Origin of the sequence: Roseateles sp. (assembly GCF_047654805.1) — a bacterium.
Taxonomy (GTDB): domain Bacteria; phylum Pseudomonadota; class Gammaproteobacteria; order Burkholderiales; family Burkholderiaceae_C; genus Pelomonas.
This window is the reverse complement of the sequence record NZ_JASGIV010000001.1, coordinates 6010552-6122569: the sequence shown is the minus strand read 5'-3', so window position 1 is coordinate 6122569 and position 112018 is coordinate 6010552. Positions and strand designations below refer to the sequence as shown.

Annotated in this window: 105 protein-coding genes, 7 tRNA genes, 3 rRNA genes and 5 pseudogenes (2 of these 120 running past the window's edge); 28 read left to right on the top strand and 92 right to left on the bottom strand. The window is 65.2% G+C overall.

The window, feature by feature from the left end:
* The 27 genes and pseudogenes from secY to rpsL form a co-directional block, all read right to left on the bottom strand.
* On the bottom strand, nucleotides 1-1175 hold the 5' portion of the coding sequence (gene secY, locus QM732_RS27820; protein ID WP_415659310.1) for a preprotein translocase subunit SecY. The gene continues 136 nt to the left of window position 1, outside the view; the window shows 1175 of its 1311 coding nt (coding positions 1-1175); its start codon is at nucleotides 1173-1175; its stop codon lies beyond the left edge, outside the window.
* A 26-nt stretch (nucleotides 1176-1201) separates the two neighbouring features.
* Nucleotides 1202-1633, bottom strand: coding sequence for a 50S ribosomal protein L15 (gene rplO, locus QM732_RS27815; protein ID WP_415659309.1), 432 nt, complete (start codon nucleotides 1631-1633; stop codon nucleotides 1202-1204).
* On the bottom strand, nucleotides 1633-1815 hold the full coding sequence (rpmD, locus tag QM732_RS27810; RefSeq protein WP_056877725.1) for a 50S ribosomal protein L30: 183 nt from the start codon (nucleotides 1813-1815) through the stop codon (nucleotides 1633-1635). The genes rplO and rpmD overlap by 1 nt, the downstream gene beginning before the upstream one ends.
* A gap of 20 nt (nucleotides 1816-1835) precedes the next feature.
* Complete coding sequence (gene rpsE, locus QM732_RS27805) at nucleotides 1836-2357, bottom strand: 30S ribosomal protein S5 (protein ID WP_415659308.1); 522 nt, start codon at nucleotides 2355-2357, stop codon at nucleotides 1836-1838.
* Nucleotides 2358-2375: 18 nt separating this feature from the next.
* Nucleotides 2376-2735 carry a 50S ribosomal protein L18 gene (rplR, locus tag QM732_RS27800; protein ID WP_415659307.1) on the bottom strand — a complete coding sequence of 120 codons (360 nt, stop codon included), beginning with the start codon at nucleotides 2733-2735 and terminating at the stop codon, nucleotides 2376-2378.
* A gap of 11 nt (nucleotides 2736-2746) precedes the next feature.
* Nucleotides 2747-3280, bottom strand: a complete 534-nt coding sequence (gene rplF, locus QM732_RS27795; protein ID WP_415659306.1) for a 50S ribosomal protein L6 — start codon at nucleotides 3278-3280, stop codon at nucleotides 2747-2749.
* 17 nt (nucleotides 3281-3297) lie between these two features.
* Entirely contained in the window at nucleotides 3298-3693 is a 396-nt protein-coding gene (gene rpsH / locus QM732_RS27790) for a 30S ribosomal protein S8 (protein ID WP_056194221.1), read from the bottom strand.
* 26 nt (nucleotides 3694-3719) lie between these two features.
* Nucleotides 3720-4025: a 30S ribosomal protein S14 gene (rpsN, locus tag QM732_RS27785; RefSeq protein ID WP_415659305.1), complete on the bottom strand. Its 306-nt coding sequence runs from the start codon at nucleotides 4023-4025 to the stop codon at nucleotides 3720-3722.
* Nucleotides 4026-4033: 8 nt separating this feature from the next.
* Entirely contained in the window at nucleotides 4034-4573 is a 540-nt protein-coding gene (gene rplE, locus QM732_RS27780; protein ID WP_415659304.1) for a 50S ribosomal protein L5, read from the bottom strand.
* Between the two features lie 10 nt (nucleotides 4574-4583).
* A complete protein-coding gene (gene rplX / locus QM732_RS27775; RefSeq protein WP_415659303.1) occupies nucleotides 4584-4898 on the bottom strand; it encodes a 50S ribosomal protein L24 in 315 nt (104 codons plus the stop codon).
* Nucleotides 4899-4921: 23 nt separating this feature from the next.
* The gene (rplN, locus tag QM732_RS27770) at nucleotides 4922-5290 is read right to left on the bottom strand and encodes a 50S ribosomal protein L14 (protein WP_056194233.1); all 369 of its coding nucleotides are present in this window, start codon (nucleotides 5288-5290) and stop codon (nucleotides 4922-4924) included.
* A 249-nt stretch (nucleotides 5291-5539) separates the two neighbouring features.
* Nucleotides 5540-6049 carry a peroxiredoxin gene (locus tag QM732_RS27765; protein WP_415659302.1) on the bottom strand — a complete coding sequence of 170 codons (510 nt, stop codon included), beginning with the start codon at nucleotides 6047-6049 and terminating at the stop codon, nucleotides 5540-5542.
* Between the two features lie 95 nt (nucleotides 6050-6144).
* Nucleotides 6145-6414 carry a 30S ribosomal protein S17 gene (rpsQ, locus tag QM732_RS27760; RefSeq protein WP_132576752.1) on the bottom strand — a complete coding sequence of 90 codons (270 nt, stop codon included), beginning with the start codon at nucleotides 6412-6414 and terminating at the stop codon, nucleotides 6145-6147.
* Entirely contained in the window at nucleotides 6411-6611 is a 201-nt protein-coding gene (gene rpmC / locus QM732_RS27755) for a 50S ribosomal protein L29 (RefSeq protein ID WP_310273048.1), read from the bottom strand. Before rpmC ends, rpsQ begins: the two co-directional genes overlap by 4 nt.
* An 11-nt stretch (nucleotides 6612-6622) precedes the next feature.
* Nucleotides 6623-7040, bottom strand: a pseudogene (gene rplP / locus QM732_RS27750) (50S ribosomal protein L16).
* Nucleotides 7041-7042: 2 nt separating this feature from the next.
* Nucleotides 7043-7903 carry a 30S ribosomal protein S3 gene (rpsC, locus tag QM732_RS27745; RefSeq protein WP_415659301.1) on the bottom strand — a complete coding sequence of 287 codons (861 nt, stop codon included), beginning with the start codon at nucleotides 7901-7903 and terminating at the stop codon, nucleotides 7043-7045.
* A gap of 14 nt (nucleotides 7904-7917) precedes the next feature.
* Nucleotides 7918-8247 carry a 50S ribosomal protein L22 gene (gene rplV / locus QM732_RS27740; RefSeq protein ID WP_268169252.1) on the bottom strand — a complete coding sequence of 110 codons (330 nt, stop codon included), beginning with the start codon at nucleotides 8245-8247 and terminating at the stop codon, nucleotides 7918-7920.
* A gap of 12 nt (nucleotides 8248-8259) precedes the next feature.
* Complete coding sequence (gene rpsS, locus QM732_RS27735; RefSeq protein ID WP_088484478.1) at nucleotides 8260-8538, bottom strand: 30S ribosomal protein S19; 279 nt, start codon at nucleotides 8536-8538, stop codon at nucleotides 8260-8262.
* A gap of 10 nt (nucleotides 8539-8548) precedes the next feature.
* A complete protein-coding gene (gene rplB / locus QM732_RS27730) occupies nucleotides 8549-9373 on the bottom strand; it encodes a 50S ribosomal protein L2 (protein WP_415659300.1) in 825 nt (274 codons plus the stop codon).
* A pseudogene (gene rplW, locus QM732_RS27725) lies at nucleotides 9374-9689 on the bottom strand (50S ribosomal protein L23).
* A complete protein-coding gene (rplD, locus tag QM732_RS27720) occupies nucleotides 9686-10306 on the bottom strand; it encodes a 50S ribosomal protein L4 (protein WP_415659299.1) in 621 nt (206 codons plus the stop codon). Before rplD ends, rplW begins: the two are co-directional and overlap by 4 nt.
* Complete coding sequence (rplC, locus tag QM732_RS27715; protein ID WP_415659298.1) at nucleotides 10306-10977, bottom strand: 50S ribosomal protein L3; 672 nt, start codon at nucleotides 10975-10977, stop codon at nucleotides 10306-10308. The genes rplD and rplC overlap by 1 nt, the downstream gene beginning before the upstream one ends.
* A 264-nt stretch (nucleotides 10978-11241) precedes the next feature.
* Nucleotides 11242-11553 (bottom strand): 30S ribosomal protein S10, encoded by a 312-nt coding sequence (gene rpsJ, locus QM732_RS27710; protein WP_132576760.1) that lies wholly within the window; start codon nucleotides 11551-11553, stop codon nucleotides 11242-11244.
* 65 nt (nucleotides 11554-11618) lie between these two features.
* Complete coding sequence (gene tuf, locus QM732_RS27705) at nucleotides 11619-12809, bottom strand: elongation factor Tu (protein ID WP_415659290.1); 1191 nt, start codon at nucleotides 12807-12809, stop codon at nucleotides 11619-11621.
* A 122-nt stretch (nucleotides 12810-12931) separates the two neighbouring features.
* Nucleotides 12932-15038 (bottom strand): annotated as a pseudogene (gene fusA / locus QM732_RS27700) (elongation factor G).
* A 68-nt stretch (nucleotides 15039-15106) separates the two neighbouring features.
* Nucleotides 15107-15577, bottom strand: coding sequence for a 30S ribosomal protein S7 (gene rpsG / locus QM732_RS27695; protein ID WP_394386442.1), 471 nt, complete (start codon nucleotides 15575-15577; stop codon nucleotides 15107-15109).
* Nucleotides 15578-15734: 157 nt separating this feature from the next.
* Nucleotides 15735-16109: a 30S ribosomal protein S12 gene (rpsL, locus tag QM732_RS27690; RefSeq protein WP_233395045.1), complete on the bottom strand. Its 375-nt coding sequence runs from the start codon at nucleotides 16107-16109 to the stop codon at nucleotides 15735-15737.
* Nucleotides 16110-16278: 169 nt separating this feature from the next.
* On the opposite strand from rpsL, the gene QM732_RS27685 reads away from it, so the two are divergent.
* Nucleotides 16279-16617, top strand: a complete 339-nt coding sequence (locus QM732_RS27685) for a PIN domain-containing protein (RefSeq protein WP_415659297.1) — start codon at nucleotides 16279-16281, stop codon at nucleotides 16615-16617.
* On the top strand, nucleotides 16583-16756 hold the full coding sequence (locus QM732_RS27680) for a putative toxin-antitoxin system toxin component, PIN family (protein ID WP_415659441.1): 174 nt from the start codon (nucleotides 16583-16585) through the stop codon (nucleotides 16754-16756). The genes QM732_RS27685 and QM732_RS27680 overlap by 35 nt, the downstream gene beginning before the upstream one ends.
* Before the next feature lie 66 nt (nucleotides 16757-16822).
* Here QM732_RS27680 and rpoC read toward each other — a convergent pair.
* From rpoC to QM732_RS27615, 13 genes and pseudogenes are all read right to left on the bottom strand, one after another.
* Nucleotides 16823-21042: pseudogene (gene rpoC, locus QM732_RS27675) on the bottom strand (DNA-directed RNA polymerase subunit beta').
* A gap of 20 nt (nucleotides 21043-21062) precedes the next feature.
* A pseudogene (gene rpoB / locus QM732_RS27670) lies at nucleotides 21063-25187 on the bottom strand (DNA-directed RNA polymerase subunit beta).
* Between the two features lie 334 nt (nucleotides 25188-25521).
* Nucleotides 25522-25902 carry a 50S ribosomal protein L7/L12 gene (gene rplL, locus QM732_RS27665; protein ID WP_415659296.1) on the bottom strand — a complete coding sequence of 127 codons (381 nt, stop codon included), beginning with the start codon at nucleotides 25900-25902 and terminating at the stop codon, nucleotides 25522-25524.
* A gap of 54 nt (nucleotides 25903-25956) precedes the next feature.
* Entirely contained in the window at nucleotides 25957-26475 is a 519-nt protein-coding gene (rplJ, locus tag QM732_RS27660; protein ID WP_415659295.1) for a 50S ribosomal protein L10, read from the bottom strand.
* Nucleotides 26476-26752: 277 nt separating this feature from the next.
* Nucleotides 26753-27463 (bottom strand): 50S ribosomal protein L1, encoded by a 711-nt coding sequence (rplA, locus tag QM732_RS27655; RefSeq protein WP_415659294.1) that lies wholly within the window; start codon nucleotides 27461-27463, stop codon nucleotides 26753-26755.
* A gap of 1 nt (nucleotide 27464) precedes the next feature.
* On the bottom strand, nucleotides 27465-27902 hold the full coding sequence (gene rplK, locus QM732_RS27650) for a 50S ribosomal protein L11 (RefSeq protein ID WP_415659293.1): 438 nt from the start codon (nucleotides 27900-27902) through the stop codon (nucleotides 27465-27467).
* 172 nt (nucleotides 27903-28074) lie between these two features.
* Complete coding sequence (gene nusG, locus QM732_RS27645; protein WP_415659292.1) at nucleotides 28075-28650, bottom strand: transcription termination/antitermination protein NusG; 576 nt, start codon at nucleotides 28648-28650, stop codon at nucleotides 28075-28077.
* A 15-nt stretch (nucleotides 28651-28665) separates the two neighbouring features.
* Nucleotides 28666-29052, bottom strand: coding sequence for a preprotein translocase subunit SecE (gene secE, locus QM732_RS27640; RefSeq protein WP_415659291.1), 387 nt, complete (start codon nucleotides 29050-29052; stop codon nucleotides 28666-28668).
* A 143-nt stretch (nucleotides 29053-29195) separates the two neighbouring features.
* Nucleotides 29196-29271 (bottom strand) — tRNA-Trp (locus QM732_RS27635).
* Nucleotides 29272-29286: 15 nt separating this feature from the next.
* Nucleotides 29287-30477 carry an elongation factor Tu gene (gene tuf / locus QM732_RS27630; RefSeq protein WP_415659290.1) on the bottom strand — a complete coding sequence of 397 codons (1191 nt, stop codon included), beginning with the start codon at nucleotides 30475-30477 and terminating at the stop codon, nucleotides 29287-29289.
* A gap of 51 nt (nucleotides 30478-30528) precedes the next feature.
* Nucleotides 30529-30603, bottom strand: a tRNA-Thr gene (locus tag QM732_RS27625).
* A gap of 72 nt (nucleotides 30604-30675) precedes the next feature.
* Nucleotides 30676-30749, bottom strand: a tRNA-Gly gene (locus QM732_RS27620).
* A gap of 41 nt (nucleotides 30750-30790) precedes the next feature.
* Nucleotides 30791-30875: transfer RNA gene (locus QM732_RS27615), tRNA-Tyr, on the bottom strand.
* Nucleotides 30876-31475: 600 nt separating this feature from the next.
* On the opposite strand from QM732_RS27615, the gene QM732_RS27610 reads away from it, so the two are divergent.
* Nucleotides 31476-34253, top strand: coding sequence for a TonB-dependent receptor (locus QM732_RS27610; RefSeq protein WP_415659289.1), 2778 nt, complete (start codon nucleotides 31476-31478; stop codon nucleotides 34251-34253).
* A gap of 214 nt (nucleotides 34254-34467) precedes the next feature.
* A complete protein-coding gene (locus tag QM732_RS27605; RefSeq protein WP_415659288.1) occupies nucleotides 34468-36072 on the top strand; it encodes a tryptophan halogenase family protein in 1605 nt (534 codons plus the stop codon).
* A 43-nt stretch (nucleotides 36073-36115) separates the two neighbouring features.
* On the opposite strand, the gene QM732_RS27600 is transcribed toward QM732_RS27605, so the two are convergent.
* The 12 genes from QM732_RS27600 to QM732_RS27545 all read right to left on the bottom strand — a co-directional run bounded on the left by QM732_RS27600 (nucleotide 36116) and on the right by QM732_RS27545 (nucleotide 48994).
* Complete coding sequence (locus tag QM732_RS27600) at nucleotides 36116-37126, bottom strand: AraC family transcriptional regulator (RefSeq protein ID WP_415659287.1); 1011 nt, start codon at nucleotides 37124-37126, stop codon at nucleotides 36116-36118.
* Between the two features lie 42 nt (nucleotides 37127-37168).
* Nucleotides 37169-38356, bottom strand: coding sequence for a serine hydrolase domain-containing protein (locus QM732_RS27595; RefSeq protein ID WP_415659286.1), 1188 nt, complete (start codon nucleotides 38354-38356; stop codon nucleotides 37169-37171).
* A 171-nt stretch (nucleotides 38357-38527) separates the two neighbouring features.
* Nucleotides 38528-39544, bottom strand: coding sequence for a cupin-like domain-containing protein (locus QM732_RS27590; protein WP_415659285.1), 1017 nt, complete (start codon nucleotides 39542-39544; stop codon nucleotides 38528-38530).
* Nucleotides 39545-39555: 11 nt separating this feature from the next.
* Nucleotides 39556-40506: a cupin-like domain-containing protein gene (locus QM732_RS27585; RefSeq protein ID WP_415659284.1), complete on the bottom strand. Its 951-nt coding sequence runs from the start codon at nucleotides 40504-40506 to the stop codon at nucleotides 39556-39558.
* 10 nt (nucleotides 40507-40516) lie between these two features.
* Complete coding sequence (locus QM732_RS27580) at nucleotides 40517-41641, bottom strand: glycoside hydrolase family 18 protein (protein WP_415659283.1); 1125 nt, start codon at nucleotides 41639-41641, stop codon at nucleotides 40517-40519.
* Nucleotides 41638-42486: a glycoside hydrolase family 16 protein gene (locus tag QM732_RS27575; protein WP_415659282.1), complete on the bottom strand. Its 849-nt coding sequence runs from the start codon at nucleotides 42484-42486 to the stop codon at nucleotides 41638-41640. The genes QM732_RS27580 and QM732_RS27575 overlap by 4 nt, the downstream gene beginning before the upstream one ends.
* Nucleotides 42483-43718, bottom strand: a complete 1236-nt coding sequence (locus QM732_RS27570; protein ID WP_415659281.1) for an MFS transporter — start codon at nucleotides 43716-43718, stop codon at nucleotides 42483-42485. Before QM732_RS27570 ends, QM732_RS27575 begins: the two co-directional genes overlap by 4 nt.
* 20 nt (nucleotides 43719-43738) lie before the next feature.
* Entirely contained in the window at nucleotides 43739-45211 is a 1473-nt protein-coding gene (gene nagZ, locus QM732_RS27565) for a beta-N-acetylhexosaminidase (protein ID WP_415659280.1), read from the bottom strand.
* A 10-nt stretch (nucleotides 45212-45221) separates the two neighbouring features.
* Complete coding sequence (locus QM732_RS27560; RefSeq protein ID WP_415659279.1) at nucleotides 45222-46256, bottom strand: SIS domain-containing protein; 1035 nt, start codon at nucleotides 46254-46256, stop codon at nucleotides 45222-45224.
* Nucleotides 46237-47361: an N-acetylglucosamine-6-phosphate deacetylase gene (gene nagA / locus QM732_RS27555; RefSeq protein ID WP_415659278.1), complete on the bottom strand. Its 1125-nt coding sequence runs from the start codon at nucleotides 47359-47361 to the stop codon at nucleotides 46237-46239. The genes QM732_RS27560 and nagA overlap by 20 nt, the downstream gene beginning before the upstream one ends.
* On the bottom strand, nucleotides 47361-48089 hold the full coding sequence (locus QM732_RS27550; RefSeq protein ID WP_415659277.1) for a GntR family transcriptional regulator: 729 nt from the start codon (nucleotides 48087-48089) through the stop codon (nucleotides 47361-47363). The genes nagA and QM732_RS27550 overlap by 1 nt, the downstream gene beginning before the upstream one ends.
* On the bottom strand, nucleotides 48086-48994 hold the full coding sequence (locus QM732_RS27545; protein ID WP_415659276.1) for a BadF/BadG/BcrA/BcrD ATPase family protein: 909 nt from the start codon (nucleotides 48992-48994) through the stop codon (nucleotides 48086-48088). The genes QM732_RS27550 and QM732_RS27545 overlap by 4 nt, the downstream gene beginning before the upstream one ends.
* A gap of 181 nt (nucleotides 48995-49175) precedes the next feature.
* On the opposite strand from QM732_RS27545, the gene QM732_RS27540 reads away from it, so the two are divergent.
* Nucleotides 49176-50651, top strand: coding sequence for a GAF domain-containing protein (locus tag QM732_RS27540; protein WP_415659275.1), 1476 nt, complete (start codon nucleotides 49176-49178; stop codon nucleotides 50649-50651).
* A gap of 61 nt (nucleotides 50652-50712) precedes the next feature.
* Nucleotides 50713-51987: a lysophospholipid transporter LplT gene (gene lplT / locus QM732_RS27535; protein ID WP_415659274.1), complete on the top strand. Its 1275-nt coding sequence runs from the start codon at nucleotides 50713-50715 to the stop codon at nucleotides 51985-51987.
* A gap of 229 nt (nucleotides 51988-52216) precedes the next feature.
* Here lplT and QM732_RS27530 read toward each other — a convergent pair whose 3' ends face one another.
* Nucleotides 52217-53458 carry a glycosyltransferase family 4 protein gene (locus QM732_RS27530; RefSeq protein WP_415659273.1) on the bottom strand — a complete coding sequence of 414 codons (1242 nt, stop codon included), beginning with the start codon at nucleotides 53456-53458 and terminating at the stop codon, nucleotides 52217-52219.
* Nucleotides 53459-53571: 113 nt separating this feature from the next.
* Between QM732_RS27530 and QM732_RS27525 the strand changes: the two genes are divergently transcribed.
* On the top strand, nucleotides 53572-54186 hold the full coding sequence (locus QM732_RS27525; RefSeq protein WP_415659272.1) for a hypothetical protein: 615 nt from the start codon (nucleotides 53572-53574) through the stop codon (nucleotides 54184-54186).
* A 203-nt stretch (nucleotides 54187-54389) separates the two neighbouring features.
* Here the strand turns inward: QM732_RS27525 and QM732_RS27520 are convergent, their stop codons facing one another.
* Nucleotides 54390-56036, bottom strand: a complete 1647-nt coding sequence (locus tag QM732_RS27520; protein WP_415659271.1) for an aminotransferase class III-fold pyridoxal phosphate-dependent enzyme — start codon at nucleotides 56034-56036, stop codon at nucleotides 54390-54392.
* Between the two features lie 56 nt (nucleotides 56037-56092).
* Here QM732_RS27520 and asd point away from each other — a divergent pair, with 56 nt between their 5' ends.
* Nucleotides 56093-56977, top strand: a complete 885-nt coding sequence (gene asd, locus QM732_RS27515) for an archaetidylserine decarboxylase (RefSeq protein ID WP_415659270.1) — start codon at nucleotides 56093-56095, stop codon at nucleotides 56975-56977.
* Here asd and QM732_RS27510 read toward each other — a convergent pair.
* Genes QM732_RS27510 through QM732_RS27500 form a run of 3 tightly spaced genes read right to left on the bottom strand, consistent with a single transcriptional unit; the run spans nucleotide 56961 to nucleotide 59625 of the window.
* Entirely contained in the window at nucleotides 56961-57866 is a 906-nt protein-coding gene (locus QM732_RS27510) for a UDP-2,3-diacylglucosamine diphosphatase (RefSeq protein ID WP_415659269.1), read from the bottom strand. The genes asd and QM732_RS27510 overlap by 17 nt on opposite strands.
* Nucleotides 57867-57913: 47 nt before the next feature.
* Nucleotides 57914-58567, bottom strand: coding sequence for a 2-hydroxychromene-2-carboxylate isomerase (locus tag QM732_RS27505; RefSeq protein ID WP_415659268.1), 654 nt, complete (start codon nucleotides 58565-58567; stop codon nucleotides 57914-57916).
* Between the two features lie 41 nt (nucleotides 58568-58608).
* Nucleotides 58609-59625, bottom strand: a complete 1017-nt coding sequence (locus QM732_RS27500; protein WP_415659267.1) for a serine aminopeptidase domain-containing protein — start codon at nucleotides 59623-59625, stop codon at nucleotides 58609-58611.
* Nucleotides 59626-59725: 100 nt separating this feature from the next.
* Between QM732_RS27500 and QM732_RS27495 the strand changes: the two genes are divergently transcribed.
* Nucleotides 59726-60730 carry a LysR family transcriptional regulator gene (locus QM732_RS27495; protein ID WP_415659266.1) on the top strand — a complete coding sequence of 335 codons (1005 nt, stop codon included), beginning with the start codon at nucleotides 59726-59728 and terminating at the stop codon, nucleotides 60728-60730.
* Between the two features lie 195 nt (nucleotides 60731-60925).
* Here the strand turns inward: QM732_RS27495 and rrf are convergent.
* The 6 genes from rrf to ptsP form a co-directional block, all read right to left on the bottom strand.
* Nucleotides 60926-61038, bottom strand: a 5S ribosomal RNA gene (gene rrf, locus QM732_RS27490).
* Nucleotides 61039-61223: 185 nt separating this feature from the next.
* Nucleotides 61224-64100, bottom strand: a 23S ribosomal RNA gene (locus QM732_RS27485).
* Nucleotides 64101-64407: 307 nt separating this feature from the next.
* Nucleotides 64408-64483 (bottom strand) — tRNA-Ala (locus QM732_RS27480).
* Nucleotides 64484-64498: 15 nt separating this feature from the next.
* A tRNA-Ile gene (locus QM732_RS27475) sits at nucleotides 64499-64575 on the bottom strand.
* Nucleotides 64576-64766: 191 nt separating this feature from the next.
* Nucleotides 64767-66290: ribosomal RNA gene (locus QM732_RS27470) — 16S ribosomal RNA — on the bottom strand.
* The 16S, 23S and 5S rRNA genes sit together here with 2 tRNA genes alongside, the layout of an rRNA operon.
* A 694-nt stretch (nucleotides 66291-66984) precedes the next feature.
* A complete protein-coding gene (ptsP, locus tag QM732_RS27465) occupies nucleotides 66985-68763 on the bottom strand; it encodes a phosphoenolpyruvate--protein phosphotransferase (RefSeq protein WP_415659265.1) in 1779 nt (592 codons plus the stop codon).
* Nucleotides 68764-68877: 114 nt separating this feature from the next.
* Between ptsP and QM732_RS27460 the strand changes: the two genes are divergently transcribed.
* A complete protein-coding gene (locus tag QM732_RS27460; protein WP_415659264.1) occupies nucleotides 68878-69681 on the top strand; it encodes a GNAT family N-acetyltransferase in 804 nt (267 codons plus the stop codon).
* 75 nt (nucleotides 69682-69756) lie between these two features.
* Here the strand turns inward: QM732_RS27460 and QM732_RS27455 are convergent, their stop codons facing one another.
* From QM732_RS27455 to QM732_RS27445, 3 genes are read right to left on the bottom strand one after another with little or no spacing between them, the layout of a single operon-like run.
* Nucleotides 69757-70026 (bottom strand): HPr family phosphocarrier protein, encoded by a 270-nt coding sequence (locus QM732_RS27455; protein WP_415659263.1) that lies wholly within the window; start codon nucleotides 70024-70026, stop codon nucleotides 69757-69759.
* Nucleotides 70023-70421 carry a PTS sugar transporter subunit IIA gene (locus tag QM732_RS27450; RefSeq protein ID WP_415659262.1) on the bottom strand — a complete coding sequence of 133 codons (399 nt, stop codon included), beginning with the start codon at nucleotides 70419-70421 and terminating at the stop codon, nucleotides 70023-70025. Before QM732_RS27450 ends, QM732_RS27455 begins: the two co-directional genes overlap by 4 nt.
* An 11-nt stretch (nucleotides 70422-70432) precedes the next feature.
* Complete coding sequence (locus tag QM732_RS27445; protein WP_415659261.1) at nucleotides 70433-70891, bottom strand: hypothetical protein; 459 nt, start codon at nucleotides 70889-70891, stop codon at nucleotides 70433-70435.
* 70 nt (nucleotides 70892-70961) lie between these two features.
* Here QM732_RS27445 and QM732_RS27440 point away from each other — a divergent pair, with 70 nt between their 5' ends.
* The 4 genes from QM732_RS27440 to QM732_RS27425 all read left to right on the top strand — a co-directional run bounded on the left by QM732_RS27440 (nucleotide 70962) and on the right by QM732_RS27425 (nucleotide 75105).
* Nucleotides 70962-72200, top strand: coding sequence for a CaiB/BaiF CoA transferase family protein (locus QM732_RS27440; RefSeq protein WP_415659260.1), 1239 nt, complete (start codon nucleotides 70962-70964; stop codon nucleotides 72198-72200).
* Nucleotides 72201-72340: 140 nt separating this feature from the next.
* Complete coding sequence (locus QM732_RS27435; protein ID WP_415659259.1) at nucleotides 72341-73489, top strand: hypothetical protein; 1149 nt, start codon at nucleotides 72341-72343, stop codon at nucleotides 73487-73489.
* A gap of 47 nt (nucleotides 73490-73536) precedes the next feature.
* Nucleotides 73537-74028 (top strand): peroxiredoxin family protein, encoded by a 492-nt coding sequence (locus tag QM732_RS27430; protein ID WP_415659258.1) that lies wholly within the window; start codon nucleotides 73537-73539, stop codon nucleotides 74026-74028.
* Between the two features lie 81 nt (nucleotides 74029-74109).
* Nucleotides 74110-75105 carry an N-acetylmuramoyl-L-alanine amidase-like domain-containing protein gene (locus QM732_RS27425; protein WP_415659257.1) on the top strand — a complete coding sequence of 332 codons (996 nt, stop codon included), beginning with the start codon at nucleotides 74110-74112 and terminating at the stop codon, nucleotides 75103-75105.
* Here the strand turns inward: QM732_RS27425 and lipA are convergent.
* Together lipA and lipB are read right to left on the bottom strand one after the other, a co-directional pair.
* Nucleotides 75102-76073 (bottom strand): lipoyl synthase, encoded by a 972-nt coding sequence (gene lipA, locus QM732_RS27420; RefSeq protein WP_415659256.1) that lies wholly within the window; start codon nucleotides 76071-76073, stop codon nucleotides 75102-75104. The genes QM732_RS27425 and lipA overlap by 4 nt on opposite strands.
* Nucleotides 76070-76738: a lipoyl(octanoyl) transferase LipB gene (gene lipB, locus QM732_RS27415; RefSeq protein ID WP_415659255.1), complete on the bottom strand. Its 669-nt coding sequence runs from the start codon at nucleotides 76736-76738 to the stop codon at nucleotides 76070-76072. Before lipB ends, lipA begins: the two co-directional genes overlap by 4 nt.
* Nucleotides 76739-76790: 52 nt before the next feature.
* Here lipB and QM732_RS27410 point away from each other — a divergent pair, with 52 nt between their 5' ends.
* The gene (locus tag QM732_RS27410) at nucleotides 76791-77420 is read left to right on the top strand and encodes a tetratricopeptide repeat protein (RefSeq protein ID WP_415659254.1); all 630 of its coding nucleotides are present in this window, start codon (nucleotides 76791-76793) and stop codon (nucleotides 77418-77420) included.
* Here QM732_RS27410 and QM732_RS27405 read toward each other — a convergent pair whose 3' ends face one another.
* Genes QM732_RS27405 through QM732_RS27380 form a run of 6 tightly spaced genes read right to left on the bottom strand, consistent with a single transcriptional unit; the run spans nucleotide 77421 to nucleotide 81379 of the window.
* Nucleotides 77421-77705 carry a DUF493 family protein gene (locus QM732_RS27405; RefSeq protein ID WP_415659253.1) on the bottom strand — a complete coding sequence of 95 codons (285 nt, stop codon included), beginning with the start codon at nucleotides 77703-77705 and terminating at the stop codon, nucleotides 77421-77423.
* A 17-nt stretch (nucleotides 77706-77722) separates the two neighbouring features.
* Complete coding sequence (locus QM732_RS27400) at nucleotides 77723-78868, bottom strand: D-alanyl-D-alanine carboxypeptidase family protein (protein WP_415659252.1); 1146 nt, start codon at nucleotides 78866-78868, stop codon at nucleotides 77723-77725.
* Nucleotides 78869-78877: 9 nt separating this feature from the next.
* A complete protein-coding gene (locus tag QM732_RS27395) occupies nucleotides 78878-79501 on the bottom strand; it encodes an alpha/beta hydrolase (protein WP_415659251.1) in 624 nt (207 codons plus the stop codon).
* The gene (locus QM732_RS27390; RefSeq protein ID WP_415659250.1) at nucleotides 79498-79824 is read right to left on the bottom strand and encodes a (2Fe-2S) ferredoxin domain-containing protein; all 327 of its coding nucleotides are present in this window, start codon (nucleotides 79822-79824) and stop codon (nucleotides 79498-79500) included. Before QM732_RS27390 ends, QM732_RS27395 begins: the two co-directional genes overlap by 4 nt.
* A gap of 14 nt (nucleotides 79825-79838) precedes the next feature.
* Nucleotides 79839-80939 carry a VanZ family protein gene (locus tag QM732_RS27385; RefSeq protein WP_415659249.1) on the bottom strand — a complete coding sequence of 367 codons (1101 nt, stop codon included), beginning with the start codon at nucleotides 80937-80939 and terminating at the stop codon, nucleotides 79839-79841.
* An 11-nt stretch (nucleotides 80940-80950) separates the two neighbouring features.
* Nucleotides 80951-81379 carry a CopD family protein gene (locus QM732_RS27380; protein ID WP_415659248.1) on the bottom strand — a complete coding sequence of 143 codons (429 nt, stop codon included), beginning with the start codon at nucleotides 81377-81379 and terminating at the stop codon, nucleotides 80951-80953.
* A 314-nt stretch (nucleotides 81380-81693) separates the two neighbouring features.
* Between QM732_RS27380 and hemB the strand changes: the two genes are divergently transcribed.
* Both hemB and QM732_RS27370 read left to right on the top strand, forming a co-directional pair.
* Nucleotides 81694-82707, top strand: coding sequence for a porphobilinogen synthase (gene hemB / locus QM732_RS27375; RefSeq protein WP_415659247.1), 1014 nt, complete (start codon nucleotides 81694-81696; stop codon nucleotides 82705-82707).
* 4 nt (nucleotides 82708-82711) lie between these two features.
* A complete protein-coding gene (locus QM732_RS27370) occupies nucleotides 82712-83815 on the top strand; it encodes a magnesium transporter CorA family protein (RefSeq protein ID WP_415659246.1) in 1104 nt (367 codons plus the stop codon).
* Between the two features lie 48 nt (nucleotides 83816-83863).
* On the opposite strand, the gene ybeY is transcribed toward QM732_RS27370, so the two are convergent.
* The gene (gene ybeY, locus QM732_RS27365; protein ID WP_415659245.1) at nucleotides 83864-84322 is read right to left on the bottom strand and encodes an rRNA maturation RNase YbeY; all 459 of its coding nucleotides are present in this window, start codon (nucleotides 84320-84322) and stop codon (nucleotides 83864-83866) included.
* Nucleotides 84319-85284, bottom strand: coding sequence for a PhoH family protein (locus tag QM732_RS27360; RefSeq protein ID WP_415659244.1), 966 nt, complete (start codon nucleotides 85282-85284; stop codon nucleotides 84319-84321). Before QM732_RS27360 ends, ybeY begins: the two co-directional genes overlap by 4 nt.
* A gap of 101 nt (nucleotides 85285-85385) precedes the next feature.
* On the opposite strand from QM732_RS27360, the gene QM732_RS27355 reads away from it, so the two are divergent.
* From QM732_RS27355 to ruvB, 4 genes are all read left to right on the top strand, one after another.
* On the top strand, nucleotides 85386-86804 hold the full coding sequence (locus QM732_RS27355; RefSeq protein WP_415659243.1) for a sensor histidine kinase: 1419 nt from the start codon (nucleotides 85386-85388) through the stop codon (nucleotides 86802-86804).
* A gap of 18 nt (nucleotides 86805-86822) precedes the next feature.
* On the top strand, nucleotides 86823-87476 hold the full coding sequence (locus tag QM732_RS27350; RefSeq protein WP_415659242.1) for a response regulator: 654 nt from the start codon (nucleotides 86823-86825) through the stop codon (nucleotides 87474-87476).
* A 27-nt stretch (nucleotides 87477-87503) separates the two neighbouring features.
* The gene (gene ruvA, locus QM732_RS27345; protein ID WP_415659241.1) at nucleotides 87504-88073 is read left to right on the top strand and encodes a Holliday junction branch migration protein RuvA; all 570 of its coding nucleotides are present in this window, start codon (nucleotides 87504-87506) and stop codon (nucleotides 88071-88073) included.
* A gap of 82 nt (nucleotides 88074-88155) precedes the next feature.
* On the top strand, nucleotides 88156-89214 hold the full coding sequence (gene ruvB, locus QM732_RS27340; protein WP_415659240.1) for a Holliday junction branch migration DNA helicase RuvB: 1059 nt from the start codon (nucleotides 88156-88158) through the stop codon (nucleotides 89212-89214).
* 43 nt (nucleotides 89215-89257) lie between these two features.
* Here the strand turns inward: ruvB and QM732_RS27335 are convergent, their stop codons facing one another.
* The 8 genes from QM732_RS27335 to QM732_RS27300 form a co-directional block, all read right to left on the bottom strand.
* Nucleotides 89258-90211: a porin gene (locus QM732_RS27335; RefSeq protein ID WP_415659239.1), complete on the bottom strand. Its 954-nt coding sequence runs from the start codon at nucleotides 90209-90211 to the stop codon at nucleotides 89258-89260.
* A 154-nt stretch (nucleotides 90212-90365) separates the two neighbouring features.
* Complete coding sequence (locus QM732_RS27330) at nucleotides 90366-91010, bottom strand: histidine phosphatase family protein (protein ID WP_415659238.1); 645 nt, start codon at nucleotides 91008-91010, stop codon at nucleotides 90366-90368.
* Nucleotides 91010-91333: a DUF1840 domain-containing protein gene (locus tag QM732_RS27325; RefSeq protein ID WP_415659237.1), complete on the bottom strand. Its 324-nt coding sequence runs from the start codon at nucleotides 91331-91333 to the stop codon at nucleotides 91010-91012. The genes QM732_RS27330 and QM732_RS27325 overlap by 1 nt, the downstream gene beginning before the upstream one ends.
* Nucleotides 91334-91359: 26 nt before the next feature.
* Entirely contained in the window at nucleotides 91360-93495 is a 2136-nt protein-coding gene (locus QM732_RS27320; protein ID WP_415659236.1) for a putative bifunctional diguanylate cyclase/phosphodiesterase, read from the bottom strand.
* Nucleotides 93492-94805, bottom strand: a complete 1314-nt coding sequence (locus QM732_RS27315) for an HD-GYP domain-containing protein (protein ID WP_415659235.1) — start codon at nucleotides 94803-94805, stop codon at nucleotides 93492-93494. The genes QM732_RS27320 and QM732_RS27315 overlap by 4 nt, the downstream gene beginning before the upstream one ends.
* A 304-nt stretch (nucleotides 94806-95109) precedes the next feature.
* On the bottom strand, nucleotides 95110-96453 hold the full coding sequence (locus tag QM732_RS27310; protein ID WP_415659234.1) for a GH1 family beta-glucosidase: 1344 nt from the start codon (nucleotides 96451-96453) through the stop codon (nucleotides 95110-95112).
* A 276-nt stretch (nucleotides 96454-96729) separates the two neighbouring features.
* Nucleotides 96730-97767 carry a LacI family DNA-binding transcriptional regulator gene (locus QM732_RS27305; RefSeq protein ID WP_415659233.1) on the bottom strand — a complete coding sequence of 346 codons (1038 nt, stop codon included), beginning with the start codon at nucleotides 97765-97767 and terminating at the stop codon, nucleotides 96730-96732.
* 12 nt (nucleotides 97768-97779) lie between these two features.
* Complete coding sequence (locus QM732_RS27300; RefSeq protein ID WP_331176191.1) at nucleotides 97780-98139, bottom strand: HU family DNA-binding protein; 360 nt, start codon at nucleotides 98137-98139, stop codon at nucleotides 97780-97782.
* 85 nt (nucleotides 98140-98224) lie between these two features.
* On the opposite strand from QM732_RS27300, the gene QM732_RS27295 reads away from it, so the two are divergent.
* Nucleotides 98225-100291, top strand: a complete 2067-nt coding sequence (locus QM732_RS27295; protein ID WP_415659232.1) for a putative bifunctional diguanylate cyclase/phosphodiesterase — start codon at nucleotides 98225-98227, stop codon at nucleotides 100289-100291.
* 160 nt (nucleotides 100292-100451) lie between these two features.
* On the opposite strand, the gene QM732_RS27290 is transcribed toward QM732_RS27295, so the two are convergent.
* The 3 genes from QM732_RS27290 to QM732_RS27280 all read right to left on the bottom strand — a co-directional run bounded on the left by QM732_RS27290 (nucleotide 100452) and on the right by QM732_RS27280 (nucleotide 103207).
* Nucleotides 100452-100536 (bottom strand) — tRNA-Leu (locus QM732_RS27290).
* A 52-nt stretch (nucleotides 100537-100588) separates the two neighbouring features.
* A complete protein-coding gene (locus QM732_RS27285; RefSeq protein WP_415659231.1) occupies nucleotides 100589-102100 on the bottom strand; it encodes an aldehyde dehydrogenase family protein in 1512 nt (503 codons plus the stop codon).
* Between the two features lie 12 nt (nucleotides 102101-102112).
* On the bottom strand, nucleotides 102113-103207 hold the full coding sequence (locus tag QM732_RS27280) for a saccharopine dehydrogenase NADP-binding domain-containing protein (RefSeq protein WP_415659230.1): 1095 nt from the start codon (nucleotides 103205-103207) through the stop codon (nucleotides 102113-102115).
* A gap of 120 nt (nucleotides 103208-103327) precedes the next feature.
* Between QM732_RS27280 and QM732_RS27275 the strand changes: the two genes are divergently transcribed.
* Genes QM732_RS27275 through QM732_RS27265 form a run of 3 tightly spaced genes read left to right on the top strand, consistent with a single transcriptional unit; the run spans nucleotide 103328 to nucleotide 104881 of the window.
* The gene (locus QM732_RS27275; RefSeq protein WP_415659229.1) at nucleotides 103328-103792 is read left to right on the top strand and encodes an Lrp/AsnC family transcriptional regulator; all 465 of its coding nucleotides are present in this window, start codon (nucleotides 103328-103330) and stop codon (nucleotides 103790-103792) included.
* 16 nt (nucleotides 103793-103808) lie between these two features.
* Complete coding sequence (locus QM732_RS27270; RefSeq protein ID WP_415659228.1) at nucleotides 103809-104381, top strand: NnrU family protein; 573 nt, start codon at nucleotides 103809-103811, stop codon at nucleotides 104379-104381.
* Complete coding sequence (locus QM732_RS27265) at nucleotides 104318-104881, top strand: GNAT family N-acetyltransferase (protein WP_415659227.1); 564 nt, start codon at nucleotides 104318-104320, stop codon at nucleotides 104879-104881. Before QM732_RS27270 ends, QM732_RS27265 begins: the two co-directional genes overlap by 64 nt.
* A gap of 87 nt (nucleotides 104882-104968) precedes the next feature.
* Here QM732_RS27265 and QM732_RS27260 read toward each other — a convergent pair whose 3' ends face one another.
* The gene (locus QM732_RS27260) at nucleotides 104969-105952 is read right to left on the bottom strand and encodes a 2-dehydropantoate 2-reductase (protein WP_415659226.1); all 984 of its coding nucleotides are present in this window, start codon (nucleotides 105950-105952) and stop codon (nucleotides 104969-104971) included.
* Nucleotides 105953-106026: 74 nt separating this feature from the next.
* Here QM732_RS27260 and QM732_RS27255 point away from each other — a divergent pair, with 74 nt between their 5' ends.
* The 3 genes from QM732_RS27255 to QM732_RS27245 are packed head-to-tail and all read left to right on the top strand — an operon-like array spanning nucleotide 106027 to nucleotide 109173.
* The gene (locus QM732_RS27255) at nucleotides 106027-108261 is read left to right on the top strand and encodes a C1 family peptidase (RefSeq protein ID WP_415659225.1); all 2235 of its coding nucleotides are present in this window, start codon (nucleotides 106027-106029) and stop codon (nucleotides 108259-108261) included.
* A gap of 23 nt (nucleotides 108262-108284) precedes the next feature.
* On the top strand, nucleotides 108285-108716 hold the full coding sequence (locus QM732_RS27250) for a DUF6970 domain-containing protein (RefSeq protein WP_415659224.1): 432 nt from the start codon (nucleotides 108285-108287) through the stop codon (nucleotides 108714-108716).
* A gap of 22 nt (nucleotides 108717-108738) precedes the next feature.
* Nucleotides 108739-109173, top strand: coding sequence for a VOC family protein (locus QM732_RS27245; RefSeq protein ID WP_415659223.1), 435 nt, complete (start codon nucleotides 108739-108741; stop codon nucleotides 109171-109173).
* A 1-nt stretch (nucleotide 109174) separates the two neighbouring features.
* Here QM732_RS27245 and QM732_RS27240 read toward each other — a convergent pair whose 3' ends face one another.
* The 4 genes in view from QM732_RS27240 to QM732_RS27225 are tightly spaced (at most 11 nt apart) and all read right to left on the bottom strand, a layout consistent with a single transcriptional unit that may run on beyond the window.
* Nucleotides 109175-110422: an NAD(P)/FAD-dependent oxidoreductase gene (locus tag QM732_RS27240; protein WP_415659222.1), complete on the bottom strand. Its 1248-nt coding sequence runs from the start codon at nucleotides 110420-110422 to the stop codon at nucleotides 109175-109177.
* Nucleotides 110419-110709: a c-type cytochrome gene (locus QM732_RS27235; protein ID WP_415659221.1), complete on the bottom strand. Its 291-nt coding sequence runs from the start codon at nucleotides 110707-110709 to the stop codon at nucleotides 110419-110421. The genes QM732_RS27240 and QM732_RS27235 overlap by 4 nt, the downstream gene beginning before the upstream one ends.
* Before the next feature lie 11 nt (nucleotides 110710-110720).
* Nucleotides 110721-111800 carry a class I SAM-dependent methyltransferase gene (locus tag QM732_RS27230; protein WP_415659220.1) on the bottom strand — a complete coding sequence of 360 codons (1080 nt, stop codon included), beginning with the start codon at nucleotides 111798-111800 and terminating at the stop codon, nucleotides 110721-110723.
* A 7-nt stretch (nucleotides 111801-111807) separates the two neighbouring features.
* Nucleotides 111808-112018: the 3' end of a putative bifunctional diguanylate cyclase/phosphodiesterase gene (locus QM732_RS27225; RefSeq protein ID WP_415659219.1), read on the bottom strand. Its footprint extends 1865 nt past the window's final position; the window shows 211 of its 2076 coding nt (coding positions 1866-2076); its start codon lies off the right edge, out of view; the stop codon is at nucleotides 111808-111810.

The window sequence follows — 112018 nt, the reverse complement described above, 5'->3', positions numbered from 1 at the left end:
ACGTTGTACTTCAGCGTCAGGAACTCGGGCAGCAGGCAGACCAGCGTGATGTAGATCGCACCAGCCAGCGTCAGCCGCGACAGGATCTTGTCGATGTGCTTCGCCGTCTGCTCACCCGGACGAATACCCGGGATGAAGGCGCCGCTCTTCTTCAGGTTGTCCGCCGTCTCACGGCTATTGAACACCAGCGCCGTGTAGAAGAAGCAGAAGAAGACGATGGCAGCGGAATACAGCAGCACATAGATCGGCTGGCCCGGGCTGACCATGGCGGCCAGGTCCTTCAGCCAGCGCAGGCCGTCACCAGTCGCGAACCAACTCACCACCGTCGTCGGCAGCAGGATGATGGACGACGCGAAGATCGGCGGGATCACGCCCGACATGTTCAGCTTCAACGGCAGGTGCGAGGACTGGCCGCCATAGACCTTGTTGCCGACCTGGCGCTTCGCATAGTTCACGAGGATCTTGCGCTGCCCACGTTCGACATAGACCACGGCATAAGTCACCAGCACGACCAGCGCGATCACGATCAGCGCCGAGCCGTAGCCCATCGCGCCGGTACGCACCAGCTCGAACAAGCCACCGATCGCTCCTGGCAGACCCGCGGCGATGCCGCCGAAGATCAGGATCGAGATGCCATTGCCCAGTCCGCGCTCGGTGATCTGCTCACCCAGCCACATCAGGAACATCGTGCCAGCAACCAGGCTGGAGACCGCCGTAAGGCGGAAGCCAAATCCGGGATTGATCACCAGGCCAGCAGAACCTTCCAGCGCCAGCGCGATGGACAGACTCTGGAACAAGGCCAGGCCCAACGTGCCGTAACGGGTGTACTGCGTGATCTTGCGACGACCGGCTTCGCCCTCCTTCTTCAGCTGCTCCAGCGTCGGGACGACGTACGTCATCAGCTGGATGACGATGGAGGCCGAGATGTAAGGCGTAATGCCCAACGCGAACACGGTGAAGCGCGACAGCGCACCGCCCGAGAACATGTTGAACAGGCTCAGGATGCCACCGGCCTGACCCTTGAAGAATTGGGCCAGCTGGTTCGGGTCGATACCGGGCACCGGGATGTGTGCCCCGATGCGGTAGACGACCAGAGCCAGCAGCAGGAACACAAGCCGGCGACGCAGGTCACCGAACTTGCCGCTCTTGGCCAGCTGATTCGCGTTGGTAGCCACGCTGGATCAGTTCCTTGTGTGCCGAATTAAGCGACCGAGCCGCCCGCCGCCTCGATGGCCGCCTTGGCGCCCTTCGTGGCGTTCACGCCCTTCAGCGTGACCTTGCGTTCGATGGAGCCGGACAGGATCAGCTTGACCGACTTGGCCAGCTGCGGCACCAGGCCGACGGCCTTCAGCGTCGACACGTCGATCTCGTCACCGGCCAGACCTTGCAGGTCCGACAGCGTGATCTCGGCGTTGTACTTCAGCGTCAGCGACTTGAAGCCGCGCTTGGGCAGACGACGCTGCAGCGGCATCTGGCCGCCTTCGAAGCCGACCTTGTGGTAGCCACCAGCACGGGACTTCTGGCCCTTGTGGCCGCGACCTGCGGTCTTGCCCAGGCCGGAGCCGATGCCACGGCCGACGCGGCGCTTGGCGTGCTTCGCGCCCTCTGCGGGCTTGATCGTGTTGAGTTCCATCACAGCACCTGAACCAGGTAGGCGATCTTATTGATCATGCCGCGCACGGCGGGCGTGTCTTCCAGCGTGCTCTGGCTGTTCAGCTTGCGCAGACCCAGGCCGACCACGGTGGCACGGTGCGAGGCGCGGCAGCCGATGGGGCTACGCACCAGCTTGACCGTCACGGTTTTCTTGTCAGACATCTTGTGCTCCGCTGTGGCGATCAGTTGAAGATCTCTTCAACCGTCTTGCCGCGCTTGGCAGCGACTTCCGACGCCGTCGTGGAACGCTTCAGAGCGTCCAGCGTGGCGCGGACCATGTTGTAAGGGTTGGTCGAACCGTGGCTCTTGGTCACGATGTCGGTCACGCCCATCACTTCAAAGACGGCACGCATCGGGCCGCCGGCGATGACGCCGGTACCGGCAGGCGCCGGAGCCATGATGACGTGCGCAGCACCGTGCTCACCGACCACATTGTGGTGGATGGTGCCGTTCTTCAGTTGGACCTTGACCATGTTGCGGCGGGCCGATTCCATGGCCTTCTGCACCGCGACCGGCACTTCCTTGGCCTTGCCCTTGCCCATGCCGATGCGGCCATCGCCGTCGCCGACCACCGTCAGAGCGGCGAAGGACAGCGTGCGGCCACCCTTCACAACCTTGGTGACGCGATTGACCGCGATCATCTTTTCCTTCAGGCCGTCGTCATTGCCTTCAGCCTGAGCGCCGCGGGGTTGAAACTTTGCCATTTCGTATTCCTTGATGCGTCAGAACTGCAGACCGGCTTCGCGGGCTGCTTCGGCCAGTGCCTTGACACGGCCGTGGTAGGCGAAACCGGCGCGGTCGAAAGCGACCTTCTCGACGCCAGCGGCCTTGGCCTTCTCGGCGATCAGCTTGCCGACCAGCGTGGCGGCAGCGACGTTGCCGCCATTGCCGCTCAGCTGTTCGCGGACCGACTTCTCGGCCGTGGAGGCTGCAGCCAGCACCTTGTCGCCATCTTCCGAGACGACTTGGGCGTAGATGTGCAGGTTGGAGCGGAACACCGTCAGACGGGCCACGCGCTGGATCGCAATGCGAGCGCGGGTCTGGCGCGAACGACGCAGGCGTTGTTCTTTCTTGGTCATCATGGCGCAGCTCCTTACTTCTTCTTGGTCTCTTTGAGGGCGACCTTCTCATCCGAATAACGGATGCCCTTGCCCTTGTAGGGCTCGGGAGGACGGAAGGCGCGCACCTCAGCGGCGATCTGGCCGACGACCTGGCGGTCTGCACCCTTGATGATGATTTCCGTCTGGGTGGGGCACTCGACCTTGATGCCGGCCGGCATGTCCTTCACCACGGGGTGAGAGAAACCGATCTGCAGGTTCAGCTTCTGCCCCTGGGCCTGGGCGCGGAAACCCACGCCGACCAGGTTCAGCTTCTTCTCGAAGCCCTTGCTGACGCCGTTGACCATGTTGGCCACCAGGGCGCGCATCGTGCCGCTCATGGCATCGGCTTCGGCCGACTCATTGGCGGGCACGAAGCTCAGCTTGCCGGCTTCGTTCTTGACGGTAACCAGGCCGTTCGATGCACGCACCAGCGTGCCGAGCGAGCCCTTGACGCTGATCGAGTCAGCGGACACGGTCACATCCACGCCTTGCGGGAGGTTGACCGGCATTTTTCCAACGCGGGACATTGTTCCTACTCCTTCGCTTAGGCGACGTAGCAGAGCACCTCGCCGCCGATACCGGCAGCGCGGGCCTTGCGGTCCGTCATGACGCCTTGCGGGGTCGTCACAATCGCCACACCCAGGCCGTTCATGACCTGAGGAATGTCGTGGCGGCCCTTGTAGATGCGCAGGCCGGGGCGGCTGACGCGCTCGATACGCTCGATGACCGGACGGCCGGCGTAGTACTTCAGCGCGATTTCCAGCTCGGGGCGGGCAGCTTCGCCGCGCACGGCGAAGTCGTCGATGTAGCCTTCGTCCTTGAGGACCTTGGCAATCGCCACCTTCAGCTTGGACGACGGCATGGCAACGCTCGTCTTTTCGACGATCTGCGCGTTGCGAATGCGGGTCAGCATATCGGCGATGGGATCACTCATGCTCATTTGCGATATCTCCTATCAGCCGATGATTACCAGCTGGCCTTGACGACACCGGGGATGTCGCCCTTGAAGGCCAGTTCACGGATCTTGTTGCGGGCCAGGCCGAACTTGCGGAAGGTGCCGCGCGGACGACCCGTCAGCTCGCAGCGGTTACGCAGACGGCTGGGGTACGCGTTGCGGGGCAGCTTTTGCAGCTCGAGGCGGGCGGCGTAGCGCTCTTCCTCGGACTTCTTGCTGTCGTCGACGATGGCCTTCAGTTCCGCGTACTTCTTGGCGAACTTGGCGACCAGCGCCTCGCGCTTCAGCTCACGTTGTTTGATCGAGAGTTTTGCCACGGTTCACCTCAGTTCTTGAACGGAAACTTGAACGCAGCCAGCAGAGCCTTGGCTTCGTCGTCCGTCTTGGCAGTCGTCGTGATGCTGATGTTCAGACCACGCAGAGCATCCACCTTGTCGTACTCGATCTCGGGGAAGATGATTTGCTCTTTGACGCCGATGTTGTAGTTGCCACGACCGTCGAACGAACGGCCGGAGATACCACGGAAGTCGCGAACGCGCGGCAGCGCGATCGTCACGAAGCGGTCCAGGAATTCATACATCTGGATGCCACGCAGCGTGACCATGGCACCGATGGGCACGTTGTCGCGGATCTTGAAGCCGGCAATCGCCTTCTTGGACTTGGTGACCACGGGCTTCTGGCCGGCGATCTTGGTCAGGTCACCCACAGCGTGGTCCATGACCTTCTTGTCGGCGACCGCCTCGCTCACGCCCATGTTGAGCGTGATCTTGGTGATGCGCGGCACTTCCATGACCGACTTGTAGCCAAACTTTTCGGTCAGGCTGGGCACGATTTTTTCGCGGTAATGCGTTTGCAGACGAGCCATGTCGGACCTCTTAAGCCTTGATCTCTTCGCCGGTCGACTTGAACACGCGCACCCGCTTGCCGTCGACGAGCTTGACGCCCACACGATCGGCCTTGCCGGAGGCGGCGTTGAAGATCGCCACGTTGGATTGATGGATGGGCATGGTCTTGTCGACGACGCCACCGGTGGTGCCCTTCATGGGGTTGGGCTTGACGTGCTTCTTGACGACATTGACGCCATCGACCACCACGTGGTCGGCGTCAGCGCGCGCGGTCACGGTGCCGCGCTTGCCCTTGTCGCGGCCGGTCAACACGATGACCTGGTCGCCGGTACGGATCTTGTTCATGGCTTACCTCAGACAGTGGGGGCTCAGAGCACCTCGGGGGCCAGCGACACGATCTTCATGAAGCGCTCGGTACGCAGTTCACGCGTGACCGGGCCGAAGATGCGGGTGCCGATCGGCTCCAGCTTGGCATTGAGCAGCACGGCGGCATTGCCGTCGAACTTGACGAGCGAGCCGTCCTGGCGGCGCACGCCCTTGGCGGTGCGAACGACCACAGCGCTGTAGACCTCGCCCTTCTTCACGCGACCACGCGGGGCAGCTTCTTTGATGCTGACCTTGATGATGTCGCCAATGTGTGCATAGCGACGCTTGGAGCCGCCCAGCACCTTGATGCACTGAACGGACTTCGCGCCAGTGTTGTCCGCGACATCAAGCCGCGATTGCATTTGGATCATGTCTGTCCCCAACTTGTCCCGAAATGCACCAGGGTGCGAGTCGGTCAGTCTTGGGCCCGTAAGTCAGTCGGCCTGCGGCGTTGCACCACCTGCCGCCCAACGGTTGAGGGCGAATCCGAGGCCACAGCACATCGAAGAATGTGCCTAGCGTTCGGCGAAGCTGCGCATTATGCAGTGAGAACCCTCGGGTCGTCAATGCCTGCGCAGAAGTTTTTAGGAGGCCGGCCATGGCCGGCCCCCTCGCTCGACTCAGGCGGCCTTGGCCTGGGCAAGCATCGTCGCGGCGTCGCTGACCTCGAACTTGCCGGGGCCCTCGACGTTCAGCGTCGTGACGACGCCATCCTTGACCAGCATCGAATAGCGCTGCGAGCGCAGGCCCATGCCCTTGGCCGTCAGGTCCAGCGTCAGGCCGGTGGCCTGGGCAAAAGCGGCGCTGCCGTCAGCCATCATGCGCACCTTGCCGGCTGTCTTCTGGTCACGACCCCAGGCGCCCATGACGAAGGCGTCATTGACGGACACGCACCAGATCTCGTCGACACCGGCAGCCTTCAGCGCCTCGGCGGACTCGACATAGCCAGGCACATGCTTGGCCGAGCAGGTTGGCGTGTAGGCGCCAGGCAGGCCGAAGATGGCGATGGTCTTGCCGGCCGCGGCCTTCTCGATATCGAAGCTGTTGGGGCCGAGGGTGCAACCCTCGCCTTCCACTTCGATGAATTCCTGCAGGCTGCCTGCAGGCAGCTTGTCGCCAACCTTGATCATGATGTCGGTCCTCGGTGATGTTTCTTCAAACAAAAAACCGGCGCGCCAGTTGCCCAGCGAGCCGGTTGTGCAGCGGTCATGCGACCGATGTCTTCTTAGACGATCTCGGCCTTCTCGACCAGGCGGGTCACGACCCAGCTCTTGGTCTTGGAGATCGGGCGGCCTTCGCTGATCTCGACCACGTCGCCCATCTTGTACTCGCCCTTTTCGTCGTGGGCGTGGTACTTGCGGGAACGGGCCACGATCTTGCCGTAGAGCTCGTGCTTGGCGCGACGCTCCACCAGGACGGTGACCGTCTTGGCGCGCTTGTCGCTGACCACGCGACCCACCAGGGTGCGGGTGTTCTTCACTTGGGCCTCAGTCATTTCGTGGCCTCCTTCTTCTTTTGTGCCAGAACCGTCTTGGCACGCGCGATGTCGCGGCGGGTCTTGCCCAGCTGGCTGTGGTTGGTCAGCTGCTGGGTGGCCTTTTGCATGCGCAGGCCGAAGTGGGCCTTGAGCAGGTCGGTCACTTCCTTTTCGAGGGCAGCGACGTCCTTGGCGCGGAGTTCAGATGCTTTCATGGTGTCCTTCCTCAGGTACCGACCTGGCGGGCCACGAAGGTGCAACGCAGGGGCAGCTTTGCTGCGGCCAGCGTGAAGGCTTCGCGAGCGAGTTGTCTCGGGAACGCCATTGACCTCGTAGATCACCTTGCCCGGCTGGATCTCGGCGACGTAATACTCCGGATTGCCCTTGCCGTTACCCATACGGACTTCGGCAGGCTTTTGCGAGATGGGCTTGTCCGGGAAGACGCGGATGAAGATCCGGCCACCACGCTTGATGTGGCGCGAGATCGCGCGGCGAGCCGCTTCGATCTGGCGGGCCGTCAGGCGGCCGCGCTCCGTAGCCTTCAGGCCGAAGTCACCGAAAGACACCGCAGCACCGCGGGTCGCAACACCGGTGTTGCGGCCCTTCTGCTCCTTGCGGTACTTGCGACGATTAGGTTGCAGCATGTTTATTCTCCTTTGGCCTCACCGGCGGCGGGAGCCTTGCGGATCACGCGCTTGCCGGCGGGCTTGGCTGCGTCACCCGAGGGGGCGGCGGCAGCGGGCTGGTCTGCTCCGTCACGCGGGCCACGATCGCCACCCGGGCGGCCACGGCCACCAGGAGCGCCCGGACGAGCGTTACGGCGCGGGCGACGATCGTCTTCGGCGCCTGCGGGGGTGTTGATGACCGGAGCCTCGCCATTGGCCAGGCGGTCACCGCGGTAGACCCAGACCTTGACGCCGATGACGCCATAGGTGGTCTTGGCCTCGGAGAAGCCGTAGTCGATGTCGGCCTTCAGGGTGTGCAGGGGCACACGACCTTCGCGATACCACTCGGTACGAGCGATTTCGATGCCGTTCAGACGACCTGCGCTCATGATCTTGATGCCCTGGGCACCCAGACGCATGGCGTTCTGCATCGCACGCTTCATGGCGCGACGGAACATGATGCGCTTCTCGAGCTGCTGGGTGATCGAGTCGGCGATCAACTGGGCATCGACTTCAGGCTTGCGCACTTCTTCGATGTTGACGGCGACGGGCACGCCCAGACGCTTGGTCAGCTCAGCCTTCAGCGCTTCGATGTCTTCACCCTTCTTGCCGATCACGACGCCCGGGCGTGCCGAGAAGATCGTGATGCGGGCGTTCTTGGCGGGACGCTCGATCAGGATGCGCGAAACAGCGGCGTTCTTGAGCTTCGCCTTCAGGTAGTCGCGAACCTGCAGATCCTCCGCCAGCATGCTGGCGAAGTTCTGGTTGTTCGCGTACCAGCGCGAAGCCCAGTTACGGGTGACAGGAAGGCGAAAGCCAACCGGATGGATTTTCTGTCCCATAGTCTTCTTGCGCCTTAGTTGCCGACAGCCACGAAGATGTGGCAGGTGGGCTTGCTGATGCGGTTGCCGCGGCCCTTGGCGCGAGCCGAGAAGCGCTTCAGCGTGGCACCCTGTTCGACATAGATCGAGGTGACCTTGAGTTCATCAATGTCAGCGCCGTCGTTGTGCTCGGCGTTGGCGATGGCGCTTTCCAGCGCCTTCTTGATGATCACGGCCGCCTTCTTCTGGGTGAAGGTCAGGATGTTGAGGGCGTGATCCACCTTCTTGCCGCGGATCATGTCGGCCACGAGGCGACCCTTGTCACACGACAGGCGGACGCCACGGACGATTGCTTTGGTTTCCATCGTCTCTAGTCCTTACTTCTTCCCGGCCTTCTTGTCGGCCGGGTGGCCCTTGAAGGTACGGGTCAGTGCGAATTCACCCAGCTTGTGGCCGACCATCTGGTCAGACACATAGACCGGCACGTGCTGCTTGCCGTTGTGCACGGCGATCGTCAGACCGATGAACTCGGGCAGGATCGTCGAGCGGCGCGACCAGGTCTTGATGGGCTTCTTGTCCTTGTTGGCAACTGCCTTGTCGACCTTGGCCTGCAGGTGGTGGTCAACGAAGGGGCCTTTCTTCAGCGAACGAGTCATGGCCTAGCCCTTACTTCTTGCGACGCGAAACGATGAACGTCTGCGTGCGCTTGTTGTTGCGAGTGCGGTAGCCCTTCGTCAGGGTGTTCCACGGCGACACAGGGACCTGGCCCTCGCCGGTGCGGCCTTCGCCACCACCGTGCGGGTGATCCACCGGGTTCATCGCCACGCCGCGAACGGTCGGACGGATACCCTTCCAGCGGATCGCGCCAGCCTTGCCGTATTGGCGCAGGCTGTGCTCTTCGTTGCTCACTTCACCGATGGTGGCGCGGCAGTCGATGTGCACGCGGCGCACTTCGCCGGAGCGCAGGCGGATCTGGGCGTAGACGCCTTCACGAGCCATCAGGACGGCAGAGGTGCCGGCCGAACGGATCATCTGGGCACCCTTGCCAGGCTGCAGCTCGATGCAGTGGATGGTCGAACCCACCGGGATGTTGCGGATGGGCAGCGTGTTGCCAGCCTTGATCGGCGCTTCCGAGCCGCTCAGGATGGTGGCGCCCACTTCCAGACCGCGCGGGGCGATCACGTAGCGGCGCTCGCCGTCGGCATAGCACACCAGCGCGATATGGGCGGTGCGGTTCGGGTCGTACTCGATGGTCTCGACCTTGGCCGGAATGCCGTCCTTGTTGCGCTTGAAGTCGACCACGCGGTAGTGGTGCTTGTGACCACCGCCCTTGTGGCGAATCGTGATGTGACCGTTGTTGTTACGGCCGGAGTTCTGCTTCTGCGGCTCCAGCAGCGAGGCTTCGGGCGCGCCCTTGTGCAGGTGCTTGTGCACCACCTTGACGACGCCACGGCGGCCGGGCGAAGTCGGCTTGACTTTGACGATGGCCATTTACGCGGCCTCCCCGGAGAAATTGAGCTCTTGACCAGCCTTGAGGGCCACGTAGGCCTTCTTGACATGGTCGCGGCGGCCGGCGACGGCCACCGAAGCGCTTCGTCTTGCCCTTGACCTGGACGACGTTGACCGACTCGACCTCGACCTTGAACATCAGTTCAACAGCAGCCTTGATCTCGGGCTTGGTGGCGTCGCGCAGGACCTTGAACAGGACCTGGTTGTGCTTCTCGGCAACTTGCGTGGCCTTCTCGGACACGATGGGCGCGAGCAGCACGGAGGCCAGACGGCCTTCGGAATACTTGGGGGCGCTCATGCCAGCATCTCCTTGAGTTGCTCGACCGCAGCCTTGGTCACCAGCACCTTCTTGTAGAAGACGAGGGACAGCGGATCGGCGTAGCGCGGCTCGACGACCAGCACGTTGGCCAGGTTGCGCGAGGCCAGTGCGAGGTTGTCGTCCACGGTGTCGGCGATGACCATCACCGAGTCCAGGCCCATGGCCTTGAACTTGGCGGCCAGCAGCTTGGTCTTGGGGGCTTCGACCGAGATCGAATCCACCACGGCCAGACGGCCTTCGCGGGCCAGCTGCGACAGGATCGCGGCCATACCGGCGCGGTACATCTTCTTGTTCAGCTTCTGCGAGAAGTTCTCGTCAGGCATGTTCGGGAAGATGCGACCACCCCCGCGCCACAGCGGCGACGAGGTCATACCGGCGCGAGCGCGGCCGGTGCCCTTCTGGCGGAAAGGCTTCTTGGTCGAGTGATGGACCTGTTCACGGTCCTTCTGGGCGCGGGTGCCTTGGCGGGCGTTGGCCTGGAAGGCCACGACCACCTGGTGCACCAGGGCTTCGTTGTAGTCGCGAGCGAAGACGGTGTCAGGCGCGTCCACCTTGGAGGTGGCCTGACCCTGCTCGTTCAGGAGCTCGAGCTGCATCAGTTGGCTCCCTTCTTGATCTTGACCTTGACGGCCGGGCGAACGACGACGTGGCCGTTCTTGGCACCCGGGACCGCACCACGGACCAGCAGCAGTTGACGAGCTTCGTCAACGCGCACGATGTCCAGGTTCTGGGTCGTGACGGTTTCGTCGCCCATGTGGCCGGTCATCTTCTTGCCCGGGAACACGCGGCCCGGATCCTGCGCCATCGAGATCGAGCCCGGCACGTTGTGCGAACGGCTGTTACCGTGCGACGCGCGCTGCGAGCTGAAGTTGTGGCGCTTGATGGTGCCGGCGTAGCCCTTACCGATGGACGTGCCTTGCACGTCGACCAGCTGGCCCGTGGCGAACAGCGTCACCGGGACGGTCGCGCCAGCTTGGTACTGGGCGGCGACGTCGGCTTCGACGCGGAATTCCTTGAGGATTTCACCGGCTTCGACACCTGCCTTGGCGAGGTGGCCGGCTTCGGGCTTGGTCACGCGCGAAGCTTTGCGCGAACCGAACGCCACCTGGATGGCGCTGTAGCCGTCGGTCTCTTGGGTCTTGACCTGGGTCACGCGGTTGTTGGACACGTCCAGCACCGTCACGGGAATGGCATCGCCATCGTCCGTGAAGATGCGCATCATGCCCACCTTGCGGCCCAGCAAACCGAGACGGTTGCTCAGACTCATGTTTTTCTCCAGCCCCAGTCGGCTCTCGCCTCCGAAGCTATTGCGAACACCCGACATCGATTGGCCGGGCTGACCTTGCAGCATCGCCCCACCGAAGTGAAAGCAGTGTTGCGCGAATTCCGGGCAGGCATAGCCGACCCGGGAAAGCTGGCGAGTATAGCCTGCGGGATAGCACTGATGCAAGCATCTGGCCCCAAAAGACAAGGCCCCGGCCTGTCGAGACAGGCCGGGGCCTTGGGATCGCCAGCCCGAAGGCCTCGCGAATTACTGCAGCTTGATTTCGACGTCGACGCCGGCGGGCAGGTCGAGCTTCATCAGCGCGTCGACCGTCTTGTCGGTCGGGTCGACGATGTCCATCAGGCGCTGGTGGGTGCGGATCTCGAACTGGTCGCGGCTGGTCTTGTTGACGTGCGGCGAGCGCAGGATGTCGAAACGCTCCAGGCGCGTCGGCAGGGGCACCGGGCCCTTGACGATGGCGCCGGTGCGCTTGGCGGTCTCGACGATTTCGAGGGCCGACTGGTCGATCAGCTTGTAATCAAACGCCTTCAGGCGGATGCGGATCTTTTGCTTTTGCATGACGGTTCCTTAAAGAGCGAGGTGAGCACCGGGCGGCAGCCGCCCGGCGCACGGTCACGCAGTGATTACTCGAGGATCGTGGCGACGACGCCGGAACCGACGGTACGGCCGCCTTCACGGATGGCGAAGCGCAGGCCCTGTTCCATCGCGATCGGAGCGATCAGCTTCACGGTGATGCCGACGTTGTCGCCGGGCATGACCATTTCCTTGTCCTTGGGCAGCTCCACCGCGCCGGTCACGTCCGTCGTGCGGAAGTAGAACTGGGGACGGTAGTTGTTGAAGAACGGGGTGTGGCGGCCGCCCTCTTCCTTGCTCAGAACGTAGATCTCAGCCGTGAAGTGGGTGTGCGGCTTGATCGTGCCGGGCTTGGCCAGCACTTGGCCGCGCTCGACGTCTTCGCGCTTGGTGCCGCGCAGCAGGATGCCGACGTTGTCGCCCGCTTGACCTTGGTCCAGCAGCTTGCGGAACATTTCGACGCCCGTGACCGTGGTCTTCTGGACTTCGCGGATGCCGACGATTTCGATTTCTTCGCCGACCTTGATGATGCCGCGCTCGACGCGACCGGTCACCACGGTGCCGCGGCCCGAGATCGAGAACACGTCTTCCACCGGCAGCAGGAAGGCGCCGTCAACGGCACGGTCCGGCTGGGGGATGTAGGTGTCCAGCGCTTCGGCCAGGCGCATGATGGCTTGCTCGCCCAGGTCGCCGGTGTCGCCTTCCAGGGCCAGCTTGGCCGAGCCCTTGATGATCGGGGTGTCGTCGCCGGGGAAGTCGTACTTGCTCAGCAGTTCGCGCACTTCCATTTCGACCAGCTCCAGCAGCTCGGCGTCGTCGACCATGTCGCACTTGTTCAGGAAGACGATGATGTACTTCACGCCGACCTGGCGGGCCAGCAGGATGTGCTCGCGGGTCTGGGGCATCGGGCCGTCAGCGGCCGAGCACACCAGGATGGCGCCGTCCATCTGGGCGGCACCGGTGATCATGTTCTTGACGTAGTCGGCGTGGCCGGGGCAGTCAACGTGCGCGTAGTGGCGGTTGGCCGTCTCGTACTCGACGTGCGCGGTGTTGATCGTGATGCCGCGGGCCTTTTCTTCCGGCGCTGCGTCGATCTGGTCGTAGGCCTTGGCCTCGCCGCCGAACTTCTTCGACAGCACCGTCGCGATCGCCGCCGTCAGCGTCGTCTTGCCGTGGTCCACGTGACCAATCGTGCCCACGTTCACGTGCGGCTTGGTCCGTTCAAACTTGCCTTTTGCCATTTCAATTCTCCAAAAAGAGCATCTCGCCAGTCTGTTGGTTTAGCGTTTCCACAGCGCCCGTGTTTCCCGCCGACTGGCGAAGCGGGCGGGCCGCTGCGAAGACGATTCAGTTCAGAAGCGGATCAGGACTTGCCGCGCGCCAGGATGATGGCGTCGGCAACGTTCTTGGGCGCTTCGGAGTAGTGCTTGAACTCCATCGTGTACGTGGCGCGGCCTTGCGTGGCCGAGCGCAGCGACGTGGAGTAGCCGAACATTTCGCTCAGCGGGACTTCGGCCTTGATGACCTTGCCGCCACCGACCATGTCGTCCATGCCCTGCACCATGCCGCGACGGCTGGACAGGTCGCCCATGACGGTACCGGCGTAGTCTTCCGGCGTCTCGACTTCCACGGCCATCATCGGCTCGAGGATGACGGGGCTGGCGCGGCGCATGGCTTCCTTGAAACCCATGGAGGCGGCCATCTTGAACGCGTTTTCGTTCGAGTCCACGTCGTGGTACGAACCGAAGGTCAGCGTGGCCTTGACGTCCACGACCGGGAAGCCGGCCAGCACGCCGTTCGGCAGCGTGTCGATGATGCCCTTCTCGACCGCGGGGATGAACTCGCGAGGCACCACGCCGCCCTTGATGGCGTCGACGAACTCGAAGCCCTTGCCCGGCTCCTGCGGCTCGAGCGTCAGCACGACGTGACCGTACTGGCCCTTGCCGCCGGACTGGCGAACGAACTTGCCTTCGACGTCGGTCGCGGTCTTGCGGATGGTTTCGCGGTAGGCCACCTGCGGCTTGCCGACGTTGGCTTCCACGCCGAACTCGCGCTTCATGCGGTCGACGATGATTTCCAGGTGCAGCTCGCCCATGCCGGAGATGATGGTCTGGCCGGACTCTTCGTCGGTGCGCAGACGGAAGGACGGGTCTTCGGCAGCCAGGCGGCCCAGCGCGATACCCATCTTTTCCTGGTCGGCCTTGGTCTTGGGCTCGACGGCCTGCGAGATCACGGGCTCGGGGAAGACCATCTTCTCCAGCGTGATGACGGTGTCCGGGTCGCACAGGGTTTCGCCCGTGGTGACGTCCTTCAGGCCCACGCAGGCGGCGATGTCGCCGGCCAGAATTTCCTTGATTTCCTCACGCTGGTTGGCGTGCATCTGCAGGATCCGGCCGATGCGCTCCTTCTTGCCGCGGATCGGGTTGTAGACGGTCGCGCCCGACTGCAGCACGCCCGAGTACACGCGAACGAAGGTCAGCTGGCCGACGTAGGGGTCGGTCATCAGCTTGAAGGCCAGCGCGGAGAACTTCTCATCGTCGTCGGCCTTGACGGGTGATCGGCTGGTCGTCTTCGTCCGTGCCCGGCACCGGCGGGATGTCCATCGGCGACGGCAGGAAGTCGATGACGGCATCCAGCATGCGCTGCACACCCTTGTTCTTGAACGCGGTGCCGCACAGCATCGGCTGGATCTCGGTCGCGATGGTGCGCTGGCGGATCGCGAGCTTGATCTCTTCCTCGGACAGGTCGCCCGTCTCGAGGTACTTGTTCATCAGCTCTTCGGTGGCCTCGGCAGCGGCCTCGACCAGCTTCTCGCGCCATTCCTGGGCGACTTCGACCAGGTCAGCGGGGATGTCCTCGAAGGTGAACTTCATGCCCTGGGACGCCTCGTCCCAGATGATGGCCTTCATCTTGAAGAGGTCCACCACGCCCTTGAAGTTGTCCTCGGCGCCGATGGGGATCACCACGGGCACGGGGTTGGCCTTCAGGCGGGTCTTCATCTGGTCGACGACCTTGAAGAAGTTCGCGCCGGTGCGGTCCATCTTGTTGACGAACGCGAGGCGGGGCACCTTGTACTTGTTGGCCTGGCGCCAGACGGTTTCCGACTGGGGCTGCACGCCACCCACGGCGCAATACACCATGCAAGCACCGTCCAGCACGCGCATCGAACGCTCGACTTCAATCGTGAAGTCCACGTGTCCGGGGGTGTCGATGATGTTGAAGCGGTGCTCGGGGTAGGACATGTCCATGCCCTTCCAGAAGCAGGTCGTCGCGGCCGACGTGATCGTGATGCCGCGCTCCTGCTCCTGCTCCATCCAGTCCATCGTGGCGGCGCCGTCGTGCACCTCACCGATCTTGTGGTTCACACCGGTGTAGTAGAGGATGCGCTCGGTCGTGGTGGTCTTGCCAGCATCGATGTGCGCGGAGATACCGATGTTGCGGTAGCGCTCGATGGGGGTTTTGCGGGCCATGGTTTGCTCCAGAAGACAGGAGCCGCCAGCGGGTTGGTAGAAACCCGAGGCGGCCGAAAGACAGTGGTTTAGAAGCGGAAGTGCGAGAAGGCCTTGTTGGCTTCTGCCATGCGGTGGACTTCGTCGCGCTTCTTCATCGCGCCGCCACGGCCTTCAGCGGCCTCCAGCAGCTCGTTGGCCAGGCGTTGGGCCATCGACTTCTCACCGCGCTTGCGAGCGGATTCCTTCAACCAGCGCATGGCGAGGGCCATCCGGCGGACGGGGCGAACTTCCACGGGAACTTGGTAGTTCGCACCGCCGACACGGCGGGACTTCACTTCAACCATGGGCTTCACGTTGTTCAGGGCGACCATGAACACTTCCAGCGGGTCCTTGCCGACCTTCTTCTCGACCTGGTCGAGGGCGCCATAGATGATGCGCTCGGCGACGGCCTTCTTGCCCGATTCCATGATGACGTTCATGAACTTGGACAGATCAACGGAACCGAACTTCGGATCCGGGAGGATTTCGCGCTTGGGTACTTCGCGACGACGTGGCATGGCACTCTTCCTTCTGCTTCAGTTGGAGACGGCCTTCTTGACCTGACTCCGCTGGACAACCACCGACATCTGGGGCCATCCACTTACTCGGCTGACTGACACGCTCAGCAGCCGCAACAACGTTGGGTCAGCATCGAGCTGAGCCCGAACAGACGATTTACTTCTTCGGACGCTTGGCACCGTACTTGGAACGGGCCTGCTTGCGATCCTTGACGCCTTGCAGGTCAAGCGAGCCGCGGACGATGTGATAACGCACACCCGGCAAGTCCTTCACACGGCCGCCGCGCACCAGCACGACACTGTGTTCTTGCAGGTTGTGGCCTTCGCCGCCGATGTAGGAGATGACCTCGAAACCGTTGGTCAGGCGCACCTTGGCGACCTTACGCAGAGCGGAGTTCGGCTTCTTCGGCGTGGTGGTGTAGACGCGGGTGCAGACACCGCGGCGCTGCGGGCAGTTCTGCATCGCAGGCGACTTGGACTTGGTGACCTCGGCCTCTCGACCTTGGCGCACCAGTTGATTGATGGTTGGCATAAAACGACTTGTTCCCGTTTGAAGTCAGTGAACCTCGCCTTTCGGAAGCGCCGCATGGCGCAGGGCTTGGCGCAGGCAATACGCCGCCAAAAGGCGAAGAGCCGACGATTGTAGACCGCCGAGGGAATTCGACACAAGGGTCTGCCCGTAGGGACGGGTAAGCTGGCGAATGGATGCCCCTGCCCTACCCGCCGATCCGGCAGCTTCACCCGCCGTCGTCGAGCGACCGGCCATCGTCATCGACACCCAAGTCGTCATGGACTGGCTCGTGTTTCGCGATACCCGCGTGCAGCCGCTGACCGCAGCGCTCACCTCGGGTGCGCTGCGCTGGCTCGTGGCTCCGGCCATGCGCGACGAGATCCGGCATGTACTGGGCCGCGGCGTGGCCGCCAGCTACGCCCCCGACTTGGCCTTCATCGAGGCGCAGTTCGACGCCCACGCACTGGCCGTCGACAGCCGCGACGCCGCAGCCTCTGGCCGGCCGACTGGTCTGCCGCGACCCGGATGACCAGAAGTTCATCGATCTTGCACTGGCCGCCCGTGCTCGCTGGCTGATTTCACGCGACAAGGCGGTGCTGGCGCTCGCCAAGCGCGCCCGCTTGCGCGGGCTGGCCATCTTGACGCCGGAGCGCTGGTCGCTGGACTGAGGCACAAAAGAAAAGCCGCCCACGGCCGGAACCGGGGCGGCTTCGGAGGGCGGGGCCCTCGGCGGCTTACTCGGCCGAGCCGTCGCCGGCGTCAACACCTGCCATCTGCGCGGCGGCCAGTTCCTCGGCCTCCTGCAGCGCGATGGCGCGACGCTCGGCGTCATCCATGGCTTCCTTGGCGCGACGCGCTTCGTGGAAGGCCATGCCGGTGCCGGCCGGGATCAGGCGACCGACGATGACGTTTTCCTTCAGGCCACGCAGCTCGTCGCGCTTGCCCATGATGGCAGCCTCGGTGAGCACGCGGGTCGTTTCCTGGAAGGAAGCGGCCGAGATGAACGAGTCCGTCGACAGCGACGCCTTGGTGATGCCCAACAGCACGTCCGCATGGGTGGCAATGATCTTGCCTTCCTTGCGCAGCTTGTCGTTGGTGTCCAGCAGCTCCGAGCGCTCGACCTGCTCGTTCAGGATGTAGTGCGAATCCCCCGGGTTCGTGATGGTCACGCGACGCAGCATCTGGCGAACGATCACCTCGATGTGCTTGTCGTTGATCTTCACGCCCTGGAGTCGGTACACGTCCTGGACTTCGTCGACGATGTAGCGCGCCAGTTCCTCGATGCCCAGCAGGCGCAGGATGTCCTGCGGATCCGCCGCGCCGTCGACGATCAGCTCGCCGCGGTTGACCACCTGACCTTCGTGCACCAGGATGTTCTTTTCCTTCGGCACCAGTTCCTCGTGGGCCTTGCCGTCCGGATCGGTGATCTGCAGGCGGATCTTGCCCTTGGTCTCCTTGCCGAACGACACCGTGCCGGTCTGCTCGGCCAGAACGCCGACGTCCTTGGGCGAACGGGCTTCGAAGAGCTCGGCCACACGCGGCAGACCGCCGGTAATGTCACGGGTCTTCTGGCCTTCGACCGGGATGCGGGCGAGCACTTCACCGGGCAGCAGCTCCTGACCGTCGCGGATCTGGATCAGCGCGCCGACCTGGAAGCCGATAGCCACCGAGTGGTCGGTACCGGGGATCTTGACCTCGTGGCCCTGCGCGTCCAACAGCTTGACCTGAGGGCGCACGACCTTGGCGGCGCCGCGGCGCTTCGGGTCGATGACGACCAGCGTCGACAGACCGGTCACCTCGTCCACCTGCTTGGCGACGGTCACGCCTTCCTCGACGTTCTCGAACTTCGCCTGGCCGGCGAATTCCGTGATGATCGGGCGGGTCAGCGGATCCCAATTGGCGAGCACCACACCAGCCTTGATGATCTGGCTGGGCTTGATGTTCAGCACCGCGCCGTAAGGCACCTTGTGGCGCTCACGCTCGCGGCCGTGCGGGTCGGCAATGATGATCTCGCCGGAACGGGAAATCACGACCAATTCGCCCTTGCCGTTGGTCACGTAGCGCATCGTGGCATTGAACCCGATGATGCCGTCCGACTTGGCTTCCACGCTAGAAGCGACCGCAGCACGCGAAGCTGCACCACCGATGTGGAAGGTACGCATCGTCAGCTGCGTGCCGGGTTCACCGATGGACTGCGCGGCGATGACGCCGACGGCCTCGCCAACGTTGACCAAGCCACCGCGGCCCAGGTCGCGGCCGTAGCACTTGGCGCACAGGCCGAAGCGCGTGCCGCAGGTCAGAGGCGTGCGGACCTTGATCTCGTCGACGCCAGCCTGCTCCAGCACGTCGAGGATGTCCTCGTCGAGCATGTTGCCGGCAGCCAGCAGCGAGGCTTGCGTCTCGGGGTGGACGACGTCGATCGCAGCGACACGGCCGAGGACGCGGTCGCGCAGCGATTCGATGACTTCACCACCTTCGACCAGCGCGCGCATGGCCATGCCGTTGTCGGTACCGCAATCGTCTTCCGTGACAACCAGATCCTGGGTCACGTCGACCAGACGGCGCGTCAGGTAGCCGGAGTTCGCAGTCTTCAGCGCCGTATCGGCCAGGCCCTTACGGGCACCGTGCGTCGAGATGAAGTACTGCAGAACGTTCAGGCCCTCGCGGAAATTCGCGGTGATGGGCGTCTCGATGATGGAGCCATCAGGCTTGGCCATCAGGCCGCGCATGCCGGCGAGCTGACGGATCTGGGCGGCACTACCGCGGGCGCCCGAGTCAGCCATCATGTAGATCGAGTTGAACGACTCCTGATCGACGGTCTTGCCGTTGCGATCAGTCGTCTTCTCGACCTTCAGGTGGTCCATCATCTTCTTGCCGATTTCGTCACCGGCCTTGCCCCAGATGTCCACGACCTTGTTGTAGCGCTCGCCGGCCGTCACGAGACCGGAGACGTACTGCTGCTCGATCTCCTTGACTTCCTTCTCGGCGCGCTCGATCAGCGTGTGCTTCTGAGCGGGCACCAGCATGTCATCGATGGCGATCGAGATGCCGGCACGCGTGGCCAGGCGGAAGCCGCTTTGCAGCAGCTTGTCGGCCAGCACCACGGTTTCCTTCAGGCCGCACTTGCGGAAGCTCGTGTTGATGAGACGCGAGATTTCCTTCTTCTTCAGCGCCTTGTTGATGTTGGCGAACGGCAGGCCCTTGGGCAGGATCTCCGACAGCAGCGCGCGGCCGACGGTGGTGTCCACGAGCTTGGTCTCGGGCACGAACTCGCCCGTTTCCTTGTCCTTGGTCCACTCGGTCAGGCGAACGCTGATCTTGGCGGTGATCTCCACCGCGCCGTTCTCCAGCGCGCGGATCATCTCAGGGATGTCCGAGAAGATCAGACCTTCACCCCTGCCGTTGGTGCGCTCGCGGGTGGCGTAGTACAGACCCAGCACCACGTCTTGCGAAGGAACGATGGACGGCTCACCCGAGGCCGGGAACAGCACGTTGTTGGAGGCCAGCATCAGCGTGCGGGCTTCCATCTGCGCTTCGATCGACAGCGGCACGTGGACAGCCATCTGGTCACCGTCGAAGTCGGCGTTGAAGGCCGAGCAGACGAGCGGGTGCAGTTGGATGGCCTTGCCTTCGATCAGCACGGGCTCGAAGGCCTGGATGCCGAGGCGGTGCAGCGTCGGGGCACGGTTCAGCAGGACCGGGTGTTCCTTGATGACTTCCTCAAGGATGTCCCAGACGACCGGCGTACCGGATTCGACTTCCTTCTTCGCGGCCTTGATCGTCGTCGCGATACCCATCGCTTCGAGACGCGAGAAGATGAAAGGCTTGAACAGCTCGAGCGCCATCAGCTTGGGCAGGCCGCACTGGTGCAGCTTGAGCGTCGGGCCGACCACGATGACCGAACGGCCAGAGTAGTCGACACGCTTGCCCAGCAGGTTCTGACGGAAGCGGCCGCTCTTGCCCTTGATCATGTCGGCCAGCGACTTGAGGGCACGCTTGTTCGCGCCGGTCATGGCCTTGCCGCGGCGGCCGTTGTCCAGCAAGGAATCGACGGCTTCCTGCAGCATGCGCTTTTCATTGCGCACGATGATCTCAGGGGCCTTCAACTCCAGCAGACGCGCCAGACGGTTGTTGCGGTTGATGACACGACGATAGAGGTCGTTCAGGTCGGAGGTCGCGAAGCGGCCGCCGTCCAGCGGCACCAGCGGACGCAGGTCCGGCGGCAGCACAGGCAGCACGTCCAGCACCATCCAGTTCGGCTTGATGCCGGACTTCTTGAAGGCCTCCATGACCTTCAGGCGCTTGGAATTCTTCTTGACCTTGAGCTCGGAGCCGGTCATGTCGTTGCGCAGGCTTGATCGATCTCGATGTCGAGATCCATCTCCTCCAGCAGCTTCTTGATGCCCTCGGCGCCCATCAGCGCGATGAACTCGTCGCCGAATTCCACGCGCTTCGCGTCGTAGTCGTCCTCGCTCATGATCGAGAACTTCTTCAGCGGGGTCATGCCCGGGTCGACGACGACGTAGGCTTCGAAGTACAGCACCCGCTCGATGTCGCGCAGCGTCATGTCGAGCACCAAGCCCAGACGCGACGGCAGCGACTTCAGGAACCAGATGTGCGCGCACGGCGCCGCCAGGTCGATGTGACCCATGCGGTCACGGCGAACCTTGGTCTGCGTGACTTCGACGCCGCACTTCTCGCAGATGACGCCGCGATGCTTCAGGCGCTTGTACTTGCCGCACAGGCACTCGTAGTCCTTGATCGGGCCAAAGATCTTGGCGCAGAACAAGCCGTCACGCTCGGGCTTGAAGGTGCGGTAGTTGATGGTCTCGGGCTTCTTCACCTCGCCGAACGACCAGCTGCGGATCTTCTCCGGAGACGCCAGGCCGATCTTGATGGCATCGAAATGCTCATCCGGGGTGAATTGCTTGAAAAGGTCGAGTAGTCCCTTCATGGTGTCTTCCTTTTCCTTCCTTAGTTGCGCTCGAGCTCGATGTCGATACCGAGCGAGCGGATTTCCTTGACCAGCACGTTGAACGATTCCGGCATGCCGGCTTCGATGGCGTGCTCACCCTTGACGATGGACTCGTAGACCTTGGTACGACCGTTCACGTCGTCGGACTTGACCGTCAGCATTTCCTGCAGGATGTACGAGGCGCCGTAGGCTTCCAGCGCCCAGACTTCCATTTCACCGAAACGCTGGCCGCCGAACTGGGCCTTGCCGCCCAGCGGCTGCTGCGTGACGAGCGAGTACGGGCCGGTCGAGCGGGCGTGCATCTTGTCGTCCACCAGATGGTGCAGCTTCAGCACGTGCATGTAGCCGACGGTGACCGGGCGCTCGAACTGCTCGCCGGTACGGCCATCGCACAGCCAGGCCTGGGTGCGGGTGTACGTCAGGCCCTTGCGTGGCAGCGATGTCGTCCGGGTAGGCCAGCTTGAGCATCGCGCGGATCTCTTCTTCCTTGGCGCCATCGAAGACCGGCGTCGCGAAGGGCACGCCCTTGGCAAGGTTGCTCGGCCATCTCCAGCACTTCGGCGTCCGTCAGGTCGTCAATGTTCTCGGTCTTGCCACCGCTCTGGTTGTAGAGCTCGTCGAACAGCTTGCGCAGCTCAGCCACCTTCGACTGCTCCTGCAGCATGTCGCCGATGCGCTGGCCGATGCCCTTGCCAGCCCAGCCCAGGTGAACTTCGAGAACCTGACCCACGTTCATCCGCGACGGAACGCCCAACGGGTTCAGCACGATGTCGGCAGGCGTGCCGTCGGCCATGTAGGGCATGTCCTCAATCGGGACGACCTTGGACACCACACCCTTGTTGCCGTGACGGCCGGCCATCTTGTCGCCAGGCTGCAGGCGACGCTTGACGGCCAGGTAGACCTTGACCATCTTCAGCACGCCTGCCGGCAGCTCGTCGCCCTGCGTCAGCTTCTTGCGCTTCTCTTCGAAGGCGAGGTCGAAGCTGTGGCGGGTCTGGTCGAGCGCGTTCTTGATCGACTCGAGCTGGTTGGCAACGTCTTCCTCGGCCGGGCGGATGTCGAACCAGTGGAACTTCTCGACCGAAGCCAGATAGTCCTTGTCGATCTTGGTGCCCTTGGCGATCTTCTGCGGGCCGCCGTTGGCGACCTTGCCGACGAGCAGCTTCTCGATACGGTCGAAGGCGTCGCTCTCGACGATGCGCAGCTGGTCGTTCAGGTCCAGGCGATAGCGCTTCAGCTCGTCGTCGATGATCTGCTGGGCGCGCTTGTCGCGCTGAATGCCTTCACGGGTGAAGACCTGCACGTCGATGACGGTGCCGCTGGTGCCCTGGTCGACACGCAGCGACGTGTCCTTCACGTCAGAGGCCTTCTCACCGAAGATGGCGCGCAGCAGCTTCTCTTCCGGCGTCAGCGTGGTTTCGCCCTTGGGCGTAACCTTGCCGACCAGCACGTCGCCCGGGTTCACCTCGGCACCGATGTAGACGATGCCAGACTCGTCCAGACGGCCGAGCTGCTGCTCGGACAGGTTGGGGATGTCGCGGGTGATTTCTTCCGAACCCAGCTTGGTGTCACGCGCATTGACGACCAGTTCCTCGATGTGGATCGAGGTGTAGCGGTCTTCCGCGATGACGCGTTCCGAGATCAGGATCGAGTCTTCGAAGTTGTAGCCGTTCCACGGCATGAACGCGACCAGCATGTTCTGGCCCAGGGCCAGCTCACCGATATCGGTGGAGGCACCGTCGGCAATGATGTCCTCGGCCGCCACCTTGTCGCCACGGCGCACGATGGGGCGCTGGTGGATGTTGGTGTTCTGGTTGGAACGCTGGTACTTGATCAGGTTGTAGATGTCGACACCGACCTCACCGGCCACAGTCTCGTCATCGTTCACACGGATCACGATGCGGTTGGTGTCGACATAGTCGACCACGCCACCGCGGCGCGCCGCGACCACCGTGCCCGAGTCCTTCGCGGCGACGCGCTCAACGCCCGTACCCACGAAAGCCTTCTCGGGACGCAGCACCGGCACGGCCTGGCGCTGCATGTTGGCGCCCATCAACGCGCGGTTCGCGTCGTCGTGCTCCAGGAAGGGCACCAGCGAGGCTGCGACGGACACGATCTGCGTCGGCGCCACGTCCATGTACTGGATGCGCTCGGGGCTGGTCAGCACCGATTCGCCGTTTTCACGGGCGGACACCAATTCGTCGGTCAGCTCGCCGCCGACATTCAGCGTCGCGTTGGCCTGGGCGATGACGTACTTGCCTTCCTCGATGGCCGACAGGTAGTCGATCTGGTCGGTGACCTTGCCGTCCACGACACGGCGGTACGGCGTTTCCAGGAAGCCGTACTCGTTCAGCTGCGCGATACAGCGCCAGCGAGTTGATCAGGCCGATGTTCGGGCCTTCCGGCGTTTCGATCGGGCAGACGCGGCCGTAGTGGGTCGGGTGCACGTCGCGGACTTCGAAGCCGGCGCGCTCGCGGGTCAAACCACCCGGGCCCAGTGCGGAAACACGACGCTTGTGCGTGATTTCCGACAGCGGGTTGGTCTGGTCCATGAACTGCGACAGCTGCGACGCGCCGAAGAACTCCTTCAGCGCCGCAGAGATCGGCTTGGAGTTGATCAGGTCGTGCGGCATCAGGGCTTCGGTCTCGGCCTGGCCCAGACGCTCCTTGACGGCCTTCTCGATGCGGGCGAGGCCCGAGCGGTACTGGTTCTCGGCCAGTTCGCCCACGCAGCGCACGCGGCGGTTGCCCAGATGGTCGATGTCGTCCACCTCACCGCGACCATTGCGCAGCTCGACGAGGATCTTGACGACGTCAAGGATGTCCTCGTTGGACAGGTTCATGTTGCCTTCCGGCGTGTCACGGCCGACACGCGCGTTGAACTTCATGCGGCCGACGCGGCTCAGGTCGTAGGTGTCGGTGCTGTAGAACAGGCGGTTGAACAGCGCTTCGACAGCGTCTTCCGTCGGCGGCTCACCAGGGCGCATCATGCGGTAGATGGCGACGCGAGCGGCCAGTTGGCTGTCGGTCTCGTCAGACGCCAGCGTCTGCGAGATGTAGGCACCTTCGTCCAGCTCGTTCGTGAACAGGCACTGGATGTCCTTGACGCCAGCGGCGCGCAGCTTCTTCAGCAGCGCTTCAGTCAGCTCGTCATTGGCCTTGGCGATGATCTCGCCGGTATCGGCGTCGATCATGTTCTTGGCCAGCACGCGGCCGACCAGGAAGTCCTCGGGCACCGAGATGTGCTGCGTGCCGGACTGCTCCAGCTGGCGCACATGGCGGGCCGTGATGCGCTTGTCCTTCTCGACGATGACGGCACCACTCTTGTCGACGATATCGAACCGGGCGACTTCACCCTTCAGGCGGTCGGCGACGAACTCGAGCTGCGCGCCGACGTCCATCAGGCGGAAGTTGTCGAACACAAAGAAGTGGGCCAGGATCTGCTCGGGCTTCAGGCCGATGGCCTTGAGCAGGATCGTGACCGGCATCTTGCGGCGGCGGTCGACGCGGAAATACAGGATGTCCTTGGGGTCGAACTCGAAGTCCAGCCAGGAGCCGCGATAGGGAATGATGCGGGCGCTGAACAGCAGCTTGCCCGACGAGTGCGTCTTGCCTTTGTCGTGCTCGAAGAACACGCCCGGCGAACGGTGCAGCTGCGACACGATGACGCGCTCGGTACCGTTGACGATGAAGGAGCCGTAGTCGGTCATCAGGGGCACTTCGCCCATGTAGACCTCTTGTTCCTTGATTTCCTTGACGGTCTTCGCCTGCGGCGACTCGCGGTCATAGATGATCATCTGCAGGCGCGCACGCACGGCGGCTGCATAGGTCAACCCCCGCTGCTGGCACTCACGGGTGTCGAACGGCGGCTTGGCGATGTTGAACTCGAGGAACTTCATCTCGACGAAACCGTTGTGCGAAACAATCGGGAACGCCGACAGGAAGGCCGCCTGCAGCCCTTCGGGCTTGCGTTTGGCGGGGGCTACGTCCTTCTGGAGGAAGGCCACGTAGCTGTCCTTCTGCATTGTGAGCAGATAAGGGACGTTGAGGACACTCTCGCGCTTGCCGAAGCTCTTGCGGATCCGCTTGCGCTCGGTGTAGCTGTAGGGGGTTGCTTGCGCCATAAACACTCCGTATCGAGTGCGTCCCCGGCCGTGGGACGCACCGCGTCGGCGACTGGCTGGCTCACTCGCCCAGAACGGGCGGCTGCCTAGCTTGGTGGTTGGCCACTACCAACCGCTGGCGGACAACTCTGGCATTGCACCAAAGTCCGACCAAACTGGCTCTCTGCAGTCGGATCAGAGAACACGTGAAAGAACTGCGCATCATACGCTGCGCGGCTCTTTCAGCTGTTCTCTACGGGGAGAAACCCGTAAAGACGAAAAAGGGGAAGCCCGGAGGCAACCCCTTTTCAAGTCGTCGGGGCCGGAACTGCCACGCAGGTCCAACCCCAAGCGATCACTTCAGCTCGGCCTTGGCGCCGGCTTCGACCAGCTTCTTGACAGCGGCTTCGGCGTCGGCCTTGGAGATGCCTTCCTTGACGTTCTTCGGAGCGCCATCGACCAGGTCCTTGGCTTCCTTCAGGCCCAGGCCCGTGATTTCGCGGACGGCCTTGATGACGCCGACCTTCTGAGCACCGGCGTCGGTCAGGACGACGTTGAACTCGGTCTTCTCTTCAGCAGCAGCAGCGCCACCGCCAGCAGCGCCACCGGCAGCCGGAGCAGCCATGGAAGCGGCGGACACGCCGAACTTCTCTTCAATTGCCTTGACCAGGTCGTTCAGTTCCAGGACGGTCATGCTGTCCAGGGCGGTCAGGAAAGCGTCTTTATCGAATGCCATGATGTGTTCCTAAATAACAGATGGTTTGCGTATGAACGCGTGATTTGTCGTCGATCAGGCCGCAGCCGGGGCTTCGGCTTCGGCGCCGCCACCACGTTGCTGAGCCAGGGCTGCCAGCACGGCCGCGGTGCGTTGCACCGGCGACTTGAGCAGGCCGGCGATTTGCGACAGCAGCACTTCCTTGCTCGGGACGGATGCCAGCGCCTTCACGCCGTTGACGTCCAGAGCCTTGCCGCCGTAGGCACCGCCCTTGATGACGAGCTTGTCGTTGGTCTTGGCAAAGTCAGCGATGACTTTGGCAGCCGCGACAGCGTCTTCCGAAAAGCCGTAGATCAGCGGGCCGACCATGCTCTCCGCAGCAGCTTCGAACGGCGTGCCGGCGACGGCGCGACGGGCCAGGGTGTTCTTCAGCACGTGAAGATAAACACCCTTGGCACGCGCGTCGACGCGCAGCTTGTTCAAGGCTTCCACGGTGAGGCCACGGTACTCGGCCAACGCCAGCGTCTGCGACTTGGCAGCTTGCGCTGCGACGTCGGAGACAACGGCTGCCTTCTCGTTGCGATTGAGACTCAAGGTCTACTCCTCACATTTGCCCCGCAGCCTCGCGGCCTTGGAGCTCCAGGGATTCAGCGACCATCTGTCAGGAACGGATTCCTTTCAGCGGGACCGCCATCTGCGCTGGCCCCGGCCTCAATTGCTTGAGGACCAGGATTTAAGGGGTCTCCACCAGCGGTCTTGGATGACGCGCTACGCCAGCGAACCGGCTCAGCGCCCCACCAATCTTGTCGTCCGGGGCCAGACTCGCCCCGAACAGATTCGTTGCCCCAGGCCTCTATGGCCTGGCGCTTGTTCAGGCTGCGGCGGCCTGAGCGTTGATCGAAGCGATTTCGACGCGAGCGCCAACGCCCATCGTCGAGGACACGGCGACCTTGCGCAGGTAGATGCCCTTGCTCGATGCCGGCTTGGCCTTGTTCAGGGCCTCGATCAGCGCGCGCAGGTTGCCTTCCAGCTTGTCGGTGTCGAACGAGCGACGGCCGATGGTGCCGTGGATGATGCCAGCCTTGTCAACGCGGAACTGGACCTGACCAGCCTTGGCGTTCTTGACGGCGGTGGCAACGTCCGGGGTCACGGTGCCGACCTTGGGGTTCGGCATCAGGCCACGCGGGCCCAGGATCTGACCCAGCGTACCGACGACACGCATCGTGTCGGGCGAGGCGATGACCACGTCGAAGGGCATGTCACCTGCCTTGACGCGCTCAGCCAGGTCTTCCATGCCGACGACGTCGGCGCCAGCGGCCTTGGCCTCCTCAGCCTTGGCACCCTGGGCGAACACGGCGACACGCTTGGTCTTGCCGGTGCCGTTGGGCATCACGACGGCGCCACGGACGACTTGGTCCGACTTCTTGGCATCGATGCCGAGCTGGACAGCCACGTCGATGGACTCATCGAACTTGGCGGTGGCCAGGCTCTTGACCAGGTCCAGGGCTTCCGACAGCGCGTACAGCTTGGTCGACTCGACCTTGCCGGCCAGCGCCTTTTGCTTCTTGGTGAGCTTGGCCATGTCAGACCCCTTCCACGATGATGCCCATCGAGCGGGCGGAGCCGGCGATGGTGCGGACAGCGGCGTCGATGTCGGCGGCCGTCAGGTCCTTGGTCTTGATCTTGGCGATCTCTTCCAGCTGGGCGCGGGTCAGCCTGCCGACCTTGTCCAGGTGGGGACGCTGCGAGCCCTTCTCGATCTTGGCAGCCTTCTTGATCAGCACGGTCGCCGGGGGCGACTTGATCACGAAGGTGAAGCTCTTGTCTGCAAACGCGGTGATGACCACCGGCAGCTTCATGCCTGGCTCAAAGCCGGCGCCAGAAGTCTGGGCGTTGAACGCCTTGCAGAATTCCATGATGTTCAGGCCACGCTGACCCAGCGCGGGACCCACCGGCGGCGAAGGATTTGCCTTGCCGGCCGGAATTTGCAGCTTGATGAAGCCGACAATTTTCTTGGCCATGTTTTCTCCAATCCAGTGAACCCGCGGCCTGCGGGATCACCTGAGTGCTAGCGCATCGGATTCGGACCGAGGCCCTTACCTTTGCTCCTCTTGTCCGCCTCTCGTTGCAGACTGATCACGGGCCAGCGTTAGGGACGCCGGCCGAACCCAAGAGTTTACCCTGAGAAGGGCCTCAGACCTTTTCGACCTGAGCGAAGTCCAGTTCCACTGGCGTGGCGCGGCCGAAGATCGTGACCGATACGCGCACCTTGGACTTGTCGTAGTTGACCTCTTCGACCGAGCCATTGAAGTCGGTGAACGGCCCCTCCTTGACGCGCACGATCTCGCCAACCGTCCACTCGACCTTGGGCCGGGGCTTCTCGACGCCTTCTTGCATCTGGTTGACGATCTTCATGACCTCGGCCTCCGAGATCGGGGCCGGACGGTTCTTGGCTCCGCCGACAAAGCCCGTCACCTTGGAGGTGTGCTTCACCAAATGCCAGGACTCGTCGTCCATGAACATCTCGACCAGCACGTAGCCCGGGAAGAAGCGGCGCTCCGTAACAGCCTTCTTGCCGTTCTTCAGCTCGACGACCTCTTCAGTCGGCACCAGGATGCGGCCAAACTTGTCCTGCATTCCGGCGCGATCAATGCGTTCGCGCAGATTGCGCTCGACGGCCTTCTCCATGCCCGAGTAGGCATGGACGACATACCAGCGCTTGGGCGGGCCAACCGGGGCTTCGGTCGTGACGACTTGTTCTTCAGACATGAGGATTCCTTGCGATCAGCGCTTCCAGCCCAGGATCAGGTCGTACAGCACCCACTCCAGCGTCTTGTCGGTCATCCACAGGAACAGCGCCATCACGACGACGAAGGCGAACACATAGGCCGTCATCTGCCGCGCTTCCTTGTGGCTCGGCCAGACGACCTTCTTGACTTCGCGCACAGAGTCGCGACCGTAAGCGATCAGCGCCTTGCCATGCTCGGAGGTGAAGAAAGCCGCCACGCCGGCCGCCAGCAGGACGAACAGCGCGCCCCACTGCACCAGCGCACCTTGCTTGGACAGGCCGTAGTAAGCCGCCAGCGCGCCGATCAGCAACAGCACTGCAACAGCCAACTTGGCCTTGTCAGCGCCGCTGGTCACGGTTTCGACTTGGGGAGGATTCGCCATCACTTCACTTTCACGCGCCGCCCCGAAGGCGACTGTTCTGACGCTGCCGCGGCAGGTAGCCATCAGCAGCAAGGCCCGCTGAGATCGCTCTCGCGGGCCGATGCTTGTTGCCAGGAAAACCAGCCGTCGTGATCAGCGACTGCTGGCAGGGGCAGAGGGTCTCGAACCCCCAACCTTCGGTTTTGGAGACCGACGCTCTGCCAATTGAGCTATGCCCCTGTGGCCCGAAAAAAATTACTCGAGGATCGTGGCGACGACGCCCGAACCGACGGTACGGCCGCCTTCACGGATGGCGAAGCGCAGGCCCTGCTCCATGGCGATGGGGGCGATCAGCTTCACGGTGATGCCGACGTTGTCGCCAGGCATGACCATTTCCTTGTCCTTGGGCAGCTCCACCGCGCCAGTCACGTCCGTCGTGCGGAAGTAGAACTGGGGACGATAGTTGTTGAAGAACGGGGTGTGACGGCCGCCCTCTTCCTTGCTCAGAACGTAGATCTCAGCCGTGAAGTGGGTGTGGGGCTTGATCGTGCCGGGCTTGGCCAGCACTTGGCCACGCTCGACGTCTTCGCGCTTGGTGCCGCGCAGCAGGATGCCGACGTTGTCGCCCGCTTGACCTTGGTCCAGCAGCTTGCGGAACATTTCGACGCCCGTGACCGTGGTCTTCTGGACTTCGCGGATGCCCACGATTTCGATTTCTTCACCGACCTTGATGATGCCGCGCTCGACGCGACCGGTCACCACCGTGCCACGACCCGAAATCGAGAACACGTCTTCCACCGGCAGCAGGAAGGCGCCGTCAACGGCACGGTCCGGCTGGGGAATGTAGGTGTCCAGCGCTTCGGCCAGGCGCATGATGGCTTGCTCGCCCAGGTCGCCCGTGTCGCCTTCCAGAGCCAGCTTGGCCGAGCCCTTGATGATCGGGGTGTCGTCGCCAGGGAAGTCGTACTTGCTCAGCAGCTCGCGCACTTCCATTTCGACAAGCTCCAGCAGCTCGGCGTCGTCGACCATGTCGCACTTGTTCAGGAAGACGATGATGTACTTCACGCCAACCTGGCGGGCCAGCAGGATGTGCTCACGGGTCTGGGGCATCGGGCCGTCAGCGGCCGAGCACACCAGGATGGCGCCGTCCATCTGGGCGGCACCGGTAATCATGTTCTTGACGTAGTCGGCGTGGCCGGGGCAGTCAACGTGGGCGTAGTGGCGGTTGGCCGTCTCGTACTCGACGTGCGCGGTGTTGATCGTGATGCCGCGGGCCTTCTCTTCCGGCGCTGCGTCGATCTGGTCGTAGGCCTTCGCCTCGCCGCCGAACTTCTTCGACAGCACCGTCGCGATCGCCGCCGTCAGCGTCGTCTTGCCGTGGTCCACGTGACCAATCGTACCCACGTTCACGTGCGGCTTGGTCCGTTCAAACTTGCCTTTTGCCATCTTGCGCTCCTGAGGCGAACCCGTTGAGACGAGTAGAAGAAAAAGAAAGGGTGGTGCCCATGACGCGGATCGAACGCGTGACCTCTCCCTTACCAAGGGAGTGCTCTACCACTGAGCCACATGGGCATCGGCACGGGTTTGACGCCAGGAACTGGCCGGCAAACCGGTGTCGACGTCTGCCGACCAAGCCACCCTCGATGGAGCGGGAAACGGGAATCGAACCCGTGTCATTAGCTTGGAAGGCTAAGGTTCTACCATTGAACTACTCCCGCCCTGGGAGCCAACACGCCTTGCACTCGCGACTAGCAAGTCTTGGTGGAGGAGGCTGGATTCGAACCAGCGTACGCAATGCGGGCAGATTTACAGTCTGCTGCCTTTAACCACTCGGCCACCCCTCCTGAGGCAAGCCCGCAACTATAGCACAGGGCAGCGAGGGCGCAACAGAGGCGGCGACAAGAAGAACAAAAGAGTCGACCAAAACGCGGACGCACACCGCCACCCGCACTCCCGCCGCGACACACCCATCAAGGGCGCCCACACCCGCGCCCACGGCTCAACACCCGCAGCGCAGGCCGCCCGAAACCTGCGCGCGCCGGCAGCAAGCAACCAATCCCGAACCAGATCGCGGCCACCCACAACACGTCGACGCAACACAAGCGCCCAGGCCGAGCCAAAACACAAGCTCCTCGTCGTCAGGGCACAACAACTCGCAAAGTCAGCAAGCACCAATTCAATACCAATCAGATGCCAGTGCAAGCACCCAAAAGGCCCATCCATAGGGGAAACATGCAGCGCACAAGGGCCCGCAGCCTGCACTCGGGAAACTCCTCATTAGAAATTGGTAGCAAAGTGGCGTTATCAATCGCTACAGTGGCATGACACTGGTTGCCGACCCCTCACAAGGGCAAATGAGGCGGCAACCGGACCGAAGGTGGTATGCAACACACCCGAAGCAGACACCGCCGCCCTGAATCAATGGCCACAACGAGGAACAGTAAATGAAGGTCAAGCAGACCCCCATCTCGCAGGCGGTGTTCATCGCTCTGCTCGGCGCCAGCGGCGTCGCCCTGGCCCAGCAAGCGCAGGCCCCCCAACAACTCGATACCGTCACGGTCACCGGCATCCGCGCGTCGCAAGAGAAGTCGCTCAGCGTCAAGCGCAATGCCGACACCCACATCGACGTCATCTCCGCCGAAGACATCGGCAAGATGCCCGACAAGAACGTGGCCGACTCGCTGGCCCGCATTCCCGGCGTGACCATCCTGAATAGCCCTTCCGGTGGTTCGGGTGGCTTCGACGAACGTGACCGCGTCGGCCTGCGTGGCACCAACCCCAGCCTGACACAGACGCTGCTGGACGGCCACTCGGTCGCCAACGGCGACTGGTTCGTGCTGGATCAAACCGGCGCCGGCGTCGGCCGCAGCGTGAGCTTTTCGCTCCTGCCGTCCGAACTGGTGAGCCGTGTCGAGGTGCACAAGAACGCTTCGGCCTCCGACATCGAAGGCGGAACGGCCGGAGCGGTAAACATCATTACCCGCAAGCCACTGGACTTCGCCAAGACGCTGACCTTCGAAGCCAGCGTGGGGGCCGTCTACGCCGACCTCGCCAAGAAAACCGACCCGCAGCTGAGCGCGCTGCTTGCCTGGAAGAACGAATCCAAGACCTTCGGCGTACTGGTGCAGGCCTTCGATGAGAAGCGCCATCTGCGCCGCGATGGCGTCGAAACCTTCGCCCATGACGGCGCGCTGTCGCTGACCCCTGTTACCGCCGCCACCAATCCTGCGGCCGTCGCCGCCGGTATTCCCGCCGGCACGCTGTTCCCCAACCTGATGGGCTCGGCCTTGTTCACCCAAGAGCGCGAGCGCAAGGGCGGCGTCATCAGCGCACAGTTCAAGCCGAACAACGATGTCGACCTGACCCTGACTGGGTTCTCGTCCAAGATGGATGCGGACAACTACAACCGCAACTACATGCTGTCCAACCAGTGGGCACTGAGCCGCAGCCCCTCCATCACCAACTTCTCGATCGACCCTGCGACCAACATCCTGACGTCGGCCAACTACACATTTGCGACGCCCACGATCATCGGTGTCTATGACCTGATCTCGCGCAAGGCCTCTGCCGAGACCAATTTCATCAACCTGGAAGGCTCCTTCAAGGTCAGCGATGCGCTGAAGCTTTCGGGCAACGCGGGCACGTCGCGCGGCAAGGGCAAGACCCTCAGCCAGGACGTTTACGAGGGCGACATCACCGCGTCCAGTGGCGGCTTCCAACTCAAGGGAAGCGGCGAAGCGCCGGCGTTCAACATCGGCAACGCCAACGCGTCTGCGCTGAAGCCGTCAGGCACTGACTGGATCTTTGGCGACCAAAACGTCGTCGTGCAGGACAAGGACACCTGGGCCCAGCTGGATGCGGAGTACACACTGGACGCCGGCATGCTGCGCAGCCTGAAGTTTGGCCTGCGCGGCTCCAAGCACGACCGCTATACCGACGGCCCGATCGTGAACCAGGGGCCGAACTGGGGCACCGATCCGTTCGCCAATCCTCTCCCCGCCTCCGCCTATACCGAGACCTATCCCGGCAACTTCGGCAGCGGGCTGGGCGGTGGCTTCCCCACCGGCATCAGCTACCCGACGGCTGAAGCGCTGGCCGCCTACAACGCGAAGTACGCCAACCGCGACATCTCACGTCGCATGGTGACACACGAGTATTCCGTAAAGGAAAAGACGACCGCTGGCTACGTGCAGGGCAATCTGGAGGGGCAAGGCTGGAGCGGCAACGTGGGCCTGCGCCTAGTGCGCACCAAGTCCAGCACGTTGGTCTGGGTGCCCACCAGTGACAAGACGCTGCCGGGCTACGTTCCGTCCGCATTCGCAGCCGTAGGCCCCAACTGGACAGATCCCACGGGCTATTACCAGACCTTCCATGACCGTTCCTACACGGACGCTCTGCCCAGCGCAAGTCTGCGGATTGACGTGACGCCCAAGGTGGTGGCCCGCCTGTCACTGTCGCGCACACTTACCCGGCCCGACTACACGGCCCTGTCTGCAGCCCAGCTCCTGGGCGGCTACTCTGACCCGACCGGCAAGGCGGTTGGCACCGGCACGAGCGGCAACCCCGACCTCGACCCGATCCGCTCGACCAACTTCGACGCAAACATCGAGTGGTACTTCGCGCCGCGCGCCTTCGTATCGATGGGTGCGTTCCATATGAACATCGGCAGCTACATCACGGACGGCATCCAGCGCGTGATCGCGTCCACGGACGTGACGCCCGCCGGTGGTCAGCAGGGCTCGCCGACCAACCAGCGCGTCACGGCTCCGTTCGACCTGACGACCCAGATCAACCGTAAGGCCAGCGTCACGGGCCTGGAGTTCGCGTTCGAGACCCCGGTCTACAACAACTTCGGCATCGGCGCGAACTACACCTACGCCGACGCACACGATGTGACCGGCCACGTGCTGCGCGGTGCGGTCAAACACTCCGCGAACCTGAACGGCTTCTTCGAGAACGACCAGTTCTCGGCACGCCTGAACTACGGCTACAACTCGGACAACTTCCTGGGTCGGGACCGTGGCACCGACTACTTCCAACGCGGTGTCGGCGTGCTGTCTGCGTCGCTGGGCTACAAGCTCAACGACCACTTCGCCTTCAGCCTTGACGCGCAGAACCTGAACGATCCGATCCTGAAGTACTACGGCGACTTCAAGTCCGAGCCGCGCGCCATCTACAGAAACGGCCGCCAGTTCTATCTGACCGCCCGCATCAAGTACTGACGAGCGCTTTGGCAGGAACATCGAGCTCACTGGGCTCAATGTGTCAGGCCAACGCCCCCGAGTGGACGGCGATGCTCACGGCGTTGAGCCGCGAGCACATCGCTAGGCGGGCCGGCTTGGGAGTGGCTCGGCGCTCGGCCCGGAATACGGAGTCCGACCACCCAACGAAGGGGAACGTGTGGAGCACGTTCCCCTTTTCTGTTTTGATCTGCCCATGAGCGACACCGCCACCATCTTCAACCAGCACATCACCATGCGGCCTGCAGGCGGCACGACCGATACGCAGCCGCCGGTGCAGCACGTCTGCGTCGTCGGTGGCGGCACGGCGGGCTGGATGACGGCGCTGATGCTGGCAAACACCGCCTACGGCCCGCGCCTGAAGGTCACCGTGTTGGAGTCCACCCAGGTAGGCATCATCGGCGTGGGCGAAGGCTCGACGCCCTGGCTGCGTGGCTTCTTCGACGCCCTAGGCATCGAGGAGTCCGAATGGATGCCCGCCTGCAACGCCACCTATAAGAGCGGCATCACTTTCGAGAAGTGGTCCACCCGGCCTGGCTTCGAACGCTACTTCCACCCCTTCGCGTCGATGCTGGACAACATGACCATGCACCAGTTCGTCGACAACGTGCATGCGCGGCTGGACGGCGCCGAAGTGCACGCCCACCCTGACCGCTTCTTCGTCGCGGCGGCACTCGCCCGTCAGGCCCGTGGGCCACGGGCGCTGGCCAGCTTCCCCTTCGACGTCTGGTACGGGTATCACTTCGACGCGACGCTGCTGGGCCAGTTCCTCGCCGCCAAGGCACAGGCGCGAGGCGTCGTCCATCTGCAGCGCCATGTCCGCCAGGTAAAGCTCGACGAGCACGGTGACATCGCCCGCCTGCATCTGGACGATGGCGAAGCGCTGGCCGCCGACTTCTTCGTGGACTGCACCGGCTTCGCCTCGCTGCTGATCGGCCAAGCGCTGCAGACACCGTTCATCCCCTTTGCCGAGAACCTGTTCAACGACGCGGCCATCGCGATGCCGACGCCCCTTGATGGGCCCATCGAGTCGCAGACCGTCTCCACCGCGCTCCGCCACGGCTGGGCCTGGAAGATCCCTCTCACCAACCGCCGCGGCAACGGATACGTCTACAGCAGCGCCCACTGCTCGGCCGATGAGGCCGAGACGGAACTGCGTCGCCATCTCGGCCTGCTCGAAGCGGACACACCGGCCCGCCACCTGAAGATGCGCGTGGGCCGAATGGCGAAGCAGTGGAACCGCAACGCCGTCGCCGTGGGCCTGTCGCAGGGCTTCATCGAGCCGCTCGAAGCTACCGCCCTGCTCTTCGTGCAACGGACGGCCGCCATGCTGGTTGATGTGCTGGAAAGGCGCGACCTCGGCCCCGCCGCGCAGGACGCCTTCAACGAGACCATGCGCACTCGCTTCGAGAACACGCGCGACTACATCGTGGCGCACTACAAGACCAACTCGCGCACCGATACCGACTACTGGCGCGCCAACGCCGAGAACATGCACCTGTCAGAGTCGCTGCAGGGTGTGCTGATGACATGGATGTCGCGCAAGCCGCTGGCTGCCGGCCTCAAGGCGGGCCGCTTCGGGCAGGGCTATCCCATCGTGTCCTGGTATGCGCTGCTGGCCGGCATGGGCATCTTTCCTGACGAGCTGCAGCCGCCGACAGCGCATCAAGCCCGACACGACCTGGCCGCCGTGGACGATTTCGTCGCGCGCAGTGCGACGAACTTCCCCGACCACCGCGAACTGCTCGCCCACATCCCGCCGCGCGTAGGCGACAAGACCCTGCAGCTCTACCTCTGGTAGGTCTGCTAGGCGGGCGGCCGCGGGCCGGATCACGCCGGGTGCCTCACCGCCGCCCCAGCGTGACCGAAGGCGACTCGTCGAACCGGCTGCGATAGCTGGCTGCGAACAGCCCGAAATTCGCATAGCCCCAGGCCGCCGCCACATCGCGCACCTTGGCGCCAGGCACGGCGACGAGCAGCTCCGCTCGCACTCCTTGCAGCCGCATCTCGCGCAACGCCTGCATGGGCGTGCAATGCCGGTACTCGCGGAACGCCGCGCTCAATGTGCGCACGCTGACCCCCGCGCTGTGCGCTAGCTCGCTCAGGGTGGGCGCCTCGTGGGCATGCTCGCGCATGTGCTGCTCGGCCAGCAGCACATGCCGCGGCGCCATCTGATGGACCGTTGGCTCGGTCGGACGCTCCAACTGCTGGCGCCACAGCGTCAACAGGTGCAGGCCGATCATCTCCTCGAGGTGCCGCCCCAACGGGCCGCGCTCGACGGCGTCGGGCATCTCCGTGATGCAGCGGCACACGTAGGACAGCAGCTGGATCCAGCTCGACTGGCTGCCGCCAAAGCGGAACTTGCGTGTCCACATCCGCTCGTCGGCCGGCCGGCCGAACCAGCGCTCGTGCAGTGCCGCCATCGCGTCGTGCTCGAAGGTGAGGTTAACCTGAAGGTGCTCTGGGTCGGCATCCAGCCAGTAATGGGTGCGCGAGTTGTCGACCAAGAAGGCCTCGCCGACGCCCGTGTCGCTGTACTCGGAGCCGCTGGACCAGTGGCGGATCGCGCCGCGCAGCGTGGTCAGCACCATCCCCGTTCCCGCCTGTGCGGAGAACTCCGTCAGGTGCACGGGGATACCGTAGCTGAAACGGCTGAGCGTGAAATGGCCGATGCGGACGGCATCTAGGATGGAATCAGGCTGGCGCGCCGCGCCGACCGGCGCCGCCTGGTACGGCATGTAAACCCGCCGGCACCAATGCTGCACCTCGTCCCAGTCGCTCGAGGCCACCAGACGATGGCGCGTGCTGGCCGCCCCAGTGGCATCGGTGACCAAGACGTTGCGGATCGCATCCATGCCGGCAGTCTCCTCGCAGCGCGCGTGCCGCACCCACACGGCCTAGCGGTGATGGTAGATGGCCGACTCGAACTCGACAAAACCGGGGTAGGCGGCGGCATCCTGGAATGGCAGGATCTGCGTGGCCCAGTAGCCCCCGATGCCCGACGCGCGGTCGATCCAGTAGTAGCAGTTGGCCAGGCCCGCCCACATCAGCGAATGGGCCGGCCTGCCGGAGGGCGTGGGCTCGCGATTGGTCATGAACGTGTAGGCCCAGCCCTTGGGCGTGCCGGGAAAGAACTCGCCCGAGTTGCTGAGCGACGGGATCGAGGTGGTCCAGCCCCCGGCAGACAGCCCCATCGCGGACAGGCCGTCCCGGCTCATCGCATCCACCGTCTCAGGCCTGAGCACGCGGCCGTACGGGCCGGCGCCCTGGTTGAGGATCATCCGGATGAACTTCATGTACTCGCCCACCGTGGCGTAAAGCCCGTGCCCTCCCATGTCCATGGGCGGCGGGTCGGGAAGCACCAGGTCCGGCAGCGGCGTGAGCCTGCCGTCGGCAGCGCGGTCGTGGATGGTCACGCGCCGGCTGCGCATGGTCTCGGTCAAACCGAACCCGATGTCCTTCATGCCCAGCGGGCCGAAGATGCGCTCCGCCATGACGGCGCCCAGACGCTGCCCGCGCTGCTGCTCGACGATGCGCCCCAACCAGTCGATGTTGACGCCGTACGTCCAAGCTGCCCCCGGCTCGTGCAGCAGTACCGTGCGGATGGCGTCGAAGTTGCACGCCACCACCGTGGGGATGCCCTTGGCGGTGCGATACCTGAGGTCGTCAGCGCTGAAGAACTCGTAGCACAGGCCCGAGGTGTGCAGCATCAGGTCGTTGACCGTGATCGGCCGCTTGGGGGGGCGGGTACGCGGCTGCCCGGAGGCGTCGAAGCCGTCCAGCACCTGGAGCCGGTCGATCTCGGGCACGTAGTTGCCGGCCGGCTCGTCGAGCCGGATGCGGCCCTCCTCTATCAGCTGCATCACGCAGGTTCCGGTTAGCGCCTTCGTGGTCGAGAAGATGGCGAACACCGAGTCCGTCGTCATGGGCCGGTCCCGCCCCAGCTCGCGGGTGCCTACGGCACCTTCGTAGAAGTTGTCGTCGCGATCCGTCGCCATGGCGACGACGCCCGGCGCGCCGCCGTGGCGCTGCGTGGTCTGGGCCAGCACGGCGTCCAACGCCACCCGCTGATGGGTCTGGGTCATTCGTTGTCTCCAGTATTGATTTGAATCCGCCACCCGCCCATGGCGAGCCAGCGTGAAATGAATCTAGGTCACATGGAGCCCCGTCCCTGTCTCGTTCTGGCGAGGCCCTGTCTCTGTCCAGCAGAAGATTGGTGCGCAGATGCCGTCCGTGGACCGCAGGCGGAGGACGGCCTAAGGTTTGAGCCGCCCGGCGATGTCCCGGCGCATCAACGCGTCCTGAGCCGCATCGATCTCGCCGAACAGGTGACGCTGCGCCTCGGGAATGTGCATCAGCCCCTCGCCCCGGGCGCCGAACACGTAGTGCCCGAACAGCGCGCGCCAACCCTCGCGCTCGCCGTCCGGCAGGTGGCGCAAGGCCAGCATGGCCAGTCGCAACGAGGCCAGGTGCAGATCGTCGGCCCGGCCCGGCGCCGCCTCAGGCCGCCACCAATAGTTCATAAGGATGTTCAGGTGCGGGGCCAGGGATTCGACCTGATGGAACCACAGCGGTGGAATGTAGATGGCGTCGCCTGGTTCCAGTTCAGCCACGATGGCCTGGGCCAACGCTTCGGCGATCAACGGGAAGCGCACCGGGTCGGCCGTGTGGAGGTCGGGCACCACCGACATCGGCGCCGGCGTAGGCGCGTAGTCCGGCGGGCCGAGGTAGAGCAGCGGCGCGCAGGCCGGCGGCAGCAACGTGAAGCGCCGCCGCCCCGCGGCGACGCAGGCGATATTGTGGGAGTCGTCGAAATGCGCCGGCACCGTCGCGCGATTGCCGATCCACAGACGCGGCGCCGCATCAGCATCCAGCAACGGGCAGGCATTCGCCCGCTCCAGGCCGGGCAAGGCCTCCGGCACCAGCGCGCTCTGCGCTGCCAGGCTGGGCGGCTCGGGAAAATGGCTGTACCGCCAGAGTTGCTCGAACAGTGCGGCGTAGGGCCGCTTGTCGTGCATGAAGTTGAAGCCGTCCAGGTCCGGTTTGTAGCTGAAGGCACGCGTTGGCCCGGGCTTGGCCAGCACGGCATCCACCACCGCGCCCTTGTCGAAACCCGTCAGGTACTGCAGGCAGGCTTCCAGGCCCGCCCGGCCCTGGGCCACCAGCGGCCAATGCCCGACCAGACCGCGCATCACCACGGGCTCGTAGGCCGGCACCACGTTGCACTCGAAACGCTCTCGCGTGATGCCGTCAACCGCCTTCATCGGCCTCATGCGCACCTCCTTCAACGCCGCCGCGCCAGCGCGCCATGCCAGGCCTCAGGAATGTGTGCACTGGGTTCCTGCTCGCGCTGTACCACGTAGTACCCGAACATCGCCGCCCAGGCGTCGCGCTGGTCAGCGGGCAGCGCGTTCAGCACCTGAACGGTCTGCAGCAGGGTCGCGGCCGGCGTAGGCAGGTCCCGAGCACCGATCACGGGCCACCAATAGTTGACGAGCAGGTTCACCTTCTCCAGCGCCTCGACCTGGTGGTACCACAGCGGCGGGATGTAGAGGGCGTCGCCCGGCGCCATCTCGGCGACGTGGGCCGCAGCCAGCGCGTCGCGGTAACGCGGGTAGCGCTCGAAGTCCGGCGGGTTGGGGGACACGACGGAGATGGGTGCGCCCGACGGCGTGTGCTCCAGCGGGCCGATGTAGAGGTTGCCCACCTGGTCCGGCGCGAACAGAGTGAAGCGCCGCCGCCCGGCCACCACGCAGGCCAGGTTGTAGGGATGGTCATGATGCACCGGCACCGTCAGCGCATTGCCCAGCCAGAAGTTGGGCACCACACCGGGCAGCGCCTGTAGGCGGTTCTCGTCCAGGAAACCCGGGATGATGTCGCTGACCTTGGCGCACTCCGCGGCGATGGCGGGCGCGGCGATGGCGGGCAGGTAGGCCGCCAGGTGCGCCATGAACTCCAACAGCGGCATGCGCGCCTTGACGAAGGCGAAGTCGGTCAGCTCCTCGTTGTAGCCCATGACGCCTCGGGCCGCCGCACGCGTCTTTGTGGCGAAGACCTCGATGCCGCGGTCGAAGCGGGCGAGGTAGTCGCAGATGGCCAGGGGCATGCCCAGCCCCGACTGCACGGCGGGCCAGTCGCGCACCAGGCCCTTCAGCAGCACGGGCTCGGCACGCCGCTCGAGACGCTCCTTCAATTCCGGCGCATCGGCTGCCGACCAGGTCTCGACCGGCTTCATGTTCAGGACGTCAGGGTTGCATCGCGTTCAGGATCTCGCCATTGTCCTGGCTCAGTTCCCAAGCGAACACGCCGGCCAGGCCCTGCCGCTTCGCAAAGGCCACTTTGGCGCGCACGGCGCGTGGATCGTCGTAGCCGACGAACCTGCCGCTGCCCACCATGGCCCAGGATTGAGTGCGCTTGTCGAAGCGCGGCTTCATGCCCTGCCCCTTCAACGCGCCGATGTCCTTGAAAGCCACCGAGCCGTCCTCGTTGGGCCAGGGTCTGGCATAGCTGCCGTCGGCCTTCACGCCGTCGAAGCCACGGCCATACATCGCCACGCCCGCGACGAGCTTGGAGGCGGGCACGCCTTCACGCTTCAGGTTGGCAGTCGAGGCTTCGAGGCTGGTGTCCAGGCCCGGCTTGGCGCTGCGCAGCGCCGTGTGGTTGGTGGCCTGCTTCGTCCATGGGCCGGCGAAGTCGTAGGTCATCATGAAGACGAGGTCCAGCGCCTCGGCAGCGCGCCCCATAGGCATGCGCGCGAGTTGCTCCCGGGTCGTCGCGATCGCCGCGGTCAGCGCGTAGCGCCGGCCGGTCTCGCGGCCAAGCGCGTCCAGACCCGCACGCAGCTCCTGCAGCAGCACCACGAAGCGCTCACCATCGGCCGGGCTGCCCAGCGGCACGCCGTTGGCCGAGCCATTGGATCCCGGATGCTCCCAGTCGATATCCAGGCCGTCGAAGCCCGGGTGGGCGCGTAGCCAGTCGGTGGACGCCTTCACGAATGCCTGGCGGCCCTCAGCCGTCGCGGCCAGATGGAAGAAGGGGTCGGAGCCGCCCCAGCCGCCCACCGAAGCCAGCACCTGCACCTGGGGGTCACGCGCCTTCAGGCGCTGGAAGGCGGCGGAGAAGGTGTCCTGGTCGGCATGCGGCGCGATGCTGAAGGCCGGCTGGCCGGCGCAGGCCGCGGCCTCCTCCTTGCGCTGACCTTCGCCGCAGATCAGCAAGAAGGCGTAGAGCAGGTGCGTGACGCGGCCGGGCTTGAGCTGCTCGACGACACCCACGCCGCGCTCGGCAAGGATGTAGGTGCCGACGACGGGCGGCGCCGCCTGCGCCACCGCGGCGGCGAGCAGCAGCACAGCGATCCAGGGCTTCTTCATAGGTTGCACTCGCTGGTTAGGCCCACGTCGGGCACGGTGTCGCGCCGGGCCACGCCCTGCTTGCGCAGGGTGGCGACTCGGGCCTGCATGGCGGCGGGGCTGATCGTCTTGCCCGCGGCATGCAGCACCCAGTCGACATCGAACTCATGGTCGCGCGGCGCACCCTCGACGGCACCAGCGGCCAGCCAGTGGTTGAAGCTGATCGCCATGGGCTTGGCCGGCACGTTGCGGCCGGTGTGCTCGCCCATCAACCGGCCGTTCACGTAGTGCCGCGTGCGCGTGGCCTCAACCTGTACGGTCAGCACCTGCCAGCCGTCGAAGGAGCCCTTGACGATGGAAGCCTGGTTGAAGGACTGCCAGGGATCGATGCGCACGGTCTGCCAGCTGACGCCATAGAGCCGTGTCTCCGGCTCGCCCCAGCCGCCTTGCGGGAGGTACTCGAAGTCGACTTCGCTGAAGTCGGGGTCATAGTCGTGCTTGAGTGGGCTGGCCAGGAAGAAACTCTGGATGACCGGGTCGCGTGAGCCGGCCGAGTCGCGCAAGCGCACACGCGCAGTCGTCGTGCCGATGAGGAACTTGCGCTGTGCGCAAAGCTGGGCCAGCGTCGTGCCGGCCGGGGTGCCGTCGGTAGAGAGCCGGAGCTTGAGCAAGCCGCTGTCTAGCGCCAGCTGCCCGGGCGTGAAGCGCGCGCCCGGCAGGCCGGGATGGCCGGTACCGTCACGCAACACCCAGCCGCTGGCGCGCAGCGCGTCGAGGTCGGGCTGGGAGAAGTCATCGAAGAACTCGCCGCCAGACGGCACCGCAAGCGCGGGCGCGGCCAGCAGGGCCAGCAGCAGCGCCCTCATGCCGGCACCTCATGCCCAGGTGCGCTGGCACGCGGCATGGGCACCCACAGCAGCAGCAGCAGGGCCGGCACGCCACACACCAGCGTCCACAGGAAAAAGTGCTGATAACCCATGGACACCTGGATGTCACCGCTGATGGTCTTGCTAAGGATGAAGCCCAGCTGCATGACGCCCGAGCCCAGGGCGTAGTGCGCCGTCTGGAAGCGACCGGGCGCCACCACTTGCATGATGTAGAGGATCATGCCGACGAAGCCGAAGCCATAGCCCGCCATCTCCAGGCCCACGGCCGCGCCAATCGCCCAGATCGATGTCGGCAGCGCCAGGCTCAGCCCCCAGAAGACCGCATTCGGGATGGCCATGGCGATAACCAGCACCGGCATCGCGCGCTTCAGGCCCAGCCACGATGTGAAGTAGCCACCAAGGATGGAGCCGACGAGGAAGGCCGCTGTGCCCACCGTGCCGTAGACACCGCCCACCTGCTCGCCGGTCAGGCCCAAGCCGCCCTTGTCGCGAGGCTCGATGAGGAACAGCGGGCCTATGGTCTGCACTTGGCCCTCGGCCAGGCGGAAGATGACGATGAAGAGCACCATCTTCCAGATGCCCGGCTTGCGCAAAAAGTCGGCCACGATCTCGGGCAGCTTCACGGGTTCGGTCGACACGCGCTGCGGATTGGGCAGGACTTTGGCATTCCAGGCTGCCAGCACTGCCAGCAGTCCCGCAAGCAGCGCGAAGATCAGGCTCCAGGCGTTAAACACGCCCATGCTCGTCTCCAGCCGTCCCGCCAACACCATCAGCCCGCCCAGCGTCAGGAACTTTGACGCGTTGAAGAATGCCCCCTGCCAGCCTGCGTAGGCTGCCTGGCGCTTGGCATCCAGCGCACCCATGTAGAGACCGTCACAGGCAATGTCGTGCGTGGCCGAGGCATAGGCCAGGAAGAACAGCACTGAGATGCTCAGAGCGAAGAAAGCGTTGGCCTGCAGCGCCAGCGCCAGCAAGGCCAGGCCCACGGCGCCGCTGAACTGCATCGCAACGACCACCGCCTTCTTGCTGCGGGCCAGTTCCACCAGCGGACTCCACAGCGGCTTGAATGCCCAGGCCAGGCCGATGAGTCCCGTCCAGCGCGCGATCTGGTCGTTGGCCACCCCCATCTGCTTGAACATCAGGCCGGCGATCAGCATGACGACAAAGAACTGCAGCCCCTGCACGAAATAGAGGCTGGGGATCCAGCGCATGGGGTTCTTCGCGCCAATCATCACTGAAGCCCCTGTGGCGCGCGGCCGGTGGCATCGGCGCGGCCTTCCAGCCAGGCCTTGATGCCGGCCAGCGCACCCGGCGCGAAACCCCAGCTCAGCAGCGTGGGCCCGGCCACGTCAACGGCCTGGTAAGGGTTCCACAGCGACAGGTGCAGGTCGGGCCGCCACTCGGCCGCTGCCAGCCCATAGCGGGCGCGGCGCGTGGAGACGAGGATGTTGACGCGGCCGTCCTGCGGCACGGTGCCCCAGTCCAGCTTCGAGATGTCATCCACCATCTGAATCTGCGCGTCGCTGAAGGCGTCGAACAGGGCCACCGCCTGGCGTCCCGTGGGGCCGGCCTCGGAGACCATGTCCGTGGGCACGTCCCCCTGCACGATGACGCGGATGGGGGCGTCCAGAGCCGGCGGCATGGCGCCGCGCAGCGCCGTCAGGCCGGCGGCCCATGCCTGTGCCATCAGCGCATGGTCTGCGGCGCGGGCGGCAACATCGTCCACGGCGCGGGCCGGGTAGGCCGCAGCGAGCTTGTCCAGCCGCGCATTGGCGACCTCACCTTGGGCCTTCGTCAACTGGCCGCTGGCAAAAGCCTCGCGCAGCGCATTGATGGCCACCAGCTGTTCCTGCGGCGAACCCTGGGCCAGCACCATGTCGGCGCCGGCCGCGATGGCCATCACCGCGCTGCGGGCATAGCCGAAGCGCTCGGCCACGGCCTTCATCATCAGCGCGTCGGTGATGACGACACCGTCATAGCCCCAGTCGTCGCGCAGGATGCCCTTGAGCAGTTGCGGCGACAACGTGGCCGGGCGCTCGGGGTCGATCTGCGGGTAGACGATGTGGGCCGTCATCATGGCCGGCGCCCGGGCCGCCAGCGCCTTGAAGGGCCGCAACTCCAGCGCATCCAGCTCGGCGCGCGACTTGTCGACGGTGGGCAGCGCGTGGTGCGAGTCCACGTGGGTGTCGCCATGGCCGGGGAAATGCTTCACACAACAAGCCACGCCCTCGGCCAGCGAGCCACGCATCCATGCGCCTGCCAGACGGCTCACCTCGTCGGGATCATTGGAGAAGCTGCGCTCGGCGATGACGGGGTTGGCCGGGTTGTTGTTGACGTCCAGCACCGGCGCGAAGTTCCAGTTGATGCCCAGCGATCTGAGCCCGCGGGCGACCGCGGCACCTACGGCCTCGGCACGTGCGGCGTCCCCTCCGGCGCCCAGCGCCATCGCCGATGGCGGCTGCGGCAAGAAAGTCGCACGCACCACGGCACCGCCTTCCTGGTCGATGCCTATCAGCGCCTCGGGACCTAGCACCTGGATAAGGTCGCGCATCAGCGCCCTGACATCGGCCTCGCTGCCCAGGTTCTTGCGGAACAGGCAGACCGAGCGGATCTTCTGCTCCCGCAGGAAGGCTGCAGTCTCGGCGTCCAGGGACTGGCCGGGGATGTCGACCATAACAAGACGGCCTGGGTCAAAGGTGCTCATGGCTGCGGCCTCAATGGGTTTTCGTCACTTTGGCGAGGTTGGGCGGCACGTCGGGGTTGAAGCCGCGAGCACGGGCCAGCGACTCCACCATCGGGTAGAAGCTCTGCACGAGGGCAATGGGATCCAGGTCCTCGTTGCCGGTCGTCACCAGCGGCAGCAGTTCGATGCCCGGCGCGCACGGCGTTCCGATGGGCGCTGCGAGCAGAACGCGACCACCGCGGCCGCTCATCTCCTCGGCGATGGCCAGCAGCCCGGCCTGTGCCGGGCCACGCGGCGCGAACACCAGCAGCGGGTAGCCGTCACGCACCAGCGCCATCGGGCCGTGCTTGACCTCAGCGCCCGAGAAGGCCTCGGCCTGGATGCCGCAGGTCTCCTTGAGCTTGAGCGCGGCTTCCATCGCGACCGCCAGGCCGGTGCCCCGGCCCAGCACGAACAGACGCTCCTGGTCCTTCAGCACCGGCAACGCGGCGCTCCAGTCCAGTCGGGAGGCCTGTTCCAGCGCGATAGGCAGCACGTTGAGCGCGGCACGCAGTGCATCGTCCTGCTGCCAGGCCGCGACGACACGGGCACCCGACACGAGCTGGGCGATGTAGCTCTTGGTCGCCGCAACGCTTTTCTCGGGGCCTGCGTGCAGCTCGAACACATGTTCCGCCGCGGCCGCCAGCGGCGAGCCGCTGGCATTCACGAAGGCCACGGTGCGTGCGCCGCCTTCGCGGAAGAACTTTGTCGGCGCGATCAGGTCGGGGCTCTGGCCCGACTGCGAGAACGCCATGGACAGCAGGCCCTCGCAGTGGATGCGGCTCTGGTACAGCGTGATCAGCGACATCGGCAGCGACGTCACCAGCCGGCCCAGCCGCGCCATGACCAGATAGGCCAGGTAGTGTGCGGCATGGTCAGAGCTGCCGCGCGCGATGGTCAGCACGCTGCCCGGGGGCTGCTCCTGCAGCGCCTGGCCCAGGCGGGCGTAACTCATCGGGTCGGACGCCAGTTGGCGGGCCACCACGTCCGGCGCGCTCAGCGCCTCTTCAAGCATCAACGATGACATCGATTTCTTCACCTTCAACAAACACGCGCCGCAGCTCCAGCCCGGCGTCCATCACCACCACGTCGGCCCAGGCACCTTCGATGAGGCGCCCGCGGTCCGTCAGTCCCAGGTAGTCGGCTGCGGCGGTCGACACGCGACGCGACGCCTCCGGCAACGGCAGGCCCAGGGCCTGCACGAGATTTCGCAGTGCCTGATCCATCGTCAGCGCGCTGCCGGCCAGCGTGCCGTCGGCCAGGCGGACGCCGCCCATGCACTTGCGCACCGTGTGCTCGCCCAGGCGGTAGTCGCCATCGGGCATGCCGGCGGCGGCCGTCGAGTCGGTCACGCAGAACAGGTCCGGGATGCAGCGCAGCGCAGCGCGGATGGCGCCGGGATGCACATGCAGCAGGTCGGGGATCAGCTCCGCATGCCGCGCATGGGCGAGCGCAGCACCCACCATGCCAGGCTCGCGATGGTGCAGGCCTGACATCGCATTGAAGAGATGCGTGAAGCCGGCCGCACCGGCCTTCAGCGCAGCCAGACCGTCGTCGTAGCTGCCGTTGCTGTGGCCGATCTGCACACGGATGCCCGCGTCACGCAGCGGGCCGATCAGCGCGAGATGGCCGGGCACCTCGGGCGCGAGCGTCAGCACCTTGATGGGCGCGATTGCGTTCAGGCGCAGCACATCATCGAGCAGCGCAGGAATGGCATGCGCAGGCTGTGCGCCCAGGCGGCCAGGGTTGATGTAGGGGCCCTCGAGATGCACCCCCAGCACGCGCGCCGCCTGCGGGCCGCGCTCACGGCAGACGGGGCCTAGCGCTTTCAGCGCCGCCTCGATCTCGCCGACGGGCGCCGTCATCGTCGTCGCCAGCAGCGCGGTCGTGCCGTGGCGAGCGTGGCGACGCGCGATCGCCGCAATGGCATCGCCCCCCTCCATCGTGTCGCGGCCGCCGCCGCCGTGTACATGGGTGTCGATAAAGCCCGGCAGCAGTAGGGGACGGCCGCCTTCGCCGGCTCGCGCCGCGTCGACGGGGCTGCCCGCGACAGTCGCGACGCGGCCGTCGGCGATGTCCAGATAGCCAGTGATCACGCCTTGCGGCGTGACGATGTCGCCTTCAAGCCGCATCAGTCCCGCCTCATTTCGGCGACGAAGTCGTAGTAGTCGCTGCGGCAGTAGGAATGCGTTAGCTCCACGGCCTGACCCGAGGCTAGGTAACCCACCCGCGTGATGAAGAGCACTGCGGCACCTAACTGGACTTCCAGCAGACCGGCAAGCTTCGCATCGGCGTTCAGCGCACGGATGTGCTGCAGTGCGCGCACCGGAGCGCGGTCACCAAGATGGGCGTAGAGCGAGGCCTCGACCCGCTGCGGGTCGGGTAGCGCCGATTGCGGCAGCACCGACACCTCGTAGGCCATGACGACCGAGTCCGCCAGCCGCAGACGCTCCAGGCGTGCGACGCGCTCTCCACTCTTGAGCTCCAGCGACAGCTGTTCGTCCGGCGCCGCAGGCGTGAAGCCGCGCTGCAGCCAGCGTGAGCCGGGCACGAAGCCGCGCTGATGCAGCTCCTCGGAGAAGCTGGTCAGGCGCGTCAGCGGCTGCTCCAGCTTGGGCGCGATGTAGTTGCCCGAGCCGCGCTTGCGGATGATCAACCCCTGCTCGACCAGGCGGTCGATAGCCTTGCGCGCGGTGACGCGCGACAGCTCCAACTGCTCGGCCAGCACGCGCTCGCTCGGCAGGGCCTCGTCGGCATGGAAGATTCCGTCGCGTATGGCCTGGGCCAGGCTCTGCGCCAGCTGCATGTACAGCGGCGACGCGGCGTTGGGATCGGGTTTGAAATCGAAAACGGCGCTCATGCGGGAATCGTCGCTTGCTGTTGGATCAGCCAGAGCGCACCGGCAACCGGCTCGCCCCGGGGCTCGACGCGGCGGGCCTGCAGGGCCGGGCTGAAGCGCGGCGCAAGGCGCAGCGCGACGCTGCCGGCCAGAGCCAGCGGCAAAGTGGGATGGACGGTGGCGGCCAGCGCCTCCAGAGCTCGCGCGGCATCTGCCAGCAGCGCCGCCGCGGCGGGGTCATCGGCCTCGTGTTCGAACACCAGCGGCGCAAGACCGGCATAGCCGCCTTGACCCGCCTGGGCACAGAACGCCAGTAGCGCCTCGCGTGTGCTACCGGCCTGGTGGCGCACGGCCTGCACCAGCGCACCGGTGGCGGCACGTCCGTCATAGGCAGCCTGGGTCAGCTTCATGGCCTGCTGGCCCAGCCACGCACCGCTGCCCTCGTCCCCGATCTGCCAGCCCCAGCCGCCCACCATGCGCCGGCTGCCGTCGGGCAGCAAGGCCTCGGCGACCGAGCCTGTGCCCGAGATCAGCAATGCACCGGGCTCGCCACCATGAGCACCTAGCAGGGCGGCGAGGCCATCAGTGACGAGGGTGAAGCGCGCCACGCCGGGATTGGCGTCGACAAACGACTGCAGCTGCATCGGCACGCCTGTGCCGGAAAGGCCCAGGCCCAGGCCGCATCGGCTCAGCTCAAGCCCCGGCACGCCAGCGGCTGCAATCGCCTCGGCGATATGCCGCCAGGCCTGCTCGGCGCCCTGCCCCAAGGCCGACGCTCCGGCCTCGCCGCGGCCCAGGATGCGCCCCTGCGCGTCGGCCACAAGGGCACGGGTGCTGGTGCCCCCGCCGTCGATACCGACCCAATGCCGAACAGGGCGGTCGGATGTGCTGGAAGTAATGAGGGAGGGGGCGAGAACGAGGGGCATGGTCGGCGGCATTCAGTCGATACCACTCTAATACCAACGACATAGATCGTCAATTGGTTTTAAACTGGTCTATGGCCGCTCAGACAGCCCCAGAATCTGCCTCATCCACGGATGTGGCGGGTTCTCGGAATCGACAAGAATACCAGTGAGAAACCAACTCGCTCCATCCGGATCTGCCACCGTGTTCACCCTCCAACCCGCCGCCAGCGAGACCCTGGCTGAGACGTTGGGCCGCATTGCCCGCGTGGCCCGCCGCCATCCGGCGGCAGCCGATGCCCTGCTGGAGACGCTGAGTGTCAACGCTGTCAAGGCCGGCGACGTCGCGGCCGGCGTGGATGCCCTCTACACCCGCTTTGGCTTGCTGGAGCCGCGCGGCCGCGCACTGGAGCTGCTGCCTGCGCTGGAGCAGGCAGGCGCGCAGGCAGCCGCGGGTCATTTTCCGGTGCAGGCCGCGCGCGTCTGCGAAGCGCTGGGCCGCATTGCCTATCAGCAGGGCGAGTACCAACTCGCCAGCGAGCAGTGGAGCCGGGCGCTGGACCTGGCCGAGGTTAGTGGCCATCTGCAGACCGGCGTAGCCGCGCGGATCGGACTGGGCCAGATCCACTACGGCCAGGCCGACTGGGCACGCGGCCTGCGCCAGATGCGCGACGCCGGAGAGCATCTGGCCCTGCTCAACCGCCAGGGCGACGACAGCTACCTCGCTGCCAAGTTGGCGCTGAATATCGGCGTCGGCAGCTTCGAAACCGGTGACCTGCCGGCCGCTGAGCGCCACTTCAGCCACGGCCTGGCGGCGGCGCGGCGTGGCGGTCACCGCGTGTTCGAGGCCGAAGCGCACTGGCATCTCGCACGCGCTGCCCTGGCCCGCCAACGCATGGACTGGGCCGTGGCCGACTGCCGGCTGGCACTGGACATCGCGGTCCGTCACGGCTACCCATGGCTTGAGGCGGCCGCCAGCCGTACCTGGACTGAGATCGCGCTGGCCCGTGGCGACAACGCCTCCGCAGTACGCTCAACCCGCCATGGCCTCGCGCTGGCCCAGCGTATACAGGCCCGCGCCCAAGCCCGCCAGGCCCATCTGCAGTTGGCTCAGCTGCTCCAGGCCGAAGGCGACGCCGCTGGCGCGCTGGAACACCTGTGGCAGCACCTGGCGCTGCAGTCCGAGATCGAACGCCTGAGCCTGCCGGCTCGCGCCGCCCTGGCCGCACCGCCGCCTGAGGATGGCGGCGCGCCCGTCACGCCTGAGGAACAGTTGCTGCAACTGTGCGGCCAGCGCCAACGGCTGGCCGCACTGCCCCCTCACGAGTCGCTGGCCGAGCTGAAGGCCGCCAGCACACGCATCCTGGGCCTGCACGGCGTGGTCCGCTGGCAACTCGGCGAAGGCGGCCTGCATATCGCGCAGCAGCCCCGCTACATCGACCTGTTGACCCGCCATGGTGCGCCACTGGCACTCCCCGACGCGGCCCTGCATCCGTGCCATGCCGAACTCGCGAGCCTGCTGGGCGCAGCAGAGGCGCGTATTGAGGTGCCGCTGTACGACAGCAACCAACTTGTCGGTGCGCTGTGGCTGATTGACGCGCGCGCCACGAGAGCCTGGACGAGGCAGGAGTTGCTGATCGCAAGCCAGTTGGCGCTGTTGTTCGAGGCCGTCGCGCGCTGACCGCTTCGAGCGGCCGATTCACGGCCGTTTCATGCCCGCATGAAAAGCTGGCGACAAGACCATGTCCGCCATCCTGCCGTCCGCCCGCACCTCCCGCCCTGCCCTGCCACAGGGCTTCGGGCTCGTCATCGGTGCGCAGTTCGCGTCGGCACTGGCCGACAACGCAATGCTCATCGTCGCCATCGCACTGCTTGCGCAGCAAGGGTTTGCGCCTTGGTGGGCGCCGCTGTTGAAGTTCGGCTTCATGCTTGCCTACGTCGTGCTGGCACCCTGGGTGGGCCCGCTAGCCGACGCCTTCGCCAAGGGCCGCGTAATGGCGGCAATGAACGTCGTGAAGATGCTGGGGCTGGCGTTGCTGGCATTGGGTCTGCACCCCGTTGCCGCGTTAGCCGTGGTGGGCCTGGGCGCCGCAGCCTATGCACCAGCCAAGTACGGCCTCATTACCGAGATGGCCACACCCGAGGCGCTGGTGAAGGCCAATGGCTGGATAGAAATCAGCGTGGTGTCCGCGGCTCTCCTTGGCGCCGTGCTGGGCGGCGCGCTTGTGAGCCCGCAGTGGCTGGGCTCTTGGTTGGCCGACTGGTGCAACGGCCTGACGCTGCCGGCAGACAAACTGACCGGCTCGCTGGCTGCACTGCTGCTGATCTATGCAGTCAGCAGCGGGCTCAACGCCGGCATCCCGGACAGCGGCCGACGCCAGCTCAGCGTTGCCCATGATCCGATGACCCTGCTGCGCGAGTTCCGCGCGGCCAACCGCAGGTTGTGGCGCGACCGCGAGGGCGGGCTGTCCCTGGCGGCGACGACGCTGTTCTGGGGCGTTGGCGCCACACTTCAGTTCGCCGTGTTGCGCTGGGCTGACGTGGCTCTGGGCCTGCCGCTAAGCCAGGCCGCCTATCTGCAGGCGGCGGTGGCCGTGGGCGTCATCGCCGGCGCCGCAGCAGCGGGACGCTGGCTGGCCTTGCATCAAGCAAGGCATGGGCTGTGGGCCGGTGTCGCACTGGGGTTGCTGATGCCTGTGGTGGCGCAGCTGAGCGACGTTGCGTTGGCGGCCGTGGTGCTCGCCCTGGTTGGTGCGGTGGGTGGAGCCATGGTGGTGCCACTGAACGCGCTGCTGCAGCACCGCGGCGCCCAGCTGCTGAGCGCGGGACGGTCAATCGCGGTGCAGGGATTCAATGAGAACCTGAGCGTGCTGGTGATGCTGGCGGCCTACGCGGGATGCGAGGCGGCGGAGGTGCCGATCACGGTCACTCTGAGCGGACTGGGCGCTCTGGTCGCAGCGGCCATCCTCGGACTGATCTGGAGAGATCGCCGCAGGGCCGCGCGCCTTGACGAATAGTCCTACGACTCGCTTGCCCGCCGGCGGAATCCGCCTAGCGAAGCGGGACAGCGTTCTTCTGTCGCTCCAGAGGAAGCCACCGAAGAAGAGCCGTCAAGAGGCACGCTGAGGCTTGCCTGCCAATGGCTGCGCGCAGAGCGCGTGCGCTTGAGGCGCACAGCCGGCACGGACCGGTCTGGGGGCATGGCTCGGCGAGTCGGGAAGCTCTGCGCAAGAAGCGCGGCAAACCTCAAGCCGCCGGCTGCAGCCCCCGCAACCCGAACCCCGGCTCGGCTCGCGCAATAGCTCCTTCCAGTACTGCCTCGAAGCGCGCCGTGATGTCACCCCAGTCCAGCCGCCGCGCCGTCGCCCGTGCCGCCTCGGCCACGGCACGGCGCACCAGTGCATCGGCGGCTGCCACGCGCGTCGCAGCCACGAAGTCGACCTCCCGGCCCATCCCCGCCAGCCAGCCGTTAACGCCACTGCGGATCAGCTCGCCGGCCGCAGCGCTCTCGAAGGCCACCACCGCACAGCCGCTGGCCATCGCCTCGGTCGTTACGTTGCCGAAAGTCTCGGTGAGGCTCGCGAACAGGAACAGGTCCAGCCCCGCATAGTGGGCCGCCAGGTCATCACCGCTGCGCGAACCGGCGAACACCGCATCGGGCGCGCGTGCCGCCAGCTCGGCCCGCATCGGCCCGTCACCGACAAACACCAGCCGCGCCTGCGGCTGCAGCACCTTCACCGCCTCGTAGGCAGCCAGCACAACGCCCAGGTTCTTCTCCGGCGCCAGCCGGCCGACATAGCCCATGACCAGATCGTCAGGCCCGGCACCCCAGCTCGCGCGCATCGCCGCGCTGCGCCGTGCCGGGTCGAAACGTTGAGCATCGACACCGCGTCCCACCACCGTCAATCGCTCGAAGCCCCGCTCTGCGAGCTGCACGCGCATAGCCTCTGTGGGCACCATGGTGGCGTCACAGCGGTTATGAAACTTGCGCAGGTAGCCCATGATGGGCCGGGACAGCAGGCCCAGACGGTAGTGCTTGCCATAGGCATGGAAATTGGTGCGGTAGTCCGACGTGACCGGCAGCGAAAGGTGCTGCGCCGCCTGCAGCGCAGACCAGCCCAGCGGCCCCTCGGTAGCGATGTGCACGACGTCGGGCCGGTGCAGGGACCACAGTTTCACCAACGCCCGCTTGCTGGGCACGCCCATGCGCAGGTTGGGATACAGGGGCACGGGCAGTCCCTTGGTCAGCACTTCGTCGACCTCTGGCCTGGGCGCGCCGGCCTGGACGGCCATCCTGGCAGGCTGGCGCGGGCGGATCAGCTGCACGTCGTGATTGCGCCGGTTCAGGCCGTCCACGACACGGGCCATGGACATCGCGACGCCGTTGACCTCGGGCGGGTAGGTCTCAGTGACCACCGCGAGCCGGCGCGAATGGCGCGGCGCGGGCAGGTCGTCGACCAGGATGTCATCGTCGGCTGAGGTGTTCATGCCGTGCATGCTGAGCCGACCGTGCAACAGCAAGATGACAAGCGCGCCGTCACGCCGATTTCACGCAAGCGGCCCACCATCCGCCCCGATTTCCACCCACACGAGGACGGGACGTGAACGAGTTCTTCCAAACCCTGAAGACCCAGCGCTGGGACGACCACCGCTACTACCACCACAGCCGCATCAACCAGAGCCTTCATCTGATTAGCGCACTGAGCTTCTTGGTGGCCTACGGCCTGGTGTTCGTGAACCCGGCCTGGGCCGCGCTACTGGCTTGGTGCGTGTCGATGACGACCCGCCAGGCGGGGCACTTCTTCTTCGAACCGCGTGGATACGACGAGGTCAACCAGGCCACCGACGAGTACAAGGAGGCCATCAAGGTCGGCTACAACATCCGTCGCAAGATTGTGCTGCTGGCGGTGTGGGTTGCGTTGCCGGCGGTGCTGTGGCTGGTGCCTTCGCTGGGCGGCCTCATCGAGCCCGCCGTCGGCCTGCAAGGGTTTCTGGAGGACGTCGGCATGGCTTGGTTCTGCCTCGGTGTCGTAGGCCTGTTCTTCCGCGTGGGCCAGCTCTGGGCCACCCAGGGCGCGATGCAGGCCCTCGCATGGATGACCAAGATCCTGACCGACCCGTTCCACGACGTGTATCTGTACCACAAGGCACCGCTGTACCTGCTGCGCGGAGAACTCATAGACCCCATGCACCACATCGGCGGCGAAGCCCACTGAACGCCGTCGCTCTCAAGGAAAGGCCCGCCCTGGCGGGCCTTTCCATCGCCGCAGCCCAAACGCCCGGTGAGGGCGGGATCACTCCAGTGCCGGCCGGCGGGTGATCCGGCCCACCGGTCCATCAGGCGAGCATCGCTCGCCCGCTCGGGGACCGGCCAGGCTTGACCATATGTTGTAGCGTGGCGAGCGAGTCCGCGAGAGGCTCAAAACTTATTCGCGAGCATCTCGCGGAAGACGCCGCGGCGTATCGCCTTGGCAGTGAGTTCCGGCGCCGTCCACCACCAGCCGTCGGCGCGCATCTCCTCGCAGGCAGCGATGAAGCGATCCATGACCTCGGCGAACTCGGCGTCACCGTAGTTGAGGCTGAAAATCAGCCGCCCCGTGCCCACCCAGCTCAGCGCCAGCCCCTGCTTGCGCAGGTAGAACTGGAGCATCCAGTGGTAGCGGCCAGGCTGCTCATACATCACGGTCCAGATTGTCGACAGGTTGGCCATGCGCACCGGCACCCCTGCAGCAGTCAACCGGGCATTGAACTGCGCGCAGCGAGCGTTCCAGCGTTCGTCCAGGCCGTCATAGAGCGCGCGTACCACTGGGCGCTCCAGGCGCTTGAGGAAGGCCCCCATCGTGGCGACGACGTAGGGATGCGCGTTGAACGTGCCTCGCGCGAAGCAGATATCTGCCGGACGGTCCTCGCGATAGCGCTGCATCAGCGCGCGGCTGCCGCAGACGACGCCCACCGGCAGTCCGCCACCCAGCGTCTTGCCATAAGTGACGAGATCGGCCTTGACGCCGAAATACTGCTGCGCACCGCCGACTGCCAGCCGAAAGCCCACGAAGACCTCGTCGAAGATCAGCACGATGCCGCGCGCGGTACAGACGTCGCGCAGCTTCTGCAGCCAGGCCGCGTAGGCTGCACGGTCGTAGTCGGCCCGGCGGCTGCCGTCGATCAGCGCGGAGTCGCCGGGCGCATTCGCGTTGGGGTGCAGCGCCTGCAGCGGGTTGACGAGCACGCAGGCGATGTCACGGCGCGTGGCCAGGACCCTGAGTGAACGCTCGGCCATGTCCTGCAGCGTGAAAGTCTCGCGCGGAGGCAGCGGGTTGCCGGGGCCGGGCTGCACGTCCTCCCACCAGCCGTGATAGGCGCCGGCGAATCGGACCAGGCGCTTCTTCCTGGTGTGATAACGCGCCAACCGGACGGCCTGCATGACCGCTTCGGTGCCGGACATGTGGAAGCTGACCTCTTCCTGCCCCGAGATGGCCTTCAGGCGCTCCAGCACGTCCAGCACGCAGGGGTGGTAGGCGCCCAGCACCGGGCCTAGCTCACGCGCAACGCCCAGCCCTTCGTCGATGCAGTCCTTGTAGGCGTCGTAGCCCAGCAGGTTGACGCCGTATGAGCCGGTCAGGTCGTAGAGATGGTTGCCATCCAGGTCCTCGACCTGCACACCGGAGCTTGCGCGCAGGAAGGCTCCCACCCTGAGGTGCTCACGCAGCACCGGGCTGAATTGAAAGGGCACGCGATAGCGCCCGGTGAAGCGCAGGTCGGAGATGGTGTCACGCGCCGCCTCGGTGGCCGCCAGTGTTTTCTTGAAGCGGTCGTCGAACTCGGCGCCCAGCCGCTGCAGCGCGGCCCTGCGCTGCGCTGCCACACTGGCCGGCGCGCCGTCGACCGCGAAGAACTTCGCCTCGTCGTAGGCATAGCCCGGCACCCAGCGCGCCAGGCGTTTGGCCATGCGCGAATGGCCGGCCAGTGAGCGGTGCTTGGCGCGCGACAGCTCCAGCCTTCGCTTGGCCGCGGGCAGCAGGGCCAGCACGCCAAGTGCCAGCGCTGACAGGGTCAGTGATTCATCCATCTTGTCTTCCGGAATTCACGAAGGTTTCAGATGTAGCTGCGACGCTTGACAGCGGAATGAATGACAAAGCCATGACCACCATCCCGGGCCGCATCCAACGCCTCTTCGCCCAGGAAGACCTGAACTTCCTGCTGACAAACCGAGTACCCCGCATCGCGCTCACCAAGGCGATGGGGCGCTTCTCGCGCATCGAGAGCCCGTGGCTGACGCGGCTGTCGATTGCAGTCTGGCGGCTGTTCACGCCGCTCGATCTCAGCGAAGCCCGGCAGCAGCACTTCCGCTCGCTGAAGGACTGCTTCACGCGGGAACTGAAGCCCGGCGCGCGCGTGTTCGATGCACGTCCGGAAGTCTTTGCCAGTCCCAGCGACGGCATCGTCGGCGCCACCGGTCTCGTTCGCGAGGGCCAGGTCTACCAGGCCAAGGGCTTTCCATACGCTACGGCCGAGCTGTTCGGCCCTACGCAGGACGCGAGTGCATTCGAGGGGGGGCGCTTCGTCACCCTGCGCCTCACGTCCGCGATGTACCACCGCTTCCACGCACCGGCAGACGGCACCGTGGAGCACGTGACCTATCTGAGCGGCGATACCTGGAACGTGAACCCGGTGGCGCTCAAGCGCGTCGAGCGGCTGTTTTGCCGCAACGAGCGCGCCGTGGTGCGCATGAAGCTCGCCAGCGGTCACGCGATCGCGCTGGTGCCGGTGGCAGCCATCCTGGTGGCCAGCATCCGACTGCATTTCCTTGACGTGCTGCTGCACCTGGGAAGGCGGGGGGCCCATGAGATGCCCTGCTCAGCGCCGCACGCCAAGGGCCAGGAGATGGGCTGGTTCGAGCACGGATCCACCATCATCGTCTTCGTTCCACGGGGCTTCGAGCTGGCCGAGGGCATCGCCCCCGGCGTGCGGGTCCGCGCCGGCCAGGCGCTGCTCAAGCAGGGCGGCTGACGCCGCCGTCCGGCGCCGCGACCTTTGCTACCGCCGGCACCGGCAATCCCACTGCCGCCGGCTTCGACCTTAGCGCTGGCAGCATGCCAGGCAGCGCAGCCTGGTCGCCCCGGTCGATGATCTCCAGCCTGCCGTCGAAGTGCTCAACCAGCGCCGTCAGGCTCTCCACCCAGTCACCATCGTTGCAGTAGAGGATGCCATCGATCTCGCGGATCTCGGCGTGGTGGATGTGGCCGCAGACAACACCGTGCGCGCCTCGCTTCTTGGCCTCTCGTGCGACGGCGTTCTCGAACTCGTTGATGTAGCTAACCGCACGCTTGACCTTGTGCTTGAGGTAGCGAGACAGGCTCCAGTACGGGAGACCGCACTTGGCGCGGATGCGGTTGAACCAACGGTTGGCCTTGAGCGTGAACTCGTAGGCCAGATCGCCCGCGATCGCCAGCCAACGCGCGCACTGGATGACGCCGTCGTACAGGTCACCGTGCGTGACCCACAGTCGCTTGCCGTCGGCAGTCACGTGGATGGCCTCTTCCATCACATCGACGCCACCGAAGTTGTGCATCAAGTACTTGCGCGCGAACTCGTCATGGTTGCCCGGGATGAAGATGACCCGCGTACCCTTGCGCGCCTTGCGCAGCAGCTTCTGTACGACGTCGTTGTGCGCCTGCGGCCAGTACCAGGAGCGGCGCAGCTGCCAGCCGTCGATGATGTCCCCGACGAGGTAGAGCGTGTCGCACTCCACGTCCCGCAAGAAGTCCAGCAACGCCTTGGCTTGGCAGCCGGGCGTGCCCAGATGAAGGTCCGAGATCCATACGGTGCGCACCGACAGCGCGGGCGTGTCGGCGGCAGGGTCAACGGCGGCGGCGTTGGGATCTTGCTTCGTCGGCATGGCAGGAATGCTGCCCGGCCGTCGTGACGGGCCCGTGAACGTCTGATCTAGATCAAGCCTTTGAACGGGCCGCTGCCAAGCCAGGCCTCGATCTGCGCCTGGCGATCATTGCCCCAGAAGGGCTCCCCGTCGACGATGAAATGAGGCGCGCCAAACACACCTGCGCCGATGGCTGCCTCGTTCTCAGCCCTGAGGCGAGCTTTCCAGGCCGGGTCGCCCCAGGCGGCTTCGGCCGCTTCAGCATCGATGCCGGAGTCTGCCAGCAGGCCCTTCAACGCCTCAGCATCGCTGAGCACAACACCACGCGTGAAATAGCCCCGCAGGCCGGCATGCGCCCAGGCAACGGCACGCGCCGGGTCCTGATCGTGCAGCCACCAGAACACGCGGGCGGCGTTCTGCGTCGAGATCGGAAAGACCTCCGGCTGGCGATAGGGCAAGCCGGCGAAACGGGCTGACCGCTCGAAGTCACGCAGCGTGTAGTCACGCTTGACGGGATGGGAAACGGGGGACTTCAACTCCGCCGCCTGGAAGGTGACGCCCAGCAGGATGGCATGCCATTGGACACGCCGGCCGTGGCGAGCCGCGACAGCCTCGATCCATTCAGAGGCGATGTAGGCATACGGTGAGGAGAAGTCGAAATAGAACTGCACCGGTGCGCGCTGCAGCGTCACGTTATCGGCTAGAAAGCGGTCGTCGATCATGGCGCGACCTTATCCTCGCCGAGCGCTCACCGCAGCGGTGCTTACGCCGAGTGCAGGCGGAGCGCAAGCCGTGGCGTCGCAGCCTCGATGGGCGCCAGCAGCCGCGGCCAGAGCCCGGGGCCAAGGTCACGTCGGAACGGGCCAAAGTGCTCAATCCTGCCTACGCCCAGGTCGGCGGGAGACACCGCGTGCCGCTGCACGCGTGCAGCGCTGAACTCGCCAGCCAGCGCATCCACTGCGGCGGCTGGACCGAACAGGTGATCGTCAGTGATGCTCCACAAGTGGGCTACGCCGGTGAAGCGGTCGTAGCTGCGCTCACGGGCCAGGCTCTCGTCGCCGAACAGGAAGCCCGGCGTCCGGCCCCAGGCCGCCCACTCCAGGGCTGCTGCCCCCGGCAGGTCCTCGGCACGAGGCCCAAGCAGCCGCCCCGGAGCATGCCCGAACAGGCGCACGGCGCCCGGCAGCATCAGATGGAAGAACAGCCAGGCCTGCAACCGTGCGAGACCGGACCAATGCCCCAGATAGGCCACCTGCGCAGCGACGCCGAGCAGGGCGTCAACCTTGCTGGCAAAGCCCGGTACGAGGCCGACAGCATTTCCGCCCAGCGAATGGCCGACCCAAAGCAGGCCTAGTTCGCGTCCCTGCACGGCAGCGGCCTCGCAGCGCCGCCTGTCGGCCGCATGCAGGGCCGCGCCCATGTCCACTCGCGCCCAGTCGCGCAGGCGCACGTCCTCGCCGGGCCGCAGGGCCTCGCGAGAGGCAGCGATGCCCCGGTAGTCGAAGCTGAGTACCGCATAGCCGCGCCGCGCGAGCCATTCGGCAAAGTGACGGTAGTAGCTGGCCGGCACGGCCGTAGCCGAGCCAATCACGGCCACCGCGCGGACGCCCAAAGCTTGTGGCGGCTCGAACCATTGCGCGGCTAACAGGCGGCCATCGTTGCAGCGCAAAGGCGTCGCGCTGACACGAACGGCAAGGTCAGGAGCGTCATGGCTTGCGGCAGCCGCCATGGCAATGGGGAGCGGCGCCGCTTCGGCGGGAGTGATGGGAAGACTGGTCATGAAATCCTCGGGCTGCTGCACTTGCTGCTGCTTCGAACACAGTCTAGATTGGTGACTTCTGGACCGCTAGATCACGCCACATAGCCTCATCGTCAATTTAATGTCGACAAATATCACCCCTCCGCGCGGCGTTGGCCGCCGTCGCCAGACCGCTGCGGAACAGGCCCTTGACGCCAATGCGTTGGAGCTCTTCGCGCGCATCGCGCAGGCCGGCAGCTTTGCCCAGGCGGCGCGCGAGCTCGGACTGACGCGAGCCGCCATCAGCCGGCGCATCGCTGCCATCGAGAATGCCGTCGGGCTGACCCTTTTTGTGCGCAGCACACGCAGCCTGGGCCTGACGGAAGCTGGCCGACGATTGCATGCGCGGGCACGGGCCGTAAGGGACGCAGCCGAGAGCGCTCGACTGGCCTTGAGACATACCCGCGACCAGCTTGATGGCACGATCCGCATCAGCGCCACGGCAGGCTTCGGGCGGCATGTACTCGCCCCCTTGCTGGCCCAGTTTCAGGTCATGCATCCCGCCGTGCGCTATGAGCTCTTCTTCACGGACCGGCGCGTGGATCTCCTGCGGGAAGGCCTGGATGTCGCCTTCCGCTTCACCAGCAAGCCGCCTGAAGAATGGGTAGCGCAGCCAGTGCTGAGGTTCGCCGTACGGGCGTACGCGCGCGCAGGCCACCCAATGCCGATGGGTCCGCAGGACCTCGCCGGTGCTGCCATGCTTTTACTCGGGCAGAACGAGGAGCCCTTTGCCAGCCAGTGGCAGCATGACGATGGGAGGCGCGAAGAGGTCACGCTGCAGGCCGGGGCCTGGGGTAGCGACATGGAGGGGTTGATTGAGCTAGCTCGCCATGGCGCAGGCGTCGTGCTGGCTCCTGATTTCTGCGTTGAGGCTGTGAGCATGGACGCAGGCACGACGCCGACAAGCGACTCGGACGAGTCGGTCAGATTCGGTTCGGCTGGAATGGCTCTCGTGGACGTGCTGCCCAGTTGGCGGATGTTGACCGGCATCGACGCCGTGCAGGCGTTGACGCTACCGCAGCCTGCGGGCTCGGAGCCTGCGCGCGCGCTGGTCCGTTTCGTACGCGACTCGCTGTCGGCACGGTAGTGGCCAGGGGCGGGCACGGCGAATTGCGCCTGCGAATTGCGCCTGCGAGTGCGCGGGGCCGGGTCGCAGGGGGCTGTGAGCAGGGGCTGTGAGCGGGGAGGCGGATAAGCGCAGGCTATCCGCGCCCCTAGATTTCGCCCGCAAAAAGCAAAACCCCCACCATCTTTCGATAGCGGGGGTTGGCTTGAATAAATAGCCTGACGATGACCTACTTTCACACGGGAATCCGCACTATCATCGGCGCTGACTCGTTTCACTGTCCTGTTCGGGATGGGAAGGAGTGGGACCAAGTCGCTATGGTCGTCAGGCTTGACTGGTTGGCTTATTGGCAGGGCCAATAAACCCAATTCGTAGAGTCAGCAGATTCGATCTGCACACAGCAATGACTTGCTGCGGAATCAGTATTTTGATTGCGTCTTCAGACTTCTGAAGAACAACATAACTTGAATACCCACCTTGATCTGCAATCCAGTTGATTGGCAGTCAAAGTTATAGGGTCAAGCCTCACGGGCAATTAGTACTGGTTAGCTTAACGCATTACTGCGCTTCCACACCCAGCCTATCAACGTCCTGGTCTCGAACGACCCTTCAGGGGGCTCAAGGCCCCGGCAAGACTCATCTTGAGACGAGTTTCCCGCTTAGATGCTTTCAGCGGTTATCTCTTCCGCACTTAGCTACTCGGCAATGCCACTGGCGTGACAACCGATACACCAGAGGTGCGTCCACTCCGGTCCTCTCGTACTAGGAGCAGGCTCTCTCAATCTTGCAGCGCCCACGGAAGATAGGGACCAAACTGTCTCACGACGTTTTAAACCCAGCTCACGTACCTCTTTAAATGGCGAACAGCCATACCCTTGGGACCGGCTACAGCCCCAGGATGAGATGAGCCGACATCGAGGTGCCAAACACCGCCGTCGATATGAACTCTTGGGCGGTATCAGCCTGTTATCCCCAGAGTACCTTTTATCCGTTGAGCGATGGCCCTTCCATACAGAACCACCGGATCACTTTGTCCTACTTTCGTACCTGCTCGACTTGTCAGTCTCGCAGTCAAGCACGCTTATGCCAATGCACTATCGTCACGATTTCCGACCGTAACTAGCGTACCTTCGAACTCCTCCGTTACACTTTAGGAGGAGACCGCCCCAGTCAAACTGCCCACCATACACTGTCCCCAACCCGGATCACGGGCCAAGGTTAGAACCTCAAACACACCAGGGTGGTATTTCAACGTTGGCTCCATAAGATCTAGCGACCTTACTTCAAAGCCTCCCACCTATCCTACACAGATCTGTTCAAAGTCCAATGTAAAGCTACAGTAAAGGTTCATGGGGTCTTTCCGTCTTTCCGCGGGGAGATTGCATCATCACAAACATTTCAACTTCGCTGAGTCTCTGGAGGAGACAGTGTGGCCATCATTACTCCATTCGTGCAGGTCGGAACTTACCCGACAAGGAATTTCGCTACCTTAGGACCGTTATAGTTACGGCCGCCGTTTACTGGGACTTCAGTCAAGAGCTTGCACCCCATCATTTAATCTTCCAGCACCGGGCAGGAGTCACACCCTATACGTCGACTTTCGTCTTTGCAGAGTGCTGTGTTTTTAATAAACAGTTGCAGCCACCGATTCTCTGCGGCCTCATTGGGCTCCCCAAGTAAATGGTTCACCTACTAAAGGCACACCTTCTTCCGAAGTTACGGTGTCAATTTGCCGAGTTCCTTCTCCAGAGTTCTCTCAAGCGCCTTAGAATACTCATCTCGCGCACCAGTGTCGGTTTGCGGTACGGTCGTTGCAAGCTGAAGCTTAGTGGCTTTTCCTGGAAGCAGGGTATCACTCACTTCGGAGGCAAGCCTCCTCGTTATCACGCCTCATCTAAGCTCTCCGGATTTGCCTAAAGAGCACGACTACACGCTTGAACCGGGACATCCAACACCCGGCTGAGCTAACCTTCTCCGTCCCCACATCGCACTTGCAATCGGTACAGGAATATTGACCTGTTTCCCATCAGCTACGCATCTCTGCCTCGCCTTAGGGGCCGACTCACCCTACGCCGATGAACGTTGCGTAGGAAACCTTGCGCTTTCGGCGAGGGGGCTTTTCACCCCCTTTAACGCTACTCATGTCAGCATTCGCACTTCTGATACCTCCAGCAGGCTTCACAACCCACCTTCACAGGCTTACAGAACGCTCTCCTACCACGCATATTGCTATGCATCCGCAGCTTCGGTAACTGGCTTAGCCCCGTTACATCTTCCGCGCAGGACGACTCGATCAGTGAGCTATTACGCTTTCTTTAAATGATGGCTGCTTCTAAGCCAACATCCTGACTGTTTTAGCCTTCCCACTTCGTTTCCCACTTAGCCAATTTTAGGGACCTTAGCTGGCGGTCTGGGTTGTTTCCCTCTTGAGTCCGGACGTTAGCACCCGGTGCTCTGTCTCCCAAGCTGTACTCTGCGGTATTCGGAGTTTGCATAGGTTTGGTAAGTCGCCATGACCCCCTAGCCTAAACAGTGCTCTACCCCCGCAGGTAATACTTGAGGCACTACCTAAATAGTTTTCGGAGAGAACCAGCTATTTCCAAGTTTGTTTAGCCTTTCACCCCTATCCACAGCTCATCCGCTAGTTTTGCAACACTAGTCGGTTCGGACCTCCAGCACCTGTTACGGTACCTTCATCCTGGCCATGGATAGATCACTTGGTTTCGGGTCTACACCCAGCGACTATTCGCCCTATTCGGACTCGATTTCTCTACGGCTTCCCTATTCGGTTAACCTCGCCACTGAATGTAAGTCGCTGACCCATTATACAAAAGGTACGCAGTCACCCTTGCGGGCTCCTACTTTTTGTATGCATGCGGTTTCAGGATCTATTTCACTCCCCTCCCGGGGTTCTTTTCGCCTTTCCCTCACGGTACTTGTTCACTATCGGTCGATTACGAGTATTTAGCCTTGGAGGATGGTCCCCCCATATTCAGACAGGATTTCACGTGTCCCGCCCTACTCTATTCGCGCCTAGTTCCACAATCTACATTTCTCATACGGGGCTATCACCCGCTTTGGCCGGACTTTCCATTCCGTTCTGATATGCAAACTGCTAAAACGCGAGGGCTACTCCGATTTCGCTCGCCACTACTTTCGGAATCTCGGTTGATGTCTTTTCCTCGAGCTACTGAGATGTTTCAGTTCACCCGGTTCGCCACAATGACCTATGTATTCAGTCAGAGTTACTCCTCGCGGAGTGGGTTTCCCCATTCGGAAATCTCCGGATCAAAGCTAATTTGCCAGCTCCCCGAAGCTTATCGCAGGCTATCACGTCCTTCGTCGCCTGTAATCGCCAAGGCATCCACCACATGCACTTAGTCACTTGACCCTATAACTTTGACAGCGCTGACTGCACTGTCGTCAAGGACTCAATCCAGATCCTCAGATCCAGACTGTTTTTGAGTATTCACGCGTTACGCCGTTCTTCATCTAAACAATTTCTTGCTCAGTTGAAGTCTATGTTTGACGCAATCAAAATGTCGTTAGCGGCACGGTGCGCCCTTACGACGCTTTCCGCTAACAACGCTGATTCGACTCTACAAATTGTTAAAGAACAACAGCCGATCTTTCGATCTTTCGCTGGTAAACCTCAGCAAACTGCATTCGCTGAGGTTTACCAACCATTTGAGTGAAACTGGTGGAGGATGACGGGATCGAACCGACGACCCCCTGCTTGCAAAGCAGGTGCTCTCCCAGCTGAGCTAATCCCCCGGGGTTCGTTTACCGTGGTGGGTCTGGCTGGATTCGAACCAGCGACCCCCGCCTTATCAAGACGGTGCTCTAACCGACTGAGCTACAGACCCACGCGAAACGTTTGCGTTAGCTCTGTCTCATCGCCAGGCTGTCGAGGCCAGCTCCACAGGCTCACGCGATTCACTCACTGTTGTATGACAGCCGATAAGTGTGGGCGCTTAAAGCAAAGTGCTTGAGCTTTCGCTCTTTAGTGATCTTGCTCTGCCTATACCTAAGTATCGACGAGGCGCGATCTATCTAGAAAGGAGGTGATCCAGCCGCACCTTCCGATACGGCTACCTTGTTACGACTTCACCCCAGTCACGAACCCTGCCGTGGTAATCGCCCTCCTTGCGGTTAGGCTAACTACTTCTGGCAGAACCCGCTCCCATGGTGTGACGGGCGGTGTGTACAAGACCCGGGAACGTATTCACCGCGGCAAGCTGATCCGCGATTACTAGCGATTCCGACTTCACGCAGTCGAGTTGCAGACTACGATCCGGACTACGACCGGGTTTCTGGGATTAGCTCCCCCTCGCGGGTTGGCAGCCCTCTGTCCCGGCCATTGTATGACGTGTGTAGCCCTACCCATAAGGGCCATGATGACCTGACGTCATCCCCACCTTCCTCCGGTTTGTCACCGGCAGTCTCATTAGAGTGCCCTTTCGTAGCAACTAATGACAAGGGTTGCGCTCGTTGCGGGACTTAACCCAACATCTCACGACACGAGCTGACGACGGCCATGCAGCACCTGTGTTCTGGCTCTCTTTCGAGCACTCCCAAATCTCTTCAGGATTCCAGACATGTCAAGGGTAGGTAAGGTTTTTCGCGTTGCATCGAATTAAACCACATCATCCACCGCTTGTGCGGGTCCCCGTCAATTCCTTTGAGTTTCAACCTTGCGGCCGTACTCCCCAGGCGGTCAACTTCACGCGTTAGCTTCGTTACTGAGAAGAAACCCTCCCAACAACCAGTTGACATCGTTTAGGGCGTGGACTACCAGGGTATCTAATCCTGTTTGCTCCCCACGCTTTCGTGCATGAGCGTCAGTACAGGTCCAGGGGATTGCCTTCGCCATCGGTGTTCCTCCGCATATCTACGCATTTCACTGCTACACGCGGAATTCCATCCCCCTCTACCGTACTCTAGCTATGCAGTCACAAATGCAGTTCCCAGGTTGAGCCCGGGGATTTCACATCTGTCTTGCATAACCGCCTGCGCACGCTTTACGCCCAGTAATTCCGATTAACGCTTGCACCCTACGTATTACCGCGGCTGCTGGCACGTAGTTAGCCGGTGCTTATTCTTCAGGTACCGTCATGAGTCCCAGGTATTAGCCAGAACCTTTTCTTCCCTGACAAAAGCGGTTTACAACCCGAAGGCCTTCTTCCCGCACGCGGCATGGCTGGATCAGGCTTGCGCCCATTGTCCAAAATTCCCCACTGCTGCCTCCCGTAGGAGTCTGGGCCGTGTCTCAGTCCCAGTGTGGCTGGTCGTCCTCTCAGACCAGCTACAGATCGTTGGCTTGGTGAGCCTTTACCCCACCAACTACCTAATCTGATATCGGCCGCTCCAATCGCGCGAGGTCTTGCGATCCCCCGCTTTCACCCTCAGGTCGTATGCGGTATTAGCTGCTCTTTCGAGCAGTTATCCCCCACGACTGGGCACGTTCCGATATATTACTCACCCGTTCGCCACTCGTCAGCTTAACCTGTTACCGTTCGACTTGCATGTGTAAGGCATGCCGCCAGCGTTCAATCTGAGCCAGGATCAAACTCTACAGTTCGATCTTGAATTTACTCAACGGAATCGAACAAAGACTATTTGCATAGCTTCATTCTCTTTCCGTGAGCGTTTAAAGTCCGAAGGACCGTCATCAGTCACCTGACAACATCACTTCACTTCAAACGCCCACGCTTATCGGCTGTGAATTCTTAAAGAACATCGCAATCAACTTTCGCTAACTGCGTCGCTGACATCGTTTTGTTGTCAGCAGCAAAGAAGTGAGATTCTAATCTGCTTTTTGCTTCGTCGTCAAGTATTTTTGAAAATTTATTTTCTCAATACTCAGCAACTTCGCCTTCCCTCACCACCTTCAAACTATTCGCTTTCGCGTTTTGTTCGTCAGCAGCAAAGAGGCGAGATTTTGATCTGCTTTCGCAGCATCGTCAAGCACTTTTTGAAGATTTCTTTTCAGACCCCTTCAGCACCCGACAAGCTCTCCAGCTCGCCCCAGACCTTTCGGCCCAGCCTCCCCAACCACTCCACCGCTAACTGCCGTTCCCGACAAGCGCTGCGTTGTGATCAGCGAAGCCCGCTACTGTAGCACAGGAAATTCAGGCCGCGCAAGACTTCCCCAAAAAACTTCCGTCGAACACACCCGGCCTCGGCTTCTTCGCGCCAAGGCCCCCCTGTTCGCCATGCGGGCCTGCGAGCCAGTCCACCTACTCTATATAGACGGGATGGCGGTCATTCACTCTTCAGTGGACCGCAGCAGCTCCCCCCCTGGCCAACGCCAGTTCCTTGTCCGCGGCTGCTTGGGGATCCTCGCTTTCAAGGATGCGGGGCAGTGCTACAGCCATGCGCTGGCTGTCAGCGCGCAATATGCGCTGCTTCACTGCGGGGATCTGCGAGGGGTGCATGGAGAAGCTACGCAGCCCCATGGCCAGCAGAAGCTCAGTAAAGACCGGGTCGCCGGCCATCTCGCCGCACACGCTGACACTTTTGCCCGCGGACCGAGCTTGCGCGATGGATTGGCTGATCAGTTGCAGCACGGCCGGATGCCAGGGGTCGTAGAGATGCGCTACGGCCTCATCTGCGCGGTCGATGGCCAAGGTGTACTGGATCAGGTCGTTCGTGCCGATGGACACAAAGTCCACGTGGCGCAGCAGCAGCGGCAGCATGACGGCCGCTGCCGGGATCTCGATCATGACGCCCAGCTCCACCCGCGTGTAGGCGTGGCCCGCATCGGTGAGCTGCTGCTGCACTTTGCGTACTGCATCGAGGATCTGTCGAACCTCTGATAGATGCGCCACCATGGGAATCAACAGCCTGACTTTGCCAAAGGCGCTGGCCCTGTAGATGGCACGCAACTGCTGGCGAAACATGCTGGGTTCCGCAAGGCTCCAACGGATCGCGCGCAAGCCCATCGCTGGATTGAGCACATGCTCGTGGCGCAGTTCGTTGATGCTCAGGCGGTCCAGCGGCTTGTCGGCGCCAACGTCGACCGTACGTATCGTGACCGGCATGCCTTTCATCGCGACGACGGCGGCCTTGTAGGCGGCGAACTGCTCTTCCTCGCTCGGCAGCTCGCCGTCGCGGTTCATGAACAGGAACTCGCTGCGGAACAGCCCCACCCCTGTGGCGCCGGATTCGACCGCGGCCTCTGCGTCCGCCGGCATCTCGATGTTGGCATGCAGCTCGATGTGCTCGCCGTCCAACGTGACGGCCGGCGTGTGGCGCAAACGCCCCAGCCGAGCACGCTCCAGCTCACTCTGGCGCTGGCGGAAGCGGTATTCCTCCAGCACGATGGGCGATGGGTTCACGATGACGGTGCCCGCGTCGCCGTCGATGATGACCCAGTCGTCCTGCATGATCAGGCGCGAGGCCTCGCGGGTGCCGACGACCGCCGGGATGTCCATGCTGCGCGCGACGATGGCGGTATGCGAGGTCTTGCCTCCAATGTCCGTGATGAAGCCACGGAAGACGCTGCGCTTGAACTGGATCATGTCGGCGGGCGCGATGTCCGCGGCGACCAGCAGCAGCGGGTCTTCGCCAGCGAAGTCGCGCGGCGTGACGGGTGTGGGCGCATCGCCTTGTTCCTGAGCCAGCGCCCCCAGCACGCGCTCGACGAGCTGCTCTAGATCGGCTTTGCGTTCCCGCAGATAGTCGTCCTCCATCTCGTCGAACTGGCGTGCCAGCACTTCGAGCTGGGCGGACAGCGCCCATTCAGCGTTGTAGTGCCGCTCGACGATCCACTGGCTGGCACCGCCCGTGAAGGCCTCGTCATGCAACAACATCAGGTGCACGTCTAGCAGCGCCGCGAGTTCATGCGGCGCGTCCTCCGGCAGTTCCTCCTTCAGCGTCGCCAACTCATGCACAACCGCGTCGCGCGCGCGAAGCAGACGGTCGATCTCAGCCTGGATCTCGCCGGGCGGGACGAAGTAATGGGCCACGTCCACCCGACTTGACGCCACCAGCACGGCTCGGCCTATAGCCACGCCACGCGAGACCGCAATGCCGAACACCTGAAAACTCATCAGCGCTCCCCGCAGATCGAGGGGCCAATGTAGCCGGTTGCCGGGATCCGTCTCGTCATGGTTTTTTCATAGGGCCTTCACCGCCGCGTCAAAGCCGCCGCACAGCATGGCGGCATGAATCGCAGCCAAATCGTCACGCATGCGCTGTCGCATGCACCCACCCTGCCCCGCGCGCAGCGTGTCACCATCCCCCGCCTTAGCGTCAGCTGGGCGCGCAGTGAGTCCGAGGTGCGCGAAGCGCAGGCGCTACGCCACCAGGTCTTCGCCGTTGAGATGGGGGCGCGGCTCGCGCCGCCCAAGGGGACCCCGGCCGGCCTGGACGTCGATCTGTTCGACGCCTACTGCGAGCATTTGCTGGTGCGTGCACACGACGAGGAGGGCGAGCCAGGTCCCGTCGTGGGCACGTACCGCGTGCTGACGCCGGCCGCGGCCAAACGTGCCGGCGGTCTGTACAGCGACACTGAGTTCGATCTGACCCGGCTGCGCGGCCTGCGCGCCCGCGTCGCCGAGATTGGCCGCTCCTGCGTACATCCAGACCACCGCAGCGGCGGCGCCATCCTGGCGCTCTGGGGCGCCCTCGCCGAGTTCATGGCCCGCAACGGGCTGGACACCGTCATCGGTTGCGCCAGCGTCAGCATGCGCGACGGCGGGCACTTCGCTGCAAGCCTGTGGAAGCAGATCGCCGCCGAGCACCTCGCACCCATCGACTGCCAGGTGCGTCCGCGGCTGCCGCTGCCCATTGAGCATCTGCGACAGGATCTGGTGGTGGAGCCGCCAGCGCTGATCCGCGGATATCTGCGCTGCGGCGCCAAGCTGATGGGCCAACCGGCCTGGGACCCCGACTTCAACACCGCCGACTTGCCACTACTGCTACGCACGGCGGACCTGCCCGCACGCTTTCGCCGCCTCGTCGGCTGAGCCCAATACCTGCCGCGCTCACGGCGCGACCAATAGTCGGTAGGCGCCAGACATGCCGCGAGGCATGTCCTTGGCTCACTGACCTTCGCCGAACTTGTCGTTGACGAGGGCGGTGATCGCATCCTGGGCGGCCTGCTCGTCCTCGCCCTCCGTCTCCAGCTCGACGAGCGCGCCGATGCCGGCGGCCAGCATCATGACGCCCATGATGCTCTTGGCGTTCACGCGCCGGCCGTTGCGGCTCATGTGGATCTCGCATTTGAAGCCGCCAGCCAGCTTCGTGAGCTTGGCCGAGGCGCGCGCGTGAAGACCCAGTTTGTTGCTGATGGTGAGGGTGGACTTGATCATTCGTCGGGGGGCAAGGGGGGCGTGGCGACGATGCCGGTGACCGCGCCCTGCATGGCCCGCCGGGCCAGCTCGGTCAGGGGCTTTTGGCCGGCGTAGCACAGCGTGCGCCACAGCATGGGCACGCTGACACCGCTGAGCACCTGCACCTGCTCGCCCGCCAGGCGCTGAGCGCCATTGCTGGGCGTCGCACCGAAAACGTCGGTCAGCACCAGCCACTCGGGCTGGCCAGACTCGGCAATCAGCGCACGGGCGGTCGTCTCGACGTCCTCAGCGCACATGCCGGGGTGGACGTCCAGCACTGTCAACGTCGGAGCGCAGTCTGGAAACGTGTGCTCGGCCACCTGCCGCAGCGCAGAGGCCAGCGGCGCGTGGGCGATCACGAGCAGGTTGGGCATAAGTGAGGATGTTAGCGGGCGGCCTCGATGGCCAGGCCGGTGCGGAAGCTTTCCCAGACCGCTGTGTCATCACGCCCGCCCGTCATCAGCGCCTGATAGACCCGTCCGCCATGGGCGAAAACGGCGACCTGCGTGACGCCACTAGGCCCGGCGATGCGGTACTGCGCGGCCTCGGCCATGGGCGTCATGCCAGTCACCTGGAGGGCCGCTCCCAGCGGCAGCGCCTGGCCGAGCTTGCCGGCCAGGGCCTGGGGCATGGCCTTCAGGGCCGCCCCAGCCTGGGTGGGGTCGGACAGATCGGCCCAGGACAGCGCAAAGCGCCGGCCCGCCGCCTCGCACTGGGCCAGTCCCATGCCCTGGCGCTGCTCGACCTCGGGCTTGCAGGGAAAGAGAGCCCGCGCACCCGCCCCCGCTGGCCGGACCTCGCGCCAGTTCAGCGCTGGCTGGCAGGCCGCAAGCAGGTTCAGCATTAGGGCAAATCCGGCAGTCGTCCTCAGGTGCATGGCCGAATTATCAGCAGCCGGCCCCGACAATTCCGCAATGCAACATCAGCCTAATCCCCAAGCCCTGGCGGGCGTGCGTGTACTGGACCTCTCGCGCGTGTTGGCCGGCCCCTGGTGCACCCAGACCCTGGCCGACCTCGGCGCCGACGTCATCAAGATCGAACGCCCCGGCAGCGGCGACGACACTCGTGCCTGGGGCCCACCCTATCTGAAGGACGGCGAAGGCCAGGACACCTCCGAGGCCGCCTACTTCCTGGGCGCCAACCGCAACAAGCGCTCGCTGGCCGTAGACCTGTCCAAACCCGAAGGACAGGCGATCGTGCGCAAGCTGGCCAGCCAGGTGGACGTGCTGGTCGAGAACTTCAAGGTCGGTGACTTGGCGCGCTACGGGCTGGACGCGCAAAGCCTGCTGGCCGAGCATCCAGGCCTGGTCATCTGTTCCATCACCGGCTTCGGCCAGACCGGCCCCTACGCCGAGCGTGCCGGTTACGACTACGCCGTGCAGGGCATGGGCGGGCTGATGAGTGTCACTGGCGAGCGCGACGACCTGCCAGGCGGTGGTCCACAGAAGGTTGGCGTGGCGGTGGCCGACCTGTTCACTGGCATGTACGCGACCGTGGCCATCCTGGCGGCGCTGCGCCACCGCGACGCCACTGGCCATGGCCAAGTCATCGACATGGCCCTGCTGGACACCCAACTCGCCATGCTGGCAAACCTGGGGAGCAACTACCTATGCAGCGGCAAGGCGCCCGGCCGCATGGGTAACGCGCACCAGAACATCGTGCCCTACCAGGTCTTCGAGGCCAGCGATGGCCATCTGATCCTGGCCGTGGGCAACGACCGCCAGTTCGCAAAGTTCTGCGACATCGCCGGCCGGCCTGACTGGGCCGCCGACCCGCGCTTCGCGACCAACTCGGAGCGCGTGCGCCACCGCGCCGTCCTGGTGCCGCAGCTGGAAGAGGCCATGCGCCAGCGCCCGCGGGCCGACTGGCTGGCAGCGCTCGAGGCAGCCAAGGTGCCCTGTGGCTCCATCAACTCCATTGGGGAGGCGCTTGCCGACCCGCAAGCGCAAGCTCGCGGTGCCGTGGTCGCCATGCCCCACCCCCTTGCCCCCGAACTGCGTCTCATTGCCAGTCCGATGAAGCTGTCGGCCACGCCGGTGGCCTACCGCCACGCCCCCCCCTTGCTGGGGCAGCACAGTGATGAGTTGCTGCGCGAAGCCGGCTGTAGCGTGGAAGAAATCACGAATTGGCGCGCAAACGGCGTCATCGCGTGAGGGTTGACCCACCCCTGAACCAAGGGTTTCCCCCTGGCTGGGGGATGGAGGAGCCGCCGGCCTGTCCTCAGCATGCAAGCACGCACCGAGGTGGGCCAACCACCTAGAACCATCCGCCTCGGGTCCGCAGCCACCGGGTCATGTCCACGCCGCCTTCTTCAGCGCCAGTCAATGCCGCCAACGATGTCACTCCTGAGCCGACGCCGGTCCAGTGGGCGGACATCGTCCAGCAGTTGGGTGCCGAGATCGCCGGGCCCCTAAGCGCGGCTCTGGAACAGATCCAGAATCTCGCCACCACCGGTCAGATCGACCGCCGCGGCCTGCGCCTGCTGCGCCGCAGCGTGGACGACGCCCGCACCGCCGGCATGCTGGGCCAGCAATTGGCCCGCCTGGCCTCCGGCCGCCTGCGCCTGAACCGCGAGCGCCAGCACCTGACGCAGATGCTGCGTAGCGTGCTGGCACAGCGCAGCCGCGAGACGCAGGCTCGCGGCGTGCAGGTGCGCCAGTCACTCAAGCCGGTGGAGATCTGGGCCGATGGCGCCTTGCTGTTCGCCCTGCTGAACGCGCTGATGGATTGGGCGCTGGCCAACACCCACTCCTCCGTCGACCTGCGCCTGGACCTGACACCCTGGCCGGTCAAGGCACGGCTGAGCTGCCGCTTCGCCCACCGTTCACTGGAGCTGCTGGGCGACGACGTCGACCCGCGCGCGCCGACGCCAGGTCTGGATTCCCTGGCCTGGCGTCTGCTCGAGCAGACGGCCATCACGCTGGGTGTGTTGCCGTTGCGCGAGCAGGATTCGGGCATCACGCTGCTGACACTGGAATTCAATCAGCTTGCACCGGACGAGGCGCCGCCGCCGGACAGCACGCATGCCCGACTTGAAGCCGAGGCCGAGCGCATGGGAGGAAACTCGCGTCCGCTAGCGGGCTGCCAGTTGCTCATACTGTCGGCAAATCGGGACCTGCGCGCCGAAGCCCAGGCCGCGGTACGGCAGATGGGCATGCTGGTAGACGTGGTCGGCAACGTCGCCGAGGCCGAGCAGTTCTGCCGCGAAGGGCTGCCGCACGTGCTGCTGTTCGACGCCGCGCTGTCGAGTGAGCCGCTGCACCAATTGATCGCCGGCATCAGTCGGGACGCTCCGGATTTCAGCTTCGTCGAGATGTTCGATGGCGAACACCGCACCCAGCTGTCCACCGCCACCAGCGATGGCGTGGCCCGCATCTCGCGCCGCCACCTGCCGGATGCCCTGCCCTCGCTGCTGATGTTCGAGTTGGGCCGCGGGGCCTGAAGCCCCGCAGCCAGGCGACCGTCCTGGCTTTTTCTAGAATACGGCCCATGCTGTCACGCCGCACTCTCGCCTCTGCCCTCGCCTTGGTCTGCGCAGCCGCGCTGTCAGGCTGCGCACGCGAACAGGCACCGGCCGTCGACTACGTGCTGCTGGACGGCCAGAAGGTCAGCTCGCAGCAATGGGCCGGCAAGGTCATGCTGGTGAACTTCTGGGCCACCAGTTGCGCGACCTGCGTGAAGGAAATGCCGCAGATCATCGCCACGCACGACAAGTTCAAGGCCCGTGGCCTGGACACGCTTGCCGTTGCCATGAGCTACGACCCGCCGGCTTTCGTCGCCAAGTTCGCCGAGACACGCAAGCTGCCCTTCGGCGTTGCCATCGACAACACTGGCGCAGTGGCAAGTGCGTTCGGCCCGGTGCAGATGACGCCGACGACCTTCCTCATCAACAAGCGCGGCGAGATCGTCAAGCGCTACGTCGGTGAACCGGACTTCGCGGCGCTGCACGGCCTGATCGAGAAACTGCTGGCGGAGGCCTGAGCCCCGATGGCCTGCACGGCGTTATGGCCGGTGCACAAGCTCTCATGCCCGCGGCGGCGCCCCTTGGCTGACACTGGGGCGATGACCAAGACCCTTGCCGCCCTGGCGGTTACGCTGCTGATGGCCGCCTGCGCCCACCAGCCCCCCACCGCCGCGCCGCCGCGCATGGAGCCGACAGCAGCGCAATTGGCAGCGGCCAGCCGTGTCGGCCTGCCCGCCAACGAGCTGGATGACCTGCTGAACAAGCCGCTGTATCGCATGCAGCCGGCCGAGGTGGGACGCTTCCTGGCCTGGCAACAGCTGGACGAACCCGATCTGCGCCGCCGCATCGCCGCGTTGGCTCGCAAGAACATCGGCCAACCCTACGAGCTCTACCTGCTGGGCGAGTTCCCCTACGAGACCTACGACAGCCAGCCGATGTTCAGCCTGGCCAAGAGCGACTGCGTGGTGTTCGCCGAGCACACCTATGCAATGGCGCTGTCGGCGTCGTGGGAAGAGTTTTTCTGGGTGCTGCAGCGCATCCGCTACCGCGACGGCGTGATCGGCGCGGCCACGCGCAACCACTACACGGAGGCAGACTGGAACGTCGCCAACGGCTGGCTTGTGACGGACGTGACCAGCGCGCTGGGCGCACCCACCCAGCCCTATCACCAGCGCATCGACCGCAAGAACTTCCTGCGCAAGCAGTTCAAGATCGAGCGCGACGTTCCCGTGCAGCCTTTCGACGACGTCTACATCGCCAAGCAGGACGTTGCCGCCATCGAGGGCCAGCTGCAGGACGGCGACTTCGTCAACGTCATCTCCAGCCGCGGCAACGACGCCTGGGCCTCGCACGTGGGGCTGATCGTCACCGGTGCGGATGGCTCGCGCCGCATCCTGCATTCGGCTGAGCCGCAGGTGCGCGAGGAAACGCTGCAGGGCTTCATCCAACGCCTTGGCGAGCGCGATGCGCGCCAGGCTGGCCAGAACAAGCCGCAGCTCGCCGGCTTCAAGTTCCTGCGCCTGAACGATGCGCCGCAAGTGCCCGCCATGGCACCGCAGCCGCGGCCAGCGCGGCCAGCAACGCTCGCAGGCTAGGCGGTCGGGTTCAGCGCCGCGTGGGCCTGTTGGTCCGCGTGGTAGCTGGAGCGCACCATCGCGCCCACCGCGGCGTGCGTGAAGCCCAGCTCGTAAGCTTCCTTCTCGAACTGCTTGAAGGTGTCCGGCGTCACGTAGCGGCGCACTGGCAGGTGGTGGCCCGAGGGCGCCAGATACTGCCCGATGGTGATCATGTCGATGTCATGCGCTCGCATGTCGCGCATGACCTGGCGGATCTCGTCGTCGGTCTCGCCCAGACCTACCATGATGCCGCTCTTGGTCGGTACGCCCGGCACTTCTTCTTTGAAGCGCTTCAGCAGGTTCAGGCTGAACTGGTAGTCGGAGCCCGGACGCGCCTCTTTGTACAGGCGCGGCGCGGTTTCAAGGTTGTGGTTCATCACGTCCGGCGGCGCGGCCTTCAGGATGTTCAGAGCGCGATCTGCACGACCGCGGAAGTCCGGCACCAGCACTTCGATTTGCGTCGACGGGCTCAACTCGCGGACCTTGGTGATGCACTCGGCGAAGTGGCCGGCGCCGCCGTCCTTCAGGTCATCGCGATCCACGCTGGTGATCACGACGTACTTGAGCTTCAGCGCCGCGATGGTCTTCGCAAGGTTCAGGGGCTCATTGACGTCGAGCGGATCAGGGCGGCCATGGCCCACGTCGCAGAACGGGCAACGGCGCGTGCACTTGTCGCCCATGATCATGAAGGTGGCCGTGCCCTTGCCGAAACACTCGCCGATGTTGGGGCAGCTGGCCTCCTCGCAGACTGTGTGCAGCTTGTGCTCACGCAGGATCTGCTTGATCTCGTAGAACCGCGTGGACGGCGAGCCGGCCTTGACGCGGATCCAGTCGGGCTTCTTCAACACCTCGGCCGGCACGATCTTGATCGGGATGCGCGAGGTCTTGGCCTCGGCTTTTTGCTTGACGCTGGGGTCGTAGGTCGTTGTCGTGTCGGACATGGTCATGGCGTGAGCTGTGCCGAGAGCCGCTCGGCGAGCCGGCCGGCCGCGGTGGGCCAGTCGGTGATAACCCCGATTTTATCGAGTGACGTGGTGGCCAGCCCTTCATAGCCGCAAGGGTTGATGCGCAGGAAGGGTTCCAGGTCCATCGCGACGTTAAGCGCCAGGCCGTGATAAGTGCAGTGGCGGCTGACCTTGATGCCCAAAGCGGCGATCTTGGCCAGCCCACGGAAGGCATCCGCCGGGTCGGCGGGACCGGACAGCGCCGCGTGGCTGGCTGGGGCCGCTGGGCGCACATAGATACCCGGCGCGCCGGCCACGCGCAGGCCCGTCACGCCATAGCTGTCCAGCGTCTGGATAAGGGCCGTCTCCAGCCGAAAGACGTATTCCTTGACGAAGATGCCCAGCCGCCGCAGGTCCACGAGCGGATAGGCCGTGACCTGGCCGGGGCCGTGGTAGGTGACTTGGCCGCCGCGCTCGGTGGCGACGACCGGGACATCGCCCGGCAGCAGCAGGTGCTCGGGTTTGCCGGCCAAGCCTTGCGTGAAGACGGGGGGGTGCTCGCAAAGCCATAGCTCGTCGGGCGTGTCGGCGTCGCGCGCCGCAGTGAAGGCGCGCATGGCCTCCAGCGTGGGCAGGTATTCGACCCGCCCCAGGGTCTTGACGATCATGCGAGCATCATAGGCAGCCATCCAAGCCCTCACCCGCCCGGGAGGATCCCCGATGAAGAATCCCCTGATCGCCGCCCTGCTGCTGGCCGCCACGCTGGCCCGCGCTGCCTCGCTGCCCGATGCGCTGGCGGCATACGATGCAGGCGACCTGAAGGCAGCGGCCCGAGGTTTCGCCGAATCGGCACGGCGCGGCGAGGCGCTGGGCCAGTTCAACCTTGCGATGATGCATCTGCGCAGGGAACTGCCCGGCGCCAGCGACGTCAAGGCCTGGCAGTTGCTGCTGCATGCAGCGGCCCAGAAGCTGGCACTGGCCGAGAACGCACTGGGCGAGATGATCGAGCAGGGGCGCCACGGTGGGCCTGACCCCAGGGCTGCCTGCGGCTGGTTCGAGCAGGCCGCCGAGCATGGCAGCAGCGACGGCGCGCTGGCCATCGCTACCTGCTACTACCTGGGCCGCGGCCGCGCGCAGGACATGTCCCTGGCCCATCGCTGGTATCTGGAGGCCGCCAAAGCCGGCGACGTCGGCGCGCAGTACCTGGTCGCATCGATGTTCGAGACGGGGCTGGGCGTAGCCGCGGACGAGCGGCTGGCGCGCTATTGGTACGACATCGCCGCGAAGAACGGCGACGACGCGGCCAAAGCCAAGCTCAAGGCGATGCGGGCCGCCGATGCGTCGACCTGATCAGAGCACGACCTTGACCATGGGGTGGGTAGTCAGCGTGCGGTAGATCTCGTCGAGCTGCTCGCGGCTGGTGGCCGTGATGGTGATGGTCAGGCCAAGATAGTTGCCGCCCTTGCTCGGGCGATGCTCAATGGAGGAAGCGTCGAAGCCGGGATCGAACTGCAATGCCACGGCCGTGATGGCCTCGACGAATCCCTCGACGTGCGCGCCCATCACCTTGATGGGGAACTGCGACGGGTACTCGATGAGCGATTGATCGGGCGGAATGTCGGGCGGCAGGTTCATGGCGCGCTCCTCGCGACTCACTTGATCCAGAGACGGATGGAATCGAATGCGCGGCCGAAGATGCCGGCCACGGGCACGGCATCCTGCACGATCAGCGGCACTTCAGCCACCGGCGCACCGGCTGTCGTCGTCACGCGCAGCGTGCCAACACGCTGTCCCTTGTTCAGCGGCGCCACCAGCGGATCGGTGCGCTCGACCTGGGTCTGCAGCTTGGCCGAGTCACCATGGGGCACGGCGACGTATACCGCGTCGGATGCGCCGAGCTTGGCCTCCTTGGTCTGGCCCTTCCAGACCGGCACGGTGGCAATTGCCCTGCCGGCATCGAAGATCTTGATCGCGTCGAAGGCCGTGTATCCCCAGTTCAGCAACTTCTGGCTCTCGCTGGCGCGAGCCTCCTTGGAGGCCGTGCCCATCACGACGGAGAGCAGGCGGCGCTTGCCGTTGGGGAAGTCGCGGTTGGCGCTGGCGACCAGGCAGTAGCCCGCGGCATCGGTGAAGCCGGTCTTCATGCCGTCCACCGTCGGGTCGCGGCGCAGCAGCAGGTTGCGGTTGTCCTGGCGGATCTTGTTGAAGGTGTAGTCACGCTGCGAGTAGTAGCCGTAGTACTCGGGGAAGTCCGAGATGATGTGAGCGGCCACCACCGCGATATCGCGGGCGCTGGTCTTGTGGCCGGGCTCGGTCATGCCGGACACGTTCTTGAATTCGGTGTTCTTCAGGCCCCACGCCTGGGCCTGACGGTTCATCAGCTGCACGAAGCTCTCCACCGAGCCACCCACACCCTCGGCCAGCGCCACGGCTGCGTCGTTGCCGCTCTGGATGATGAGGCCGCGCAGCAGCTCATCGACCCTGGGCGTCATCGTCGTGTCGATGAACATCAGGGACGGGTCGCCCTTGCGCTCGTCCCAGGCGCGCTTGGACACCGGCAGCGTCTGCTCCAGCGTCAGCTTCTTCTCACGCAGCGCGCCAAAGACGACATAGGCCGTCATCAGCTTGGTGAGGGAAGCCGGATCCTGCGGCGCGTCGGCGTCGCGCTCGGCCAGGGTCTTGTGCGTGGTCATGTCGATCAGCACGTAGTTGCGCGCGGCGATCTCAGGCGGCACCGGAGCCTGGGCCTGGGCTGCCAGCGAGAACGCGGTGAAGAGGAGGGCTAGGATTCGTTTCATCGGCTCTGATCAGGCACGCGCCGGGTCGAAGGCCCGCACCACAAGGGACTTGAGCAGCGGCAACTGCCCATGGAAGAAATGGCCCACGCCGGGAACGACGGTGACGGGCAGGCTCTGCGGCCGGGCCCAGTCGAGGACGGCAGAGAGGGGCACGACGTCGTCGACCTCGCCGTGGATGACCACGGTGTCTGCCGGTACGGGGGCGGTGTCGAAGCGGCTGGTCGCAGGGCCAACGAGCACGAGGCGCTGTGCCGGTTCGGCGAGCGCCGTAGCAGCGCGCGACGCGACGTAGCCGCCAAAGGAGAACCCCGACAGGATCAGCGCCTCGCCGGGCGCGCGCGCAGCCGCGAGCACGGCCAGCGCGTCATCGACCTCGCCGCGGCCCTCGTCCCACGCACCTTCAGACTTGCCGATGCCACGGAAGTTGAAGCGCACGGCGCGCCAGCCGAGTTGCAGGAAGGCGCGAGCCAACGTCTGCACGACCTTGTTGTCCATCGTGCCTCCCTGGGTCGGGTTGGGATGGCAGATCAGCGCCGTACCGACCGGCGCGACGCCCCCGGCGGGAAGGTCGATGGCCACCTCGATCTGCCCGGCTGGGCCGGGGACCATGCGTTTCTCGGTCTGGGCGTTCATCGGCCGATGCTGTCCGGCAGCACGAGGCGCTCGACGACCCGACCGTCGCGCAAATGGCTTTCGACGATCTCGTCGATGTCGCTCTGGTCGACCCAGGAATACCAGACGGCCTCCGGGTAGACCACCGCAACCGGTCCGCCGGCGCAGCGGTCCAGGCAGCCGGCCTTGTTGACGCGCACGCCATCTCTGCCGGCCAGGCCCAACTGCTTCACGCGAGACTTGCAATGGTCGAAGGCTCCCTGCGCATCATGGTCGCCGCAACTGGCCTCGCCATTGGTGCGCTGGTTCAGGCAGAAGAAAACGTGGCGCTGGTAGTAACTCATCGCAGCAGATTCTCTCACTCGGGTTTCTGCACCAGGCGCGCGGCGAGCCAGATGAGTGCAATGAAGGGCCATGTCCAGGCCAGCCAGCGCGTCAACCCGTAGAGGTTGACGAACCGGCCATGCTCCCAGGCCTGCATGTTCAGCGCCAGATAGGGGTCGCCGGGAGCAACGCTCATGAGGCCGATCAGCGCGCACAGCACGAACAGCCCCAGCGCCGCTGCCACGCGCGAGGGCAGCAGGCAAGCCAGCAGCACCAGGCACACACCCAGGCCAACGCCCGGCCGCGTGGCGTCGCTGAGCCAGGCCCAGGCGTGATCCGGCCCGAAAGCCATGGCAGTAGCCGTGGCGGTTGCCAGTAGTCCGAGCAGTACCGAACCGCCGGCCAGGGCCAGCCTGCGCAGGCCCGGACGGGCGACGGCGATCATCAGCAGCACCGGCGCCAACAACCCCAGCGCGATGGCCAGCGCGCCCAGGCCCGGCGGCAGTTCGCGCTCGACCGTGACGGCGTCGCCCCAGGACAGCGCCCACGGCGTGCCAGCGAGTGCGTCGACCAGGGATTCGCGCCACCAGGGCAGCCACTGGCCAAGGCCGAAGGGCAGCGGCGTCGGGTACAGCAGGGCCAGCGGCCACAGGGCAAGCAGTGCCAGAGCGGGGGCGCTACTCGCGCCGAACCAGTGGTCGCGCATGTCCTGCCAGCGCCGCAGCCCGCCGAGAGCATGGAGCACCAGGCCCAGGGTGGCGCCCAGCGTGCTGCCGCCGGAATTCAGCGCCCAGTCCGACAGCGAGGGCACGCGGCCGGGGACAAAGAACTGCAGCGTCTCCATTGAGAAGGACAGTACGGGCCCAGGCAGAAAGCCCAGCAGCAGGGCGCGGCCCAGCCCCCAACCCGAGCGCATGGCCGCAGCGAAACCAAGCAGGCCAAGCGGAACGTAGCCGATCAGGTTGGCCTCGACGTCGAAAGCCCAGAAGCGCCGCGGCCAGGGCAGGTCAAGCAGCCAGGGCATGCCCATGCCCGGCGGCCAGCGCCAGGGCCAGAAGGGGTACAAGCTGGCGTAGAGGATCAGGCCGACATGGGCCAGCAGCAGCCAGGTGGCGGAGCTTTGCCGACGGCGCATCGCGGCGCCCTTCAGAACGGCTTGACCGTCACCAGCACGACGATGGCGGCAAACAGCAGCACGGCCGTCTCGTTGTAGACGCGGAACCAGCGGTGGCTGCGGCGGTTGGAGAGCTCCTCGAAGCTGCGCAGCAGGCGGCGGTTCACGTGGTGGTATCCGACCACGCCGACAACCAGCAACAACTTGGCATGAAGCCAGTAGCTGCCGGCAAACCGGCCCGCGCCGAAGCCAAGCCAGACCCACAGGCCCAGCAGCAGCGCGACGCCCATCAGGATGCTGCTGAAACGATGCAGCTTGTGCGCCATCAGCAGAAGGCGCTCGCGCTCTGCATGGCTATCGGTTGGCACCATGGCCAGGTTCACGAAGATGCGCGGCAGGTAGAACAGACCCGCGAACCAGGCAGCGACGAAGACGATATGAAAGGCTTTGACCCAGAGCATGCCGGCATTATGGGCAGCGTCAAACACCTCATCGCTGTCAGCGAAGGCCGCCAAAAGCACTGGTCGCGAGCACGCGCAGGTCAAAAAAAAGCCCCGGTTCAGGACCGGGGCTGAGAAAGCCTTATCGCTGTCATCACGTTAAGGCTCCTGCTCAGGGAGGAAAAGCAGGGAACGACCGCCTTGCGGCTATCATTCGTCGACAAGTTTAGCGCGCTTGAGCGGTGACGTCACGAATAAATGACGTCTGGATGTGTCGTCCATCACGTGCCGGGCCGCAGCCCTTTCAACTGCCAGCCCCCGATCGAGGATTCGACGTGACCCGCCAAGCCCCCGCCCTTGCCTTCCCTGCGGCACGCCCGCGCCGCCTGCGCCGCGACGCCTTCACGCGCGCCTTGGTGCGCGAGCATTCGCTGCAAGCCAGCGACCTGATCCTGCCGGTCTTCATCCACGAAGGCGAGAAACGGCTGGACGCCGTTTCCTCCATGCCCGGCGTGTCGCGGCAGAGCCTGGACCACTTGCTGAACACGGCCGAGCAGTGCGTCGAGCTAGGGGTGCCCGTCATCGCGCTGTTCCCCGTCATCGACGCCGCGCTGAAGACGCCCGATGGCGCCGAGGCCTTCAATCCCGACGGTCTGGTGCCGCGCGCGGTGCGAGCCCTGAAGCAGCACTTCCCGCAACTGGGCGTGCTGACCGACGTGGCCCTGGACCCGTTCACCAGCCATGGCCAGGACGGCGTCATTGACGAGGCAGGCTACATCCTCAACGACATCACGGTGGAGTTGCTCACCCGGCAGGCCCTCGTGCAGGCCGATGCCGGCGTCGACATCGTGGCTCCCAGTGACATGATGGATGGTCGCATCGGCGCCATCCGCCAGGCGCTGGAGGCCCGCGGCCACATCCACACTCGCATCATGGCCTACAGCGCCAAGTACGCGAGCGCCTTCTACGGCCCCTTCCGCGACGCCGTCGGCTCGGCTGCCAACCTGGGCAAGGCCGACAAGAAAACCTATCAAATGGACCCCGGCAACAGCGACGAGGCGCTGCGCGAGGTGGCACTGGATCTGGCCGAGGGCGCCGACATGGTGATGGTCAAGCCAGGCCTGCCCTACCTGGACATCGTCCGGCGCGTGAAGGACGAATTCCGCGTCCCGACCTTCGCCTACCAAGTCAGCGGCGAATACGCGATGGTCAAGGCCGCCGCGGCCAACGGCTGGCTGGATCATGACGCCGTGATGCTGGAATCGCTGCTGGCCTTCAAGCGCGCCGGTGCCGACGGCGTGCTGACCTACTTCGCGCTCGATGCAGCGCGACTGCTGAAGAGGGCTTGAGCCTGTGCGGGTCTTCCACATCGAACCCGACAGCTTCCGCGAGCTGCCGGCCTTGCCCGAGGCCCTGCCCGAGCGCGGCTTCCTGTGGCTGGGCTACGGCCGGCGCGAGTTCGAGGTGGGCGAAGCGGCCGTGCAGCAGGCGCTGACACGCTGGAGCTGCGGCAACATCGTCGACCTGCATGTGTCGGACCTGATCAACAACCAGTTGCCCTCGCACTTCGACTACACGTCCTGGTACGACATGCTGGTGTTCCGCCGCCTGGCGGCTGCGCCGGGCAGCCAGGAGCTGTTTGTCGACGACGAGCACGGCACGCTGGCTTCGGCGCAACGGGCGCTACGCGCCATCGACACCAGCCCTGTGGGCTTCGCCGTCTTCGACCGAGTCCTCATTACGGTGCACCCGACGGACTGCCAGGTACGTGAGTTCTTCGCGCAGAAGCTGGATCGCCTGGTCGAGGGCCGGGAAAAGCGCGATGCGCGCGGCGGCGCGCGCCTGCCTGCCAGCCCGGCCGACCTGATGCTGCGCATGGTCAATCACATGGTGGACAGTTATCTGGAGCTGCGCCGCCTGCTGACGCGCCAACTGGCCACGCTGCAAAGGGTGCTGCTGGATCAAAACAGCGAGTTCAACGACTGGCCGCTGCTGCTGGAAAGCCGCGACGCGCTGCACCGGCTGGAAGACACCTGCGAAGACCAGCGGGCCGCCCTGCAGGAATGGATAGACGCACTAGACGAATGGCCCGCCGACGGCGATCCGCAGGTCAGCCGCGAGCGAGAGCTGCTGCGCGTGCGTTCGCGCGACGTGCTGGAGCATGTGGAACGGGTGCTGACCCATGTGCGACGGTTGCAGTCCTCCGCCGAATCCGCGGTGCAGATGCATTTCAGCGCACTGGGCCACCGCACCAACGGCATCATGCGTACGCTGACTGTCCTGACGGCCATTTTCCTGCCACTCAACCTGATCACCGGCATCTTCGGGATGAACTTCGAATGGATGCCGTTGATCAAGAACGCCAACGGTTTCTGGGACGCGGCCCTGCTGATGCTGGCAGTGGCCTTCGGACTGTGGTTCCTGTTTCGCCGCAAGCGCTACCTGGGCGGCAGGTAAGTCCCCAGCGGCCCGGATAACGCGGTTCCGCGAAGTCCGCTCAGCTACTCAACCGGCCTGACGACCCGCATAGGGGTCCGCAAAACCGAGCGCACGCAGGATCTCGGTCTCGCGCGCCTCCATGCACTGGGCTTCGTCGTCTTCCTCATGGTCGTAGCCCTGTGCATGCAAAGTGCCATGGACCAGCATGTGGGCATAGTGGTCCAGGAGCGCTATGCCCATGTCGGCAGCCTCCTTCTCCACCACCTCGGCGCAAATGACCAGGTCGGCACCCACTACGGGTTCGTGGGTGTAGTCGAAGGTCAGCACATTGGTCGCATAGTCCTTGCCGCGGTAGTCGCGATTCAGCGTGCGGCCCTCCTCGGCATCGACGATGCGCACGGCGATTTCCCCGGGTAGCTCCAGCGCCGCCCGGATGAAACGCATGACCTTGTGGCGAGGCAGCAGTGCACGGTGGCGTGGATCGGCGAACTGCAGTGACAGGCTCAGTTCCGGTCGGATGGTCATGCTTCGCGTCCTTCACGCTTGGCGCGCGCCTCATAGGCCTCGACGATTCGAGCCACCAGCGGATGGCGCACGACATCGGCACTGGTGAAGCGCGTCATCGCGATGCCCTTGACCTTGGCCAGCACGCGCTCGGCATCGATGAGGCCGGACTGCACGCCGCGTGGCAGGTCGATCTGGCTGGTGTCGCCCGTGACGACACAGCGGCTACCGAAGCCGATACGGGTCAGGAACATCTTCATCTGCTCGGGCGTGGTGTTCTGCGCCTCGTCAAGGATGACGAAGGCGTGATTGAGCGTGCGCCCCCGCATGAAGGCCAGTGGCGCGACCTCCAACTGCCCCTTCTCGAAGGCCTTGGTGACTCGATCGAAGCCGAGCAGGTCATAGAGCGCGTCATAGAGTGGGCGCAGATAGGGGTCGACCTTCTGCGTCAGGTCGCCCGGCAGGAACCCAAGGCGCTCGCCGGCCTCCACGGCAGGGCGGGTCAGGATGATGCGCTGCACCGTCGAGCGCTCCAGCGCATCGACGGCACACGCAACGGCCAGGAAGGTCTTGCCGGTGCCGGCCGGCCCCAGGCCAAAGGTGATGTCGTGCGACAGGATCTGCTGCAGATACTGGTGCTGGCGCGGCGTGCGAGCGGACAGGTCGGCGCGGCGGGTGCGCAGCACCAGCGGGCCTTCCTCGCTGGCGGAGGGTGCAGAGCCCACCGGTCCGCGGGCCTCTACCAATGCAAGCTGCAGGGTCTCTGCCGGCAGCGGCCGGCGGGCACGTTCATAGAGGGCCTCAAGCAGGCTCCGGGCCCGCTCGGCCACGGCCTTCGGGCCGTCGACCCGGAACTCGGCATCGCGTCGGCTCACTTTGACGCCGAGTGCTGCCTCGATCTCGCGCAGGTGGACATCCAGGCTGCCGCAGACGCGGGCCAGGCGGGTGTTGTCGACGGGTTCCAGGACAAAGCGCAGGATCACGGTTGGGGCTGAAAAGAGTGGGCCTGGATTGTCGCCGCCTCCGCTTCGCTGGTGCATTCCCCGGCGCGCAGGCCGTGGGCGCTCCCGCACAATGCCGCCCCATGACGTCTCCGATCACGCCGAAGGCCATACTGGCGCGGCGTCCGCACCTTTTCCTTCTGTTCGTCCTGGCCCTGCTCTGCCCTGTCGCGGCGCAGGCCCAGGCGCCGACCGCTGGCCTGTACTGGGCCGCCACGCTGCACGCCTGGGTGGCGGCCATGCTGGCGCTGATGGCCACGGTCGTGGGCCTGGTCTCGGGCCTGCATCCCCGCGAGCGGCCGGCCAGCTTCCTCATCGGCATGATGCTGAGCTGGGTCGTGCTACGCGCCGCCGCAACGCCCAGCGCCGCCGGACTGAGGCCGCTGCTGATGACGTTGCTGGTGCTTTGCGGTGTTCAGTACCTGCTGCGCCAGATGAACTGGAAGCGCGGCTGGATCGACCATGCGCTGCTAATCCAGTGCCTGGTCGTCCCGGCCAGCCTTCTGTGGACCGGTGGCCAGGTCGGTGTCCTCGGCACAGTCTGGCATGCGGTGCTGAGCTTGGAGCTTGTCGCCGCTATGGGCTGGGCGCTGTGGCTTCGCCGCGTGCGTCGTCCACAAGCCGCTGGCGACGAGGCCCAGGCCCGCGACTTCGGCCTGATGGCGGCCCTGCTGCTGCCGACGATGGCGGCCCTGGTCGCCGAGATGCTGCTGGCAGCCACCAGCGAGTCGCTGTGGTGGACGGCCTCGCCCTGGCTGGGCCTGATGCTGCCACTGCTGATGCTGGCCCTTGGCCTGCAGTTGGTGACCAGCGTCGCGCATGCCCGCGTCGATGCCGAAAAGCGCGTCGCGGCCATGGAGCAGCGCATGGCGGAACGCATCGCCGAGGTTGAGCGCAGCCACAGCCAGCTCGCGGAGCAGAAGCTCGAGCAGGTCACCGAGCGCGAGCGCAAGCGGATCGCCGCCGACCTGCACGACGACCTGGGTGCAAAGCTGCTCACCATCGTGCACACCAGCGAATCCGACCGGATTTCCACGCTGGCGCGCGAAGCGCTGGAGGAGATGCGCCTGTCCGTGCGCGGCCTGACGGGCAAACCCGTGCACCTAATCGACGCGCTGGGCGACTGGCGTGCAGAGGTTGTGTCGCGTCTGGGCCAGGCCAACATCCTGGCCGAGTGGAAGTCGCCGGCCGAGGATATCGAGCACACCTTCCAGGCGCGCTCCTATGTGCAGACGACGCGCATCCTGCGCGAGTCGGTGTCCAACATCATCAAGCACAGCGGCGCGACGCACGCAACCATTTCCAGTGCCGTGCAGGACGGCGACTTCATCCTGACCATCCAGGACAATGGACAGGGCATCCCGTCCGAACTGGACGGCAGGTTGGACAGAGGCCACGGCATGGCGAGCATGAAATCACGCGCCAAGCAGATGCATGGCCAATGCCTGGTTGAATCTGGCCCTGGCTGGGGTACTGTGATCCGACTGACGATTCCGCTCTAAGTTTGCCGAGGCTCCGCCATGAACCACATCCTGCTGCTCGAAGACATCCCGGAGATCCGCGCCTGGCTCAAGGCCCTGGTCAAGCAGGTGTTCGCCAACGCCCAGATCACCGAGTGCTCGCGGGTCCAGGACGCGCTGGCGCTGGTCAATGGCCAGCGTTTCACGCTGGCGCTGCTGGACCTGGGCCTACCGGACGGCTCAGGTGTCGAGGTCATCGCCGCGCTGCGTGAGAAACAGCCTGAGGTGCAGTCGGTCATCGTCACCATCCACGACGACGATGAACACCTCTTCCCCGCGTTGCAGGCTGGCGCCTTCGGCTACCTCCTCAAGGAACAGTCGCGCGAATTGCTCGTGGAGCAACTGCAGCGCATGAGCCAGGGCGAGCCGCCGCTGTCGCCCTCCATCGCCCGCAAGGTCATCGCCTACTTCGCCGCCCAGGTAAAGAAGCCGGCCTCGACCCTGCTGCACGAGGTGTCGCTCACCGACCGCGAGACCGAGGTGTTGCTGCGGGTCGCCAAGGGTTTCACGCTGCCCGAGATCGGTGTACAGCTGGGCCTGTCCCGCCACACCATCGCCGACTACGTGAAGCAGATCTACCGCAAGCTCAACGTGAGCTCGCGCGCCGAGGCGGCGTTGGAGGCACAGCGCCTGGGTTTGTTCGGTCGCAACTGAGGCTGAGCCCGCCCGGATAATCCGGGAATGATTGGAAGACTCAGCGGCGTCATCGCCGAAAAGACACCACCTCAGGTGCTGATCGACGTAGCCGGCGTCGGCTACGAGGTGGACGTGCCCATGAGCACGTTCTTCAACCTGGGCCCGCTCGGCGAACGCGCCGTGCTGCTGACGCACCTGACCGTGCGCGAGGACGCGCACCAGCTATTCGGCTTCCTCACCCACGAGGAGCGCGCTACCTTCCGCCAGCTCATCAAGATCAGCGGCGTCGGCCCCAAGATGGCGCTAGGCCTGCTGTCCGGCCTGTCCGTCTCCGAACTGGCCCAGGCGGTGTCGCGCCAGGAAGCCGGCCGCCTGACCAAGGTGCCCGGCATCGGCAAGAAGACGGCCGAACGGCTGTTGCTGGAACTGAAGGGCAAGCTCGGCCCAGACCTTGCGCTTCCCGCCACCGTTGCCAACGACACCCAGGCCGACATCCTGCAGGCCTTGGTCGCGCTAGGCTACAGCGAGAAGGATGCCGCGGCTGCACTGAAGGCGCTTCCGCCTGACGTGGGCGTCAGCGAAGGCATCAAGTTGGCATTGAAGAAGCTGTCATGAGGATCGGCCCCGTGCTCCCTTCGTTCGCAGCCCTCCGGGCGGGCTTTGAGCTTTCCTGGGACAGCCCGCCGAAAGGCCGGCCATGAGCATCCAAACCGACGACTTCACCCCAGCCCCACGTCTCGTCAGCGCTGCGCCAGAGTCCAGCCGCGAAGAGGCATTGGAGCGCGCGCTGCGACCCAAGCTGCTCGACGACTACGTCGGCCAGGCCAAGGCGCGCGAACAGTTGGAGATCTTCATCGGTGCCGCCCGCAAGCGCGGCGAGGCACTGGACCACGTACTGCTGTTCGGCCCACCGGGCCTGGGCAAGACGACGCTCTCCCACATCATCGCGGCCGAACTTGGCGTCAACCTGCGTCAGACCTCCGGACCGGTGCTGGAGAAGCCCAAGGACCTGGCTGCGATCCTGACCGGCCTAGAGAAGAACGACGTCCTCTTCATTGACGAGATCCACCGCCTCAGCCCGGTCGTCGAGGAGATCCTCTACCCGGCGCTGGAGGACTATCAGATCGACATCATGATCGGCGAAGGCCCTGCGGCCCGCTCCATCAAGCTCGACCTGCAGCCCTTCACACTGGTGGGTGCGACGACCCGGGCCGGCATGCTGACCAATCCGCTTCGTGATCGTTTCGGCATCGTCGCGCGGCTGGAGTTCTACACACCGACCGAGTTGCAGCGCATCGTGGCCCGGTCGGCCGGACTACTGGGCGCCCCCATCGACGCCGATGGCGCGCTGGAGATCGCCCGCCGCTCACGCGGCACGCCCCGCATTGCCAACCGGCTGCTACGCCGCGTGCGCGACTACGCCGAGGTCAAGGGCGATGGCCGCATCGTCGCCGGCATTGCCGACAAGGCGCTGGCAATGCTCGATGTCGACCCGCAGGGCTTCGACCTGATGGATCGCAAGTTTCTGGAAGCTGTCGTGCATCGCTTCGACGGCGGACCGGTCGGGCTGGAGAACGTTGCGGCGGCCATCGGCGAGGAGGCCGGCACCATCGAAGACGTCATCGAGCCCTTTCTGATCCAGCAGGGCTTCCTGCAGCGCACGCCCCGCGGGCGCGTCGCGACCCTTGCAGCCTACCGGCACCTGGGCCTCGCGCCACCGGGCGGCAAAGCCTCGCCCGATCTGTTCGGGGAATAAAAAAAGCGCCCCGAGGGGCGCTTTCTCTTGTCCGATCCGGAGATCAGAAGTTGTGGCGAATGCCGGCGGCCAGCGACGAGAAGTCGGCCACACCGGTGCCGTTGTAGTCGGTCTTCGTGTAGAAGCCGTAGACCTTGGTGCGCTTGCTCAGGTTGTAGTTGTAGCCCAGCGTGTACTGCTTGGCGCCACCGGTACGGAACTCGGCATCGCTGCCAGCCTTGGTGCCGCCCACGTTGACGTGGAACTCCGACTGGCCGACCGTGTACATGGCCGACACGCGACCGATGTCGCGGGCGCGGAAACCGTTGACTTCTTCGCGCTGGTAGTAGCCGGTCACCAGGAAGGGACCGAAGCCGTAGTCGGCTTCCAGACCGTAAGCCTTGCGCTTGGCGCTGGCGCCGAACTTGTCGTTCTCGGCGTAGGTGCCGGCAACGTGCAGGCCAGCCACTTCGTAATTGACCGACAGGTCATAGCCGCGCGGGCCGGAGCCTTCGCCGGCACGCAGGGAGCCGATGAAGTTGAAGCCGCCAATGGTCGGCGAGAAGTAGCCGATCTTGTTCGTGCGCGCACCGAAGCCGAAGCTCGAGAACAGAGCGTCCGACGAAGTGCCGGTGTCATGGTTGTGGTTGCTGGTGCGGTCGACCGACGAGAAGTACGAGTCGGGGAACCAGGTGCCCAGGCGGACGGTACCGAAGCTGCCGCTCAGCTCGACGCTGGCCTGGCGGTTCCAGAAATTCGTGCCTTCCGTGGCAGCGCCGGTGTCGGAATTCAGGCCGTGTTCCAGATTGAAACCTGCCTTCAGACCGCCGCCCAGATCCTCGGTACCCTTGAGACCCAGGCGCGAACCGTTGTTCTGCACCACGGACTTGCGGTCAGCCGAGCCGATCTTCTGGCTTTCGATGGACGTGTTGAGGCGGCCCCACAGGGTGACGCTTTGAGCGAAAGCCGGAGCGGCAGCGGTAGCAGCCAGCGCGGCGACAAGTGCAATCTTCTTCATCGTTTGCCTTTACTGATGGGTTGCGGCGGAGGGTGACGGCCCTGCCGTGAAGGACAAGTGACAGCCAGTATAGAAGCGGGTTTCCTCTAGCCCAGCCAGAGCGACGCGTGAATGCAACAGTGGCTCTAGGGGCCTTGCAAATGCCCGGCGAACCTCAGGCAGCAACGTCATCGGCGCTCAGGCCGGCCAGATGGCGGTCGTCGTTCCATCCGACCAGCGTGAAACCGCCGGGTGTCGCCAGCAATCGGTTGATGGTGGCATTGCCGAGCTGCCAGCTGCGCGGCGCATCCAGCGCAACACGGGTCGCAGCGCGGTAGAGGCAGTCCAGCACTCCCCCATGGGCCACCAGGGCGATGCTGCGGCCCGGGTGGGCCGCAACGGCGCGCCGTGCGGCCGCCAGGCAGCGAGCGCTGAAGACGTTCAGGCTTTCACCACCGCCAACCGGGAAGTCGGGTTCACGGCGCCGCCAACGCGCCGCATCCTCGGGATAACCCTTATCAATCTCCTCCCAGCTCAGGCCCTCGAAGCGACCGAATGCGCGCTCGCGCAGGGCGACATCGAAGCAGACAGGCAGTCCCTGGACGCGAGCCAAGGCCTCGGCGGTCTGGCGGGCGCGGCTGAGATCGCTGGAATAGATGGCCGCCAGGGATTCATCCGCCAGTGCTTCGGCAAGCCTATCGGCCTGGGCCAGGCCTAGCGGGCTGAGGGGAATGTCGGTATGGCCCTGAATGCGTGTCGCGCGGTTCCACGCGGTCTCACCATGGCGGATCAGGACAATCCGGGTCGCGGCTTCCAGCACTAGACGCCCCAGACGACGTCTGCATTCTCTTTGGCGCTGCGCTGCATCAGTTCGTGCAGCGGCCAGGCCCGCTGGCGCAGCGACACGCCCTGGCGGCGCAGCGGCGCTTCACCGGCGGCCTTGGCGGCATCGGCGGCGCGCTGGAACTGCGCCTCGTCGGCTGCGACGCCCGCCTCCAGCGCTTGCATCAGCGCGGGCAACGCCGCTGCCTCGAGGATGCCTTGCGGCGCGGGCGAGCGCCCCATCAGGCGCAGCACGGCATCGGCCGAGTCGGCCATCATGATGACGTCGGCACCTGCCTTTGATTTGAAGCGGTAGAGCATGGCCGCATTGTGCGCGCCACGAGGCGTCAGCCGTTGGCCAGCCCCAGCCAGCCGGACGCGGGGGCATCGACGACATGCCGGCGCGGGCGCACCCGCTGCTCGAACTCGTCCGGGCGCAGCGGCTTGGCAAACAGGAAGCCCTGGAACTCATGGCAACCGGCCTGAGCGAGGAAGTCGCGCTGCGCCTCCGTCTCGACGCCCTCTGCGATGACCTGCAGGCCCAGCGCCCGCCCCATCTGCACGATGGCGTTGGCGATGCCGACGTCGCTGGCATCGCCCGGCAGCCCCTGCACGAAGCTGCGGTCGATCTTGAGCCGCTGGATGGGGAAGCGCTTCAGGTAGGCGAGCGATGAATAACCGGTTCCAAAGTCATCGATGGACAGCGTGACCCCCAGCGAAGCCAGCGCGCGCATGCGGCGCAGCCCCTCCTCGGCGTCACCCAGCAGCACGCCCTCGGTCAACTCCAGCTCAAGCATGCTGGCCGGCAGCATGGCCTCCTGCAGTGCTTCGGCGACGGTCTCGACGAAGTGCGCTTGCTGGAACTGCAGCGCCGACACGTTGACGGCCACCGGCATGCGCAGACCGCGGCTGAGCCAGTGCGCGGCCTGGGCCACCGCCTCGCGAAGCACCCAGTCGCCGATGGCGACGACGAAGCCGCTTTCCTCGGCCAGCGGGATGAACTCGGCCGGCGAGATGTCACCGCGCTGCGGATCGCGCCAGCGGATCAGCGCCTCGGCCCCGATAACGCGGTCACTACCTAGCTCGACCTGGGGCTGGTAGTGCAGCCGGAAGCGCCCCTCCGTCAGGGCCTGGCGCATGGCGTGATCCAGGCGCATGCGCGACAGCAGGTCAACCTCCTTGCGCGGCACGTGGAAGCGGAAGCCTGCACGACCGCCTTCCTTGACCCAGTGCATCGCGCGCTCGGCGCTGGCCATCAATTCGTCAGGCGTACCGCCATCGCCGGGGTAGAGAGCGATGCCACAGCTCGCGGTGACGGTAAAGCTCAGGGTGTCGAAGCTGAAGGGCTCGGCCAGCAACTGCTGCACGCGGCGCGCGGTCGCCTCGGCCTCGAACATCTGGGCGTTGTCGATGAGCAGCGCGAACTCGTCGCCGCCCAGGCGGGCCAGCGTGTCGTTCTCGCCGACGGCGTCGCGCAGGCGCTCGACCACCTCGCGCAGCACGCGGTCCCCGTAACTGTGGCCGAGCGTGTCGTTGATCTGCTTGAAGCGATCCAGATCCAAGTGCAACAGCGCGAAGACCGGCGACGGTTCTCCTGTGTCAACAGCGGCGATCTGCTGCACGATGCGGTCGGCCAGCGCCCGGCGGTTGGGCGCGCCCGTCAGCGCGTCGGAGCGGCCCAGTTCCTCGATGCGCTGGTGGGCAGCCAGCTTTTCGCTCAGGTCGCGGAAGGAGAACACGCGGCCTATGGGCTCGCCACGGCTCATCTGCGGCAACGAGACCTGCTCCAGCACGCGGCCGTCGGCCAGGCGCAGCATGTCGCTGGAACGCATCAGCGGTGCGTCCAGCAAGGCCTCGATGCGCAGCCGGTACTGCTCGCCGTCCCGCATGACGCGCTGCAGGCTCAGCCACAGGCCGGCGTCACCGGGCTCGTGCAACAGCCCCCCAGGCAGGCCCCAGAGCTTGGCAAAGCGGCGATTGAAGCTGCGTACGCGGCCGGCCAAGTCGACCACAAGGATGCCATCCGCGGTGGATTCCAGTGTCGCGCGCAACTCCGCCAGCAGGGTCTCGCGCTCGGCCTCGGCGCGGCGACGGCGAGTCTGGTCGTGCAGCAGCACCAGCCAGTAGCGGTCGCCATCAGGCGTGTGGATAGGGCTGATGCTGCGGCTGACCCAGCGCGGCTGGCCGTCACTGTGCGTCAGGATCGTGTCGGAGCGGATGCGCGCGAAGGGGTCGCGTGCAGCCCCTTGCCAGAAAGCCTCGTCTTCGAGCGATCCGCACAGCATCGCCGGCGGCTGGCCCAGGGCGCGCTCGGGCTTGAGGCCCAGCAAGCGCAGCGCAGCACGATTGACGACGCTGACCGTGAGGCTCTCGCCATCCACCAGCCAGGCCGGCTCGGGCAAGCCCTCCAGCAGGGCGCCGATCACGGACGGCGCCTCGAAGAGGCGATGCAAGGCAGGACTTGCCTCGCGGCCGGCGTTCACGCGGCCAACTCCCCTGGCCCGGTAATCGCGGCGTCGAAGAAATAGGCGATGCGCGCCCTAGGGCTGAGGTAGTCCAGCGAAGGGCGCGGCAGGAACTGGGGCTTGAGGCTGCGCCTGATACCGAGGTCCGGCATCTCCTCAAGGTTCAGAACCAGCGCCTCGTCCTTGGGCACCTTGACGTCGTGAACCATGACGCGAGGCTTAAGCGGCCGCGCAGAGTTGACCGAAACGACCAGCGCGTAGCGATCGTCCGTCAACTGCACGGTAGAGCCCGGCGGGTAGACGCCCATCATGCGGATGAAGGCGTTCAGCATGGTCGCATCAAAGCGATTGCGGCCTTGAGCAAACATCAGCGACAGCGCCTCGTGGGGCGTCATAGCCTTGGAGCTGATGAGCGGGTTGCACAGCCCGTCGAAGCGGTTCACCAGCGCGACGATGCGGGCGCCAGTGCTCATTCGATCCATGTTGATACGCTGCGGGAAACCGCTGCCATCGGCATGCTCATGGTGCTGCGCAATGATGAGCAGCGGGCCAGGTGCCAGGCCCATCGCCTGGGCAATGGCCACGCCTTTGGCGACGTGCTGCTGATAGGCCTGCGTCTCGGCGGCTGTGAAGCTCTCGTCGCGGTGCCGCAGGCGAGCAGCGATCTCCAGCTTGCCGACGTCATGCAGCAAGGAGCCGACGCCCAGGTCCATCATTTCGTCGCGCCCCAGGCCGAAGGCACGGCCCAGCAGCAGGGCGATGATGCAGACATTCAGCGCGTGTGCGGTGGAACGATCGCCAGCGGCCTCGTTCAGCAACCGCATGTTGAGATCGCCCTCGACCAACATCTTGTCGAGCAGCGCGGCGGTCAGGTTCTCCGCCTGGGCACGCGCCTGGTGCGGGTCGGCCTGGACGTTGTCCAGGACGCCGCGAAAGCCGTCAGCGGCCTCGCTGTACTGCGCCTCGCACAGCCGCAGGGCCTCGCGCTGCGAGGCCAGCGCGTGGCGATGGGCTTCGCGGGCCATCTCCTCGGGCGTGGGCTCCGGAAGGGTGGCGACGTCGGCGGAGACCCTGGCGTTCATCGCCGGGGCAGCATCGGCCTCGAAGCCTGCTGTGGGGGTGGACTGCAGCGAGAGGTCGCTCTTGGCCGGGCACCAGCGCACCTGGGTCAAGCCGAGGCGGCGCAGGATCAGCAACTGATCGCTGGAGGCAATCTTGAAACTCGACAGCGGGAAAGGGTGCGACATCCAGCCCAGGTCCAGATGAATGAACATCCCGACGGTCAACTGGCTGACATCGATGAGCGGATCGCTTGTTCTATCCTGCATTCGTTCCACACCCGTGCGCCCGGGCACCCCTCGACCCGGCCCCGGCTTCGGCACCACGCCGAAATCCATGAGCCGGCCTCCTGCTATACGTCAAATCGGCCTGTTGCACCCGCGGCAGGCTGGGAAAAATCCCTGCTGCGGCGCAGCGCGGAGCTTAGCGCCTGATCGTGACCGAATTTTCGAGGCTTTGTCGGGGCAAACGCGAAGGAATGCATGACCGGACGCTTGCGCGAAGGCGGTCTTGCTCTCGAAAGCAACACCCGCCAGGCACACCGGCACTGCCGGAAGGGTCCGAAGGAGCCTGTCAGCGCCTCGCGTGGTGGCGGGCGACGAGGTCGCGATACCAGTGCGCGCTGTCCTTGAGCAGGCGCCGCTGCGTCGCATAGTCGACGTGGACCAGACCGAAGCGCTTGTCGTAGCCGGAATTCCACTCGAAGTTGTCCAGCAGGCTCCAGTAGAAGTAGCCTCGCACGTCGGCACCCAGGCTCATTGCCGTGGCCAGGGCCTGCAGATGGCTGGACAGATAGGCGATGCGCTCGGTGTCGGCAACACGGCCGTCGACGACCCGGTCGGCATTGGCCATGCCGTTCTCGGTGATGAACATCGGCGGGGGGTTGTACTCGCGGGCCAGGCGAACGAGGTGCTGCGCGAACACCTCCGGCACGATCTCCCAGCCCATGTCCGTGAAGCCGCGCTTGCCCGGTCCCTTGACGGCCTTGCCTTGTGCGTCGAAGAGGCTGCGCGTGTAGAAGTTGATGCCGAGGAAGTCCAGTGGCTGGCGAATGCGCGCCAGGTCACCGGCCTCGACCGTGGGCGCGTCGGCGCCGACGAACTCGAAGGCGTCGGCCGGGTATGCCCCCCGGAAGATGGGGTCCATGTACCAGCGCACGTTCAGGCCGTCGTCGATGCGGGCCGCACGGCGATCCGCCTCGGCCGGCGTGGCCGGGAAGGACGGCGTGTGATTGAGGACGATACCCAGCCGGGCCTTGGTCACGGCGCGCATGGCCGCAATAGCCTCGCCGTGCGACAGCAACAGGTGGTGGGCCACCTGCAGGCTCTCTGCACGACTGGTATGGCCAGGTGCGAACTGGGCAGTCTCATAGCCCAGCGTCGCCGTGCACCAGGGTTCGTTGTGCGTGGCGATGCTGGCCAAGCGGTCACCAAAGCGGCGCGCGACCTCGGTGGCGTAGTCGGCGAAGCACGTCACGATGTCGCGAGACAGCCAACCACCGATGCTCTCATCGAGGGCTTGCGGCAGATCCCAGTGGTAAAGCGTCGCATGCGGCTGCAGGCCAGCCTCCAGCAGTTCATCGATGAGTCGGTCGTAGAAGGCGAATCCGGCTTCATTCCAGCCGCCCCGCCCTAGCGGCTGCACCCGCGGCCAGGAAAAGCTGAAGCGGTAACAGTCCAGACCCAGCCCCCGCATCAGCGCAACGTCCTCACGGAAGCGGTGATAGTGGTCGCAGGCGATGTCGATGTTGGAGCCGTCGTTGATGCGCCCCGGCTGGCGGCAGAAATGGTCCCAGATCGAGGCGCCCTTGCCGTCCTCGAGGGCTGCCCCCTCGATCTGGGCGGCGCTGGTGGCGACACCCCAGAGGAAGTCATGCGGGAAAGACTGGGCGAGGGCTGCAGGATCGAGGAGATTCATGGCGTGCAGATGAGCCGCGCGGCGCGGCTGCGGGAAACAGGATGACGGACAGGGGGATGCGGCATGGACCGGGGTGAACCACCGCCCGGCCCACAGGATTGCCTCCTGGGGATTCGCTCCGTCGAGGAGGCGACAACTGGATCTGCCGATCCAGCGGAATCATCTTGCCCGACAATTGACAACGCTGTCAATACGCATCGCTCGCAGCGCCTTCGATGCGGGCGGCACTTCGAGATGGGTGGACGCGGTCCAGGGAGCGCGCCGTCGCGCGGGCTTCTACCGCGCCCGCGTGGAGTCGCGCACGACAAGCTCGTGCGGCAGCACCTTGTGCAGATCGGACTCGTCGGCCGGGCCGGCCATGTCGGGCCGCTGGACAGAGACCAGCATCTCGACGGCGGCCCGCGCCATCTCGGCGACCGGCTGACGCACGGTGGTCAGCGGCGGCCAGACCAGTGCCGCGGTCGGTGAATCGTCGAAGCCGGCTACGGACAGTTCGTTCGGCACGGCAAGGCCCAGGCGCTGCGCGGCGGCGAGGACGCCCAGGGCCATGTCATCGTTGCTGGCGAACACCGCAGTCGGGCGCTGTCGACGGCTCAGCAACTGATGCGCGGCATCGCGACCGCTTGCAAATGTGAACGCACCGGGTTGAATCAGCTCTGGATCGGGCTGCAGTCCATGCGCGCGAAGCGCATTGACGAAGCCCTGGTAGCGCAGGCCGCTGGCCGACTGGTCCGGCGGTCCCTTGATGAAGGCGATGCGCTGGTGGCCCAGACTGAGCAGCAGGTTGGTGATCTCCTCGGCCGCATGCACATCGTCCATGCGCACCGAAGGCACGCCGCGCAAATCGCGCTCGGGCGACATCAACACGCAGGGCGTACCGCTTTCGCGCAGCGCGGCAAGCACCTCGGGGTTGTCGCACAGCGGCGGCGTCAGGATCATGCCGTCGGGCCGCAACGCCAGCACCATTCGGTCGATCTGCTGGCGCAGGTCGGGCGCGTCGTTGTGCAGGGACTCAACGACGAGGTGATAGCCCAGCTCGCGGCATCGCAAAGTGGCGCCCTGCTGGACGCTGCCGACGAAGATCGCGCTGGGGTCGTAATAGAGCAGGCCAATCAGGAAGGACCGTCCGCCTGCGAGGCTGCGCGCCGACTGCTTGGGCCGGTAGCGCAGCGCCTCCACCACCTTAAGAACCTGATCCCGGGTGCTTTCATGCACGCCGGGCTCATGGTTGAGCACGCGCGACACCGTCTTGATCGACACGCCCGCTTCGCGAGCGACGTCGACGATGGTGGGGCTGGCGCCGCGCGAACTCATCACCACGAAGAATTACTTCTTCTTGGCCTTGGCGGCCGGCTTGGCAGCGGGCTTGGCTGCAGCCTTCTTGGCGGCGGCCTTGGGGTCCACGGCAGCCTTGAAGCCAGCACCCGGAGCGAACTTGGGCAGCTTGGCGGCGGCGATCTTGATCTTCGCGCCGGTGCTGGGGTTCACGCCGTTACGGGCGGCACGTGCGTGCTGCTTGAAGGAGCCGAAGCCCGGGATCGACACGGCACCACCCTTTTTGACGGTGGTGACGATGGCGTCCAGCAGGGTTTCGAGGACACGGCCGGCTTCGGCCTTGCTCAGCTCGTGCTTGGCGGCCAGGTGTTCGATCAGATCGGTCTTGTTCATGCGGGGGGTCTCGTCCAAAAACGCGCCCGAACGGCTCGGGCGGCGCGATTGTGGCCTATCGCGAGGGGCATACAGTCTCGACAGCGTCCCGTATCCATCGCCGATGCCGCAGCCCGTCCACTTTGCCTCGCTCCTAGACGCCTTGCCTCAGCAGGTTTGGCAGGCCGACGCGCAGGGCCGCCTGCTGTGGATGAACGCGCGCTTGGCCGAAGCGCTGAGCCGCCCCGCCCTGCCAACGCAACTGGCGCGCTGGCTGCATGCGGACGACCGCGCAACCTTCGACGAGCGCTGGGCCGAAGCCCAGCGCAATGGTCGCTTCGAGATGGAATACCGCCTGAACGACCACTGGGTGCTTGCCCAGGCCCAACGCCTGCCGGATTCCATGCTGTGGCTGGGGACACACACCGACATCGGCGCCCGCCGCGCGGCCGAGGCGCGGCTACGCGATGCAGACGAAGTCTGGAAGCTCGCGTTGGAGAGCAGTGGCGACGGCGTCTGGGACTGGCATGTGCAGGCCGGCGTCGAATTCTTCTCCGACCGCTACCTGCGCCTATACGGCTTCGAACCGGGCGACGTCGACGCGACGCCGGAGGCTTTCGATGCGCGCACCCATCCGGACGACCTCGCGCAGATGGACCGCGACCGCGAGGAGCATTTCTCCGGCCGCTCGCCGCTCTACCGCAACGAGCACCGCGTGCTTGCCAAGGACGGCACCTGGAAGTGGATTCTCAGCCGCGGCATGGTCATAGCGCGCGATGCCGAGGGCAAGCCGCTGCGCATGGTGGGGACGCACACCGACATCACCGATCGCAAGCGCCAGGAGGCCCAAGTGTGGCAGCAGGCCCGCGTCGACACGCTGACCGGCCTGCCCAACCGCCGCTCGCTGCGCGAACGCATCGAGCGGGCGCTCGCCCTGCGCGCGATGCGCAGCGAGGAGCTGGCCGTCATGTTCGTGGACCTGGACCATTTCAAGGAGGTCAACGACACGCTGGGCCATGACATCGGCGACGCGCTGCTCGTGCAAGTGGCCGCGCGCATGCAGGACTGCATGCCATCCGGTGGCATCGTCGCGCGCATGGGTGGCGACGAGTTCACAGTGCTGCTGGCGGCGCGGGACGCTGCCGCTGCGGCCGAGCGCGTCGGCCATGATCTGCTGGAAGCGTTGTCGGCCAGCTTCGGCATCGGCAGCGAACGCGTCTACGTTTCGGCCAGCATCGGCGTCAGTCTCGCGCCGCGCGACGGGCTGGAGATCGAGGCCTTGTTCAAGCATGCTGACCAGGCGCTCTATGAAGCCAAGGGTGCCGGGCGCAACCGCATGCGCCTGTTCACAGCGGCGTTGCATGAGGCTGCGCAGCGCCGAGCCAGACTGGCCAGCGAGTTGCGCGAGGCCCTTCCCGGTGGTCAGTTCAGCCTGGTCTTCCAGCCCATCATGTCGCTACGCGATCCGGCCAGGACGCCACGCAAGGCGGAAGCGCTATTGCGCTGGACACATCCAACACTAGGCCCCGTCAGCCCGGCGCAGTTCATCCCGCTCGCGGAAGCCAGCGGCCTCATCGTCGACATCGGTGACTGGGTCTTCCGCGCGGCCTCGGCCCAAGCCCTAGCCTGGCGTGCGGCGGGGCATCACGACTTCCAGATCAGCATCAACAAGTCGCCCGTGCAATTCCTTAGCGAACGCGGCCACCGCGCGCGGCCGGACTGGATCACGCATCTGCGCGGGCTGGGACTGCCGGGCAATGCGCTGGCCGTCGAGATCACCGAGGGGCTACTGCTGGAGCGCGACGAGGCGGTGGCCGAACGACTGCGGGCGCTGCGGGCCGCAGGCCTGGCGATCTCTCTCGACGACTTCGGGACCGGGTACTCGTCACTGAGCTATCTACAGCACCATCAGATCGACACGGTGAAGATCGACCGCAGCTTCGTCGCCGGGCTGGAGAACGGCGACAAGGCGCTGGCGCTGTGCCGGGCCATCGTGACGATGGCGCATGAGCTTGGAATGGAGGTCGTGGCGGAAGGCGTTGAGACCGAGACGCAGATGCTTGCGTTGAGGGCAATGGGGTGTGACTGGGGGCAGGGATGGTGGTTTGGGAGGGGCGTTCCGGCGCAAGAGTTCGAAGAGCGGTGGCTTTCTCCAGCGGCTGAGGGCCCGGCTGAAGCCGCTACGCGCTAAGGCGCCCATCGAGGCCCCTGGCGGGAACTCGGCCAAGTCCTACGACCCTGGATTGACGCCAAGCCCCAAGCCATTCGCGCCCTCACGTGAGGCCTGCGGGCCACGGCCTCATGGCCGCAAAACGCAAAAGGCCAGCACTTGCGTGCTGGCCTTTCTTGTTTGGTGCCCAGGAGAGGACTCGAACCTCCACGGAGTTACCCGCTAGTACCTGAAACTAGTGCGTCTACCAATTCCGCCACCTGGGCTTTCAGGAGCCGTGCAGTATAGCCTGACTTTGCGACCTTCCGGCGAATGCGATCAGATATCGAACTTCACGCCCTGAGCCAGCGGCAATTCGCTCGAGTAGTTCACCGTGTTCGTCGTGCGCCTCATATAGGCCTTCCACGCGTCCGAGCCGCTCTCGCGGCCGCCACCGGTCTCCTTCTCGCCGCCGAAGGCCCCCCCGATCTCCGCACCGGAGGTCCCGATGTTGACGTTGGCGATGCCGCAGTCGCTGCCCGAGGCACTCATGAAGCGCTCGGCCTCGCGCAGGTCCGTCGTGAAGATCGCGCTGGACAGGCCTTGCGGCACGCCGTTCTGAAGCTCGATCGCCTCTTCCAGCGTCTTGTACTTCAGCGTGTAGAGGATAGGCGCGAAGGTTTCGTGGCAGACCACCTCGGTCTGAGCCGGCATGCGCACCAGTGCTGGCGCGGCGTAATAGGCCTCGGGGAAGCGCTGCTCCAGCGCCCGCTCGCCACCGCTGACCTGGCCGCCCTGCTCGCGCGCTGCCTTCAGCGCGGACTGCATGGCGTCGAACGCCTGGGCATCGATCAGCGGGCCGATCAGCGTGCCGGCCTCGACAGGCGAACCGATGGGCAGTTGCGCGCGGGCGCGCTCCAGGCGGTCGATGAGGGCGTCATGGATGCTCTCATGGGCGATGACGCGTCGCGTCGTCGTGCAGCGCTGGCCAGCCGTGCCGTAGGCGCCGAACAGGATGCCGCGCACGGCCAGGTCCAGGTCGGCGCTGGGCGTCACGATGATGGCGTTGTTGCCCCCCAGCTCCAGCAGGCAGCGGCCGAAGCGCGCCGCAACGCGCGGCCCCACAGCACGGCCCATGCGGGTGGAGCCAGTGGCGGAAACCAGCGCCACGCGGACATCGTCCACCAGGGCCTCTCCCGTGTCGGCGCGACCGATGACCAGTTCGGACAGACCGTCCGGGGCGGCGTGGCCGGCAGCACGGTAGGCCTTCAGCGCGCGCTCGAACAATGCCTGCGTGGCCAGCGCGGTCAGCGGCGTCTTCTCAGACGGTTTCCACACGCAGGTGTCGCCGGCGACCAGGGCCAGCGCAGAGTTCCAGGCCCACACGGCAACCGGGAAGTTGAAGGCCGAGATGATGCCCACCACGCCCAACGGCAGCCACTGCTCCATCATGCGATGGCCGGGGCGCTCGCTGGCGATGGTCAGGCCGTGCAGTTGACGAGACAGGCCGACGGCGAACTCGCAGATGTCGATCATCTCCTGCACTTCACCCAGGCCTTCGCTCGTCACCTTGCCGGCCTCGATGGACACCAACTGGGCCAGTTGGGTCTTGTGCGCGCGCAGCTCTTCGCCGAACAAGCGCACCAGCTCGCCGCGCTTCGGGGCCGGCACCGCGCGCCAGACCTTGAAGGCCTCGTGCGCACGGCCCACGGAGGCCTTCATGTCGGCGGCGCCGGCAGTGGGAATCTGGGCCAGCACGCTACCGTCGATGGGCGAGCGCACGGTCAGGTCGCCGCTGGGCGGCAGGTGGACGCCCAGGGCGTCGAGAACGGAGAGGGTCTGTTGCTTCATGGTGGACATTCTTTACGAGATGGATTCCACCTGACGGCTTTGCTGGTATGCCGAGCCGAAGCGGTTGGCAAGGAAGTCCGGCAGCGCGACCTCCTCCTGCCGGATGAAGCCCTTCTGCGGCAGCTTGCCCTCGCGGAACAGGTCCACAGCCGCGCAGATGCCCGCTGCCGTCGTGATCTGGATGGCGGAGAGCGGCTGTGCGCCATCGCGCGTCGCAAAGATCTTGCGGGCGAAGACCTCCTGCAGCAGCACGCCGTTCTTCATGCCGGAGACGGTCACGAACACCAGCACCACGTCCTGCATGGTGGCCGGCATGCTCTTGCGCATGATGGCCTTCAAGTTCTCCTGGTCGCCCTTCAGGCCCAGATCGCCCAGCAGGAACTGCATCAGGTCGCGATGGCCCGGGTAGCGCACCGTCTTGTAGTCCAGGTTGCGCACCTTGCCCGCCCAGGTTTCGCACAGCGTGCCCAGGCCGCCGGACGTGTTGAAGGCCTCGTACTCGACACCGTCCAGGCTGAAATGCTCCAGCCCCTCCAGCGGCAGCGCCGCAATGGTCTCGCCGCCATGGATGGCCTCGCAGGGGTGGCAGTACTCGTTGATGAGTCCGTCGACCGACCACGTCAGGTTGTACTTCAGCGCGTTGGTCGGGAAGGCCGGCAGCGCGCCCACGCGCATCTGCACGTCGCGCACCGAGTCAAAGCCGCTCGCCAGGTGGTGGGCCACGATGCCAATGAAGCCCGGCGCAAGGCCGCACTGCGGCATGAAGGCGGTCTTGGCGCCATTGGCCATTTCCTTGATGGCCTTGGTGGCGGCCACGTCCTCGGTCAAGTCGAAGTAGTGGCAGCCGCACTCCAGTGCCAGCTCGGCAGCGGTGATAGCCAGGTGATAAGGCAGCGCATTGACGACAGCATCCTTGCCACGCAGCTGTGCAGCCAGCGCGGCGCGGTTGTCGCTGTCGACCTCGGCCGTGGCGATGCCCTCGGCTGCCAGCGTCTTCAGGTAGCCGGCATTCTTGTCCAGCACGGTGACCTGGTAGTCGCCGGTGGCGTGCAGCAGGCGGGCGATGGTCTGGCCGATGTGGCCGGCGCCGAGCAGGGCGATCTTCATGGGGTGCTCCAGGCAGGGTTTCAGTTGGACTGCACTCTAGGCAGGGCCCATGACGAAAGAAAGCACCACTTCGACGAAATCAATTGGTGTTTCGACGATTTGTCGCGATGATTCGCCACTATGAATGATTCACGGGTAAACCCCTCCCCCCCGGCGGACGACCTCGATCGCCGGCTGATCCTGCTGCTGCAAGCCAACGCCCGGGAGAGCACGGCGACGCTCGCGCGCAAGCTGGGCGTGGCGCGCACCACCGTCGTCGCACGGTTGGCGCGCCTGGAGGCCAGCGGCCGCATCGTGGGGTACACGGCGCGGCTGGGCGTCGACGAGGCCGGCCGCAGCGTGCAGGCCTTCGTTGGCATTACCGTCAGCCCCAAGGCAGGACGCGAGGTCGTCAAACGCCTTGCAGAACTGCCCGAGCTCCGCCAGCTCGCCTCGGTCAGCGGCGAATTCGACTACATGGCGCTGCTGCGCGCCGACACTACGGCCCGGCTCGACGCGCTGCTCGACGAGATCGGTGACATCGACGGCGTGCTGCGCACCAACAGTTCGGTCGTGCTCGCCTTGCGCGTCGACCGCCAGACCTGACACCTAGGAGCTCTCGATGACCTGGCTTGCCCTCGGCCTTGCCCTCTTTCTCGGCATTCACATGACACGCGCGATCGCACCGAATTGGCGTGACGCGCAGCTCGCACGCCTCGGTGAGAGGGGCTGGAAAGGCCTCTATACCCTCGTGTCCCTCATCGGCTTCGGACTGATCCTGTGGGGCTTCTCGCAGGCCCGGCTGGAACCCGTCACGCTGTGGGCACCCATCCGCGGCATGAACCATGCCGCAGCGGCTCTGATGCTTGTCGCCATGGTCCTGTTGTCCTCGGCTTACATGCCGCGCAATCACATCAAGGCCAAGCTGCAGCACCCGATGACGCTGTCCGTGAAGGTCTGGGCCTTTGCCCACTTGATCGCCAACAACACGCTGGCGGACGCGATGCTGTTCGGCAGCTTCCTCGTCTGGTCCATCCTCGTGTTCCGCGCAGCGCGGCGGCGCCCCGCGCCGGCCATCGCCGCGCCGACAGCCGGTGGCACTGCGGCCACCGTGGCCGTTGGCTTTGCGCTGTGGGCATTCTTCGCCTTCTGGGCTCACGCGGCATGGCTGGGTATCGCACCGCTGGGCCGGTAGTACGGCCAGTCGCGGCGACTGACGAAGCGGCCTTCATTGCCGCCGCCGGCGCCAGTCGCCAACTGCACCACCCCTGGGTTCAACCGCCCTGCGATGCAGAGTCCTTTGCCAGCTACCTCGCCCGCTTTGATGGAACCGTTCATCACGGATTTGTCATCGTCGACGAGGGTGAATTGGCCGGCGCCATCAACCTAACAAACGTCATCAAGGGCGCTTTCTGCAGCGGCTACCTCGGCTACTACGCCTTTGCAGGATTCAATGGCCGTGGACTCATGACCCGCGGCCTGAATGCCGTCGTGCAACACGCGTTCAAGGATCTGGGCCTGCACCGTCTCGAGGCCAACATCCAGCCACGCAATGCCGCATCCATCGCGTTGGCCATGCGCTGCGGCTTTCACCTCGAAGGCTATTCACCCAAGTACCTCAAGGTAGCTGGTCGTTGGCGCGACCATGAGCGTTGGGCGAGGGTTAAGGGCCAAACAAAGAAGGCGGCGAGCTGACAAACAACTCCCGGGCCTTAACGGCGTCCTTGCCTAGCGTGCTCACATGGCGATACCCTTGACGAGCACGCCAGGGGTATGTCGCGGTCAACCAGATCGCAAGGCGCGGCAGCCGTCCATCAATCTCGTCAGGCCCAGCAGCGCATCCAGCATTGGCGTCGCCACGCCCAACTGCTGCGCCAGCTCCCGCGGCGCTTCGAGCAGCGCAGCGGTCTCTATAGCCCGGCCCGCCTCAATGTCCTGCAGCATCGAGGTCTTGAAGGCTCCCAGCGAGCGCGTGATGGCGTGGCGGTCCTCGGGCGACTGCGCGATGGGACAGCCGACGCGCTCCCCGATCAGCGCCGCCTCGCGCATGATGTCCGTCGTGAAGCGGCGCACCAATTCGTCCGCCAGGATGCGGTCAGTCGTCGCACGCGTCAGCGCCGAGACCGGGTTGGTCGTCATGTTGCCCCAGAGCTTGTAGAAGACCTCGCGCTGGATGCTCTCCACCGCCCTTGCACCAAGGCCGGCACGCACCAGCAGCGCAGCCAACCCAGCGACCGATTCGCTGGCCCCACCAGCGGCTTCGCCGATCAGTAGTCCGTTGCCCTGTACATGACGGACATGCCCCGGCGCCTGCACGAAGCAGCTCGCATGCACGACGCAGCCGATGATGCGTTCAGGCGGAAGCATCCTGGCAATGTGGCCGTCCGGATCCACGCTCTTCAGCGCCAGGCCCGGTACCGGCAGGCCGGCCGTGAACCACCAGGGCAGGCCGTTCAGCGCCGTCAGCACGCGAGTACGCGGCCCGCAGAGCGGCGCGACCTGCCCGGCCACGTCCACAAGGGCCGGACCCTTCACGGCGAGGATGACAAGGTCCTGCGGACCGAGCTCTACCGGGTTGCTGCTGACGCGCAATGGCGCCTGCCAGCTGTCCTTGCCGCTGTCCAGCCGCAGGCCGCGGTCCCGCACGGCGGCAAGCGTGTCGCCCCGCGCCAGCGCGCTCACTCGCAAGCCCTCGACCCTCGACAGATGCGCTGCCATCCAGCCGCCGATCGCCCCCAATCCAACGATGCAGACACCCTTGATCATGGGAGCCAGTGTGGCATGCGGGATTGTTCCGTCCGTCGGGCATGACCAACATCGGCAGCCCTCAGGAGACTCCCATGGCCACCAAATCCCGCAAGCCCGCCGCAGCGCCTGCCGCCAAGAAGGCCGCCACCAATGCCACGCCCACACTGGACGCTCGACCCGACCGCCTGGACCTGCGCGACCTGGTGTATCGCGCGCCGCTGCGCTCACTGCCTCCGCGCTGGCCCTTGGACGCCGACCTGAAGCGCCTGCTGCCCGCCTACGTGAAGGCGGGCCGCATCCTCAACCAGGGCAACGAAGGCGCTTGCACCGGCTTTGGCCTGGCCTGCGTGACCAACTACCTCTACTGGTTACGCCACCTCGCCGCGCCGCGCAGTCGGGCATTGCCCGAGATGGTTAGCCCGCGCATGTTCTATGAGCTGGCCAAGCTCTACGACGAATGGCCCGGACAGGACTACGAAGGCTCGTCCTGCCGCGGTGCGCTCAAGGGCTGGCACAAGCACGGCGTATGTTCGTCCACGCTCTGGCCCTACCCCCTCGACAAGGACGGTGCAGGCGTATTCGAGCGCCCCGCCGCAGGCTGGGATGACGACGCAACCACGCGGGCGCTGGGCGTTTACTATCGCGTCGACAAGAAAAGCGTGGTCGACATGCAGGCTGCGATCTACGAGATCGGCGCCATCTACGTGTCAGGTGACGTGCACGACGGCTGGACCTTGGACGAGAGTGCCATGCCGTCAAGCCACGACAAGCTGCCGCGCATCGAACGAGTCGCCCGCAAGAGCGGCGGCCATGCCTTCGCGCTGGTGGGCTACAACGAGCGCGGCTTCGTCGTGCAGAACAGCTGGGGCACCGGCTGGGGTGCGAGTGGCTTCGCCATCCTGAGTTACGAGGACTGGGTCACCAACGGTACCGACGCCTGGGCCGTCGCCCTGGGCGTGCCGCAGGATCTGTCGGACATCAAGAGCCGACAGCCCCCGGCGGCCAAGGCCGCGAAATCGGTAAAGCGCGCGCGCGCGGCCGGGGGGTTTCGTGTCATGGCCGGCCGCGGCCTGTCGGATGTGGGTGCGACGCTGCGCGTCGATGACAACCCGCGCGACGACCCCTGGCCCTTCAACCACGTCTTCGCGCACAAGCCCTACCAACCGCTGCGTACCGACGAGGCCTATACCCACACCCTGGTCTCGGGCAACGACGGCCAACTGATGTCCACCGACTTCACACGCGCGCGCAGCGACCGCGAGGGCCTGGCGCGCGAAATCGTCGTCGAGCGCCCCGCCGCCTGGTTCAAGACGAGCAAGGACAAGGTCGTCAAGCTCGCCATCTATGCCCACGGCGGCCTGAACAATGAAGGCAGCTCCATCCAGCGCATTCGCGTGCTCGCGCCCTACTTCACGGCCAACGGAATCTACCCGCTGTTCTTCACCTGGAAGACTGGCCCTGGTGAAACACTGAAGGACATCCTTGAAGACCTCAAGCACCGCGTCGTCGACTCGGCCGACCGCAGCGCCGGCTGGCTGGATCGCCTACGCGACGCCGCCGCGGAGGCCAAGGACCGCGCCATCGAAGCCGTGGGCCGCCAGTTCGCGCGCGGCATCTGGAGCGAGATGCGCGAGAACGCCGAGGGCGGCGCGACGGCCGACCACGTACTGGACCTCGCCGCCCGCATGCTGCGCGAACTGCGCGATGAACTGGCCACGAACGGTAGAACCCTGGAGATTCACCTCATCGGCCACTCGGCCGGCTCCATCCTGCTGGGCCACCTGCTCGGACGACTGGGCGGTGCTGACATCGTGCAGCTCGCCAGCTGCGAGCTCTATGCCGCGGCCTGCTCCAGCGGCTTCGCCGTGCAGCGCTACGGCGCGGCCCACCGGGCTGGAGTACTGCCCCTGGCGGCCCTGCGCCTGCATGTGCTCACCGACGCCAACGAGCGCGCCGACGGTCTGCCCAGCGCCGAGCGTGATATCTACGGCAAGTCGCTGCTCTACCTCGTCTCGCGCGCGCTCGACGACATCCGCAAGCAACCCCTGCTCGGCATGGAACGCGCACTGGTCGAGCCCGATCAGGCCTGGGTGGACGATCAGTGGGCCGCTCCCCCCAACGCCGACGTCGCCGCCTGGCTCAAGATCTGGCCAGCCGGCGAGCTGCTGAACCGCGTCGCATCGCCCAAAGTCCGCACAACCAAGACCGGGGACCAGATTGATGCCAGCCACGGCAGCTTCGACAACAACATCGACATCCTGACCGGCACGCTCGAGCGCATCCGCGGCGGCGCACTGGTAGCGCCGATGGAGTGGCTGGACTACTGACGACTGCGGCACACTGCGCCACCATGCGCTGCGCACGCTCCCCAATCTCACCCACTTGGTGGTACGTAGGCATTGGGGCCGTATTGGCACTCTCCGCAGGAGCTATCGCCGCCAGCGGCACACAACCGGCAGATGCACAACCGGCACCCCTGGACACGCCCGACCCGGCCATCCGCCAACGTATCAGCGCGTTCGAGGTCGGCAACATGCGGGCGCTCAGCTCAATGATGGCGTTCAAGCGCGCGGACGGTCGGGTGTTCTACTTGATCAACGCCCCCTGCTGCGACCATTTCAACCACCTCTACGATGCCGACGGCCGCCGAGTCTGCGCGCCCAGCGGAGGCTTCGGGGGCGCCGGCGATGGCCGCTGCCCTGCCTGGGTCAGTCAGATGTGGCGAGATCCGCTGCGAAGCACTCAAGCGACTGACAAGCCGGCGATGACACAGGGCTATTGAGCCCGCGCCGACAATCACGGCCATGAAATACCTGCACACCATGGTCCGCGTCCATGACCTGGACGCCTCGATGCGCTTCTACCGCGACGCACTCGGCCTGAAAGAGGTCAAGCGCTCGGAGCATGAAGCCGGCCGCTTCACGCTGGTCTATCTGGCCGCCCCTGGCGACGACGACGCCCAGGTCGAGCTGACCTACAACTGGCCAGACGCTGACGGCAAGGTCGAGACCTATACCGGCGGCCGCAACTTCGGCCACCTGGCGTACGCCGTACCCGACATCTACGCCGCCTGTCAGAAGCTGATGGCCCACGGCGTGCTCATCAACCGCCCGCCACGCGATGGCCGCATGGCTTTCGTGCGCTCGCCGGACGGCATCTCGGTCGAGCTGCTGCAGCACGGCCCTGCGCTGGCACCTGCCGAGCCTTGGACGTCCATGCCCAACACCGGTGCCTGGTGACCTAGAGGGCCAACGTATCGGCCCAGATGTTTTCGGCCCAAGCCTGCGCGAAGGCCGCCTCCTGTGCACTCGCGACGGGCGACAGTCCGCCAGCGCCGGACACCGCCTTCATCGTCTTCTCCGCCGCGTCGTACTGGTGCACCGAGGCCACGTGCATGGCCTCGGCTGGCGTCACGAAGCTGTAGCAGGTGTTCATCATCACCGGCGCCGGGTTCACTGCCTCGCCCCTCAACAGCTGCAGCACGGCTGCTGCGGCGAGCTTGGCCTGCTGGTTGGCCAGGTGGGCAGACTTGGGACTGCCCGGCGCCGAGAGGATCGCATCACCCACGACGTGCACGCCCGGCGCGGTTTGTGCCTGCATCGTCAGCCAGTCGATGCCAACCCAGCGGCGATTCACGTTGGCGAAGTCGCGCGCAAGGTCACCGGCGCGCTGCGGCGGGATCAGATTGAGCACGTCGGCCTTCACATCTTCGAACTCGAAGCGCGCCGTGCCGTCGGCCAGCACCTGCTGCAGTTCGGCGTTGGGCCGGTACTCCAGCACGCCGGCGTGGTGCTGAACGAAGGCGCGCTCGAACAGCACCTTCTTGCTCTGCACCTCCGGATTCGCGTCCAGCACCAATAGCTTGGCGCGCGGCTTGGCGCGCCTCAGATAAGAAGCAATCAGGCAGGCCCGCTCGTACGGCCCGGGCGGGCAACGGTAGGGTGCCTTGGGAATGCTCATCAGCACCACACCACCATCGGGCAGGGCCTCGAGCTGCCGACGCAGCGTCAACGTCTGCGCGCCAGCCTTCCAGGCGTGAACGGCGCGGCCACTGTCCAAGGCGGCGGCGAGGCCCGGCAACTCGTCGAGCATGAAGTCGATGCCGGGCGCAAGGATGAGCCGGTCCCAGCCCATCGTGCTGCGGTCGGCCAGTCGTATCGTCCTCGCAGCGGGTTCGATGCCGATGACCTCCCCGCGCACACGCTTCACGCCCTGGGCCTGGAGGCCGTCATAGCCCTGGCTGAGGCTGCCCGGATCCCGCACGCCGGCGATGACAAGGTTGGACATCGGGCAGGACAGGAAGCTCGCATTGCGTTCCACCAGCGTCACGTCGACTGCGGCACCACCCCACAGCTTCAGATACCGCGCCGCCGTCGCGCCGCCAAAACCACCGCCCACGACGACGACTCGACCGACTGGCTCCGTCGGGCTGGCGCAGCCGGCCAGTGCCAGGCTACCCGCCGCAAGCAGCTGGCGCCGCGCGATCATGGCCGCGCTCGGACCGCGAAGTAGGCTGCGACAAGACGCAGCTGTTCCTCGGTGTAGCCCTTGGCGATCTGCGGCATGACCGTACCGGCCTGTTGGCCACTGCGATAGTCGGCCATCCGCTTCAGCATCATGTCGGCCGGCATGCCGGCCAGCGGCGGCATCACGGCACCCTTGGGCCGGCCGTCGCTGCCATGGCAGTTGGCACAGGTGGCCGCCAGGTTGCGGCCGGCATTCACGTCCTGAGCCAGCGCCGGAGCGCACAGCAACAACAGCCACCAAGCCTTCATCGACGCACTCCTCAGAGCTTGTGCGACCGGTCTCCGCGTTCGAACCCGAGGGCGTCGAAGGGCGCACTCAGCGGCGCAAAGCCTATCACCTTGAACAGCTCGCCCATCTCATGCTCGGCCAGCAGGCGGTGCGCCATCGCACGCTCACTCAAGCCGGCACCGGCGAGCAGATCAGCGATGCCGCAGTTGAGCAGGAAGTTCGCCTGGCTGGTATAGCCCAGCACGACAAGGCCGGCGTCCTGGCCGGCCAACGCGGTGCCGGTGAAGTTGACATGGGCCGTGATGTCCTTATCGCCCACGGCGACAAGCGGGTCACCGTCGGCCTGGTGAGCCTGATGGCACATCAGCGTGCCGCCGCGGCGCTGCGGGTGGTAGTACTCGGCCTCGGGAAAGCCGTAGTCGATGAAAAAGGCCGCACCGCGCCTGAGGGTGCGAGCCAGCGTCGCGATGAAGGCATCGCCCTGGGGATGGATCTCGGTGACCGTGCCGGGCACGAAGCCGGTCTCCAGCGGTGGCCGCAACATGCTGTCGCGGTCCTCGAAGGCGAAGCCCTCTCCCGCCGGTACGACCCCGCGCTCGCGCCAGGTCTGGCCATCGAAGGCCAGCAGTTGCACGGGCATCGCATCCAGCACTTCGTTGCCGATGACAACCGCCTCTAACTCGGTCGGCAGCGTGTCCAGCCACTCGATGCGCTCGCCCCAATGGGCGAGCCGCTCGCGCTGGCGTTCGCGCAGGTCCGCGGACAACTCGACGATACGGTAGCGCGCCAGGCCCGCACCCAGCGCATCAAGCTCGGCAATCAGCTGCGCCGCCAGCACGCCCGAACCGGCGCCGAACTCGACGATATCGCGGCAGCCGCTGGCATCCATGGCCTGGGCCAGTTGGCGTGCGAACGCGCGGCCGAACAGCGGCGACATCTCTGGCGCCGTGACGAAGTCCGACCCCCCGTCCGGCATCTGGCCAAACTTGCGCCGACTGCCCGCGTAATAGCCAAGGCCTGGCTCGTACAGCGCCAGGCTCATGAAACGGTCGAACGGCAGCCAGCCGCCGGCCGCAGCGATTTCGGCGTGAATCTTCTGCACCAATGTCATCGCGCCCTCACCTGGCCTTCACCCAGGCCTCGAACTCGGCCGCCGGCATCGGCGCACCGACCAGCTCGCCCTGGAACTGCTGGCAACCCCAGCCGGCCAGCAACTGCCACTGGGCGGCGCTGCGCACGCCCTCGGCCGTGACAGTGAGTCCCAGACCCACGGCCATCTGCACGATGGCGCGCGTGATGGCCTGGGCGCCGACATCGTCGGGCAGGCGA

Coding starts and splice junctions, on each gene's coding strand:
- rplO (WP_415659309.1), bottom strand. CDS start 1,633: ATGGAACTCAACACGATCAAGCCCGCAGAGGGCGCGAAGCACGCCAAG.
- rpmD (WP_056877725.1), bottom strand. CDS start 1,815: ATGTCTGACAAGAAAACCGTGACGGTCAAGCTGGTGCGTAGCCCCATC.
- rpsE (WP_415659308.1), bottom strand. CDS start 2,357: ATGGCAAAGTTTCAACCCCGCGGCGCTCAGGCTGAAGGCAATGACGAC.
- rplR (WP_415659307.1), bottom strand. CDS start 2,735: ATGATGACCAAGAAAGAACAACGCCTGCGTCGTTCGCGCCAGACCCGC.
- rplF (WP_415659306.1), bottom strand. CDS start 3,280: ATGTCCCGCGTTGGAAAAATGCCGGTCAACCTCCCGCAAGGCGTGGAT.
- rpsH (WP_056194221.1), bottom strand. CDS start 3,693: ATGAGCATGAGTGATCCCATCGCCGATATGCTGACCCGCATTCGCAAC.
- rplE (WP_415659304.1), bottom strand. CDS start 4,573: ATGGCTCGTCTGCAAACGCATTACCGCGAAAAAATCGTGCCCAGCCTG.
- rplX (WP_415659303.1), bottom strand. CDS start 4,898: ATGAACAAGATCCGTACCGGCGACCAGGTCATCGTGTTGACCGGCCGC.
- rplN (WP_056194233.1), bottom strand. CDS start 5,290: ATGATCCAAATGCAATCGCGGCTTGATGTCGCGGACAACACTGGCGCG.
- QM732_RS27765 (WP_415659302.1), bottom strand. CDS start 6,049: ATGATCAAGGTTGGCGACAAGCTGCCTGCAGGCAGCCTGCAGGAATTC.
- rpsQ (WP_132576752.1), bottom strand. CDS start 6,414: ATGACTGAGGCCCAAGTGAAGAACACCCGCACCCTGGTGGGTCGCGTG.
- rpmC (WP_310273048.1), bottom strand. CDS start 6,611: ATGAAAGCATCTGAACTCCGCGCCAAGGACGTCGCTGCCCTCGAAAAG.
- rpsC (WP_415659301.1), bottom strand. CDS start 7,903: ATGGGACAGAAAATCCATCCGGTTGGCTTTCGCCTTCCTGTCACCCGT.
- rplV (WP_268169252.1), bottom strand. CDS start 8,247: ATGGAAACCAAAGCAATCGTCCGTGGCGTCCGCCTGTCGTGTGACAAG.
- rpsS (WP_088484478.1), bottom strand. CDS start 8,538: ATGACTCGTTCGCTGAAGAAAGGCCCCTTCGTTGACCACCACCTGCAG.
- rplB (WP_415659300.1), bottom strand. CDS start 9,373: ATGGCCATCGTCAAAGTCAAGCCGACTTCGCCCGGCCGCCGTGGCGTC.
- rplD (WP_415659299.1), bottom strand. CDS start 10,306: ATGCAGCTCGAGCTCCTGAACGAGCAGGGTCAGGCCACCTCCAAGGTG.
- rplC (WP_415659298.1), bottom strand. CDS start 10,977: ATGAGTCTGAGCAACCGTCTCGGTTTGCTGGGCCGCAAGGTGGGCATG.
- rpsJ (WP_132576760.1), bottom strand. CDS start 11,553: ATGCAAAAGCAAAAGATCCGCATCCGCCTGAAGGCGTTTGATTACAAG.
- tuf (WP_415659290.1), bottom strand. CDS start 12,809: ATGGCAAAAGGCAAGTTTGAACGGACCAAGCCGCACGTGAACGTGGGC.
- rpsG (WP_394386442.1), bottom strand. CDS start 15,577: ATGCCACGTCGTCGCGAAGTACCCAAGCGCGAAATCCTCCCGGATCCG.
- rpsL (WP_233395045.1), bottom strand. CDS start 16,109: ATGCCAACCATCAATCAACTGGTGCGCCAAGGTCGAGAGGCCGAGGTC.
- QM732_RS27685 (WP_415659297.1), top strand. CDS start 16,279: ATGGATGCCCCTGCCCTACCCGCCGATCCGGCAGCTTCACCCGCCGTC.
- rplL (WP_415659296.1), bottom strand. CDS start 25,902: ATGGCATTCGATAAAGACGCTTTCCTGACCGCCCTGGACAGCATGACC.
- rplA (WP_415659294.1), bottom strand. CDS start 27,463: ATGGCCAAGCTCACCAAGAAGCAAAAGGCGCTGGCCGGCAAGGTCGAG.
- rplK (WP_415659293.1), bottom strand. CDS start 27,902: ATGGCCAAGAAAATTGTCGGCTTCATCAAGCTGCAAATTCCGGCCGGC.
- nusG (WP_415659292.1), bottom strand. CDS start 28,650: ATGTCTGAAGAACAAGTCGTCACGACCGAAGCCCCGGTTGGCCCGCCC.
- secE (WP_415659291.1), bottom strand. CDS start 29,052: ATGGCGAATCCTCCCCAAGTCGAAACCGTGACCAGCGGCGCTGACAAG.
- tuf (WP_415659290.1), bottom strand. CDS start 30,477: ATGGCAAAAGGCAAGTTTGAACGGACCAAGCCGCACGTGAACGTGGGT.
- QM732_RS27610 (WP_415659289.1), top strand. CDS start 31,476: ATGAAGGTCAAGCAGACCCCCATCTCGCAGGCGGTGTTCATCGCTCTG.
- QM732_RS27605 (WP_415659288.1), top strand. CDS start 34,468: ATGAGCGACACCGCCACCATCTTCAACCAGCACATCACCATGCGGCCT.
- QM732_RS27600 (WP_415659287.1), bottom strand. CDS start 37,126: ATGGATGCGATCCGCAACGTCTTGGTCACCGATGCCACTGGGGCGGCC.
- QM732_RS27595 (WP_415659286.1), bottom strand. CDS start 38,356: ATGACCCAGACCCATCAGCGGGTGGCGTTGGACGCCGTGCTGGCCCAG.
- QM732_RS27590 (WP_415659285.1), bottom strand. CDS start 39,544: ATGAGGCCGATGAAGGCGGTTGACGGCATCACGCGAGAGCGTTTCGAG.
- QM732_RS27585 (WP_415659284.1), bottom strand. CDS start 40,506: ATGAAGCCGGTCGAGACCTGGTCGGCAGCCGATGCGCCGGAATTGAAG.
- QM732_RS27580 (WP_415659283.1), bottom strand. CDS start 41,641: ATGAAGAAGCCCTGGATCGCTGTGCTGCTGCTCGCCGCCGCGGTGGCG.
- QM732_RS27575 (WP_415659282.1), bottom strand. CDS start 42,486: ATGAGGGCGCTGCTGCTGGCCCTGCTGGCCGCGCCCGCGCTTGCGGTG.
- QM732_RS27570 (WP_415659281.1), bottom strand. CDS start 43,718: ATGCGCTGGATCCCCAGCCTCTATTTCGTGCAGGGGCTGCAGTTCTTT.
- nagZ (WP_415659280.1), bottom strand. CDS start 45,211: ATGAGCACCTTTGACCCAGGCCGTCTTGTTATGGTCGACATCCCCGGC.
- QM732_RS27560 (WP_415659279.1), bottom strand. CDS start 46,256: ATGTCATCGTTGATGCTTGAAGAGGCGCTGAGCGCGCCGGACGTGGTG.
- nagA (WP_415659278.1), bottom strand. CDS start 47,361: ATGCGGCTTGAAGGCGACATCGTCACGCCGCAAGGCGTGATCACTGGC.
- QM732_RS27550 (WP_415659277.1), bottom strand. CDS start 48,089: ATGAGCGCCGTTTTCGATTTCAAACCCGATCCCAACGCCGCGTCGCCG.
- QM732_RS27545 (WP_415659276.1), bottom strand. CDS start 48,994: ATGCCCCTCGTTCTCGCCCCCTCCCTCATTACTTCCAGCACATCCGAC.
- lplT (WP_415659274.1), top strand. CDS start 50,713: ATGTCCGCCATCCTGCCGTCCGCCCGCACCTCCCGCCCTGCCCTGCCA.
- QM732_RS27530 (WP_415659273.1), bottom strand. CDS start 53,458: ATGAACACCTCAGCCGACGATGACATCCTGGTCGACGACCTGCCCGCG.
- QM732_RS27520 (WP_415659271.1), bottom strand. CDS start 56,036: ATGGATGAATCACTGACCCTGTCAGCGCTGGCACTTGGCGTGCTGGCC.
- asd (WP_415659270.1), top strand. CDS start 56,093: ATGAATGACAAAGCCATGACCACCATCCCGGGCCGCATCCAACGCCTC.
- QM732_RS27510 (WP_415659269.1), bottom strand. CDS start 57,866: ATGCCGACGAAGCAAGATCCCAACGCCGCCGCCGTTGACCCTGCCGCC.
- QM732_RS27505 (WP_415659268.1), bottom strand. CDS start 58,567: ATGATCGACGACCGCTTTCTAGCCGATAACGTGACGCTGCAGCGCGCA.
- QM732_RS27500 (WP_415659267.1), bottom strand. CDS start 59,625: ATGACCAGTCTTCCCATCACTCCCGCCGAAGCGGCGCCGCTCCCCATT.
- QM732_RS27495 (WP_415659266.1), top strand. CDS start 59,726: ATGTCGACAAATATCACCCCTCCGCGCGGCGTTGGCCGCCGTCGCCAG.
- ptsP (WP_415659265.1), bottom strand. CDS start 68,763: ATGAGTTTTCAGGTGTTCGGCATTGCGGTCTCGCGTGGCGTGGCTATA.
- QM732_RS27460 (WP_415659264.1), top strand. CDS start 68,878: ATGAATCGCAGCCAAATCGTCACGCATGCGCTGTCGCATGCACCCACC.
- QM732_RS27455 (WP_415659263.1), bottom strand. CDS start 70,026: ATGATCAAGTCCACCCTCACCATCAGCAACAAACTGGGTCTTCACGCG.
- QM732_RS27450 (WP_415659262.1), bottom strand. CDS start 70,421: ATGCCCAACCTGCTCGTGATCGCCCACGCGCCGCTGGCCTCTGCGCTG.
- QM732_RS27445 (WP_415659261.1), bottom strand. CDS start 70,891: ATGCTGAACCTGCTTGCGGCCTGCCAGCCAGCGCTGAACTGGCGCGAG.
- QM732_RS27440 (WP_415659260.1), top strand. CDS start 70,962: ATGCAACATCAGCCTAATCCCCAAGCCCTGGCGGGCGTGCGTGTACTG.
- QM732_RS27435 (WP_415659259.1), top strand. CDS start 72,341: ATGTCCACGCCGCCTTCTTCAGCGCCAGTCAATGCCGCCAACGATGTC.
- QM732_RS27430 (WP_415659258.1), top strand. CDS start 73,537: ATGCTGTCACGCCGCACTCTCGCCTCTGCCCTCGCCTTGGTCTGCGCA.
- QM732_RS27425 (WP_415659257.1), top strand. CDS start 74,110: ATGACCAAGACCCTTGCCGCCCTGGCGGTTACGCTGCTGATGGCCGCC.
- lipA (WP_415659256.1), bottom strand. CDS start 76,073: ATGACCATGTCCGACACGACAACGACCTACGACCCCAGCGTCAAGCAA.
- lipB (WP_415659255.1), bottom strand. CDS start 76,738: ATGATCGTCAAGACCCTGGGGCGGGTCGAATACCTGCCCACGCTGGAG.
- QM732_RS27410 (WP_415659254.1), top strand. CDS start 76,791: ATGAAGAATCCCCTGATCGCCGCCCTGCTGCTGGCCGCCACGCTGGCC.
- QM732_RS27405 (WP_415659253.1), bottom strand. CDS start 77,705: ATGAACCTGCCGCCCGACATTCCGCCCGATCAATCGCTCATCGAGTAC.
- QM732_RS27400 (WP_415659252.1), bottom strand. CDS start 78,868: ATGAAACGAATCCTAGCCCTCCTCTTCACCGCGTTCTCGCTGGCAGCC.
- QM732_RS27395 (WP_415659251.1), bottom strand. CDS start 79,501: ATGAACGCCCAGACCGAGAAACGCATGGTCCCCGGCCCAGCCGGGCAG.
- QM732_RS27390 (WP_415659250.1), bottom strand. CDS start 79,824: ATGAGTTACTACCAGCGCCACGTTTTCTTCTGCCTGAACCAGCGCACC.
- QM732_RS27385 (WP_415659249.1), bottom strand. CDS start 80,939: ATGCGCCGTCGGCAAAGCTCCGCCACCTGGCTGCTGCTGGCCCATGTC.
- QM732_RS27380 (WP_415659248.1), bottom strand. CDS start 81,379: ATGCTCTGGGTCAAAGCCTTTCATATCGTCTTCGTCGCTGCCTGGTTC.
- ybeY (WP_415659245.1), bottom strand. CDS start 84,322: ATGACCATCCGACCGGAACTGAGCCTGTCACTGCAGTTCGCCGATCCA.
- QM732_RS27355 (WP_415659243.1), top strand. CDS start 85,386: ATGACGTCTCCGATCACGCCGAAGGCCATACTGGCGCGGCGTCCGCAC.
- QM732_RS27350 (WP_415659242.1), top strand. CDS start 86,823: ATGAACCACATCCTGCTGCTCGAAGACATCCCGGAGATCCGCGCCTGG.
- ruvA (WP_415659241.1), top strand. CDS start 87,504: ATGATTGGAAGACTCAGCGGCGTCATCGCCGAAAAGACACCACCTCAG.
- ruvB (WP_415659240.1), top strand. CDS start 88,156: ATGAGCATCCAAACCGACGACTTCACCCCAGCCCCACGTCTCGTCAGC.
- QM732_RS27335 (WP_415659239.1), bottom strand. CDS start 90,211: ATGAAGAAGATTGCACTTGTCGCCGCGCTGGCTGCTACCGCTGCCGCT.
- QM732_RS27325 (WP_415659237.1), bottom strand. CDS start 91,333: ATGCTCTACCGCTTCAAATCAAAGGCAGGTGCCGACGTCATCATGATG.
- QM732_RS27315 (WP_415659235.1), bottom strand. CDS start 94,805: ATGCAGGATAGAACAAGCGATCCGCTCATCGATGTCAGCCAGTTGACC.
- QM732_RS27310 (WP_415659234.1), bottom strand. CDS start 96,453: ATGAATCTCCTCGATCCTGCAGCCCTCGCCCAGTCTTTCCCGCATGAC.
- QM732_RS27305 (WP_415659233.1), bottom strand. CDS start 97,767: ATGAGTTCGCGCGGCGCCAGCCCCACCATCGTCGACGTCGCTCGCGAA.
- QM732_RS27295 (WP_415659232.1), top strand. CDS start 98,225: ATGCCGCAGCCCGTCCACTTTGCCTCGCTCCTAGACGCCTTGCCTCAG.
- QM732_RS27285 (WP_415659231.1), bottom strand. CDS start 102,100: ATGAAGCAACAGACCCTCTCCGTTCTCGACGCCCTGGGCGTCCACCTG.
- QM732_RS27280 (WP_415659230.1), bottom strand. CDS start 103,207: ATGAAGATCGCCCTGCTCGGCGCCGGCCACATCGGCCAGACCATCGCC.
- QM732_RS27275 (WP_415659229.1), top strand. CDS start 103,328: ATGAATGATTCACGGGTAAACCCCTCCCCCCCGGCGGACGACCTCGAT.
- QM732_RS27270 (WP_415659228.1), top strand. CDS start 103,809: ATGACCTGGCTTGCCCTCGGCCTTGCCCTCTTTCTCGGCATTCACATG.
- QM732_RS27260 (WP_415659226.1), bottom strand. CDS start 105,952: ATGATCAAGGGTGTCTGCATCGTTGGATTGGGGGCGATCGGCGGCTGG.
- QM732_RS27255 (WP_415659225.1), top strand. CDS start 106,027: ATGGCCACCAAATCCCGCAAGCCCGCCGCAGCGCCTGCCGCCAAGAAG.
- QM732_RS27250 (WP_415659224.1), top strand. CDS start 108,285: ATGCGCTGCGCACGCTCCCCAATCTCACCCACTTGGTGGTACGTAGGC.
- QM732_RS27245 (WP_415659223.1), top strand. CDS start 108,739: ATGAAATACCTGCACACCATGGTCCGCGTCCATGACCTGGACGCCTCG.
- QM732_RS27240 (WP_415659222.1), bottom strand. CDS start 110,422: ATGATCGCGCGGCGCCAGCTGCTTGCGGCGGGTAGCCTGGCACTGGCC.
- QM732_RS27235 (WP_415659221.1), bottom strand. CDS start 110,709: ATGAAGGCTTGGTGGCTGTTGTTGCTGTGCGCTCCGGCGCTGGCTCAG.
- QM732_RS27230 (WP_415659220.1), bottom strand. CDS start 111,800: ATGACATTGGTGCAGAAGATTCACGCCGAAATCGCTGCGGCCGGCGGC.